Raw genomic sequence first — 114262 nt, 5'->3', positions numbered from 1 at the left:
GCGAGCTTTCGTATTTTTGGCTGTCCGCCGGGCGCCTATGGCGCCGGTGTGGGAAGCGTCATTGAAGAGCGCAACTGGGAGTCGGTAGACGATTTAGCGAAAGCCTATGTGCGCTGGGGCGCCCATGCTTATGGCGCAAAAACGCAGGGGGATTTCGTGCCTGCCTTGTTTGCGCAGCGCTTGCAGACGCTGGACGTAACCGTGAAAAATGAGGACAACCGGGAAGTAAATATGTTCAATTCGGATGATTTTAATTCTTATCATGGAGGCATGATTGCCGCTGTGCGCTCGCTGAAAGGGGAAGCTCCCCGCTCTTATTGCGGCGACAGCTCGGATCGAGGTCAAGTAAAGGTGCGGTCGCTCCAGGAAGAAGTCAAACGTCTTTTTCGCGGCGAGATGGCGAATCCTAAATTTATTGAAGGTATGAAACATCACGGTTATAAAGGCGCAGCGGATTTAGCCGGCTTGGTTTCTCGCTGCTTGGGCTGGGATGCCACCAGCGCGGTCATGGAAGACTGGATGTATCAAACTTTGGCGGAAAAATATGCTCTTGACGCGACTATGCAGGAGTGGATGAAAGAAGTCAATCCGTGGGCGTTGGAGCGCATTACGGAGAAACTCTTGGAAGCGTCACAGCGGCAGTTGTGGCAGGCAGACGAAGCCATGCTGCAGCAGCTGCGCCGGTTGCAGTTGGATATTGAAGGAGACCTGGAGGAACGAAGCGATGCATAGCTGGCAAGGCTGCCGCGTTTTGATTTTGGAATTGACAGGGCAATGTAATTTTGCCTGCCGCTACTGTTATGCCGCCGGAAAAAAGCCGTTGTCCATGCCGCTGGCGGTCGCTATGCAGGCGGTAGCCTCCGTAGCGGCATCACAAGAATCACAAGAGCCATTTTTAGTGCAGTTTACAGGAGGAGAGCCGCTGCTGGCGGCGGAGGCGCTGCTCAAGACGGCGGCCTGGATTCGGGAACGAAAATGGCCGGCTGTGCTGCAGATGCAGACAAATGGCTCGCTTCTTACGGCGGAACTAGCGAAACAGCTGCGTCAATACGGAGTCGGCGTGGGGGTTAGTGTGGACGGCAGGCCTGCGGTTCACGATCAAATGCGCTTCTTTCCGGACGGCAAAGGAACTATGCAATCCGTGGCTTTGGGTATGAAGAATTTGGCGGAAGAAAAATGCGGCGCAGGAGTTACTTGTGTGGTTACGGCGGAAAATGTTCTTAAGCTGTCGGAGACTGTTGATATGGCGTGCTACTTCGGGTGCGCGCGCTCGTTAGGCTTTGATCTGCTGCGTCCAAGAGGCAGAGGCGATCAGGTGCAAGCGCCGCAAGCGGCGCAAGTGGAACAGGGCTTTTGGCAGGCGCTGGAGAGAAATGAGTTTTGGCGCAAGGCTAACGGGGGGGCTCTGGAGATGGCCCAAGTCGCCAGAGTCGATAAATTGCAGCAACGCAAGCTAGCCTGCTTTGGACACTGTCATGCGATGACTGGCGCAGCCTTGTATGTGGCTGCAGACGGCTCGCTATACGCTTGCGCGTCGTTGTCAGGGGATGTGCATTTTTACCTGGGGCGCGTAGAGGAAGGACCGGAGCCGCTTTTACGCAAGCGCGCGGCGGAACGAGTTTGCGACGGTATGGCTATGTGTCGCAACTGCCAATGGCTGCCGCATTGCGGCGGCGGCTGTTTTTCCAGATGGTACGATGCGCAAGGAGCGCCGCAGAACGTTGAAGGGGAATGTGCGTTGAAACGCACGGCGGCGCGCTGGTGGCTGCAAGAGCATAAGCAATAGAGATAGATGGAGGAGTTAACTATGAAACGAACCCAAGTATATCCTTTTAGCGCTATTGTCGGGCAGGAGGACATGAAGCTGGCTCTGCTTTTAAATGTGGTGAATCCGGCATTAGGGGGCGTATTGGTTAAAGGGGAAAAGGGAACTGCAAAGTCAACGGCCGTACGGGCCTTGGCGGCGCTCTTGCCGGCTGTTGAGATGGCGGCTGGCTGTCCCTTTCATTGCGACCCGACGGATGCGGGGCGCTTATGTGAGGCTTGTGCCGCCAAGCTGGCGAAAAACGGCGCCCTTAGCGGCGTTTCGGGCTTTATGCGCGTCGTGGAACTGCCTGTGAGCGCTACGGAAGACCGGGTAGTGGGGACCTTGGATATGGAGTATGCCATTAAAGAAGGGGAAAAGAAATTTGAACCCGGCATTTTGGCGGAAGCCAATCGCAATATTTTGTATGTTGATGAAATCAATTTGCTTGATGATCATGTAGTGGATGTTTTGCTGGACGCCGCGGCGATGGGCGTCAATACGGTAGAACGCGAAGGCGTTTCTTATTCGCATCCGGCCCGGTTTGTGCTGGTTGGTACGATGAACCCGGAAGAGGGGGATATTCGCCCGCAGTTATTGGACCGTTTTGCGCTGTCTGTGGAAGTGGCTGGCGAAAATGAAGCTTCTTCTCGGGTGGAGGTCATTAAACGGCGCATGGCTTACGAAGCGGGGCCAAGAGAATTTCGCGGCGCGTGGGAGGCGGCGGAAGAGGAATTGGCGCGGAAAATTACCGCCGCGAGGAAGCTGCTGCCCCAGGTAGCGATTGAGGATGAATTGCTCTTGCGGGTAGCCGAGGCTTCCTTAAAGTTGGGCGTGGACGGACATCGGGCGGATATTACGGTCATTAAAACGGCTTTAACCTTGGCGGCCCTGGAGGAGCGTAAGGAAGCCACGCTACTGGATGTGCGCCGCGCGGCGTCTTTGGCTTTGCCGCACCGCATGCGGCGGCGGCCTTTTGAAGAAGCGAGCCTTTCAGTTCAGGTACTAGATGAACTGTTTGGCGCAGCAGAGGAGAATGGAACATGCGCAGCGGCGGAGTAATGCCTTTTTCGGCCATTGTGGGTCAAGAACAGGCTAAAGAAGCGCTGCTTTTAGCTGTGGTCAATCCCTCAGCCGGAGGGATTTTGCTTTCCGGGGATAAGGGCAGCGCAAAATCGACCTTGGTTCGCTCTTTAGGAATTTTGGCCCCGGAACTAGGCTTGCGTACGCTGCCCTTACATATTACGGAGGACCGACTTTTTGGCAGCCTTGATTGGGAAACAGCCTTGGAGACGGGGAAAGAACGGCTGCAAAAAGGCTTGTTAACGGAAGCGGACGGATGTGTGCTGTATGTAGATGAAGTGAATTTACTGCGCAGCGAAGTGATTGGTCCGCTGCTGGACGCCGCATTGTCCGGTTGTGTGCGTATTGAGCGTGAAGGCTTGTCCCAGGTGAGTAAAACTTCGTTTTGTGTGGTAGGTACGATGAATCCGGAAGAAGGAACCTTGCCTGACGCTCTTTTGGATCGTTTTGGACTTATGGTATCCATAAGTGCGGAAAAGGAGGCCCCTTTGCGCGCGCAAATCGTCAAACAAGTGCTGCGCTGGGAGCGGGAACCGGAGCAAGTAGCTAAGACGTGGGAAGCTGAGGAAAGACACTTGCGAGATAAAATATTGCAAGCTAGAGAATGCGTGTGTCAGGTCGAAGTTTCCGCGGCAATGATGGAATTGGCGGCGGCGTGGTGCTCGCAAGGACATTGCGCAGGACATCGGGGTGAGTTGTTTTTACTGGAAGCGGCTAAGAGCGCCGCTGCATTAGATGAGCGTTTATACGTACTGCCTAAAGACATGGAAAAAGCGGCTCTCTACGTATTGCCGCATCGAGTGCGGCAGCAGCAAGAACCGCCTATGTCGGAAGAAAACCAGGGGGATTCGCAGCAGGAGGAAGAACCGCCGGAAAACGAGCAAAGCGAGCAGGAAAAACCGCCGGAATTGCCGCAAGATCCGGAAACGGATGCAGACAAGCCGGCAGAAAACGAAAAGCCGCCGGAGGAAGAAACGCCGGAAAATGAGCAAAAGGAACAGGATAAACCACCGGAGCCGGACTCGGAGCCGACCTCTCAGGAAAAAGTGGATCTGCCATTGCTAAAGGGTTTAATGCAGATGAAATTGGAAGAGACCATGGATCGCCGCGAACGGGCTGGTAATGGCAAGCGCAGCCGTACTCGTTCCTCCTTGAAGCAGGGACGGTATGTGCGGGCCATTTTTCCTAACGGCAAGGTCAGCGATCTGGCTTTTGACGCAACCTTGCGTGCGGCTGCGCCTTGGCAGAAAAAAAGAGCGTCTCAAGGCGTAAAGCTGGTGATAAAAACGGAGGATTTACGCCAAAAGGTGCGGGAAACACGCGTGGGAGGCGTTTTCTTTTTTGTGGTCGACGCCAGCGGATCTATGGGGGCAAAAAAGAGAATGGCGGCGGTCAAAGGGGCGATTTTATCATTCTTACAGGATGCCTATCAAAAACGGGACCGTGTTGCTCTTGTCGCCTTTCGCCGCCATGAGGCGGAAATGCTTTTGCCAGTAACCCGCAGTTTGGATTTAGCGCGAAAATGCTTGCAGCAGCTGCCTACAGGAGGCCGTACGCCATTAGCTGCGGCGCTGGAGACAACGGCCCGGGAGATTGAGTGTTTGCGTTTGCGGGAAAAAGAATCCAGGCCTGTTATTGTTTTGGTTACAGACGGGCGCGCTAACAGCGGCGGCGCAGACCCTGTGCAAGAAGCGCGGGACGCTGCGGAAAAACTGGGAAATCAGGACATTCCCGCTTTGGTGATTGATACGGAAGAGGATTTTGTCCGCATGGGTATTGCCAAAGAAATCGCTTTGCGGCTGCAGGGAACCTATCGCCCGCTGCGTTCCATCGAAAGCGACGGCTTAGTGCGCATACTTCGCAGCTGGCGGACGCAGCGCGAAGCCGGCGGCGCAAGGTGAGCTATAGATAACGCTGCGAAGGCTGCGTAAAACATAATAAGAAGTACATAGAGGAGTTGTGTGTAGTGAGAAAAGAAAATTTGGCAAGACATAAGAAGCGTTTGTGGGCGTGTTTACTGCTGAGTTCGCTGTTGGTGGGCAGTGCGGCGCAGTCGGGCTGGGCGGCGGAAGCGTCTAAACCGGGTTCGGAGGCGAAAACTGCGGCGGAGACCGAGGAGTTTGCCTTGGAAGAGGTAACCGTAACGGCTTTGCGTTATAAGTCCAAAAACCTCGAAACGCCAGCCGATGTCAGCAGCTACAGTCGGGAGCAGCTTAAAGCCACTGGAGCGACAAATTTGGCGGATGCTTTGAAGTACTCCACCGGACTGATTTATAGCTCCATGGGGCCTCATGGGCAGTCTTGGGGAAATATGACTAGTAAAATCATTATTCGCGGCGTAGAAAGCGGCACCTTGGTTATGATGAACGGCGTTCCCATTAACATGAATGGGTATTACCACTTAGAGAGCATTCCGGTTGAACAGGTGGAGCGCGTAGAGGTGCTTAAGGGCGGCGGCTCCGTTCTTTATGGCAGTGAGGCGCTTGGGGGCATTATTAATATTATTACGCGCGAAAAAGTGCAAAACAGCGTTACTGTTTCCGGCGGTAATGACGGTCAAAGCCACAGCGTATCGTTGCAAGCCGGTAAATCGAGCTTTAATGTTTCCTTCGGCAAAACCAATGAAAGCGGTGTGATGACAGATCCCAAGGCTAATGCTACCTATGGGACTACCGGCGGCAGCTATTACACTGCATTTGGAGACGCTACCAAAAACAATGTAAACTGGCATTATAAATTTGATGATCATTTTTCCGCTAATTACTCCTATGGGAAAGATGACTATTCGGTGATGTATAAAAAAGTTGGCGATGATTCGTTACTGCGTTCCAGCGACTATATTGATGAATCGCATCGCCTGCAGTTGGCGTATGACAAGAACGGCTGGAGCAGCAAGGCGTACTTTAATCGTCAACATGTGGATCAGCGAGGCACCGAACCGGCTTTAGCGAATAAACATGATTGGACAGATACCACGAATACCGTATATGGCATCGACACGCAAAAAACCTGGCAGGCAGGGGGCGCAACCTGGCTTGCAGGAACGACGGTGCAACGGGAATCGTACAATGATTTTGGGCAAACCTTATCTGGCAATAAAGCGGCTAGAACGTTAAAAGCGCCCTATACCAACGGGCCGCATGACCGTAATCATTACGCGCTGTATATGCAATGGGATAAAGAAATGGGCAGGAAAAACCGCCTGATTATCGGCGCCCGCGAGGATGTTGTTAAAACAGGAGAAGGACAACGTTTTGACGCTCTTTCGCCGCAACTTCAGTTTTTACACCGCTTAGATGAAAATCGCTCACTGTATTTAGATGCCAGCAAATCCTTCAGGATGCCTAATTTTACCGCCTTATATAAAACTAGCAGCGACAATTTTATTTCCAATCCGGATTTAAAACCAGAAACAGGACTTAATCAGGAAGTCGGCTATAAATATGAAAAAGGCGATGTAAAGTGGAAAGTTGCGGCGTTTCACTTGGAAGTTGACGATCAAATCACTTGGAAAAAAATAGTTTCAGGGGGCTCTACCTATTATGTAGCGCAAAATGTCTCAAAGTTCCGTAATAGCGGTATCGAAGCTAGCTATGATCATAAATTGAGTAAGCATTGGAGTTATTCTTTGGGAAGCAGTTTTGGTAATCCGGAACAGCAGGAAAGCGATGGCAGCGCTTGGACCAGGACGCTGGGGCGCATGACCTTTAATGGCGCATTACACTATATGAGCGGTCCTTGGACGGCGGATTTGAGCGCTATGTATTATGGCGATCGTGTCGATAATGACGGCTTGGATCGCAGTGCGATGATTCCTGTTTCTCTTCATGTAGGCTATAAATTAAAAGAAAACCGTACCCTGACCTTTGATGTGGATAATTTGCTCAATCGGCGCGATGTTACGACGAACAGCAGCGCTTACTATATGCCGGAACGCTTATTCCGTCTGGGATTGACGGCTACTTTCTAATATGAATAGGTGAATGATGAAATGTAAATGGGAACGATGCAGAACGAGGCTTAGTATAGGTATTTTAACAGGTCTGTTTTTATTTGCTTTCAGTACAATGGCAGTTCAGGCGCAAGTGCGCTTGAACTGCCAATTTCCCTATGTGCTGGGAGCGGGAAAAGCGAAGGAAACCTTGCAGCCAGGGGAACGCGCCTATTTACTGGTGTCTGTGGAAAATCGTGAAAGCCCGAAGGCGGCGACTTTATTACAAGTAGAGCTGCCGCCGTTTTTACAGCCTGACGAATGGGCGGGGCCATGGCAGCAGCAGGGAAATGTCTGGCGCACGGAAGTTCCTCTGGAAGAGGGCTTTGATCAAAAATTCTTCTGGCTGGGAGTAAAGGCAGCGCCTGACGCGCCGCAGGGACCGGCCGCAATTTACCTGGAGGCGGACGGGAATAGGCTGTCCAGGCAGATTGCGATTGCTTCCGGCGAGGGAGCAGGGGCTTCGTTAGAAATAACCGATGTGAATTTGCCGTTAGATCGGGATGGACACCGGGATGCGCGCAAGAAATCCCGCGCCGTTGTTCTTCGGGATCGGGAATGGGATTATTGGAAAAATTTATTGCAAGGAAAAGGCGCGTCCAATCAGGAAGTGGAAGCCATTCATCCTGTGACTCATGCAGCGCTGACGATCTCCAATCCTCGGGGGGGTCAAGGTCTGGGGCTTGTTACGCTGCAACTGGCGGATGTTCACACAGGCAATCCCCTGCCCGGCTTTTTTACGCCGGGAACCTCTGGCGAAGAGAAGGAAGGCGGCGCTATGGCAGGGGATGAAGAAGGACTGCACGCCATGATTGCCTTAGACGGTTCGGGGCATCAGACCCTATTGCTGCCAATCTATGCAGACGAAAGAAAGCTGCGCAATGGCGCGTATTTGCTGCAGGCGCAGATTGCTATGTCAGACAGTGAGACCATCGTGTGGAGAGGACCTGTGGAAATGGTGAAACAGGACGTTAGAGCCGCCTGGGTCACTTTGGCCGCGGCGTTGCTGGTCATGGCGGCTTTTATTTGGGGCGCTTTTCGTCTTCGTCCCTTGCTGGCGTCGATGAAAACGCGCTGGCTGGCGACGGTGGCTCTTTTTGGAGCGGCCGCTTTTGCGGTGGTCAGCGTGCCTACTATTTTGTTTGGAGAAGTACTGCATGTATTGCTGGGACCTTTTTCTTTCTTGGTAACCGGTTTGTTTTCCGGTATTGTCTTGTATATGCTGCTGGTGGCCTTGGCGGCTCTAATCCCAAGACCAGGCGTTTTGGCGCTGGCGCTATTGGTGCGGATGCTTTTAGGCATGTTGGCGTTTGGCCAGATGTCGCCTATCAGCTTTCTATCTTTTGGCATGCATGCGCTCTTGCTGGAAGCCTTCTTTTACGGCGCCGGACTGTATCGCTATCTGGAGCAAGTGAAAGGCGGGGCGTCTTTCCAAGCTAGAAAGGCGGTAGAAATTGCTGTTGCCTGCGCTGTAGCCGATGGCGCGGCGACGTATGTGAGTTTGCAGGCCATGTGCCTTTTGTACCGCTTGTTTTATGCTGAATGGTATATTGCGCTGCTGGTAGGCGTAAATGGGTTGCTATATACGGCGATTGGCGCTTGGAGCGGTATTCGTTTAGGACGGAATTTGATTCGCGTGGGAGGAGATTAAAAGATGAAGCCGTTGCTTCGCTTAGAGCATGTTACTTATACCTACCCGCGGCGCAATAAGCCCAGCCTAGAGGACATTAATCTGGAAGTTCACGCAGGGGAGCTGCTGCTGTTAGCCGGAGAAACCGGCTGTGGCAAAAGTACGCTGCTCCAAGTACTTAATGGCCTTGTGCCGCAAGAGAGCGGCGGCAGGCTGCAGGGCAAGGTATTCTTGGACGGACAAGAGGTAAGCGAATGGAGCGTAGGCGAACGAAGCCAGCTCGTAGGCATGGTGTTTCAGTCTCCTGATGATCAGCTGATTTCTTCGTCAGTACAGGAAGAAGCGGCATTTTTCCTGGAAAACCTGGGCGTTGGTTTTGAGGCGGCGGCTTTAGAAGCGTCAAAAGCATTGCTTCAAGTGGGGTTGGAGGGACTAGAAAAGCGCAGCGTACATGCTTTGTCCGGTGGTCAAAAGCAGCGTTTGGCTGTGGCTTCCGTAATGGCGGCGCAGCCGCAAATTTTGGCCTTGGATGAGCCAATCAGTCAGCTTGACCCTCAGGGAGCGACGGAGCTGCTGGAGGTGCTACAGGCGCTTTTGCGCCGCCGCAATACAGCGATGGTGTTGGTGGAACATCGTCTACATGAAGCCTTGCCCTTATGTACTCATATTGACATGATGCAAGAGGGAAGAATCGTTTGGCAAGGCACTAGGGAGGAAGCGCTGATGGAGGCGGAACGCTTTGACCGCTATGGGCTGCGCTTGCCCCAAACGGTGGATGTTTGCCGCAGTTTAGGCGTTCCGGCTGTACTGGAAGTAGAAGAAGCGGTGCGATGCATTCAAGAAGCATACCTTATGAAAGCTGGGGGTGAGACATTGCTGCAGCCAGCGTCTGCGGCAATAGAGCCTTTTCCTGTAGTAGAAGCCAAAGCTCTTTCTTACCGTTATGGCCGTCGTCAAAGCTTGGTATTGCAGGATTTGAATCTGCAAATTGAAAAGGGTGAGTTTGTGGCGCTTATGGGCTGTAATGGAGCGGGAAAGTCGACGCTGTTGCACCTGATAGCCGGTTTGCAGGCTCCCGCTGAGGGAGAAATTCTGGTTCAACGCAAAGCGCCGCGAGTAGGCGAAGGAATTGTAGGGATGGTACTGCAAAATCCGGATTTTATGCTACTCGAAGAAACGGTACGAGCGGAAGTTGGGGGAGCTTCCGGGAAGCTTTCGCCATGGCAGCAGCGACTGCTTGAACGACTGGGCTTAACGGGGCTGGAAGAAGAATTTCCTTTGGCTTTGAGCAAAGGGCAGCGTCTGCGGGTAGCTCTGGCGGCGGTGCTGGGGCGTGAACCGGCAGTGCTGCTTTTGGATGAGCCAACAACCGGGCAGGATATTGCCCATATTCGGGATATTGTTTCCCTGCTGCAAGAGTATGCGGCCGGCGGCGGTACGGTTATTTTATGTACCCATGACACGGAAGCGGCCTCTTGTTTTGCGCAGCGCGTAGTGGTGCTGAACGAAGGAAAAGTGTTTTTAGATGGTACGCCTGCTGTTGTTTTTAGTCAGCCTCTGATTGCGTCTGCCGGTCTGCGTGCTCCGGCGGCGCTGCTTTTGGCGCAGGAATTGTATGGCGGCAAGCATGTAACGGTAGAGGAGGTGGTGGCGCATGTACGACAGTCAAATATGGGAAGCGACGCCAGGGCAAACGCTGCTGCACCGGCTAGATGCCAGAGTTAAACTCTGTTTCTTAGGCTGCTGCGCTCTTTTTGTGATTGTTGTGGAAAGCGGCAAATCTTTGTTTTGCTTGTTTTCTTTTATTCTATGTCTTCACGGAATGGGACGCATGTCCTTAGAAAGGTGGAAGCTTTTATCTCTCTTTGTCCTTTTGGGCATGTGGGGGACGATGATGAGCCAAGCTTTGTTTTACAATCAAGAACCGCGCACCATTTTAGCCTGCCTTGTGCCGCCCTTGACTCCACTTGTTGGCGCCCTTACGGGAGGCGTGTTTGTATATCGGGAAGGCCTTGAATATGGCGCTGTGCAAGCGTTGCGGTCCGGCAGCATGATGGCGGCAGGGCTGCTTTTGGTTTGGACTTCAGATTCCCGCAGCCTTTTACGCAGTTTAATGGCCTGGAAGCTTCCTTATGAGCTTTCGTTTATGCTGACAACGGGCTTGCGTTTTCTACCGGTTTTGTTTCAGGAAACGGCGATTGTTTTAACGGCGCAGCGGCTGCAGGGAGAAGGCGTGCTGCGCTGGTGGCGGCCTGATGAAATAGTGCCGTTAGCCAGAAAAACGCTGTTTCCGATTTTGGCGAGAACCCTGCGGCGAGCGGCTACGCTGGCTGCTTCGGCAGAAAGCCGGGGCTTCGGGCGCAAACAGCGTCTTAAGGTAACGCTGCCGCTTCCGAAATGGCAAAAGCGGTTTTGCTTGTTGCTGCTCTTTTTGATGGTTCTGTTGGTTACTTTCAAAACACTGTCCTTGCTGGCTTTCTATGGGGTTTACTATGGTTCCTGGTGCCAGCCGTTGTATGATGGTATGAAAGGATGGCTATAACGGTATGAATGACAGGTGGCGCGAAAAAGCTAAAGCAGTCGCGATCATAGCGCTGCTCTTTATAACGTTGTTCTTTTTAGGACGATACATCTTTCAGCAAGCAGGCGATGGAACCAATAAGGACAGCTTTCTAAAGACAAGCACTGGCTTATATCAGGTGGTGGCGGAGGTTCCGTTAGGACAGGTGGAAGTGTACAACTACCAGCGCATGGGTTTCACAAAAGGCTTTGTATGCTTTTCGCCGGATGGGGCCGCTTTGGCGGTTGGTACGGAAAACAGCGAACTTCTTGTGCTGGAGAGTGAGATGGGAAAGCTAAAGTGGCGCAAGCGCAGCGGCAACGGAAAGATCAGCGCCCTTGCTTTTAGCCGGGATGGGCGACGCCTATATGTCGGAGAAAACGGTCCTCAAGCAGATTTGATTTGCTTGGACGCGCAAACAGGTGAGGAGCTTTGGCGTCGTGGTTCTGCTAAAGAACTGGGTTCTGGATTGAACGACAAAACCTACCCTGGAATTGTCTGCATTCGGGAGTCAAACGCCGGGACTGTATATGCGGCGGGGCAGCGAACGATACGTTCTGCGGAACGGTATGAGTATCGAGGGCGTTTATATGCGTACACGCCGGAAGGCGCTTTGGCGGGAAAATTTCCGCAAGAGCGTAATTTGGACGCTTGGGTAGGCTGGATGAGCGTTTCTGCGCAAGGACAGGTGTTTTTCGGGACGGCCAATTGGGATGCTAAGCTGCAGTGCCAGGATAATCAATCCATCTATAAATTGGACGAGGGTCTGCGGCAAGTATTGTGGAGCACGTCTATGGCGCCGGTTCCTCCTTACGAAAGAACTACGCTGCGCTCCAGTCCGGAAGTGACCGAGGATGGAAAGTGGGTCGTTTCCTTTGCCAGTGATGGCAGGGCGTTTTTGCACCACGGTGAAGACGGAACGCTTGTTTGGAGAAGAACGCTGAGTAGGCCGGAACTTGTAAACGGTATCTATGTCAATGCCACAGGACTATACGGGCAGGCAACGGCAGACCGCTTGGTATTTACAACTGGCAATACCTATAACCGGGCGAATTGGCAGATGACTACGCCCATGGAGCACCCAAGCTCTAATTGCGTCTTTCTGTTTGATTATCAAGGACGGCTGATCGAAAAAAAAGAGCTGGGCGGTATGGCGGAGCAACTGGCGCTATCCGAAGGGGCTGCGGCGGTGGCGGTGGGACGAAATAGCCGCACGAAGAATGTGGCTGTGCATGGTTTGACCTTGCTTTCGCTTCGCGACGGAAGCGTGCTTGATCGTTTGCCTTTGGAAGGGCCTTGCGCAGGAGCGGCGATTAGCAAGAATGGACGCTTTGCAGCTGCCGTGGAAGCGCCCCTGCAATTGGATGATGGAACGATTATGGGAGAATATAGGCTGATAGTCATAAAGAAACCGGCGCAGTAGTGTGATATAATAAGAAACAAATTTCAAAAAGGTAAGTGAAATGTGTTGTGAAGAAACATATTATTTGCTTTTTAGCGTTCTTTCTTTTTACGGTTTCCGCTGCTGCACAAGGAGACGAGGTGCGGTTTATTGATGTTGATCAGTATTTGGCGGCTAAGGACAATGTAATGCTTCTTGACGTACGTTCCGTAAAAAGCCGAAGCCTGAGTCGGCAAGAAATACCAGGCGAAACGTGGCTCAATCCGAAAAACGAGGAAGCTTTGGAATCGTTTTTGAAGACGGCTGATACGGAAAAAGCCTATGTTATCTTTTGTTCTTGCCCGGAAGATAAATACAGCATACGCATTGCCCAGGTCTTGGCAGACTGCAATTTTGAGAAGGTTTTTGTCTTGAAGGACGGCTGGGATGCTTTACGAAGAGAAGAGGATATTGAAAAGGTGAATATCGAGCAATAAGAAGTATAGGAAGAGAGGGAGCTGAAACGATGCAAGTAAGCCCAATCGGCATTGTCCATTCTACTTTTTGTGAGCCCGAAGGAACGCCTATTCAAGCGGCAGCCTCCATTGGAAGCAAGGCTATTATCGAAGTATATGATGAGTATATGGAAGGGCTAAAAGATATAGATGGCTTTTCTCATTTGATTTTGTTATATCACTTTCATCAAATAAAGAAGGCCAGATTAATCGTAAAGCCATTTTTGGATGACCATACGCACGGTATTTTTGCTACGCGTTCGCCTGCGAGGCCGAATCCTATCGGCTTTTCGGTTGTTCGTCTTAATATGGTTGACGAAAACCTTCTTTATGTTGAAGATGTTGATATTTTGGATCAAACGCCTGTATTGGATATAAAGCCGTATATAGGTGAATTTGATCATAGAATGACTGAAAAAATCGGCTGGTTTCAAAAATCCATACATAAAATGAATGCTGTAAAAGATGACGGACGGTTTAAAGGCTAAATCCGCGTTTTGAATGCAGGGAAAAGCGCCATAAGGAGACCTAGAGAAAGACTGGCTAGGTTTTTTTATGGCGATTTTGTATTTCGTGGCCTGAAATAAAATGCTAGTTTTAACTTTGTGATCAAATTCAATTCCACTATTGTGCATATTGGCCTAAAAAATAGTTTGTTTATACTAAAATTCATGCAAGCGTACAAAGGCAATGGGTGTAGAAAGAGAGAAAATATAAGCTGAATTGCTTAGCAAGAGCAACAAAAAAGAGTAGGAGTGAGCAAGCATGATTTCTCATATTGACAACGTGAATACGGTGGCTATGAAGATTCCCGGGGCGGAAAAAGCATGGAAAAAAGTATGTATCTCCCCGCAAGAAGGTTGGGAAGGCTATGTAATGCGAGTGTTTGAACTGGAACCAGGCGGGAATACGCCGGAACATACGCATCCGTGGCCGCATATCAATTATTTTCTGCAAGGAGAAGGGACCGTCTATTTGGACGGGAAAGCCCACGAGGTGAAAGCCGGTTCTTTTGCTTATATCCCGTCTAATGCGCTACACAAGATGATCAATCGCGGCGAAGACGTATTTCGCTTTATTTGCATTGTACCTGAAGAGGGAGAAGGCTGAAGGTACGGTGCGGTATATAAAAATAATAAAAAATTGAGTGCAAACGGTACGCGTCCTTTTGAGGGACCGTACCGTTTTATTTAGGTAGCTGATTTTCTGGATTATAGCTCCAGACCTAACTGAAATGCAGCATCAAGGCAAGGAAGGCTATCAATTTCACCAGGAGATTCAACTCCTTGCGCACTGATAACGCCGAGGTTTTTCCAACCTAGATAGTCAGCAAGGGACCGATAGTATTGTACTAGGGTGTTTGTAACAAAATCTTCTTGTTTGCAAGCGGTTGTTAACAAAATACTGGCAGTAATTTTCCGCCCGGTGGCGCTTTCGTTATAGGTTCGATCCAAGAAAAGCTTGAAGCTGCCGGGAAAACCCAGATAATACACAGGTGACGCGATGACGAGCGTATCATGTTCTTGCAATAAGCGAGAGGCCTCTTGCATGTCATCTTTTTGGATGCATTCTCCTTGATGTGTTTGGCAATAGTTGCAGCCTAAGCAAGGCGCGATGGTTTTATCGGGAATAAAATATTCTGTAACCTGGTGACCTTTCGTGAGGGCGCCTTTAATGAATGAAGCAGCTAAGGTTGCGGAATTGCCGGTTTTTCTAGCGCTGCAATATAGAACCAATACTTTTCTCATGTTGCTTTCCTCCTTGGAATTTGAAATATTGTAAAATTAAAGGTATCATAAAGAAAAGTATTCGTAAAATTGATTTTGATAATTATAACAATCGAATTTAATGATAGTTGCTTGCTGAAAATGATAGGGAGGATTTGGATGGACTTCAAATTGCTGCGTAGTTTTAAGATGGTTGCGGAACTTGAGAATATAAGTCATGCTGCAACAGCAGTGGGGTATGCGCAATCAACTATTACAACCCAGATTCAACAATTGGAAAACGAGCTAGAGGTGAAACTGTTTGAACGATTGGGGAATCGAATTTGTTTGACGGAAGCGGGAAGAACCTTCTTAGAATATACGGAGCAAATTCTTTTTACCATGGATCGTGCGAAAGAAAATTTGAAGCATGCCAACCAGCCTTGCGGAGTATTGAAAATAGCAGGGATTCATTCATTATGCGCCAGTATAATGCCTTGTCTTGTACAAGAATACAAAGAAAAATATCCAAATGTAAAAATTGAAATTGCAACAGGAGTTATTGGAGACGTACTTGAGCAGGTAAAAACAGGCAATGTTGACGTGGCTTTATATATGGACTTTGCAGAAGCGCCTAAAGATGTGATTGTCGCCTTTGAGAAAAGAAATCCGCTCTGCTTTTTGTGCGGACCTGATAATCCGCTTCGATATAAAGCAAATCTCACACTCAAGGATATTGAAAACGAACCCTTTCTGGTTACAGAGAAAGAATGCCGGTATCGCAAGAAATTTGAGCAGATGTTCGAGGCGAGACGATTAACGCCTGCAATTTATTTTGAAACAGGAAATACAGAGATTATTAAGAAATTTGTAGAGAACAACATAGGCATTGCGTTACTACCGGAAGTTGCGGTCCGGTCGGAATTTAAAGAAGGAAAGCTGGTAAAACTAGATGTTGCTGAAAAGATAGAAGAACCGTTTATTCGGCTTATTTATCATAAAGACAAATGGCTTACCGCTGCGATAACGAAATTTACGGAGTTGATGAGGGCGTCGTTAGTTTGAGCGGGGTATTACATCTAGACGTAATATAAGGGCTGTATGGATTCGTGAAAATGATAAATAGCGCTAGTTGTTATTGACATATGCCATAAAAGAGCTAAAATAGAGATATGAAACATATGTCAAAACAAAAGGGGGAATCAACAATGCCAAGAAGAGATGGGACAGGGCCAATGGGACAAGGGCCGCTTAGCGGTCGTAGGACGGGAGCGTGCAGTGGACAAGGAAAGGGGCAAGGCGCAGGCGGCATGGGAAAAGGGATGGGGCGTGGAGCTGGTCAGGGGTTTGGGCAAGGAATGGGACAAGGAAATCGGGGATCCTTTGCTTCGCAAGGCAGTGAGTCTTTAGCGAAAGAGGAATTGCTGCAAGAAAAAAAGCTGTTGCAGCAAAGGCTAGAAACAATTAACAAGGACTTGGAAAAAGTGTAAAATAAAGTAGGCGGCGGGAGAAGTCTTCCTGTCGCCTACTTTAATGAGTGGGAATAAGAGGTGAAGTCTGTGCCAAGACCAAGAAAATGGCGTCGTGTCTGTGAACTTCCTCAAATCGATTCGTTTGGCCCGCTTACGGCTGCGGTGTCTCATCAAGAAGCCGTTATTATGACGGTTGATGAATACGAAACGATTCGGTGGATTGACGTAGAAGGTTTGATGCAGGAAGAATGCGCAGCTCGTATGAATGTAGCTCGGACAACCGTGCAAAAAATATATAATGACGCTCGACGTAAGTTAGGCCTGGCTTTAGTAGAAGGGAGAACGCTTCGCATAGAGGGAGGCGAGTACCGGCTTTGTGAAGGAGAGGAGCCGGTTGTGCACTGCGGCAGATGTCATCGGCGAAGACATGGAAGGCAGGATGAACCATTGGATTGACGGATGAAAAATAAAACAGTATGCTGAAAAGAAATCATATGTGGAAAGAGGAAAACTAGATGCCAAGACCGACGAAAGAACGCGCTGTTGGGATGATGCCGCCTTGGGCGCGGTTTAAACCGGCAGGAATACCGATAGAAGAATTAGAAGACGAGAATATTACGGTGGAAGAGATGGAAGCTTTGCGGTTGGCTGATTTGGAAGGAATGGATCAGGACCAAGCTTCGCAATGCATGGATGTATCAAAACCGACTTTTTGTCGGGTGCTGATGCAGGCGCGACAAAAGGTGGCTCGCGCTCTTTGGCAGGCAAAATGTCTGCAAGTGGAAGGCGGGAATTTTCGTTTGGAAAAAGGATGTCCCCGCGGGAAAAGTTTGTGGAGATGTGATTCTTGTGGTCATCAGTGGCGAGGCCGCTGCGCAAGAGGGCGCTGTGGCGGGGAGAGCCATTGCCCTAAGTGCGGAGGAGATCAAGTGCGCTTAGATGGTTGAGGCTTGACGGCTTTTCGTGCTTGCGATACAATTAACATAGTGAAACAAGTTTCAAAAGACATTTTCGAATGTCTTTTTTTGAAAACCATTTTGAAATATGTTTTATAAAAGGAGACTGAACATGAAAGTAGTAATTACCGCTCAAAATGAGCAACCGGGACAAGTGATGGAATTGCGCTTTGGCAGGGCGCCGTTTTTCTGTGTGTATGATACAGAAAGCGGCATATGGGAAAGCGTAACGAACGCCACCAATATGAATGCGGCTCAAGGAGCTGGGATTCAAGCGGCGCAAGCTGTCGAACGGTTGGGGGCCAAAGTGGTTATTACAGGCCACGTGGGGCCAAAGGCGTTTCGGGTGCTGGAAGCCAATCAGGCGGAAGTGTATTTGGCTCAAGAAGGGTTAACAGTTGAAGCCGCCATGGAAGCTTGGAAAGCAGGAGAACTGCAGCGCCAGCTGCAGGCGGATGTAGAAGGTCATTGGTAAAATCTATTGGACTAAAAGATATAAATTAGAGGAGGAATTTTTAATGGAAAAGTATGGAGTACCAACCTATCAGGGGATGTTGTGCGCTCATTTTGGTCATTGCGAGCAGTTTGCTATTGTAGCCGTAGAGAATGGGCAGGTACAGGGAATGGAAATGTTGACGCCGCCCCCGCATGAACCGGGCGTTATTCCAAACTGGCTGGCGCAGCAGGGCGTGCATAAAGTGATTGCCGGAGGTATGGGGGTTAAGGCCCAGATGATTTTTGCTACCCATGGCATTGAAGTAGTCTGCGGTGCAGCGGCGCAAGAGCCGCAAGAGCTAGTTCGTTTGTATTTGGCCGGACAACTGGTACAAGGAGACAATCCTTGCTCTCATGAAGAGGGACAGCCCTGCACCGGTCATAAGTAAGAAGGAGTGGAGCTTTGAGCGAAGAAGTTAAGAAAGATTCGCCCGAAGAGCTTTGGCAAGATTGTTTGCTTTGGGCCCGGGAAAAAGACAATGATTTTAAAGAACGCTGCCGCGTTGCGGACGTGAATTCGGAGAAGCTGCCTCTAAAAGAGTTAGCGGCTTTGCCGTTACAGCCTAAACCCGAACCCTCCGCGTCTCCTTTTGCGCGCTTGACTTTGCCCTTAAGCGGTGTTGCGCGGTTAATGAATTCGACGCCGTATTTGGTAGAGGAAGTGGACGATTGGGCGCAGAAAAGCGCTTTTTGGCTTCGCTCGTGCGGTATGACGCTAGCCTCTATTCTGTTAGTCGCTGATGGACTAGACGGCGAAGGGCCTGGTTGGGGCGTGTTGGAAGGCGCTAAAACTATGCAGACTACTGTTGTTTCCTTAAGTGCGCGTCCGTGGGAAACAGTCAGCGAATGCGGCGCCAGCGCCTGTGCGTTATCGGCTCCACTGTTGGATGCGTGGATGAATAGCGGCGAAGGCCCAGGAACTTGTCGAACATTCTTTTGTTTGACTGCGGGAGCGTCTGAGGAACAACGGCAAGCTTGGCAAAAGTATTTAGGCTATCCTGTGTATCTTCAGTGGGGCTTGCCTGGACTGCAGGCGTCTCTTATCGCCTGGGAGTGTCCGCAAGGGGGCGGGTTCCACTTGCCTATTGATTCGTTTTGGCCGGAACTCATTGATTCACAGACGCAAGAGTTGACGGCTCCTGGTGTGGCAGGCGAGCTAGTGCTGACAGCCCTAAGGCGGCGGAGTTCTCCGGCGATTCGCATGCGAACCGGCTGGGTAGGACGGTTTGCGGAAAAAACTTGCCGTTGCGGCAGTCCGTATCCTAAATTTATACCGGAAGAGTTTTAAAACAGAGCGTTAGAGCGAGAGCTCTGGCGCTTTTATCCTATTGCTTAATTAATGAGGTGATTTTTGTGAAGTATAAGACCGTCGGATCTTGTGCAAAAGAAATATCCTTTGAAATTCATGATGGCAAATTGAGTCAAGTCTTCTTTAAAGGAGGCTGTCCCGGTAATTTACGGGCCATTAGCATTTTATTGGAAGGAATGGACGTGCAAAACGTGATTGATAAATTTAGCGGTAATCTTTGCCGCAACGGTACTTCCTGCACGGATCAGTTGGCGCAAGCATTGGAGGAATGGCAAAAAAGCCAAGAACGTACTGCATGAACCATAAAAAATATATTTCCCAACGAGACTTTTAGGATGAGGAGTGAACCTATGCGTATTAGCATTGCTAGCGGCAAAGGCGGTACTGGAAAGACTACTCTGACAACATTAATGATGCAGAAAGCGCCAACCGATAGTATTGTTTGGGTTGACTGCGATGTAGAAGCGCCTGACGGCGATGTTTTTGGCGAGGTAGAGTGGCGTCAAGAGCAAGTAGTGACGAGGCAGGTTCCCGAATTGTTCGGCCAGTGCAGTGGATGCGGTACTTGTGCGGATCTATGCCGTTTTCAAGCGCTCGCCATGGCAGGTGGCAAACCAATGGTGTTCCCGGAATTGTGCCATTCTTGCGGTGTTTGTATTCAACATTGTCCGGCGCAGGTATTGCGGGAGCGGCCGGAAGAAGTGGGGCAGGTGCGGTGCGGCATTTGGCGAAAAGAAGGGCAGGAACATTTATATATTCAAGGATTGCTCAAAATCGGCAGCGTAGCAAGCACTGTGGTCATTGAGGCGGCCAAAAAAGCGGCAGTTGCAGGAAACCCGGAGCTAACCCTTGTCGATTGTCCTCCAGGAACCACCTGTTCGATGGTAGCGGCTGTCAAAGGGAGCGATTGCTGTATTATGGTTACGGAGCCAAGCTTGTTTGGCATTCATGATTTGCGAGGCGCTCTTTCTGTAGCAGCCAGGATTGGTATTTCTGCGGGTGTTGTGCTTAACAAGAGCGATGGAAGCCATTTGGAAAAAGAAGTGGAAGAGTTGTGCCAGCGTATGAACGTGCCGCTTCTTTTGCGAATTCCTTATTCCAGGGAGTTTGCTCAAAAATATGCTGCCGGGAATATTGACACAGAGATTTCTGTGGATTGGTCGAAGTTTTGGCTGCAAGTGAGAGCGTTGGCCAAGGGGGATAAAGCATGAAAGAAATTGTTGTGCTAAGTGGCAAAGGCGGCAGCGGCAAGACTTCGGTGAGTGCTGCCTTGGCTCGTATTTTGAGAAAAAAAGTTTTAGTGGACTGCGATGTGGATGCCGCTAATTTTTACCTGACGTTGAACGCGAGAGAAATTGAAAGGCAACCTTTTTTTGCGGGGCTGGAAGCGTTTGTAGATCAAGCTCTTTGTACGAGCTGCGGGAAATGTGAAGAAGTGTGCCGCTTTGGCGCTATTACCAGCGCCGGAGTAGTGGACGAGCTAGCTTGTGAAGGCTGCGGCGCCTGCGCCTTGGTATGTCCGCAAAAAGCCGTGGGTCTGCGGGAACGCCAGGCTGGCTGTTGGCTGGTATCGGAAAGTCCCTTCGGGACGTTGGTACATGCGGAATTGGGCATTGCCATTGAAAACTCAGGAAAGCTGGTTTCCCAGGTGCGCCGCGAGGCGAAAGAACGGGCTTTATCGCAGGGGGCGGAATGGCTTTTAGTCGACGGTCCTCCCGGTGTAGGCTGTCCTACGATTGCTTCATTAACAGGCGTTGATGTTGTGCTGTTGGTATTAGAACCGACGGGAAGCGGCTTGGCTGATGCGAAACGCTTGCTGGCGCTGGCCAAACATTTTGAGCTTCCGGTGCTAGTGTGTATCAATAAAGCAACCTTGCATGAGGGCCAGACGACCATTGCTAAAAAATGGATTGCGGACGCGGGACTTGTGCTGGTAGGAGAACTTCCTTATCATGAGGCGTTTCGCAAGGCGTCTTCCGAAGGCTGCAGCATTTGGGAAAGCGGCGGCAAAGAGCTGCAGGCAGCTATCCAATTATTATGGCAGAACGTGCAAAAAGCGTTATAGCGGCAAGCATGGTTTGTGATAAAGAAAATACTATAGAAAACTTGAAGGGGTAGGAAGTATGAGTGAAATGACGAAGATTGAAAAAAATCTTGCAGGCGTTAAACGCCGCTGGTTGGTTATGAGCGGTAAAGGCGGCGTAGGGAAAAGCACGGTAACTGCGCAGTTAGCAGTTCGTCTGGCGGCTAAAGGATGGAAAGTGGGCGTATTGGATGCGGACATGCATGGGCCGAGCCAAAGCGGAATTTTTGGCATGCGGGGGCAGCAGCACACGGCCGTAGGGGATAGAATTCAGCCTTTTACGCATGGACCGAATGTCAAAGTGGTTACCATGCAGGGTTTGCTCAACACACCTGACGAAGCATTAATTTGGCGCGGTCCTTTGAAAATTGGTCTCTTGCAGCAGCTTCTCGGCGATACCGATTGGGGAAAGCTGGACGTGCTTTTGATGGACAGCCCTCCCGGTACTGGTGATGAGCCGTTAACCTTGGTTCAAGATGTGCCGCAATGTGAAGGAATTGTTGTGACAACCCCGCAAGAAGTATCGTTGGCGGATGTGCGAAAATCGCTGAATTTTGCGGCGACTGTCAAGCTGCCTTTGCGAGGCTTGATTGAAAATATGAGCGGTTTTATTTGTCCTGATTGCGGGCATTGCCATTATCCGTTCGGTCAAGGGGGCGGCGAGAAATTAGCGGCGGAAAAGAAGCTTTCCTTTTTAGGCGCCTTGCCCTTAGATCCTTTGGTTATGCTGGGCGGCGATCAAGGTCTTCCGGATCAGGCTGCTTCTCCGGCCTGCGAAGAGGCCTGGGAGCGAGTCCTTGCTAATTTGATGCAAAAATAATAAGCTTTGGGGAAAGAAGCGTGAAGGTTTATGAAATGTGCGCAATGCGGACATAAAAACTGCTATAAGATAGGACAGAATTGTTTGGGCTGGTCCGTAGATGACGTGAAAGAACAATATCAAGGAAGAGAGCTGGAAATGATGCAGGCGGCGGCTTGTACAGAAGGGCGCTATTATCTGAAACTGACCCGCCTGGAAGAAAGCGTAGAATTTGCCAAGCTCTTAGGAACCAAGAAAATCGGGTTGGCTTTTTGCATCGGCTTAGCTGAGGAAGCTAAGTTGATCGAGGCGTATTTTGCCAAGTTTTTTGAGGTCCATTCGGTTTGCTGCAAGGTTTGCGCCATTGAAAAAGACAAGCTGGGCTTAGAACCGATAAAAGACGGAGCTAAAGAAGTTATGTGTAATCCAAAGGTGCAGGCTGCGATATTGAATAAAGAAGAGACAGAATTGAATTTTACCGTGGGCCTTTGCGTAGGACATGATATGCTGTTTACTTCCGCGTCTGCGGCGCCTGTATCGTGCTTGGTGGCGAAGGATCGCGTTATGGCTCATAATCCCTTAGGCGCTGTTTATTCAAGATATTGGCGCAGAAAGCTGGATATCTTGCCGGAGGGACAGATGTAAATAACATTATAAGCATTTGCTTTTTAGTAAAGTCGTATGGACGAAGGTCTATGCGGCTTTTCTTTCTAGGGGTGTAGAACGAATGCTCGCAATTAACTGGTAATCCCAACTCGAATTAATCTGATTTTTTATAGTGCTTAGAAAATGTTTCATTAGAGTTTTGTCGAATTAAAAGTAAGGAATCATAATTCAAATTTTACTAAACGTGAATGCACTTGCTGAGTTACTTTAACAAAAAGGAGTGAACCGGCTATGGCTGCTTGGCCGAACTCAGAAGAACGGAATGCTATTTTTAATAATGTTTTCACTGATGCGAGTTTGAGCCGCTACTATTTAATCATGGTCGTACTTTCTTGTACGGTAGCAACGTACGGGCTGTTATCGAACAGCACGGCTGTCGTGATAGGGGCGATGTTGATTGCGCCGCTAATGGGGCCGATTTTAGGATGCGCACTGGCAGTGGCGGCTAATAGCAGAGCACTGCTTGTGTTGGCGTTGAAAGCAGAGGCTCTTGGAGCGGTAGCTGCAGTTTTATTGGCTATGGTCTTGACCCTTCTGTTGCCGCGGGCGGAGTTGACCAGTGAAGTGATGGCGCGAACTACGCCGACTATTTTAGATTTGGTTATTGCACTGGCCTCTGGTGCGGCGGGAACCTATGCAATTTGTATGAAGCCGCAGAGTGCGACCCTTCCGGGGGTAGCGATTGCTACGGCGCTGATGCCGCCGTTATGTACCGTAGGCATTGGTTTGGCGCAGCAGAATATGAGTGTTGCTGGCGGGGCATTTCTGTTGTTTCTTGCCAATATGGTAGCCATCGTTGTTGCTGCTGTACTTGTCTTTGAATTAGCGGGCTTTGCGGACGGGCACGGGCGTGAAAAAGAAGCAGGGGCTCAATCGGCGGTTCGGCGTCTCTTTTATCCCGTATTGCTGCTGGTGATAATCTCTATACCGTTGGCCTTCATTATGTATAAGACATATGCTAAAGCGCATACGGAGCAGATTATTCAAACCTCTCTTGAAGAGTCGCTGGATATGATTGCGCCGCAGTCTACTTTGATTTCTGCTACATTTAATGAAGCGGACCGACGGTATGAAGTGGCTGCGGCATTTCGGACCACGAAGGTGATTAACCCTGAAAATATAAGGCAGATGGAGAATTTATTGGAGTTGCGTCTGGGAAAAGCGGTGAAGGTAAGTGCTGATGTTGTATTGGTGCAAAAAGTGAACGATGAGAAAAATATAGATTCCTTTCAAATGCTGCTTCCCAAGATCAAAGAAAAAGAAATTGTGGAGGTTGTGCGCAGCGGGACGCCTGAAGAAATCATCGAGCAGGCGATAAAAGAAAAGCTGTCGTTGTTGCCCGATGTGGAGCTGGAGGATTATCGCTTTTCGTACCAGCGAGGAGGCAGCACCTATCAGATTGAAGCTGTTATCGCGAGTGCGAAGCCAATAGAAGAAAGTGTACGTAAATCGCTCCAGGCGGTGCTGGAGGAACGTTTGAAACGAAGAGTAGAGGTCCAACTACGTATAAAAGCGCCTCCTACGGCGGCAGCAGAGGTAGAAAAAGCCTCGCAGCAAGCGCCATAAGACGAAGAAAACCCAGTTTCCCCTCTTGAGGAAGCCGGGTTTTCTTTATTCGTTGATTTTGTGTCCTTAATAAACCGGAATGTTGTCGCGAAACATGTCGGCTATGACTCCTTCCATGGAATATAGACCTGGCGGTTGTTTTAACAGAAAGTTAGCTGCAAAAATAGCTCCTTGCCCGAAGGAAGCGCGGCTGATGCTTTCGTGGCTGAGACGGATCGTTTGGTTCGGCATGCCAAAAATAATTTCATGTCGCCCTACTATGCCGCCTACGCGGATGGAGTTAACATGTTCGTCATCTAGCTGCAACAGTTTGGCGATCTTTTTAGCAGTGCCTGAGGTTTCCGGCTTGTTTTTAAAGTGTTCTTCGACGACTTCAATATCGGCATGAGGTGCGATTTTTTGCAAAATTTGGGCTGCAATCAATAAAACGTTGATCCCCAGGGTGATATTAGGAGAGTAGAGAACTGGCGTTTTTTGGGATAAAGACTCTAATAAGTCAAGGTCTTCTTTTTCATACTGAGAGATAGCCGAGACAATAGAAATGCCTTCTTCGGCGGCGCGCTGATAGGCGTGAACGCCGCGTGAACCGGAGAAATCAACAAGAACATCGACAGGATGCTCGCGAAAAAAAGAAGGGCCTATGTCTTCAATAGAAATAATTTCACCAGTATCGCATTCCTGCCCTAATAAGCGGCTGGCATACTTATGGTGATCAGCGGTGCTTTTGCGCACCACCCAGGACAAGTCAAAACGCTTGTCATTTAAAAATTCGTTGGCTACCAGGCGGCCGGTTTTGCCAAAGCCCCAGAGTCCTACTTGGATTGGTTTCAATGAAAGTCCTCCTTTTTTTACGCCGGCGAGGTTAGCTGACGGATTCGGGCGAAAAGAGATACGCCCTACCTGAATGTTCAGGATTCACCCCAAGAATGGGTCCCCCGCTTCCAATTTTGGAATTAGGCGCTTGCTATATGCATTACCCGACTTGCGGGAATACAGCGAAGAAAACAAAAAGAGCCCTTGGTGACAGGCTACTCCTAAAAAACACATATTTTATTTGTACTTATAATAACACAACAATTGCTTTTTAGTCAAATTTATCAATAGAGAATTACTTTTGGAGCGGAATTAAAAAATAAACGGTAGCGGAAGAAGCGGCGTGGTACAATAAGAAAATAGAAAACTAGGAAGAGGTTAGGTTATGCGCAAGTATCGAGTGAGTAGCGCCTATGGAGCGCTGTTACAGTGGCGTAATTTTCGTTTTAAGCTGTTTGCGGAGAGCGTTTTGGTTGGCGCGGTGGCAGGCGGAGTGGTAGTGTTTTTTCGATACGCCTTAGAAAACGCGGAAGTACTGAGGAATTTTTTATATCAGATGGCTATAAAAGACGCATCTTGGATTTCGATATGCGGCTGGATTGGCTTATCTCTCTTGATCGCAGGGATTCTTCATGCCTTAGTTGCTTGGGAGCCGATGGCGTCAGGTAGTGGTATTCCACAGGTGAAAGGAGTATTAGGCGGTGTTATGCGCATGCCGTGGCTGCGCGTACTGGCTGCTAAGCTTGCAGGCGGCGTGACGGCTATTGGCGCAGGGCTTTCTTTAGGCCGAGAGGGGCCGTCCATTCAGTTGGGCGCGGTGGTTGGACAAGGGATTAGCCGTCTATGGGGAAGAAGTCGCATGGAGGAGCGTTATTTGTTGACCAGCGGGGCTAGCGCTGGTTTGGCGGCGGCATTTAATGCGCCCTTGGCGGGGGTTGTATTTTCTCTGGAGGAACTGCATAAGAATTTTTCACCGGCTGTGCTTGTTTCCGCGATTACGGCATCTTTGACAGCGACGGTGTTATCGCAATATTTTTATGGCGAAAATCCTGTTTTTACATTTACTGGAGTTCCAGTGTTTCCGGTGTCGAGTTTTGGCGTGTTGCTAGTGCTAGGTGTGGGGATGGGGATTCTCGGTGCGGCATTTAATAAAGGGTTGCTGGTGACGGGAAGTCTCTTCGAAAGGTTGCTGCCGGTGTCCGTCTTTTCCAAAGCGCTGTTACCCTTAGCTTTTGCCGGAGTATTTGCGCTGTTGTTGCCGGAGGTGTTGGGAGGCGGCAACGGGCTGGTAAATGAACTGACAGTAACGAATTTTGGGTTCTTGTATTTGCTATCTTTGTTGGCGGCTAAATTTTTCTTTACGCTTATCAGCTATGGTTCTGGCGTTCCGGGAGGCATCTTCTTGCCCATGCTGGTTATTGGAGCGCTAGGAGGAAGTTTATTTAGTTATGGGTTTGTTCAGTTTGGACTTCTTGATTCGTTTTATAGCGCCAATATAATAATTTTCTCTATGGCGGCTTGTTTTGCAGCGGTTGTAAAATCCCCTATTACCGGAAGTATTCTAATCATGGAAATGTCTGGGGCTTTTCATCATATGCTGCCGTTGGTTTTTGTGTCTGTGATTGCGTATTTAACGGCGGACTTGTTGCGAGTGCAGCCTATATATGAAGTTCTTTTAGAAAAAGCATTACTTAAGCAGGGTAAAAGAAAAGCCGAAAATGTCCAATCCTTGCGTAGCATTGTGGAAGTGCTTGTCTGTGTGAATTCAAAGCTGGCAGGCAAGCAGGTGAAACAAATTTCCTGGCCGTCTTCGTGCTTGTTGTTTAGTATTCGCCGAGGAGAATCCGAAATTGTGCCCAAGGGGGAAACAAGGATAGAAGCTGGCGACTATTTGTACGTGGCAGTGAAAAATGAGCAAGTGGAATCCTTACAAAAAATGGCGGAAGAAAGCATTAAATAAAGAGGTTATGATATGGAAATGTAACTAGCTAATTTGTTTGACGAATTTAACAGGGGCGGATATAATAAGAATAAATTTAATATGGTTATCGTTAGGAGGAGCCTGTCACCAAGGGCTTCTCCTATTTTTTTATAGGTATTTTGAGGAGGCGTTGTTTTTGCAAGAGGTTTTATTTTATGGGTCGATCTTGATTTTCATGGTTACGTATGGCTTGATTATTTGGGAAAAATATCATCGAATGGTTGTAGCCATGAGCGGCGGGAGTGTTATGCTGCTCTTTGGTTTTCTAAATCAGGATACTGCAATCAAAGAGGCCATTGACTTTAATACGCTGGGATTATTGATGGGCATGATGATTTTAGTAACTATTACTCGGAGGACGGGCGTGTTTGAAGCCGTAGCTATATGGGCTGCAACGGTGACCAAAGCTTATCCTCTTCGTTTGTTGGCTCTTTTGTCTGTAATCACAGCTGGCGCATCGGCTCTACTTGATAATGTTACCACGGTTTTGTTAATTGTACCGGTTACCATTACCTTGACAGACAAGCTTAACATTAATCCGCTACCCTTTTTGATTTCGGAGATTATTGCATCAAATATTGGAGGAACAGCTACCCTTATTGGAGATCCGCCGAATATTATGATTGGCAGCGCTACTGGATTAAGTTTTAACGCGTTTGCCAGTAACTTAGCGCCTGCGAGTATTATCATTTTATTGGCAACGCTGTTGGTTTTACTCTTCCTATATCGAAATGATTTACAAGTAGAAGAAAAAGATCGGCTTCAAGTATTGAAGTTGAACTATAAAGACGAGATTAAAGATAGCGCGCTTTTGAAAAAGTCATTGCTGGTCCTGGGGCTAACGTTAAGCGGCTTTGTTTTCCATAGTGTTTTGCATTTGGATTCCGCAACGGTAGCGATGTCCGGCGCCATCTTTTTGCTGTTGATTAGCAAGGAAGAGCCCGAAGAGATACTGCTGAATGTAGAATGGCCAACAATCTTTTTCTTTATCGGTTTGTTTGTTCTTGTTGGGGGGCTAAAAGCAAGCGGTGTTGTTGGAGCTCTTGCGCAATGGGGGTTGTCAGTGACACAGGGGCAAGTCATGGAAACGGCATTGTTAATGTTATGGTTGTCAGCGATTGCCTCCGCGTTTATTGATAATATTCCTTTTGTGGCAACTATGATTCCGATGTTACAGGAAATGGCTCAATTATCGGGAGGCAATTTGGAACCAGTATGGTGGTCTTTAGCGTTAGGGGCTTGTTTGGGTGGAAATGGAACGTTAATAGGAGCTACTGCTAATGTCGTTGTGGCAGGGATTGCTGAAAAGAACGGGATTTTGCTTTCTTTTCGGCATTACTTGAAAATTGCTTTTCCGCTTATGATTGGTTCTATCTTGATTTCTCATGTTTATGTGTACCTAAGATATTTCTGTGTTTAATTTATTATGAGTTGGTAATTTAAAAATCTAGATAAGTTGAGATGCTTATAATAGAAGCCTTGATTTCATCAATAATCTTGAGAAATTAAGGCTTTTATTTATTTTTAATGTCAGCAAAATAGAGGAAATGAATGTCTTTTATAAGAATTATTCAAAATAGAGAATGAGTGTCTTGGCGGCTTAAAGAGAGGATGATCGCATTGCTGAAAACAAAGAAAAAGCTTGCAGGTATAATTGCCTTAGTTGCGGTTGCGGCGGTTATCTTGATTGTTTGGAACAGGCCAGAAACGAAGAAGCCAATAGAACAGCGGGAGCAGATAGTTCAGCAGTCGTTGACTGTAGAACGGGTACAACTCGGCAATGCGCTTCAATACTATGAAACATCGGGAACGGTGAAGGCCAACGTGGTAAGTAAAGTAGCGCCAAAAGCCATGGGGCAGGTCACTGCGCTGTACGTTAAAGCAGGAGACCGCGTCAGGGCCGGGCAGGTTCTGGCGGAATTGCAGGACGAAGAAATTTTGCAAAAGATATCAGCTGCCGAAGCGGGAGTGCGGGAAGCGCAAAAGGGGCTGCAAGTGGTGGTGCGGAACCGGTCTTTGCAAAAAAATACAAGCGAGCGTTATGAAGAGTTATATCGTCAAGGGGCTATTTCTCAACAGCAAGTGGATGAAGTTCGTACCCAAAACGATGTCGCAACGTTACTAAGCGAACAGGCGCAGGCGGCGATGGAACGAGCCATGGCTAGCGAAAAAGAAGCTCGGGCGTATAGCAAATTAGTGGCTCCTGTAAGCGGGATTGTGACAGAGAAAAATCTAGAGCTTGGCTCAATGGCCCTTCCGGGAGTCTGGGCGTTGGTGGTAGAGGATGATCAATCGTTTTTAGTGGAGTGTTATGTGGATGGAGCGCTAAGCTCGCAGCTGCAAGTAGGCGGTGCGGCATTGGCTGAAGTTGAAGGAGCTGGAGAAAGCCTACAGGGACAAATTATCGAACTGACTCCGGCGGTGGATGCGGCCAGCCGTTCTTTTTTAGTGAAGGTTGCGCTGCCGGGAACGGCGCTTAAAACAGGCATGTATAGTAAAATTCGCTTTCCCTTAGGAGAGCGGCAGGCGGTTTTGCTGCCCCAAGAAAGCCTGGTTGCTAAAGGGCAGCTAATCGGGGTGTACGTTATGGATGCAAATAAGAAGCTGTGGTATCGGCTGGTGCGTACTGGGCGCAAAGAAAATGGCCGTGTGGAGATTGTTTCCGGGGTGCAGCCGGGAGATTACGTTGTTGTTCGCGGCGTGGAAGCGGCAAGTGATGGAGCGGTGGCCGGAGAGGTGCTCGGCCTATGAAAAAATTAGGATTTGCCGGCAAGCTGGCTCAGGCTTTTATTCTGTCTAAATTGACGCCGCTGCTAGTGCTTGCTTCGTTGTTGCTGGGCGGTTTTGCCACGTCGTTGACGCCGCGCGAAGAAGAACCGCAGATTGTTGTGCCGATGATTGACGTGGCCGTAACCTATCCAGGGGCTTCGGCGGCGGAAGTGGAAAATCGGGTTACCAAACCGATGGAACAGCTGCTATGGGAAGTTCCGGGCATTGAATACGTCTATTCCATGGCGAAACCGGGCAGCAACCTGACTATTTTGCGCTTTCGCGTAGGGGAAAACGCAGAAGACAGCCTGGTACGGGTATATAACAAATTGATGTCCAATTATGACCGGATTCCTCCGGGAGTATCGCAGCCTATGGTGAAAGTGCGCTCGATTGATGATGTCCCCATTTTAGCCCTTACCTTTTGGAGTACTCGTCCTGGTTATTCGGGGTATGAGCTGAGGCGGGCAGCAGCGGAGGTTGCCGAAGAGCTGAAAAAAGATGAGGACGTATCGGAAATAGCCATTATCGGCGGCCAAAAACGCCAAATTCGCGTGGAGCCGGATCCGGCTAAATTGCGTGCGTTTCAGCTTCCCTTTGCCCAAGTGGCGGACAAGTTGCAGCAGGCTAATGTTCAGCTGCAAAGCGGCAATGTGCAACTGGGAAATCAAGAGCAACGCCTGGAAGGCGGGCGCTTTATAAAAAGCGCGGCAGATGTTGGCAATATCGTGGTTGCCGTGGCGCAGCAACGGCCCATTTATCTAAAACAGGTCGCTGCGATTGCTGATGGACCGGCTGAACCGGATCAATATGTCTTTATGGATCAAGGGGCTGGAGGCACCGCCAAGGTGCAGGCAGCTAATGGCCCTTATGAAGCGGTGACTTTGTCGTTGGCCAAGAAAAAAGGCGCCAACGCGACGGTGATTGCCGAAAGGGCGCTGGCGAAATTGGAAGCTCTCCACGGCAAGATGCTGCCCCTAGATGTGCAGTGGACGGTTACGCGTGATTATGGCGAGACCGCTAAGGAAAAATCTAATGAGCTGCTGCAGCATATGCTGATTGCGACGGTATCCGTAGTACTGCTGATCGGCTTTACTTTGGGCTGGCGAGAAGCTGGGGTTGTCGGCGTGGCGGTGCCTACGACGCTGGCTTTGACGCTATTGGTAACGTATCTGCTGGGATATACCTTGAACCGGGTCACCTTGTTTGCTCTGATTTTTTCGATCGGTATTTTGGTGGATGACGCCATTGTTGTGGTGGAGAACATTCACAGGCGTTTCATGCTGGCAGGCAAAGCAGACGAGGAGATTGCCGCTGCCGCTGTTGACGAGGTGGGCAATCCGACCATTCTGGCGACCCTGGCGGTTATCGCGGCGCTGCTGCCCATGGCCTTTGTTTCCGGACTCATGGGTCCTTACATGAAGCCCATTCCTGTAGGGGCTTCGGCGGCCATGCTCTTTTCCTTGTTAGTGGCTTTCATTGTAAGTCCCTGGCTGGGATATCGTCTTTTGAAGCAGACCTCGCATGAAACGGCTGGGAAAAAGGGACGCTGGCAGCAGGGCTATGAGGCCCTGCTGGAACGGCTTTTGCAGGAGAAAGGAAAGCGCCGTAAAGCGATAGGCGCCATCGTGCTGCTCTTGGTACTGGCTGTGGCCCTAGTTCCCTTAAAAGGCGTGGAAGTGAAAATGCTTCCGTTTGACAATAAAAGCGAGCTGCAGGTTATTGTTGACATGCCGGAAAGCAGCTCCCTCGAGAAAACGGCCGCCCTGACAAGATATCTTGGCGCTTATTTGCGTACCGTGCCGGAAGTCACGGACTTTCAAAGTTATGTAGGGACGGCTTCGCCGTATAATTTTAACGGTTTAGTGCGGCATTATTTTCAGCGCTCCGGCAGCAGCAGCGCAGATATTCAGGTTAACTTTGTAAGCAAAGGGGAACGGAGCGAGCAAAGTCATGAGTTGGCGAAAAAGCTGCGGCCTCGACTAGAGGAGATTGGCTTAACTTATGGGGCGCGTTTGAAAGTGGCCGAGGTTCCTCCCGGCCCCCCAGTGCTTAGTACGCTGGTGGCGGAAGTGTATGGACCAGCTCCGGAGGGGAGAAAACAGATAGCTGCTGAAATTCGAGACATCTTTAAGCGCACGGACGGAGTGGTGGATGTCGATTGGTATGTGGAAGAAGATCAACCTAAAACCTTTTTTGAGGTGAATCAGGAAAAAGCATCCTATCATGGAATTAGCCCGCAAAACGTGGCGCAGCTGCTGCAAATGGCCATTAGCGGCAACGTTGTAGGCCAAGCCCATTTGGAAAAAGAAAAGGAGCCGGTAGAATTGCTTCTGCGGCTTCCGTATGCGGAACGGTCTTATTTGGAAACAGGACGTCTGGCGCAGCTAACTTTGCCCGGCAAGGATGGCACGGCGGTTCCTTTGTCGGAACTGGTGGTACGGAAAACAGGTATTGAGGACAAGACCATCTATCACAAAAACTTAAAGCCTGTAACTTATGTGGTGGGCGATGTCGCTGGCAGCATAGAAAGTCCTGTGTATGCCATCTTGGGGATGAAGGACAAAGTTGGCGATGTTCTAGTGCCGTCAGGACCGAAGCTGCAGCAATACTCGGCTATTCAGCCATGGCTGGAAGACAGCTACGCCATGAAATGGGACGGAGAATGGCATATTACGTACGAAGTTTTTCGGGATTTGGGAGTAGCTTTTGCCGCGGTGCTGGTGCTCATCTATGTCTTAGTGGTGGCTTGGTTCAAAAATTTCTGGACGCCTTTGGTGATCATGGCGCCGATTCCTTTGACGCTTGTTGGCATTTTGCCGGGGCACTGGCTGTTTGGCGCTTTTTTTACGGCTACCTCTATGATTGGCTTTATTGCGCTGTCCGGGATTGTCGTCAGAAACTCTATTCTATTAATTGACTTTGTACAGGAAGAGGGCAGTGAGGGTAAGGAACTGCGGCAAGCCTTGGTTGAGGCTGGTTCAGTTCGTTTTCGGCCCATTGTTCTGACAGCCGCCGCGGTGGTTGTGGGCTCTTTTGTCATGCTCTTTGATCCCATCTTCCAAGGATTAGCTATTGCCATGATGTTTGGAGCTGTGGCGGCGACGGCGTTAACCTTGGTAGTTGTGCCGTTGTTGTATTTTGAGTTGTTTGGACAAGGCGATTAAAGAGGAGATAATCCATATAGGTGATAGAAAGGAGAAGTCGCCATGAAGGAGATAGCTTGGCGTCGAGTAGCATCTTTACTATCGTTGTTTTTGTTTGTTTTCGCGGTGTTGACAGGGATTGTGCTTTATATAGTACCGCCAACGCGGGTCGCGAATGCCTTAGCTTGGACTTTCTTGGGATTTAGTAAGGGAGAGTATGTGCGGGTGCATACGATCGCCTCGTTTTGCTTTTTAATTGTGGGGATTTGGCATATATGGTTCAATTGGGCGGCTTTAAAAGAGTATTTGCTGCCGCAAAGCAAGGAGAAATGGAAAAGCGAGCCGTTGCTGGCGGCAGGTATGGTTATTTTGCTTATGGCAGGAGCGGTGGTAAATGTTTGGCCGGCTTCTGCGGTTATGGATTTTGGGCAAACCGTGAAGGAGAGCTGGGGCGGGCCAGGGGGCGGAGGCACAAGAGAAAGAGGCGGGCATATTCTTGTGAATGAAAACATGACCTTAGCGGCATTGGACACAGAAAATCACAAGGATGTACGAAGCTTGGTAGAAAAGCTGGCGCATAGGGGCTGGAAGGCGCGAGGCAATCAGACAATTGTGGACATTGCCAAGCAAAATGGTGTTTCGACAGAAGAAATAATGAAGGAACTGCGGTGAAATTGCTTCCTGTCATTAATGAAGCTGTTACGACAGGACTAGAGACAGAGTGGGTAACCGGAACTCTTTTTTGGATACAAGATGTGAGCTATTGGCTCCCTGATATTGAAGCATTACGGATCAAAGTAGCTCATATCCAAGGAACTTTCATCCATGAATACCAGCAAGAAGCTATAAAATAAAAAAGACTGCCGCATTTTACCGCGACAGTCTTACTCTGAAGAGGTGTAAGCTTTATTCAACATATCTGCTCATCATGACAAAGGTTAGTGCATATTTTTTATAGCTTTCCCAAATTAAATGGAACAGTTTTTTCATGATGCTTACCTCCTTTTTAATTTGATTTATCCTTAATTCAAGTATAATATATAAAGACGCTTGTTTTCACTGATAGTACAAATTTTAACGAAAAAATAGCATGGAGCCAACTTCCTTGATAGTGGTATTTTGAAGGTGGAAGGGCTGTATGAGGAGTGGGCGAAGCCGTTGTTTGAAGACTTAGTAGGCATTTTTCCCCAGGGGGCCTTGACCCAAAGAACTGCTTTATACTCAAAATTGGGATTTACTTTTGTCCATTCAGTAATTCCCTTGCTATTGGCCTTTGTAGTTGTCACTTCTCTTTGTATCGTATTGATTCCCTATGAATATCGTTCAGGCAATTGGTTATGGTGGGTGACGGCTTTATCTTTATTATTTACTTTGCGAGTAGGATATTCTTTTTCAGATTGGATGATGAACGGCGTTTTAAAGCGGTATCCTTTTTGGGAGTGGTCTTATCAAAAGACGAATTTATCGTAACCAATTGATGTGAGGGCGAATGTATGAGCGATATGCTTGAAAAATATGCAATTAAAGCGGATCGACGTTGGCTGTTATGTATTGCGGGCATAGTGTGGTTGGCGGCTGGCTGGCGCGTATGGTCTATTGGTTATTCGGATGCCGATTTCAATAGCAAGTTTTCTGGGGAGCATTGGGGGCTTGCATTAGCTGTATTTTTCTTTTTTTATCTTTTGATTTTTAAACGAATCGCTAAGAAGCACATTCAACGGATTATGTTGAAAGAGCAGAATAAGCAGTGCATTTTTTCTTTTTTTGATTTTAAGAGCTACGGGATCATGGTTATTATGATTGCGGGCGGAGCTTTTTTTAGAAAAGCGCACTTGCTAAAAGCAATTAATTTAGGCGTTTTTTATCAAGGGCTTGGGAGCGCCTTGATAGTAGCAGGCATTACCTTTTTGTTAGCGGCTATCTATTTTGAAAAAACGAAAGAGGTTTATATCGCGACTAGCGGTCCTTTTTTTCGAAAAAGACGTGATAAACATTGTGAATGAGCTAGGGGACATGCTAAACTATAAGTAGTGCATAAAAAGTACATTGGTATATTTTGAGGGACCATTGAAATACATTTCGATGGTAATAACTCGAGAAAGCGAACCTTTGTTTAGCACAATGGAATTTAGGAGGTAACTGCTTTGATTTCTAAGATGTATAAAGACATGTTAAATGCGCGCTCCGTTATTCGTGAATTCGCGGAATATGCGGGTAAGCGCGGGGCTGAGATAGGCTATGAGAATGTGTTTGATTTTAGTCTAGGTAATCCTTCGGTTCCGGCGCCGAAAGAGTTTACGGAAGCGATGATCCGGCTGCTGCAAAATGAACCAGCAAGCAAATTGCATGGCTACAGCCCTACTCTTGGAAATCCCCAGTTTAAAAAGGCGGTTGCCGCGTCTTTGAATAAGCGTTTTGGCATGGAGTATAAGGCGGAGCATATTTTTCCCACCAGCGGCGCTGCTGGCGCGCTGGCTCATGCGGCGCGTTGCGTGAGCGGCGAAGGCGACGAGATTATTACTTTCGCTCCCTTTTTCCCGGAATATATTCCCTACATAAATCATATGGGCTCGAAGCTCCTTGTAGTGCCGGCTAATACGGAAGACTTTCAGATTAATTTTGAAAAATTCGAGGAAGTGCTTTCGGAAAAAACCTCGGCAATCTTGATTAATACCCCGAACAATCCCTCCGGGATTTCTTATTCGGCCGAGACTCTTACCAGATTGGCGTCTATTTTGAAGGCCAAGCAGGAAGAATACGGACATGAAATTTTTATTCTTTCCGATGAACCGTATCGTGAAATTGTTTTTGACGGCAAAGAAGCGCCGTACGTCTCGAAATTCTACGATAATACCTTGTCGTGCTACTCTTTTTCCAAGTCACTTTCTCTGCCTGGGGAACGTATTGGCTATGTGGCGGTCAATCCTGCATGTAAAGACGCGGCATTGATATCTCTGCTTTGTGGCCAAGTATCTAGAGGAACAGGACATAATTGCCCGGCTTCTTTGATTCAAATGGCTGTAGCTGAAGTGATCGACATGACGTCGGATATGGCTGTTTATGAAAAGAACATGAATTTGATTTATGATAAGCTGGTAGAATTGGGCTTCACAGTCGTCCGCCCGGGCGGCACCTTCTATATTTTCCCGAAAGCTTTGGAAGAGGATGCGGCGGCTTTCTGCAAAAAAGCGCTGCAATACGATTTGATTTTGGTTCCTGGAGATAGCTTTGGCTGCCCTGGTTTCTTCCGGATGGCTTATTGCATTGATACGGAGAAAGTAGAACGAGCGTTGGTAGCTTTGGAGAAATTTGTAAAAGCGGAATACCGCTAAAACATAAAAAACCGCTATGCGGTCTTTTGTCTCTTACATGTTTTTCGCGATCACTTTATACATTTTGGTATATGAACAAAGCAGGCTTCAACCGCGTGACGGTTGAAGCCTGCTTTTGTTTAAATATTTTGGTTTACATGTTCTTCAAGCGCTTTAGCCAATTGGTCAGCGCAGGAAGTCTGGTTGCGACAAATATTTCCTTTGAATTTAGAAATGACGTCCTCCACAGGCATACCGTCAATCAAAGTACTGATGGCTTTTAAATTTCCAGGGCAGCCGCCGATGAAATTGACGTCTTTTACAGTTCCGTTTTCGATGTTGAATTGTATTTCTTTCGGACAAACTCCTTGAGGTATATAGCGTTTCATAGGTGCAACAACTCCTGTTTCATTAATCGATAGTGCTGAAAATTAGATGAAGAGATTGACGTTTGCATCTTCGGCTTCATTGAGATAGTAGCCCACCCCGCCGATTTTTACGCCGTCAAGCAATTCTTCTTTATGGATGCCCATTACATCCATAGACATCTGGCAGGCTACGATTTCAATACCGGCTTTTTGAGCGGCCCGCATTAAGTCTTCCAACGAGGCGATGTTTTTATCTTTCATTACTTTGCGCATAAGCTGCGTGCCCATGCCCAGCATGTGCATGTTGGACAGTTTTAAATTGGTACTGCCGCGAGGCATCATCCAGCCGAACATGCGGTCAATGAAGCCTTTGACGACAGGGACGTCTTCCGGTTTGCGCAAAATGTTAAGTCCCCAGAAGGTGAAGAACATAGTCACTTTTTTGCCCATGGCGGCCGCGCCGTTGGCGATGACGAAAGAGGCCAGGGCTTTATCCAGGTCGCCGCTAAAAACAACGATGGTTTTGTTATCCTTGGCAGCTGCTGTTGGTGCAGCTAGGGAGGCGGTCACGCCGCCTTTTTGAACGGTTGCCGTGATAATACCTTTTTCTTTCTTTAAATCCAAGAGCTGGTTTCCGGTACGGTGGCACCAGGCGCGGATATCTTCAGAAAAGCCAGGGTCGGAAGCCGTGATTTCTAAAATTTCTTCTTCGGCCATGTCATCCAAGGTTGTTTTGACTTGCATCAGCGGGCCGGGGCAGGAGAGGCCGCAGGCATTAAGGGAGCGATGGTTTTTTTTTTGTTCCGATTTTACTTCGCGGACGGTTTGCGTTTCCGTATCAATTTCGACGCCGCAAGGGGCTGCGGGTTTATTCGGAAGCTGTACGGCGGCCGTTTTATAACCGCCTGTCATGTTTTTCACGCGGAAGCCGTGCTGGGTTAGAATGCGCGAAGCGATATAACCGCGCAGACCCACTTGACAATAAGCCAGGATCAGCTTGTCCTTGTTTAATTCTCCCAGACGCTGACGCAGGTCGTCAACAGGAATATTCAAAGCGCCGGGAAGATGGCCATTGGCAAATTCCGCTTCGGTGCGCACGTCGAGCAGGATGGATTGGCTGCGATCAAAGGAGGGAAGCTGCTCATACGTGAAGACATCGGTTAGACCAGCGAGAATGTTTTCTGCGGCAAAGCCAATCATATTGACTGGGTCTTTGGCGGAAGAATACGGCGGAGCATACGCTAACTCGAGCTCGGTCAGGTCGGCTACCGTACCTTTGAGGCGCAGCACTGTGGCGATAACGTCGATGCGTTTATCTACGCCGTCTATACCTACGGCTTGGGCGCCCAAGATGCGGCCGGAGTCGTCAAAAAGCAGCTTCATCGTCAACGGCAGAGCGCCTGGATAATAGGAGGCGTGCGAATTGGGGTGTAGATACACGGTGTGATAGCTTTGTCCCAGCCGCTGCAGAGTGCGCTCGTTATTGCCAGTGGAGGCGGCAGTGAGGTTGAATACTTTTAAGATGGAAGTTCCTTGGCTCCCGGAAAAATGGCTGGAGATGCCGGCGATATTGTCCGCTGCGATGCGGCCTTGCTTGTTGGCCGGGCCGGCCAAAGGAATGGCTGTAGGTTTGCCGTTGACAAAATCAATGACTTCGATGGCATCGCCGACGGCGTAAATGTCAGGTTGATTGGTGCGCAGCTGCGTATCGACCATGATGTGTCCGCGTGAGCCTAGTTGAATGCCGCTGTCTTTTAAAAAGGTTGTATCCGGGGTGACGCCAATAGCCAAGATAACCAATTCGGCTTCCAAACGTGCGCCGCTTTGCAGGGATACGGTAATGCCTGCATCTGTGGTTTCAAAGGAGGCAACGCCATCATTCAAATACAGGTGAACGCCATTTTCCTGCAGTTCTTTTTCAGCCAGCATAGACATCTCGCTGTCGAAGGGAGCTAGAATGTGCGGAGCTGCTTCAGCCAGGGTGACTTCCAGGCCTCGTTCGCGTAAGTTTTCCGCCATCTCGATACCGATGAATCCGCCGCCGATCACGATAGCACGGCGGCTGTCTTCGCGGTCAACAAATTCTTTGATTCGATCCGTATCCGGAATGTTGCGTAAGGAGAAAATACGAGGACTGTCGATGCCGGGAAGATTAGGGCGTATTGGTTTGGCGCCGGGAGAAAGAACGAGGGCGTCATAGCTTTCTTCATAGACGCCTTTGTCGCGGCTGGAAACGGTAACCGTCTTTTTGGCTGGGGCAATGGCGGTAACTTCGCTATAAACGCGAACGTCAATGGCAAAGCGAGCTTGCATGGCCGCTGGCGTTTGTACCAAGAGATTGCCGCGTTCCTGGATGGTTTCGCCAATATAGTAGGGCAGGCCGCAATTCGCGAAGGAAATATGTTCATCCCTTTCGAAAAGGATAATTTCCGCTTGTTCGTCTAACCGGCGCAAACGAGCGGCAGCGGACGCGCCACCGGCTACGCCGCCAACAATTAAAACTTTTTTACTCATAACAATAGACCTCCTTGTTGATTATCATAGTAAGCATCGCTCTTGTTGTACGATGTTATTTGGAATCGGGGAATAAAACATGAATGAGCTTTACCACGATAGGGTCGCTGACTTGGTATTGAACTTCCAGGCCCTTGCGAGTGCCTGTGATAATACCGGCGGCGCGCAATTTCTGAAGATGCTGGGAGATCGTAGATTGCGGCGCGCCTAAACATTCTTGCATATGCGAGACGTTGCAGCCGCCTTTTTGAAGCAGGCCGCGGACTATGCATAGGCGCAAGGGGTGGGCCAGCGCTTTTAACAGCTCGGCTAAATCGAGATAAGCTTTTGTATTGGTATCCATTGCTGCGCCTCCTTTCAAATCGTTATATTTGATTATTACGATATAAGGATAACTCTTGTGGAGGTATCTGTCAAGAGACTGTATTTGCTGCTATTTTAGCGAAGCTGAGCCAATACGAAGAAAGAAGTATTTTGTCTAATTTCAAATTAAGAAGAAGCAGGAAATAGAAACGAACTTAAAAGCTGGACGAATGACTGATTTTTCCGATTTTTAAAGTTTGACTTATTTGTCAATTTGATTCATATTGCAAGTAAGAACTAGAAATAGGCTAACTTGCGTTCTCTGAAAAGAAAGGGGGAAGTACAATGAAAGATATGGAATTGGTAGGAACGGTTTCTTGGAAAGCGGTGAATGCCTGTGAAGGCGAGTGGGATGCAGATGAGATGATTTTGCACAGAAACGGACAATTTTATTCTTTCCGTAATGGATCGGATCCTGTACTTCGTCCGGAAATTACGACTATGGAAGAAGCGTTAGCTCTTTGTACGGAGCGGCCCCATGGTGTGGAAGAATGCTGGGATGTTCCGACGAGACACAAAGTTGGCATGTCTTAGGAGAAGAAATAAGATACAAGAGAAGAGTAAGGATCCCCCCGATGCATGCGCCGGGGGGATCCTTACTCTTTATGGAAGTCGATTCTTGCGGTAGTGTTCGAAAATACATGCTAAGGCAAGGAGAAGGGCTAACCCTCCCCAGAGCGCGGTTTGCGTCAATATTTCCAACCTGTGTTGTTCGGCGGCGGCGATTCGCTGCTGCAGTTCTCGCAGTGGCGGAGTGTGCTTGGGAATGGGAGAAAAGAAGTGCTCCATCTCCCTTTGTTCCGCTTTTGTTAAAGACCACTCAATGAAGTCGCGATTGACATCTACGGTGCCTTTTACTCGCTCATATTCACTGCGTAGTCTGGTAACTTGCGCTTGCAAGCGCTGCTGCTCCGATTGCCAATATTCTTCTTCCTGCGGCGTTGGCGGCGGTTGGATTATAGGAGCAGTTAAGGCGCTTTGATAACGTTGGATATCATAGCTGCAGTAGGCATAGGCAAAACCAAGCGCCGCAATATAGAGAATAAGGCAGCAAATGACTTGGAAGCGATATATATTCAAACCTAAACATCTCCTATTATTGAACAAAGTAAGGTTTCGTAATAATTTTAACACTATCCATTTCGGTTACGAAAGGGAATTTTCCTGCCGGAAGCTGTGAGATGGCAGGATTTTTGCGAGACTATGTTCAAATAGTATGTATACGCAGAGCAGTTCTAAGGAGGAGCAGTTATGGAAGAGAAAGTGCAGTGGTTGAAACAGTTGTCGGAGGCGGATGGCGTATCTGGTTTTGAAGGCGAAGTAAAGGAGCTGTTGAAGGAGAAACTGGCTGGATGCAGTGAAATTTCCTATGATAAAACAGGGAGTGTGCTTTTTCGAGCTCACGGCGGCCAAGGCGGCCCCAAGATTATGCTAGCGGCGCATATGGATGAAATTGGTTTTTTAGTGAAGCATATTACGAAGGAAGGTTTTTTGAAATTTACCAATCTGGGAGGTTGGTGGGATCATGTCATGTTAGGCCAGCGAGTTATGGTGCTGACTTCTAAAGGATCTCGCGTTCCTGGCGTGGTCGGCAGTAAGCCGCCGCACATTTTAAGCCCGGAAGAACGAAAAAAGCTTGTAGATCGCAAAGATATGTACATTGACGTGGGTGCTGCCGATGAAAAAGAAGCCAAAGAGATCTTTGGCATTCGACCGGGGGACCCCGTCGTACCGCAGGGAGAATTTGCCGTTATGGCTAATCCTGATTTTTTAATAGGCAAGGCTTGGGATAATCGGGTGGGTTGCGCTATTATGGCGGAAGTGCTTTTGCAACTGAGCAAAGAGAAGCATCCAAATGAAGTTTATGGCGCTGGCACGGTCCAGGAAGAAGTGGGTTTGCGTGGCGCCCAGACGAGCGCCGCGGCGATAAAACCGGATCTTGCGTTTATCATTGATACCTGCGTGGCTGGTGATACGCCGGGGGTAACTCCGGAACAAGCATCGGCTAAGTTGGGGCAGGGCGTGGCGGTTACTTTTTATGACGCCTCCATGATTCCCCATACTCCGTTGCGTAACTGGATAATTGAGATGGCGGAAAAGGAGAAGATTCCCTTTCAGTTGGGCTTTTCCGAAGGAGGCGGCACCGATGCCGGCAAGGTGCATCTCTATGGCGACGGCGTGCCTAGCTTGGTATTGAGCGTACCGACGCGGTATATTCATAGCCATCATGGCATTATTCATCGCAAAGATTATGAATCAGCGGTGCAATTGCTTTGCGCCGCACTGCGCAAGCTGGATCAGAAAGAATACGAGGAGCTGTTACAACAATGAGTAATAACGATAAGCTGGAAGCCTTTGCAGGCAAGACTCCGCAATTGGGGCAGAAGGTGTTTGTGGCGAATGGCGCGCGTGTAATTGGTGATGTAACCTTGGAAGATAATGTTAATATTTGGCATAATGCCGTGTTGCGAGGCGATGTACATCCAATTTTTATTGGCGCTAACACCAACATCCAAGATAACAGTACCGTGCATGTTATGCATGATTATCCGGCCATTATTGGACGAGATGTTACCGTAGGTCATAACGCGATTGTGCATGGCTGCAAAGTGGGGAATAATTGTCTTATCGGTATGGGCGCTATTTTATTGAGTTATTGCGAGATTGGCGATAATTGTATAGTGGCCGCCGGTTCCTTGGTGCCGGAGCGAAAAGTGATCCCCTCTGGTTCGTTGGTAATGGGGTCGCCGGCCAAGGTGGTTCGTTCTCTTACCGAAGAAGATATTGCAGCGTTGCAGGCGTCGGCTCAATCGTATGTAGAATTAGCGGCGAAGTATATGAATAACAAGGAGTGAAGCGCGCATGGAAAAGACACTAGTGCTTTTGAAACCTGATGCGGTGCGGCGCGGACTTTGCGGTGCTATTTTGGGCCGCTTTGAGCAGAAGGGATTGCAAGTATCAGCCCTGCGTATGCTGAACTTTAACGAGGCTTTAGTACGGGAGCACTATCAGGAACATGTGGAAAAAGCGTTCTTTCCAGAGCTTGCCGCGTATATCCTGTCAGGCCCGGTAGTGGCTATTGTTTTGACGGGGCCGCGGGCTGTAGAGCAAGTGCGGCGCCTTGTGGGCTCTACTGATCCCTTGCAGGCGGGAGCTGGGACGATTCGCGGCGATTATGCGTTAAATGTAACGGAAAATGTGGTGCATGCTTCAGATAGTCCCGCTAGTGCTAGTGTAGAGATTGCGCGTTTTTTTCCAGAGTATAAAAAAGAGGGGGCATAAGTAAGATGAGCGTATATACGAAAACTGGTGACAAAGGTACGACAGCTCTTTTGAGCGGCGAGCGAGTGGATAAGGATTGCTTGCGCGTGGAGGCCTATGGCTCGGTTGATGAAATCAGTTCGGCGTTAGGATTGGCACGGGCTCAGGCAATATCGGCGGAAGTAAAGGAAACTACGCTGTCGGTACAGAAGCTGTTAATGTTGGTGATGGCCGAAATGGCCAGCGTTGATGGCGCTGTATACGTAAAACCGGAAGAGATCAGCAAATTGGAAGCGGCTATTGATCGGTTTCAAGCGCAACTGCCTCCGTTGAGTTCTTTTATTATTCCTGGCGATACCGTAGCAGCTGCAGCCCTAGATTTGGCGCGAACCGTTACGCGACGAGCGGAACGTCAGTTTGTGCGTTTACGGCGAAGCGAAACTGTATCGGAAACGCTTGGTATTGTATTGAACCGGATTTCTGATTTGTGCTTTGTTATGGCTCGATTTGAAGCGGAAGTTGCAGGAAAATAGCGGTTGTTTGTTAATTATTGAAGGTTCTGTTTGCAGAAAATATTTCTGCAAACAGAACCTTTTATTTTCCATAAAATCAGAAAGGGATAGCAGGAATATTTGGATTTGGCAGAGAATTTAAAAAACATTCTCAGTGAGTATAGTAGTTGGAATAATGTAAGGTAATTGGCTCGTATCATGAAATCCTTTGTTTCACAATGTCTTTTACGATAAAGCAAAAAAACAAGGGGGTATTTATGTGAAAGAGTATCAAAGCGACAAGCTCAGGAGTGTTAGCCTCATCTCACATGGCGGCGCAGGCAAGACGTCACTGGCGGAAGCAATTTTGTTTACCGCTGGAGCGGTAACTCGCCTGGGCCGCGTAGATGAGGGGAATTCCACTACCGATTATGAACCTGAGGAAATTAAGCGCAAAGTTACGATTAGTACTGCTTTGGCGCCTTGTGAATGGCAGGGCGGAAAAATTACCTTTCTGGATACTCCTGGTTATGCAGATTTTGTTGCCGATGTGAAAGGCTCTCTCCGCGCGGTGGATGCAGCGGTAGTTGTTCTTTGTGCGGCATCCGGCGTGGAAGTGGATACGGAAAAAGTTTGGCGTTTTGCTGGCAGTGAGGGATTACCAAGATTATTGTTTGTCAATAAAATGGACCGCGAAAATGCGGATTTTGCAGGAGCTATTGCGGAGATTAAAGAAAAACTTAGCCAACGGGCCATCCCTTTATTTTGGCCTATAGGCGCTGAAGATGAATTTTCCGGCATCATCGATGTATTGAGCGGCAAAGCTTATTTGCTTGTAGAAGGCAAATTGACGGAAGGGCCAGTTCCCGTAGAATTGGCAAGCGTTCTTGACGACGTGCGGCAAGGAACGCTGGAAACGATAGCCGAGACCGATGACGCCTTACTAAATAAATACCTGGAAGGAAATGAATTGACGACCGAGGAATTATATGGCGCGTTACAATGCGGTATTGCCAAAGCCGAATTATTTCCGGTTTTTTGCGGTTCCGCATATCGCAATATCGGGGTACAGCAGCTTTTGGATGGCATTAACGCGTATGTTCCAGATGGGGCGCAGCGCAGTGTTCTAGGAACTGATCCGCGCACAGAGGAACCGGTAGAACGTGTTGCGGCCGACCCATTTTCGGCCTTGGTTTTTAAAACGACAGCCGATCCGTTTGTAGGACGATTAAGTTTCTTGCGTGTATTTTCCGGTTCTTTGAAACCGGACAGCACTTTGTATAATGCAAGCAAAGAAAAGAGTGAACGCATTGGTAATATTTTCACCATGCGAGGTAAACAGCAAGAGCAGCTGACCACGGCGCATGCCGGTGATATTGTAGTGGTTGCAAAAATGCAGGAAACAGCTACAGGAGATAGTCTGTGCAGCAAAGAAGAACCCATTTTATTCGAGCCCATCGAGTATCCCAAGGCAATGTATACGGTGGCAATTGCGGCTAAGAACAAAGGAGATGAAGATAAACTGGGTGGCGCGTTAGCGAGGATGCGCGACGAGGATCCTACGTTACGCACATCCAAAACCGGCGAAGGCGGTCAATTGCTGCTTAGCGGTATTGGCGAATTGCATTTGGATATTATGGCTGAGCGGATGAAACGGAAATTTGGCGTAGAGGTTGTGGTGAAAACACCGAAAGTTCCTTATCGGGAGACCATTCGCAGCACTGTGAAAGTGGAAGGAAAACATAAAAAGCAAAGTGGCGGTCATGGGCAATATGGTCATGTGTGGCTGCAATTAGATCCCTTGCCGCCGGGACAAAAATTTGAATTTGTTGATTCTATTTTCGGCGGTGCTGTGCCAAGACAATACATTCCGGCGGTAGAAAAAGGCGTGCGCGATGCCATGCAGGGCGGCGTATTAGCTGGTTTTCCGCTGGTAGACGTGAAGGTTACTTTGTATGACGGATCTTACCATACGGTGGATTCTTCAGAAATGGCATTCAAGGTAGCTAGCGGCATGGCTTTGAAAAAAGGCGTACTCCAAGCCAAGCCGGTTTTACTGGAACCCATTTGCAATATAGAAGTGAAGGTGCCGGAAAGCTGCATGGGCGATGTGATCGGTGATTTGAATAGCAAACGCGGGCGCGTACTGGGTATGGAGCCAATCGGGCAAGGAAAAAGCCTAGTTAAGGCGCAGGCGCCGCAAGCGGAACTTTTCCGTTATGCTATTGATTTGCGATCTATGACCCAGGGGCGTGGTTCTTTTGATATGGAGTTCTCGCATTATGAAGAGGTTCCCAATAAGCTGGCGGAAACGCTGATTGCTTCCACGAAAAAGGAAGAACCAGTTACCTAAGCCAAAGCAAGACAAGCCCGAAGCGTATTAATACGCTTCGGGCTTGTCTTGCTTTACTCGCTCGCGTTCCGTAGTTAAGATGGTAAATCGCAAAAGATATGCAAATTCTGCTGCCGCAAAGAGTACGCCGGTACGGCTGCAGACGGCAGAGGACGTTGGGGCCAGTTTCGCAGCAGTTGGTGTTTGGCGGAACCTGTAGCCAAAAGAAAGATATAGCTGCTGCGGTTTAAAAAAGGCAAGGTCAAGGTTAAACGTCGTGTGGCGTCAATGGGGGATGGCGCATCGACACACCAGCGTTGCGTGCGTAGTGAGCGGCTGTAGGGAAATAAAGACGCAGTGTGACCGTCAGCGCCCATGCCGAGAAGTAAAATATCCGGCCCCTTGCTAGCTAGGCGGTTTAAAAAGCAACGAAGATATGTTTCATGCCGCTTGGCGCGGTTAGCGGCGGATCCTGTGGCGGGATAGTAATGAATGTTCTGGGGGGAGATCCCAAGGGGAGCAAGAAAAACGCGCGCGGCTGAACCGGCGTTGCTGCGAGGATCTTGGGACGGCACCATTCTTTCATCACCCCAGAAAAAATGAATTTGTTCCCATTCTTCGGGTGAAAGCTGTGAAGACGCCAGCCATTGCTGATAAAGAGATAACGGCGTAGAACCGCCCGATAAGAATAAGGTGAGAGGGCGGTTTTCTTTTTGCAATAAGTGACGAATTGTTGTTTCCAATTGCAGAACCGCTTCTTGAAATAATAGCGATGCCTCTGGAATGCAGTGCCACCTCATGAAGAACCTCCTGGAATATTCCTCCAGCCAGCATGACCGGAAGGAAACAAGGAAGACGCCGGCATAGGTCCTTGGCTTCCGCAGGGATACTCATGCAGGGGGGAGTGGTGCGGCTTTTCTCGCCAGCAATCAAGAACTGGCTGGAAAACGGACCAAGCTGCTTCGATGTCATCATTGCGTACGAACAAGGTCTGATCACCGCAGATGGCGTCGAGCAAAAGGCGTTCGTAAGCATCCATACTGTCTTGTTGATGGTCGAGCTCATGATAGCGTACATGGAGCTTTAACTGGCTCATGCAAAGCTTGGGTCCAGGGCGTTTCGCCTGAAGGTTCACATGAATGCCTTCTTCTGGTTGTATGGTGAAGACCAAGGTGTTTTGCGTCAAATCTTGAGGCGTAAGGGGGGAGAAAATGCTGTGCGGGACTTCTTTAAAGGTAATAGCTATTTCTGTGCAGCGAGCGGCTAGACGCTTTCCTGAACGCAAATAAAAGGGGACGCCGGCCCAACGCCAATTATCAACGTACAATTTAAGAGCGACAAACGTTTCGGTTGAAGAATTTGCAGCGACCCCTGCTTCCTCTTTATAACCGAGAGCTTTCTCGGAAACTGTATATTGGCCGCGAACGACAGATGTGGCAATGTCTTCTTCTGTTAAAGAACGGATGGCGCGCAGAACCTTAACTTTTTCGTCTCGATAGCGATCCGCGTTGAAGATAGCTGGCGGTTCCATTGCGACCATCGCTAAAAGCTGCAGCATGTGATTTTGAAACATGTCACGCAAGGCGCCGGCTTGCTCATAATAACCGGCTCTTTTTTCTACGCCCAGATCTTCAGAAACAGTGATTTGAACGTGCTCAATATATTGCTGATTCCAGAGAGGCGCGAAAAATAGGTTGGCAAAACGGGTCACTAAAATGTTTTGTACGGTTTCTTTACCTAAATAGTGGTCGATGCGGTAAATTTGATCTTCGGTCCAATGTTGATATAGGATGTGGTTGAGCGCTAGCGCTGTAGACAGGGAAGTTCCAAAAGGCTTTTCTACAATTAGGCGCGACCAACGCAGCGGTAAAGAAGAGGTGTGCTGTGCTGCAAGACCGCAGTTGCCTAAACCGGACACAATATCTTCTGTTAGGTTTGGGGGCGTTGCCAGATAGAAAAGATGATTTCCTTTTAGCTGATGATATTCATCCAGATGTTTCAACTTGTCCTTCAATTCTTCATAAAATACAGGGCTGTTATAGTCGCCAGCCAGATAATCAATATGATTGAAGAAGGCAGTGAACTCAGCGGCATTTATTGAGTCCGTAGGAAATTCTTTTTGCAGGCTTAGGCGGAACTCTTCCGGCGTATAGGCGCTGCGAGCGCAGCCGAGAATATAGAAGCGGGCCGGAAGACGTCGACGCTGGTAGAGACGCCATAAAGAGGGAAGAAGCTTCCGGCGCGTCAAATCGCCGGAAGCTCCGAAAATAACTAAGCCGCAGGGTTCCGGCTGCAGTTCTCCACAAGACTTGGTGAATGGTTCGCAAAGAAAAATAGCAGGAGATGCAGACATATTAATTACCCCTATCTCATTCTTTTATTTCTTTTTTACCATATGTAAAACCGACGATTTGATCGGAAAAAATGCTGAAGTCTTGAAGTTGGATACTATAAGAAGGGTTGGCGTAGGGGATGATTTTGGCATTTTTTAAAATAATGCTGCTGGAATTATTGATAATAATACCGTCTTTTTGCGGCGCATTGGCTAAAAGGGTGTTTCGCAGTTCATTGCAGTCGCTAAAAAAATTGTTATTATCAAGGACAATTTCGCCTTCGATAGTGCCGAAATTTGTTAAAAGCATAATGTTTGTATCTTCGAGTTCGCCTGAGGTATCCTCTTCCTTTAGCGTGTTTAAGGACATAGCGGCACAATTAATGGTGACGGCTTTTACGTCAATGCGATTGGCGATAAAGCTCGGGGCCTTGGTTTTTTCATTTTCCAAAAGAAACGCCTCCTTTACTATATAGCTAAATTTTAATTCGACATTAGATTGAAAAATACCTGTAGCGCAATAATCTGAAGTGCTTTATTCTAGACTATTGACAAAGAGGCTTGGGTAACATATAATACATAACGTGATGTCGGGGCGTGGCGCAGTTTGGTAGCGCGCTTGGTTCGGGACTAAGAGGCCGCAGGTTCGAATCCTGTCGCCCCGACCATTAAAATTCAACGTAATCAAGAGTCTTGCTAATTGGCAAGACTCTTTTTGCTTTTAATCACTGTTGCTTTTCTGGTGCTTTTTCTAACTTTTAACTTCTTTCATAAGCATAGATATTAATAAACATTATAGCAAACAAAGTGTTCGCCAGTTTCTTTGTTTGCATGTACTTTGGTTTTGATTTTGCATTGGCCTTTTTTTTGAAAGAGTTCTTCGGCTCTAGCCAAGGCTTCTTCTAATGTCGAAACTCCAATTTCACACATATACGACACCTCCCAATCTTTTTATAGCATAGCACAAATGATAATTATTATCAACTAAATAATTAATAAGAGCATCTGAAACAGAGTGCATTGGGTCTTTGGTAATAGGCGTTAGCAATACATTAGGTTGTTTGCAACAGCAGTTTCAAGTTATAGAAAGATTTAAGAGAACCCCTAGGAGATAGGGGAGCGATGGTGGCATCCGGTTTTTGTGCTTTTTAAAAAACAGGACTTGACAAATTTGCCTGATTGTAAAAATATAAATCCGGGACTCAGAGAAAGGACTTTTGGAGAAAGGGATCTTGGGGTGGACGTTGAATCTAATATGAGCCTACTAAGGCGAGATTTTTACATAAAGGAGTTCGACGTAAAATAGATGAAGTATTGTAACAAAATAACATGGTTATGCTTTGGTTTCCTTTTGTTTTCTCTCTTCTTTTTTTCTAATGCGGAAGCGGCTTCCTTGCGTCAAGGAGATCGCGGCGAGCAGGTACAGTGGATTCAAGAAAGGCTGGAAGACTTGGGGTATGAGGTAGGGGAAGCGGACGGAGTTTTCGGTGAGGAGACCCGCCAAGCGGTGATTCAATTTCAGCTAAGTAGAGGCCTTGATGCGGACGGAGTTGTAGGAGCTGGTACTTTATACGCGTTACAGCAACGGCAGGCTGCAGTTGAAGTAAGTCGCGGCTTTGGACGTAGAGGCGCGCAAATTGTACAAATGGCTCAACAATACATGGGTACTCCCTATGTATGGGGAGGAAGCAGTCCAGGCGGTTTTGATTGTTCTGGTTTTATCTATTACATATATGGCCAGTTCGGTATTTCCTTACCGCGTATGAGCGATGGACAGTTTGAAGTGGGTCGGGCGATTTCAGGAGATAATCTTTTGCCTGGAGATTTGGTTTTCTTTACTACTTATGAACCGGGCGCTTCTCATGTGGGAATTTATCTTGGCGGAGGCCGTTTTATCCATGCCAGTTCAGCGGCAGGCGAAGTGACGATTACGCCCTTAGGCAAATCGTACTATCAAGAACGTTATTTAGGAGCTCGGCGAGTTTGGTAAAAAACAGAAAAAGAGCTATGGAAGGCTTGCTTGCAAGTTTTCCATAGCTCTTTTCTTTAATACACCAGAATTTATAAAACGAACCGCGAAATACACGAAAGACGCGAAAAGGGTTTTTTTAAGCCCTTTACTGGACTTTTAGCTCGATTGAAGCTTCAAAGGTCCGTTCCCAGGGCGTTTTAGCAGTGGCGTCATATCTGCGCAACGGTAATGTAGCGCCTGAGGAGGAGGGAAAGTCGTAACGACCCAGATGCACAACGCTGCTTTGCAAATGGCGTTGCAGGCGAAAATTGGCTTCCGCGTAGTTTTGCTTTAGGGAATAAGGATCTTGACGTTTGGCGAGTAGCCAGCGATTTAAGCGGCTTTGAATGGTTTTTTGATAATACCAGTCATCGAGGAAACGTTCGCCCAGAAAAGAAGCTTTTTTTGTCGTAGAGGCTTGGCCCTGCAATACGGCCAGGGCGTGCGTCACAATCGTTCCTAAAGAGTTGCTAGTAGTATTCCAACCGGCATAAGCGGTTAATTGGTTTACGGGAACATCCAGCAGTACCAGCCAAGGATAGATTGTATTTAGCGAGGAAAAATCTTCACTAAGGTCGACTAGCGCGACAGACTTGCCTTCTTGCAGTAGCTTGGCTATTTCCCTGGCTGGTGTTAGTTGTTTCCAAGGAGAGTCGCCTTTGCGTCCGGCATGAATATAGAGAATGAAATCCGCTTGGCCCTCCGTAGCGGGGAGGACGCCGCTAAGAACCAGTTTTTCTTTAGCGGTTGAGGCAATCGAATGAGGCATATACGGCATGATCATGCCTGGTACGTCTGGACGAGAATAACGGATTTCTGCCGTGGCGGCTTGCGGACGCTGCTGGGAAATGATTTTGCCCAAAAGAGAGAGAGCCACTTCGTCGGTGCCGCGTGTAACTTCGACGGAATGAGTTTTCTTCTGTGCGGCGTACTGCGCTAATTGTTCTTTTTCTTGGTTGGGAAGACCAAAAGGGAAGCCGTCATCTTGGCCCAAAATTAGCATTTGTAAGGTTCCGGAAGCGGCCAAATCAATGAGCGAGCGATTGAAGGCTAAATTCTGTTCGTAGAGAGCGGCGTATTCTGATTTTAATTCCTCTGGCAGTCTCTTTTCCATAGCCAGAAGCGTCTGTACGTCGTCGGGATTGTCAAACCAGCCGACTTCATCAGCCCAAACGGAATATTTTTTCAGGTGATATTGGTAGATCTGAAACGGACTGTCATCAGCTAATAGCAGTCTGGGAATGATGCTGAAGGCGTATAGCGGTATGTCTGGATATTCTTTGTGCCATTGCGTCAGCCAGTGAAGCAGTTGCTGTTCTTGCTCTTTTTTGCCGATGCGCTGCCGGGAGGCCAGAAGGCTGCCATGAACCAGCATATCGGTAGAAAGAATAACCGCATCCGGCTTTTCTTCCTTCAATATAGCGGCTACCCAGGCTGCCAATTTCCCCGGGTCTGCCGGACGACGATAATGATCAAGCAGCTCCATGGGAGGCAAGATGACTTGCATGCCTGCTAGTTGCGCTAATTCGACAACAAAATCCGTACAAGGAGGCCGGCTGTCGAGGGGGAGCAGCAGAATGCGAAGGGATGATTTGTTGGCCGGAGCGGGATGGGATATCGGCGGCGGAGTTATTCCTGTTGCAGGAATAACTAAGAGAAAAACAAGCAAGGCGACGGTAAAAGGAAGCCAACGAAAAACCTGTCTATTCATGGATGACAATGACTCCTGTTCTTTTTGGAAATAGATAATTGTGTACAAAGAAAACCCGGGAGATGGCTCCCGGGTGATTCAGACGATAGGAAGAAGATGTACTTATTCCTGCTTGTCGCGCAGGCTGCGGTGCAGTTCGGCATGACCTTGGCGGACAACTTCCAGCGCTTTTTCCAGATTTCCCGAAAGATGACGAAATACTTCGTCCGCATAGGTAGTGGAATCCTGCTGGAGTTGACGGGCTTGTTCCTGGGATTGGCGAGTAAGGTCCCGAGCTTGTTCTTGCGCTTGTTGCATAATTTGCTGTGCTTGTTCTTGGGCTTGCTTGGCAATGACGTTATCGTCCGTCATTTTGGCGCCATAGACTTTAGCCTGTTCGACTACCCGCTGCGCCTCGCGCTGCGCGTTCTCTACAATTTGGGTTCGCTCGGCTAATACTTTGCGCGCTTCCATTACTTCTTGGGGGATAAGTTCCCGCAAATAATCCAAAAGACGTACTAATTCATCTTCTTCAACAATGCGCTTGTTAGTAAAAGGAACATGGGATGATTCCATTAGCAATGTTTCCAATTCATCAAAGATTTCTTCAATCGTCATAAAAGATGCCTCCTTACGATGTTTTCCGGGCAGCCAGTTCCCGGCAACGTTGGGTGATTTCGTCGTATAGCATAGGGGGGACTAGTTTGGAAATATCTCCGCCAAATTGAGCTAATTCCTTGATGCCGCTAGAACTGACAAAGGAATATTCACTAGATGTCATCATAAAAACAGTTTCAATTTCAGGACGAACACACTTGATGAGAAGTGCGCGCTGAAACTCATATTCGAAATCACTGAGAGCGCGCAACCCGCGTACAATGATGCGGCTGTCTTTTTGTAAAACAAAATCGGTGAGCAAGCCGGAGAAAGAGTCGACTTCGACGTTGGGAATATGTTGAGTAGCTTCTTTTAATAGACGAACCCGTTCGTCCATGTTGAATAACGGATTTTTCCCGGGATTGCGAAATACAGCGATAATCAAGCGGTCGTACATACTGCTGGCGCGTTCGAAAATATCAACATGTCCGTTGGTAACCGGATCGAAACTGCCCGGACAAACTGCAATCTTCACGAAAGGTCCTCCTTATGTGCTGGCATTTTAAAAAAGCTAATCATGGTTTCGCCATATTGTTCTTGACGGCGCAATTCCAAACGGTCTAAATTTTCAGGGAGCGATTCATGCCTTGAATGTTCGAGGATTAAAAGTCCGTTTGGTAATAATGCTGGGTTTTCATCAATAAAATGAAGAATTTGTAGCGGATGTCCTTGGTTATAGGGAGGGTCGCAAAAAATAATATCGAAAGCGAGTTGCTCTCTTTTGCAACGCGCTAAAGCTTCTAAAGCTTGTATGCGCCAGACATCACAACGATTAAATAAATTGGTGTAAGTGGCATTTTCTCGAATCAAGCGACTGCATTCTTGCGCTTGGTCTACGAAAATAGCATGGACTGCGCCGCGACTGAGAGCTTCCAGTCCCAAATTACCGGTTCCGGCAAATAAGTCTAGAATGCGTGCGCCGGAAAGGAACTCTTGGATAATGGAAAATAAGGATTCTTTAACCCGGTCTGTAGTAGGACGGGTTTTTAAGCCTGACGGCGCTTTGAGGCGCTTTCCTTTGGCTGAACCTGTAATGATACGCATGAATGAAAAACCTCATGTCCATAATGATAAAAAGCTAGGCCGTATTATGTGGAATACAGGCCACTGCTTATTGTATCACACCTTTGCGTGCATCGGCCAGAGAAGGAAGTAAGAAAAGCTCTACGACATAGGTCCATTCTTCAGGCGTACGTACAACTCCTATGCCAATAAAAGTAAAATCGGAATCTAAAATATTACGACGGTGTCCGGGGCTTTGCATTAAGAAAGAATGAGCTATTTTCATGGATTCTTCTTCTGGATCGCGCCATCCTTTAAAAAGATTTTCTGCGGCTGCGCGGTAGGCGATGTTCTTTTTGTGAAGACGGTCAAAAGGAGAATTTCCTTCCGGGTCGTAATGAGAAAAAAAGTTTCTTGTGGCCATGTCTTGCGCATATTGACGAGCTAAACAGGAAAGCCGCGCGTCCAAACGCAACGGCTGCCGGCCGGCTTTGGTTCGCTCTTGATTGACTAAAGCGGCCAATTCTTGCTCCTGAGTCGTCGGCGGCTCAAGGGAAGCGCCGGTAGCGCAGGGGGCTTCAGTCGCATAGACGGAAGAAGAATATGCCAATAAGAGAGTTAAAAGCAATACAGGAATAATACGCATGATAGACGCTCCTTTCGTGTCAAAAAACAAAAAAAGAATATGTATTGGACACGGAAGTATGCACAAAGAGGAGAATATTCCTCAAATCATTGCATAATAATACTCTTAATGATATTCCTCATTTTTCTTAAGAATCCTGTAAGAATAACGATGAAATTTTATGCATAAAAAGTGGCAAATAACGAATAAATATGCTATTATTTAAATATCGATGCTTTTTGTGTACAATGCACATTAAAAGATAAGGCTTTGAGGGAGAAAGCTCTACAGTAGCGCCTTGACAAGGGTGAGGAAGATTTGTTACACTATCTTCAATGTAAATGTGTATCCATTCCGTCATCCTTTAAGAAGATCCAGCGAGGTCGGCAAGGAGAACTAACGGAAGGACAAGAGGGACGGCCAGCCGTTCCTGGCTCTTTCTGCGCATGTTTAGCTCCTTGTCGTTAACGGCAGGGAGCTTTTGTTTTTTCGGTTGACAGAATGGGGAAGGAGAATGCTGCTTATGAAAGGTCAGGTTTCACTCCGAGGAAAAGACATCCTGGGCTTGCGTACCTTCTCGACCGAGGAGATCCGCCGAGTTTTGGATACGGCAAAGGAAATGAAGGCGATTGTAGGGAGGGATATTAAAAAGGTTCCAACATTGCGAGGTAAATCGGTAGTTAACCTTTTTTTTGAGCCCAGCACACGTACGCGGACTTCCTTTGAATTGGCAGGGAAATACTTAGGCGCCGACGTTGTGAATATTACTACCAGCTCCAGCAGCGTTGTTAAAGGGGAAAGCTTGCGGGATACTTTGCTAACCGTGGAAGCTATGGGCGTAGACGTCATTGTTATGCGTCATGCAGCGGAAGGGGCGGCGGTGTACGCTTCGAAAATTGCCAAACCGGTGATTATTAATGCCGGCGATGGAGCCCATGAGCATCCTAGCCAAGGTTTGTTGGACATGTTTACCATTGAGGAACGCAAAGGCAGCTTGGCAGGTTTGAAAGTGGCCATCATTGGCGACATTCTGCATAGCCGCGTGGCTCGCTCTGATATTTGGGGCCTAACAAAAATGGGCGCAACCGTCCATGTGGCTGGCCCGAAAACCTTAATCCCCCCAGGAATCGAAGAGATGGGGGCTGTAGTTCACGAACGCATTGAAGACGCTTTGGATGAGGCCGATGTCGTCAACGTGCTGCGCATACAATTGGAGCGCCAGAAAAAAGGATTATTCCCTTCTCCGCGGGAGTATGCTCGTATTTTCGGCATCAACCGGGCTCGCCTGTCTTTGGCTAAGGAGGACGCAGTTCTTCTTCATCCGGGGCCGATGAACCGGGGCTTGGAAATTTCGCCGGAAGTGGCGTATGATGCGCAGTCCGCTATTCAGGAACAGGTTAAGAATGGTTTGGCTGTACGGATGGCTCTGCTCTTTTTGGTACTGACGGGAGGGAAGCATGTTGAAGACAATCATTAAAAACGGACATGTTATTTGCCCCAGCCAAGGCTTGGACGGGGTTATGGATATTCTTGTAGAAGACAGCCGCATTGCGGCTATCGGTAAAAATTTGGCAGCGCCGGCAGGTGCACAAATTATAGATGCCCAGGGAAAAACGGTAGCGCCTGGTTTTGTCGATCTTCACGCCCACTTACGTGAACCGGGGCAGGAAGCAAAAGAAGACTTTGAAACCGGCAGCCGCGCCGCTGCAGCTGGCGGCTTTACCAGTGTGGCTTGCATGCCGAATACCCGCCCGCCTGTTGATAGCAGTATTGCTGTGAACGGCTTGAAAGAGCGGGCTCGCCAAGTGGCGATTGTCAATATGCTGATCGTCGGCGCTGTCAGTAAAGGGCAGGACGGCAAGGAATTGGCGGAAATCGGCGACATGTTGCTCAATGGCGCAGTAGCCTTATCCGATGACGGACATTTTGTCCATAATGCCAAGGTTATGCAGAATGCTCTTGATTACACGGCGATGTATCATAAGCCGATTATGAGCCATGCGGAAGAGCAAGCCTTAGTAGAGGATGGCTATATGCACGAAGGAAAAGTCTCCACCATGCTGGGCATGCACGGACGTCCCTCGGTGGCGGAGGATATTGCGGTAGCTCGTGATGTGCTGCTGGCGGAATATACTGACGGCCATGTGCACATTTCTCATGTCAGCACGAAAGGCGCGGTGGAAATCATTCGCCAAGCGAAAGCCAAAGGCGTCAAGGTGACGGCGGAAGTGACGCCGCATCATTTGGCGCTGACCGACGAAGCGGTTATGGGTTTTGACTCGGCTACCAAGGTTAACCCGCCGCTGCGCTCCATGGATCATGTTGCCGTGTTGCGGCAGGCGCTGCAAGAAGGGGTTATCGACGCTATTGCGACCGATCATTCACCCCATGCGTTTGAAGAAAAAGATCGAGAATTTAAATATGCTCCCAGCGGTTTTACCGGTTTTGAGACGGCGCTTGGCGTTGTGCTAACTACGTTGTATCACGAAGGAAATATGAAGCTGCCTGAGATTATCGCAGCCATGACTTCGCGTCCGGCTCAGGTGCTGGGCCTTGATTGCGGCACGCTGCGAGTAGGTTGTGCGGCGGACATTGTGATCTTTGATCCGGAGGCCGAATGGACGGTTGACAGCCGTCGGTTCTACAGCCGGGGTAAACATACTCCCTTTGAAGGGAAACTCTTGAAAGGCCGTGTGACGGAAACCCTGGTAGACGGAAATTTGGTGTATCAAGACGGAGAGGTGCTTGTATGAAAGGAAAACTCATTTTAAGCGATGGAACTGTATTTCACGGGCAACTGCTGGCGGCAGGCGCAACGGTAGGGGAAGTCGTTTTTAATACCGGCATGACTGGTTATCAGGAGGTTTTGACGGATCCGTCCTATTGCGGTCAGATTGTTACGATGACCTATCCGCTGATTGGCAATTACGGCGTGGCTGAAGCCTTTGCCCAGTCGCGGCAGCCCTTTGTTAAAGGCTTCATTATTGGCGAATTGTGTCAGACTCCAAGCAATTGGGAGATGGAGGGCAGCTTCGGTTCGTATTTGCAGCGTTTCAACATTCCCTGCTTGTATGGTGTGGATACACGGGCTATTACGAAGAAAATACGTAACCATGGTACGATGAAAGGGATTATTGTAGCCGAAGAAGCGGCGCAGTCCGATATAGATGCATTGCTGGCGAGCGAGCTCAGCTGCTGCCAGGTCATGGACGTAACCACCAAGGAAACTTATCATATGAGCAATCCGGGGGGGCCGAAAGTGGCGGTGCTGGACTTCGGCATTAAACAAAACATTCTTAACTCCTTGCATCAGCGCGGCTGCGATATTACGGTTTATCCGGCGACGGCGAGCGCTGAAGAAGTGCTGGCAAGCAACCCGGATGGCGTCTTTTTATCGAACGGACCTGGAGACCCAAAAGATTTGCAGGATATCATTCAGATGGTCCGGCAGTTGTTGGGCAAAAAACCGCTCTTTGGCATCTGCCTGGGTCACCAGATTCTGGCGCTGGCCTTAGGGGCGGATACGTATAAGCTGAAATTTGGCCATCGCGGCTCGAATCAGCCTGTTAAAAACCTGCTGACAGGCAAGGTGCACATTACGTCGCAGAACCATGGCTATTCCGTAAAGGAAGAGTCCTTAAAAGGTCTGGACGTTACCATTAGCCACCGGGCTGTCAATGACGATACGGTCGAGGGTATTCGTCATAACACGCTGCCGCTCTTTTCCGTGCAGTACCATCCGGAAGCTGCGCCGGGACCGGATGACAACACCTACTTATTCGAAGAATTTATGCAGTTGATGAGGAGGGCGTAACCATGCCGAAAAAGGAATATCTCAAGAGGGTCATGGTCATTGGCTCGGGCCCTATTGTTATCGGTCAGGCTGCCGAATTTGACTATGCCGGAACCCAGGCTTGCCGGGCGTTAAAAGAGGAAGGTCTGGAAGTGGTGCTGGTTAACTCCAATCCGGCGACGATTATGACGGATGCCAATGTAGCGGACCGCGTATATATCGAACCGTTGACAGCCGAGTTTTTGGCGGAAGTCATTGAAAAAGAACGTCCAGACGGTCTTTTGCCTACTCTTGGCGGTCAAGTTGGTCTGAATTTGGCGGTTAAACTGGCGGAATCCGGGGTGCTGGAAAAATTCAACGTAGAATTGCTGGGGACATCCTTAAAAGCCATTAAAAAGGCGGAGGACCGGGAACTATTTAAGGAAACCATGCAGTTTCTTAACCAGCCGATTCCAGAGAGTACCATTGTAGAAGACTTGGAGGCGGCTCGAGAATTTGCCGCTGAAATTGGCTATCCGTTGATTGTACGTCCCGCGTATACTCTGGGCGGCACCGGTGGCGGCATTGTGCACAATGATGACGAGTTGGATGAAACGGTCGTTAAAGGTCTTAAATATAGCCTGATTGGCCAGGTACTTATTGAACGCAGCGTGGCCGGTTGGAAGGAAATCGAATACGAAGTTATGCGGGATGCCAATGACAACTGCATCACCGTGTGTAATATGGAAAATATTGATCCTGTTGGCGTGCATACTGGCGATAGCATTGTTGTAGCGCCGTCGCAAACGCTGACAGACGCCGAATACCAGATGCTGCGTACGGCTTCCTTGGATATTATTCGCGAGCTGGGTATTGAGGGCGGTTGTAACGCTCAGTACGCCTTAGACCCGAAGAGCCGCCGTTACTATGTGATCGAGGTAAACCCCCGCGTCAGCCGCTCCAGCGCCTTGGCCTCCAAGGCAACCGGTTATCCGATTGCCAAGGTAGCCAGTAAAATTGCTATTGGCTACACGCTGGACGAAATTACCAATGCGGTTACCGGTAAAACCAAAGCTTGTTTTGAACCTTCCTTAGATTATGTGGTAGTTAAGTTTCCGCGCTGGCCTTTCGACAAATTTGTTTTGGCTGATCGGACGCTGGGGACACAGATGAAAGCGACCGGGGAGGTCATGTCCATTGACCGGACTTTAGAAGGCGCTCTTTTAAAGGCTGTTCGCTCTCTGGAAATCGGGTTGAATCATTTGGAACTGCCGGACTTGGCGAAACTGGATGATGCGGTATTGCGCAAGAAGCTGCATGCCATTGACGACGAGCGGCTCTTTGTGATTGCCGAGGCCCTACGCCGCGGCGTAACAGTGGATGAAATTCACGATATTACCAAGATTGATATTTTCTTCTTGGAAAAAATGCGCAATATTGTTTCCATGGAAGCTCGGCTGCGTACGGACGGCTTAACGGAAGCTAATTTGCTGCAGGCCAAAAAATGGGGCTTTACGGATCGCACCATTGGTCGCTTGACCGGGAAAGAAGAATTTGCGATCCGAGAAGAACGCAAAACCTTGGGGATTCTGCCTACGCATAAAATGGTAGACACTTGCGCCGCTGAGTTTGAAGCGGCCACGCCTTACTACTATTCAGCGTACGCTCAAGAGGACGAAGTGGTGCCGAGCGATCGCCGCAAGGTGATGGTATTAGGCTCCGGCCCGATTCGCATCGGCCAAGGGGTGGAGTTTGACTATTGCTCGGTGCATTCTGCGTGGGCCTTGCGGGAAATGGGCCTTGAAAGCTTAATTGTTAACAACAATCCGGAAACGGTAAGTACCGATTTTGACACATCGGACCGCCTGTATTTCGAACCGCTGACGCCGGAAGATGTGCTCAACATTATTGATAAGGAAAAACCAGAAGGAATCATTGTTCAGTTTGGCGGGCAGACGGCGATCAATTTGGCTGGCCCGTTGGCTAAGGCTGGCGTCAAGGTGCTGGGAACATCGGTAGACGACATCGACCGCGCCGAGGATCGGGAGCGTTTTGAAGCCTTGCTGGAAGAACTGAATATTCCCCGGCCGAAAGGTGAAACCGTCACCAACGGTGAAGATGCGGTTGTTGCCGCTAACTCTTTGGGCTATCCTGTTGTGGTACGTCCTTCCTACGTATTGGGCGGTCGGGCGATGGAAATTGTCTACAACGAAGCGGAGTTGCGGGATTATATGGGGCGTGCTGTAAAAGCTTCGCCGGAGCATCCTGTGCTGGTGGACCGCTACATGCAGGGTAAGGAAGTGGAAGTGGACGCTATTTGCGACGGCGTGGATGTAGTCATTCCTGGCATCATGGAGCATGTGGAGCGCGCTGGCGTGCATTCTGGAGACAGCATTGCTGTTTATCCGCCGCAGACGCTGGAGCAGCGTACTATGGACACCATCGTGGACTATACGCAGCGCATGGCAAAAAGCCTCAAAGTCAAAGGTCTTTTGAACATCCAGTATGTTGTATTTGAAGGCGAAGTATATGTGATCGAGGTTAATCCTCGTTCCAGTCGTACGGTGCCTTTTCTCAGCAAGGTGACATCCGTGCCGATGGTTAACGTGGCCACGCGCTGCGCTTTGGGGCATACTCTCAAGGAGATGGGATATACGCCGGGGTTGATTCCCTTTAAACCGTATATCGCCGTCAAGGCGCCGGTGTTCTCCTTTGGAAAAATGCAGCAGGTAGACATTTCATTAGGACCTGAAATGAAATCGACCGGCGAAGTTATGGGGATTGACTATCACTACGCCAGAGCGCTCTACAAAGCCTTGGTGGCGGCAGGTATGAATATTCCCGCCCATGGTTCGGTGCTCTTTACGGTTGCTGACAAGGACAAAGAAGAAGCCGGACAAATGGCTTTGAAATTTGCAGCGTTGGGCTATAAGCTGCTGGCTACGGAAGGAACTGCTAACCATCTTCGCTCGCTGGGGCTGGAAGTAGAACTGGTGCAAAAAGTGCATCAGCGTAAAGACGATATTATTCGCCTGGTGAAAACCGGCGGGATTCATTTGGTGGTTAACACGCTAACCCAAGGGCGCGAAATGGAGCGCGACGGGTATCGCATCCGTCGTGCTACGGTAGAACACGGCATTCCCTGCCTGACTTCGATGGATACGGTTAGAGAAGTGCTGGAAGTGATGCGTTTTATGCGCGATCGCCGCTTGGTGTATGTGTTGGCACTGCAGGATTATGTGGGAGGAGGAGACGCTCTTGCCTAAGCTGGTGGAAGAAGCCACCGTGCTGCAGCAGGAACTTTTAGCGCCCGGCGTATACCGCCTGGCGCTAAAAGCGCCTCAAATCGCAAGACAGGCGCAGCCGGGGCAGTTTGTACATGTACGAGTCGCCGCAACGGCGGCGCCTCTTTTGCGCCGTCCGATCAGCATTGCGGGGGCTCAAGAGGATGGGACGCTGATTTTGATTTACCGCGTTGTGGGAGAAGGCACAAAATTGCTGTCCGCCATGACCGCAGGAGCCGTGCTGGATCTAATGGGGCCGTTGGGGAATGGCTTTAAATTAGAGGGAAAGCAGCCGTTGTTGGTTGGCGGCGGAGTTGGTTTGGCGCCGTTACTCTTTTTGGCGCAGCGTCTTTGTCCGCTGCCGGTCAAAATTGTATTGGGCGGACGCTGCCAGGAAGATTTATTCTGGCTGGATTTGTTTTGCGGCGTGTGCTCGCAGCTTATAGCCACTACGGATGACGGTTCCTGCGGGTTGCAGGGAACCGTTGTAGCTGGTTTGCCGGAGGCGTTGAAACAAGGCGTTGATAGCGTGTTTACCTGCGGTCCGGAGCCTATGATGCAGGCAGTAGCCTCGTGGGCGGCTCAAGAAAAATTGTCTTGCCAGGTTTCTTTAGAGAAGCACATGGCTTGCGGCGTAGGCGCTTGTTTATCCTGTACGTGCGCAGATAAAGAGGGCAAACGGCGCAAGGTGTGTACCGACGGGCCTGTTTTCCAGGCGGAGGAGGTGTTTTACGATGCCTAATCCTTCGATGTCAGTTATGGTGGCCGGTCTCACACTAAAAAACCCGGTTATGACCGCTTCGGGAACCTTTGGCTTTGGCCTGGAATATGGCGATTTCTTTGACGTATCCAAACTGGGGGCCATTGTGGTTAAAGGTACTACCCTGACGCCATGGCCCGGGAATAGCGGCCAGCGCATTGTGGAAACCCCCGCGGGCATGCTCAATTCCATCGGTCTTGAGAATCCGGGAGTGGACGTATTTTTGGCGCAGACTTTGGGGAAAATCAAAGCCTTAGATACGAACATTATTGTCAATATTTCCGGGCGCACCGAAGAAGAATATGCGTTACTGGCGGAAAAATTGGACGTAGACGGCGTGGCGGCGCTGGAGGTTAATATTTCCTGCCCGAACGTTAAGCAAGGTGGCCTGGCTTTTGGTACGGACTGTGCCATGGCTTCCGGAGTCGTAAAAGCGGTAAAAGGGCGTACGAAGAAACCGGTTATCGTAAAGCTGTCTCCGAATGTGACGGATATTGCGCAAATGGCGCAGGCCGTAGAAGCGGCGGGGGCTGATGCCATTTCCTTAATTAACACCTTAACCGGCATGGCGATTGATGTTCATACATGGAAACCAAAGCTGGGCAACGGCGTGGGAGGTCTTTCCGGGCCGGCAGTAAAACCTGTGGCCGTTCGTATGGTCTATCAAGTGGCTAAAGCGGTACAAGTACCGATCATCGGTATGGGCGGCATTATGACAGCGGACGACGCGGCGGAATTTCTTTTAGCCGGTGCAACGGCAGTAGCGGTTGGTACAGCCCAATTTGTCAATCCTAGAGCGGCATTGGATGTGGCAGAGGGCTTAGAGGCCTATGTACAGCAACGGGGACTTGAAAATGTGCAGCAAATGATCGGCCAAGTTCGGTTTTAAGGCTGCGAGCGATGGAGTGTAAAGGATGAGCGGAAAAGAGAAGCGGATTATTGCGTTGGACTATTCCTCACAGGAAGAAGCTTTGGCGCTGGTTGGTATTTTAGGAGAAGAAGCTACCTATTATAAAGTGGGTATGGAGCTTTTTTATAGCAGCGGCGGCGACATTGTGCGACATTTGAAAGCTGCGGGCAAAAAGGTCTTCTTGGATCTCAAACTGCATGACATTCCGAATACGGCGGCAAAAGGCCTGGGGGCCTTAACTCGTTTGGGAGCGGACATGCTGAATGTGCATGCTTCGGGAGGTCTGGAGATGATGCGTCGCGCTGGTGAAGTGGTTGCTGAGGAGGCGCTGCGCTGCGGAATGCAGGCTCCTGTTGTCTTGGCGGTTACGGTTCTTACCAGCATTGGCGGTGACGAATGGGAGCGCTTAGGGCACGGAGAGCCCGTAAATAAGGCGGTGCTGCGTTTGGCGCAGCTGACGCAGGAAGCAGGCTTACAGGGAGTGGTTGCTTCCCCGCAGGAAGCGGCTGCCATTCGCCAAGCCTGCGGTAAGGACTTTGCGATTGTGACGCCAGGTATTCGGCCTGCAGGCGTCTCGGTGGACGATCAGCAGCGGGTGGCGACTCCCGCCAGTGCTTTATCCGCCGGCGCGAGCCACTTGGTAATTGGACGTCCTGTAACGAAAGCGGAAAATCCGCTGGCGGCGCTGCGGCGCTTGGCGGCGGAAATGGAAGGAGCATAAGCATGCGTGAAGAGGAAGTAAAACAATTGCTGCAAGAGACGGAGGCCATTTTGGAGGGGCATTTTTTGCTCACGTCTGGCCTGCATAGTCCGTTATATGTGGAAAAATTTAATCTGCTGCAGTGGCCAAAACAGACGGAACGCCTTTGTAAGGAGTTGGCGGAGCGCTTTGCTGATGCTGGCGTAGAAGTGGTTATCGGCCCCATGACCGGCGGTATTCTGCTGGCTCATGAAGTAGGCAAGGCTTTAGAAACTAGGGCTATTTTCACAGAGCGGGAAAATGGCGCCATGGCCTTGCGTCGGGGCTTTTTCATTCGTCCTGGTGAAAAAGTACTCATTGTTGAAGATATTGTAACTACCGGCGGCTCTGTAAAAGAAGTTGTTGATGTGGTGCGCGCGCAAGGCGGCGATATTGTAGGAGTTGGCCTGCTGGTAAACCGCAGCGGCGGTAAAGCGGATTTTGGCGGTTTGCGGGTAGAAGCGTTGCTTAACTTAACGGTGCCAACCTATGCAGCGGCAGAATGCCCTCTTTGCCAAGAGGGCAAGCCTATGACGAAACGCGGTAGCCGACATCTCAAAGCATAAAATAGATAAAAATTCTGCATAAAATACAAAAAGCTCTTGCCAGAAGAGGTTAAAGTTGATATAATTCATATCCGTAAGAGGTGCTCCGGCATCGATATCTGCGGAAGTGGCTCAGTGGTAGAGCATCGCCTTGCCAAGGCGAGGGTCGCGAGTTCGAATCTCGTCTTCCGCTCCATATGTATAATTAAAAGCTCAGTCTAAAAGACTGAGCTTTTCTTTTGGTATCAAAGAGTCGTGTGCAAATAGCGGCTGTTTGTCTTTCGACAAGCAGTCGCTATTTTTGTTATATCTGATTATTTTGGTTCTCGCGTTCGTTATGGGGGAGCGTTTTTAAGCGCCCAGGCGTTGCTGTTCTTGCTCTTTGCGGCGACGTTCGTTATTGCGGATTTTAATGGTGCCCACTACGATTTCAGGAAGCAAGACGAAGAGCAGACCGATGTAGCCCACAGAACCGTAGCCTTTTACAACGATATTTGTCAATCCAAAAACGGAGATGCTTGTGCAGAGAATAATAGAAACTACCGAAATGGCAACACGACGCAACCGCACCGACTGAAAAATGTTGCGGCGGTTTAATTCCGGTTCGAAACGAGCTACTGCTGAAAAAATCAGAGAGATAGCCGTTCCCAGCAGGGCGACGAAGAGAATGGTGGTATAAAGGATCTTCAGCCAAGGTAAGTCTAGCTGTGTGCAAACGAAATACACGGGTAATGTTTGATTGAGTACTTCCGGGCTGAAGCCCAGCAGCATGATGCACACAGCGACCAGGAACAAGCCGTTTAACAGCGTGCCAAAGAGCATAAACCAGTTACAGTCTCTAGTGGTTTTAATGTGCTGAGAGACTGAAATAATCGGCAAGACGGTGAAAGCCTGAAAGCCTATGTAGATCATGGTGAACCAGACTGCATCGCCGAAACTATGGCCGAAGGTTTCTTGGGTTGTGATGATGCGTTCAAAGTTGAGGGCGCCCATTTGCAGGCCAAGGATGCAGAGGGTCAGCAGTGTTGCGATTAAGAAGTAAGTTTTGAAGCTCAAGGCTTTGATGACGAGGTCGGTGCCGAAAATGGTCAATAACAAGATGATGGCGCCGATGGCGACAATGCCAATGCCATAAGGAATTCCCAAAGAGCTTTGCAACAGGGAGCCGGAGCCTGCAATAGAGGTGCTGACGCCGCAGATGAAGAGTAAAATATAGCCGATTTCAAAAACGAGAGAGAAATATTTTTCATAAGGATGAAATAGGGCGTCGCCAAAGCTTTTGTAATCATAAGTTTGATAATCTTTGGCTAAGACGAGGGCGTTTCGGTGGCCCCAGCCTAAGATGAGCATAGCGATGACGGGAAGAAATACCGAGTACCAGCCGTATTTTACAAAGAAATTTACTTCTTGGTTGCCTGTGGCGAAGCCGCCTCCGCAATGGGTTGCAAACCAGACGGCCGCCATGGCTGCAGCTGCGCCAATGGAGCCGGTTTTTTGATTGTTCATGTTAAAAGTCCTCCTTAAAAGTACGCAGAATAAAATAAGCCCCTATTGACACGGTTGTGTCAATAGGGGCGAGAAGATCGCGGTACCACCCTATGTTTGTGGCTCATTACTCAGCCGTAAAATGGCTGATGCCCGTAACGTGGACAATCGCTGAAGCCTAAACGCCAATGCGTATTCAGCTTTAGAGCTCCCGGATGAGTTTCGCAAGAATCGTTTCTGCCGGTTTTCACCAACCACCGGCTCTCTGCAAGAACGTAGATTTTGCTTTGTTCCGATCATCGCTTTTGAAAATCATAAAATTTTAGTTAACAAAGATGTAAAAGCAGCTGCAACATCATTCGTTGAATGTATACATTATCGCAACCAATGAAGACATTGTCAATGGAATTAAAGAAAAAATATAACAAATTTACTTTTTACATCCGAATACTATCTTTTCCAAACGGACAAATGATGCCATTGGAAGGAAAGATAAATAGGGAAGTGAAACCTGCTGGAAATGTTTATGGGTTTTATAATTTTACCTTGGACAAGGCGGGCGACCTATGTTATAATACAAAACGTGCCAAGGGGAATGCCTGCGGTGCGTGATTTATAATATAGGGGTATAGCTCAATTGGTAGAGTAGCGGTCTCCAAAACCGTTGGTTGAGGGTTCAAGTCCTTCTGCCCCTGCCACTCAATCTAGTAATGACGCGGTTTTTGACCGGGTCATTTTTTGTTTTTCGAGTGCATTTAACGATGGGAAATGTTGTTTAGAGGACCTTTTCAAGGATCATGTCCTACAGTTGGCGGGGAGGCGTTACTCTTTAGAGCGGAGGTTTTTTATGGAAGAGTTGCTGGAACAATTTAAGGCATGGGCTTTTTTGCGCGAATTGCCGGAGGAAACGCAAGGGTGTCGATGTGAGCGCGATGAAAAATTGGAAAATGAAAAGTATTATTTTTTTTCTTATCATCGTCGGGATGGCGCTCGCTGGGTAAAAGCATATTATGATATTGCTAAGAAAAGTTATTTTATGCGCATTGGTCTTGGTTTGCTGGAATTTAACGATATCTCCTATTTTTCACAATCGTTAGGCGAGTTTGAAGGCTTATTGCGTAACCGTTTAGATAAAACTTTAGAAGAATTTATGACATTTGTACCAGATCAGGTAGGGGTAGCCATACAAGAAAAAAAGCTCTTACAATGGACGTATGCGGAGCAATTACCTGAAGAAGCGTCTGGCTTTAAGTTGCTTTTGTCGCCTAAAGAGCCTGTGAAAGTGATAAATGGGTCCTATCTTATTCTTGATTACAGCGATTTAGTCGCACAAACGTCCTTGGTTTTGTATTATAATGTATATAGAGATGAATTCTTTGGGGAGCTTCGCGTCCAAGGGTTGCCGGAATTGGTAAGCGACTTTGATTCGAAGACACTGACAGAGTTGGAGCAAAAACTGGAGAAACGGTTGACGCCAGTGCTGGAAACGCTGCGTCAGCGCCTGGAAAAGGAGCAGAATCCATGAATACGGTAATTCCTACAGCTTTGACGATTGCAGGCTCAGATTCTGGCGGCGGAGCTGGGATTCAGGCGGATTTGAAAGCCTTTGCCGCTTGCGGCGTATATGGAATGAGTGTGCTAACGGCTATTACGGCGCAAAATACTTGCGGTGTAACGGCGGTGCGTGACTTGGATGCGGAAATTATTGCAGCGCAAATGCAGGCGGTATTTGATGATATACCGGTAGGGGCGGTGAAAATTGGCATGCTTTCTTCCGCTGCCATTATTGAAGTGGTGGAGGAACAGTTAAAACGCTATCAGGTGGCGCCGATTGTTTTGGATACGGTTATGATTTCTAAGCATGGCGCTCCCCTGTTACAAGCGGAAGCCGTGGGGGCGCTGAAAAGCAAATTGCTGCCTCTGGCCACCATTGTAACTCCAAACTTGCATGAAGCATCTGTGCTGGCGTCTATGCAAGTTGAGGATGAAACGGCTATGCGGGAGGCGGCGAAGCGGATTCACGCTATGGGCCCTAGGTATGTAGTTGTAAAAGGCGGGCACTTAGAGGGGAATCCTTGCGATATTTTGTACGATGGGAACGAGTATAGAGCCTTTCATAACCCTCGTTTGCCGCGCGTTCACACCCATGGTACCGGATGTACTTTTTCTTCCGCAATCGCCGCTTTTTTGGCTCGCGGCTGGGAAATTTCCGAAGCGGTAGGAGAGGCTAAACGCTATATTACCATGGCGATAGAGCATGGCTTTTCATTAGGACAAGGGGTAGGTCCTACACATCATTTTTATGAATTGTACCAAGCGGCCTTTGGCGCTGAATGGGGAGGAAAATATGGCAAGAGTGCTATTGTGCGATGATTCTGCATTTATGCGGATGATGCTGAAAACCACATTGGTGGGACTTGGTCATCGTATTGTCGGTGAGGCGGGCGATGGCGAGCAAGCAGTAGAAAAATATGAAGAGTTATTGCCGGACTTGGTTACTATGGATATTACCATGCCCAATGTAAGCGGCATTGAAGCGGTCGCGCGAATTCGCGAGAAAGACAAAGATGCGTGTATTGTTATGGTTTCTGCATTGGGGCAGCAGGCCATTATAAATGAGGCGCTTGAAGCTGGCGCAAAGGACTTTATCATTAAACCTTTTGTACCGGAACAAATAGCGGCGGTGCTGGATCGAGTTTTAAACCCTAAAAAGCCTGCTTGACAATCCGTGGTGTTATGTTATAATACAACACGTGGCTGGCGAAGAGCTGATTGGGTGCTTGTTTAACTCTCGGGTTGACAAAGCTTTCGGCATTCGGTACAATCGTTACTGCAGTAGGTAATGGCCCCGTGGTGTAGCGGTGAACATGCCGCCCTGTCACGGCGGAGATCGTCGGTTCGAATCCGATCGGGGTCGCCATTTGCCATGGTAGCTCAGTCGGTAGAGCAGAGGACTGAAAATCCTCGTGTCGGCGGTTCGATTCCGTCCTATGGCACCATCATTATGCGGAAGTGGCTCAGTGGTAGAGCATCGCCTTGCCAAGGCGAGGGTCGCGAGTTCGAATCTCGTCTTCCGCTCCATTTTTTAAGGCGGCATAGCCAAGTGGTAAGGCAGAGGTCTGCAAAACCTTTATCCCCAGTTCAAATCTGGGTGCCGCCTCCAATTTTTTATTATGTATAGAGAGCCCTGTATCTCAAAGGATGCGGGCTTTTTCCAAATCTAGGCGGGTGTGGTGGAATGGCAGACACAAGGGACTTAAAATCCCTCGGAGGCAACTCCGTGTCGGTTCGAGTCCGACCACCCGCACCAAAAATTTAAACTCCGCATTGCGGAGTTTTTTTTATGGCTTAAGGAAGTATAAATTTTTTTGTAGGCCTTTCGTCGTCTGGTAGTATTACAAGATATGGCTTATAATATAAAAGGAAATACCATATATAGTAGGAGGAGACGCTAGTGCGCTGTCCGTTTTGTGCATTTCCGGAAAGCAAGGTTATTGATTCCCGGGCGGCTGAAGAAGGGGTGTCTATTCGCAGACGCCGTGAATGCCTGCATTGTCAACGACGCTTTACTACATATGAAGTAGTTGAAAAAGTACCTGTGATGGTCGTGAAGAAAGACGGTCGACGGGAGATGTTTGACAAGGCAAAGCTGCAAGCGGGACTTATGCGAGCTTGTGAAAAAAGGCCTGTATCTTTGCAGGAAATTGAAGAATTGGCCAACCAGGTGGAACGAGATATCTATAACACGATGGAGAGAGAGATTTCTTCGCGGGAAATTGGCGAAAGAGTTATGGTTTTGCTGCAGGATGTAGATCCGGTGGCTTATGTTCGTTTTGCCTCTGTGTATCGACAGTTTACGGATTTGCATAATTTTAAAGATGAACTGGAATCTTTGCTTTTGAGGCGGCAGCAAGGGCCGCTTAAGAGCAAAGGGAGAAAAAAAGGATAATCACACTCTTGCTCCTATTTTTAGAATAAGCGAGGCGGTTGTTATATGTTCACAATGATTCGGAAAAGAGATGGCCGAGAAGTTTCTTTTGATGAAACAAAAATTACCGATGCTATTTTTAAGGCGGCGAAAGCTGTAGGCGGTGCGGACCGGCAAATGGCAATGGAATTGACTTTGGATGTGTTACGCTTTTTAAAGCAAAAATACAATGGCGGCAGTTTTACTGTAGAAGATGTTCAAGATACGGTTGAAAAAATCCTAATTGAAAAGGGCCATGCCAAAACAGCAAAAGCTTATATTTTATATCGTTACCAACGGACTCGAATGCGTGAATCCCAGTCGGAATTAATGGATGCTGTAGCTGATATTTTGGTAGAAACGAGCCGTGAAAACGCTAATGTTTCTAATTCCCCATCAGCTAAAATGCTGCAAATTGCATCGGCGGCGAGTAAAGCTTACTATTTGAACCGTTTAATTCCAGAAGAAATGGCTCAGGCGCACCGACGCGGAGATATCCATATTCACGATCTGGATTTTTACGGCAAAACCCTGACTTGCGTGCAAATTCCGTTGGGGAAATTACTGCATTCCGGTTTTAATAACGGTCATGGTTTTATCCGCTCTCCGAAACGTCCGGCTAGTGCGACTGCGTTAGCTGCCATTATCTTGCAAAGCAGTCAGAATGACATGCATGGAGGACAAAGCTTTGCTTTTTTTGATCGCGATATGGCGCCGTTTATGGAGCAGGCTAGTGAAGAAGAAGTCTATCAAGCCATGGAGGCCTTGATTTACAACCTCAATTCCATGCATAGCCGAGCTGGAGCGCAGGTTCCTTTTTCCAGTTTGAATATCGGAACTGATACGTCGCCAGCTGGTCGCAGTGTAATCAAAAATATTCTCTTGGCTTATGAAAAAGGTTTGGGACGAGGTGAAAATCCGATTTTCCCGAACATCATTTTCCGAATTCAAGAGGGCGTTAACTTTAATCCTGGCGATCCCAACTATGATTTGTTTCAATTAGCCATGCGCGTAGCGTCCCAGAGATTAAATCCTACTTTTAGCTTTATGGATTCTTCTTTTAATGCGCCTTACGGGGATCAGGTTGGCTATATGGGGTGTCGGACCCGTACGATGGCTAACTGTTGCGGACCGGAGGTTACCGACGGCAGGGGAAATCTCAGCTTTACGACCATTAACCTGCCGCGGCTGGGAATCAAGGCAGAACGAGATTTGATGAAGTTTTATCAAAGTTTGTCTGATTTGATCGACTTGGCTTGCGAGCAGTTGTATCATCGTTATCAAGTGCAGGCGAGTTTGAAAGTCAAAGATATGCCTTTTTTGATGGGGCAGCACTTGTATTTAGAATCGGAAGCGCTCAAGCCGAACGATCCGATTGAGCCGGTGATCAAACATGGCACGTTGTCAGTAGGGTTTATTGGATTGGCGGAGACTTTGATTGCTCTTACTGGCGCTCACCATGGCGAGGACGAAGAAGCAAGGGCATTGGGGGAAGAAATCGTCTCCTTTATGCGTGATAAAGTTGATAAGGCGATTGATAAATATGGCTTGAATTATTCCTTGCTGGCTACGCCTGCCGAAGGCCTGTCTGGTCGTTTCTTGCGTATGGATCGTAAGGAATACGGCATTATTCCTGGTGTGACGGATCGCGATTATTATACAAATTCGTTCCATGTACCTGTATATTATCCCATTAATGCCTTTGAGAAGGTGCGCATTGAAGGGCCCTATCACAAAATGACCAATGCAGGCCACATTAGCTATGTGGAATTTAGTTCCCCGCCTGTTAATAATTTAGCTGCAGTGGAAGCGGTATTGCGGCATATGAAAGAGAATGATTTCGGCTATGCAGGTATCAATTTCCCTGTTGATTTTTGCCAAAAATGCGGTTATCTAGGGGTTATTGAGACGGAGTCCTGCCCCTCTTGCAGTGCTACCTCGGTACGGCGCGTGCGTCGAATTACCGGTTATTTGAGTACTACCGAGCGGTTCAATGATTCTAAACAGCAGGAATTGAATGAACGTGTCAGTCATTTTCGAAAATGATTGTCTAAACAAGGGAAGTGTAAGTGACTATGATTCGGTGTGCGGATATTCTAGATGAATCCATTGTAGACGGTGAAGGAATCCGACTTACGGTATTTCTGCAAGGTTGCCCAAGACGCTGTGAGGGTTGTCATAACCCGGCGCTCCTTTCGGTTGACGGCGGTACGGAATGGGAAGAAAGTCAATTGGTGCAAGAGATTTTGAAGCGATTGACTCCGTTGCATAAGGGGATTACTTTCAGTGGCGGCGATCCTCTGCTTCAGGCGGAAGCGTTGGAAATTGTACTGGCTGAGCTGCGCATGCGACTTTCTAATGTGGATATCTGGCTTTATACGGGGTATCTATACGAGGAAATTAGTCATTTGCCTGCTTTACGCTGGGTGGATGTGCTTGTTGACGGCCCTTTTGTGCAAGGTGAAAGGGATTTGACATTGCCATATCGCGGTTCGCGCAATCAACGAATTTTGGATGTGCGAAAAAGCCGTGAGGCTGGCTGCGCCGTATTATATGGATTGGCGGCGAGCTAAGCAATCACTTTCCTAAGGAAGGGATTTTCATGCATCAGTATTGTATTATACCGGAGAGCCAAGATTCGTTTTTGCAGTTTCTGCAGCCCTTGGTTTTACCGCAAGAAGAAAAAGCCAGACTTTGTTCTGCTCAGATTGCCAAGGTAGATGTGGATACGCAAGCCTTGTCCTGGGTAGTTCATTTAGAAGTAGAATGCTTATTGGCGGAGCAAACGCTGCAACAGCTAGCCCGAAGCCTTTGTCAGGGCTGCGGCTTAAAAACGGTACGTTTTGTGCAGCGTCCCGGACGGCTTGAGGACTATCTGCAATTGCACTGGCCGGATGTTTGCGAATTGGTTTCGGGAGCGCAGCCAGCTTTAAAAAGGCTATTGACTTCCTCTTGCTGGGAATGGAAAAACGAATGTCTTACTTTGAACCTACAGGGTTCTTTGGCGGCGGAATTGGCAGAAAGCCAAAATGTGGCCGCTAAACTGCAGCATTGGATTGCAGAAAGCTTTCAACGGCAATGCCGGGTCATTTGCAACATTACACAAGCGGAACCGGTTGCGGCGCAACCGGAGGAAGCGTTGACTCCGGAATACCTGGCCGCCTTGGAAATGATACAGGATCAGCAAAAAAACGGCGGCGAAGGGGCTGGGAAAAAGAGCAGTATCTTTTTCGGCAGATCTTTGTCAAAAGAGAAAGTGCAGCCGTTGTCGCTGATTCAAGACGAAGAGAAATCCGTTATTGTCGAAGGGGAATTGAGTCAAGTTGATATTCGCGAATTGCGGACCGGTCGATTTTTGATGACCTTTGACGTCGGAGATCCCTCGGGCGGCATTGCCGGCAAGGTGTTTTTTGATGATGGGGAAAGCTGTCGTAAAGCAGTGGGCGATGTGAAAGACGGCTTGCGCGTACGTTTGCGTGGCAAGGTGCAGTATGATAAGTTCAGCAACGACCTAGTTTTGTTCGCCGACAGCATGAATCGTGCAGATAAGGAATTGCGCCAAGATACAAACGAAGAAAAACGGATTGAGCTTCATGCGCATACGCGGATGAGCAATATGGACGGGATGGTCTCGGCGAAAGAACTGATTAAAACGGCTGCGCGCTGGGGACACCCGGCTATTGCGATTACCGACCATGGAGTTGTGCAGTCGTTTCCTGAAGCGCAGAAGGTGGCGGGAGACTGCGGTATTAAAGTGATTTACGGGATGGAAGGATATCTTTTTGAACATGATATCAACCAGGCTCGGCATATTGTAATTTTAGCGAAGAATCAAGTTGGGCTGCGTAACTTATATCGTTTGGTTTCCATTTCCCATTTAAAGTACTTGCATCGTACGCCGCGTATTCCGCGTTCCGTATTAGTGGAGCACAGGGAAGGGCTGATTTTGGGCTCGGCTTGTGAGGCTGGAGAATTGATTCAGGCCATCGTACATCAGTCGCCAGAAAGTGAATTGCTTAGGATTGCTGAATTTTACGATTATCTGGAGATACAGCCTATCGGCAATAATGCGTTTTTAGTGCGGGAAGGCATGGTTCCGGACGAAGAAGGGCTGCGTAATATTAACCGCAAGGTATGCGAATTGGCTAAAAAAGCGGGCAAGCCTGTGGTGGCTACAGGAGACGTGCACTTCTTAAATCCGGAGGATGAAGTATACCGGCGTATTTTGATGGCTGGCAAAGGCTTTTCCGATGCGGATCATCAGCCGCCTCTTTATATGCATACTACCGACGAAATGTTGGCGGAATTTTCTTATCTAGGGAAGGCCAAGGCCAGAGAAGTGGTTATTGAAGCGCCGCAACAGGTGTCTTCGTGGATTGAAGATTTTAAACCTATTCCTAATCGGCTGTTTGCGCCGGAAATTCCAGGAGCTGAAGAGAGCATTCGCTCCATGTCCTACGCCAAAGCACGGGAATGGTATGGCGAAGAATTGCCGAAACTGGTAGAAGAGCGCTTGGAGTTTGAACTGAAATCCATTATTGGCAATGGCTTTGCCGTGCTGTATCTGATTGCGCATAAGCTGGTGAAAAAATCGCTGGATGATGGATATTTGGTTGGCTCTCGAGGGTCGGTAGGTTCTTCCTTTGTGGCGACCATGAGCGGGATTACAGAGGTAAATCCGTTGCCGCCGCATTGGCGTTGCGAGCATTGCTTGCATAGTGAATTTGTTACTGACGGCAGCTATGGAGGCGGTTTTGACTTGCCGGATAAGGACTGTCCGCAGTGCGGCAAGCACCTGCGCAAAGACGGACAGGATATTCCGTTTGCTGTTTTTATGGGTTTTAACGGCGACAAGGTGCCAGATATTGATTTGAATTTTTCAGGAGATTATCAGCCGGTAGCTCATAAGTATACGGAAGAACTTTTTGGCAAGGACAATGTGTTTCGCGCCGGTACTATCGCCACGGTGGCGGATAAGACGGCCTACGGTTTTGTGAAGAACTATTTTAACGATCGGGGTCAAAATCCTCGTAATGCCCATATTAATTGTCTCGTCAGCGGCTGCACCGGCGTGCGGCGTACGACAGGGCAGCATCCGGGGGGCATTACGGTTGTGCCGCGAGATATGGACGTACATCAGTTTACACCCATCCAACGTCCAGCGGATGATAAAAATTCCGGAACCATTACAACGCATTTTGATTATCACTCAATTGACTCTTGTTTGGTTAAGCTCGATATTCTGGGACACGACGATCCGACAGTGATTCGCATGCTGGAGGATTTGACTGGCATTGACGCAAAAACCATACCCTTTGACGATCCGGTAACGATGAGTCTTTTTTCTAGCACCGATGCAGTCGGTCTGACTCCTAAAGAGTTGATGGGAAGTCCCGTAGCAACCTTTGGTATTCCGGAATTCGGCACGAAATTTGTGCGCCAGATGCTGGAAGACACGCTGCCGACAACCTTCAGTGAATTAGTGCGCATCTCCGGTTTTTCCCATGGTACCGATGTTTGGTTGAATAATGCACAAGACTTAATTAAGGATGGAACGGCCAAATTATCAGAAGCCATTTCCGCGCGCGACGATATTATGATTTATTTAATTCACAAGGGAGTGGAACCTTCGGTAGCCTTTAAGATTATGGAGGGCGTGCGTAAAGGGAAGGGCATTACTCCGGAAAATGTCGCGAAAATGAAAGAAAAAGACGTTCCGGACTGGTATGTGGAATCCTGTCAAAAGATTAAATATATGTTTCCGAAGGCCCATGCAGTAGCCTATGTGATGATGGCTTTCCGTATAGCTTGGTTCAAAGTGCACCATCCTTTGGCCTTTTATGCCGCCTACTTTACTGTGCGCGCCACGGAATTTGACGCTGCCCGTATTGTTGGCGATAAGGGGAGCCTGAAAAAAGAAATGGATGTCATTGAAGCGCAGGGAAAAGAGGCCTCGGCTAAGGATAAAGCCCTCTTTACGATCATGGAAATGGCAATGGAAATGTATTTGCGAGGCTTTAGTTTTAAGCGAATTGATTTGTATGAATCTGATGCGTCTAAGTTTCGCATTGTCGACGGAGCGTTGCTTCCTCCTTTGGGTGCGTTGCAAGGCGTTGGCGGCTCGGCTGCGTTGAACTTGGTTGCCAGCCGTTGTCCAGATAGACCGTTTACTTCGCAAGAGGATTTAAAGTCTCGTTCCCGTGTTTCTAGCGCCGTTATCGAAGCGCTGCGTAATCATGGCTGCTTGGAAGGGTTGCCGGAAAGCAATCAGCTGATGTTGTTTGGTTGATTTTAGACAAAAAAACTCCCGAAACCAATGGTTTCGGGAGTTTTTTCTTTTTCTAAGCAAGAGTCTTTACGGCAGCTAAAGCGCTGTCGAAATCAGGCGCATCTTCTACGTTAGGAACATATTGGATGTAACGGATGATATCGTCCTTGTCTACGACGATGACGCCGCGCGAGAGCAGGCGCAGTTCTTCGATAACAAAGCCGTATTTAGAACCGAAATCCAGCGCTTTGTGGTCTGAGAGGGTGGTGAGATTTTCGATGCCCTGGGCTGCGCAATAACGCTTGATGGCAAAGGGCAAATCCACGCTGATGGAGAGAATGGCGACATCCGGAAACTTGGATGCATCTTGATTGAAAAACCGAGTCTGCGCATCGCAAACAGGAGTATCAATCGATGGCACTACGCTGATGACGCGGAGCTTACCAGCTGTATCAGACAGTGAGAAAGGTTGTAAATCTTGTGTAAGCGCTTGGAAATCAGGCGCTTTTTCACCAACTTTCAATTCCCGCCCCAAAAGGGTCAAGGGAGTACCTTTCATTTTTAAGTAACCGCTTCTCTTTTCCATGTAAAAGCCTCCTTTTATTTTTAGGTTTTATAAACGATAATCGAAGCTAAATAATAATATTTTTCAACTACAGTTATATTCTATCAAACTGACTGGAAATGTCAACAATAATTATTATTGATTATGTAACTAGATATTTTCAAAAGAGAAATTGAGTTAGAAAAATCATTTTGTTGTTAAAGAGAGAAGAAAACAAGGAAAGAGCAGGGGTTTTAAAATTAAATAGCGAAAATGACTACTAGGTGAAGTAAGGCATACAGGAGGGGCAATTATGCGCACAAAAGGGGTTAGTCGAAAAGTGATGCACCGCGAAGAAAGCCGTAAGATGGGACGTGCAGCTATGTATATTGGTGGTGCGGTAGCTGTGATTCTCTTATTGCTCATGATTGGATCGGCTTTGTTTTAAGAAGATACTGGTCAAATTGTGACAAATAAGGTATAATTTAAAAGAAGTTTTTCTTAAATAATACTAATTCGCGGAGGGTGCTATGACAACACAGAAAATGGACATGCTGGAAAAAGGCGCTATTGTACAACGGGATCGCAATACGTATGCGGTTGCGCCGCACATTCCCGGAGGCATTATTCTAGATCCTGATGTATTGCACAAAATTGCGGACGTAGCGAAGAAATACCAGGCCCAGGCGCTGAAGCTAACTATGGCGCAGCGTATTGCTATTGTTGGCATCAAAGAAGAAGATATTGACAAGGTCTGGGAGGAACTGGGCATGGACAAAGGGCATGCCATTGGTCTTTGCGTGCGCAGCATAAAAATTTGCCCGGCTACGCATTTTTGTAAACGGGCGCAGCAAGACGGCGTTACGTTGGGGCTGGCTTTGGATGAACGTTATCACGGTATGGAATTGCCTTCTAAATTTAAAATTGCGGTGTCTGGTTGTGTGAATGCTTGTACGGAGCCTGTGCTGAAAGATATCGGCATTATCGGCTTGCCGAAGGGATTTACGGTACTGATGGGAGGAAATGGAGGCGTGAAGCCTCGGTTGGGCAATGAAGTGGCTCAAGGCTTGAATCAAGAAGAAGTCATCGCTTTGGTTGATCGAATTGTGACCTATTATAAAGCAAATGCTAATAAAAACGAACGTTTAGGACGTATGATTGACCGTTTAGGGTTGGAAACAGTGCAAGCGGCAGTCTTGTAGTTTTTGAGAGAAGGAGGCTTTTCAATGGACCAACAGTGGATTGTGAAAACCATTAACACTATCGCCTCCATGGGCGCGGATGAAGCGGGGGCGGCTAATCGTTTGGCTTTTACGGTTGCCGATAAGGAAGCGCGAAGTTATGTCGCTTCTATTATGGAGTCTTTAGGAATGTCGGTGCGCAGTGATGCTATCGGTAACGTAATTGGCCGTTTAGAAGGATTGGAGCCGCAATTGCCGCCTGTGGCTATGGGGTCGCATTTGGACACAGTGCCGCATGGCGGGCACTATGACGGCGTTGTCGGCGTTGTGGGCGCGCTTGCCGCGGTAGGGCGCCTGAAGGCGGCAGGGCCGCTGCGGCGTACCGTGGAAGTGATTGTTTTTGTCGCGGAAGAGTCTAGTCGGTTTTCACATTCCACAATGGGCAGCAAAGCGATGACAGGCAGCGCTAATTTAAATGCTTGGGAGCGAGCTGTCGACAGTCAGGGGGTTACCTTTCCTGCGGCGTTAGCCGCAGAAGGGCTTTCTTTTGAAAATTTGAAACAATGTGTTATAGCTGAGCGAACATATCAAGCTTACTTGGAATTGCATATTGACCAAAGTAAGCAGCTTGAGGAACGTGGTGCTGCTGTAGGCATTGTGGAAGCCATTGCTGCGCCTACGCGCTTTAAGATGACGGTGAGCGGCATAGCAGGTCATTCAGGGACTACGCCCATGCATGACCGCTATGATGCGTTGGTCAGTGCGTCGGAACTGGTGCTGGCTATTCGAAATATTGCTAATGATCACGCGGAAGATGATATAGTGGCGACTGTCGGAAATCTCAAAGTCTATCCTGGGGCTATGAACGTAGTGCCGGGCAAGGTTGAATTGTGGGTGGATCTGCGCGGAACTGATTACGAATATATTGTAGAAAGCCTTCAGGAAATAAAAGATGCTGCACTTTCGATTGCGGAAGAGTATGAAACGCCAGTGACCATCGAAATGCTCTCAGCTGACAAACCGGTAGCGATGGATGACGATTTGGTTGCTTTGGCGGAAAAAGCGGCGGACGAAGTAGGCGTCGAATGGATGCGCGCAGTAAGCGGCGCAGGCCATGACGCCATGAATATGGCCAAGATTACAGCGGCAGGGATGCTTTTTGTGCGCTCCCGCGATGGTGTTAGTCATCATCCTGATGAATATGCAGCTCCTGAAGATATTGAGGCTGGAGTGCAGGTTCTTACAGCTATGCTGCGACGCTTACTTGCCTAAAGCGAAGGGGGGCGCAATGAGGGTGTCTAGTAGCAAACCTTGACGGCGCAGTAAAAAATGGAGTAAGATGAAAATATACTGCCGAATCCATTTATGGTACGGGGGAACCAACTTATGGGGTGAATCCGCCTAGGCGGAAGGGTATTTTCTCTCTCTTTTTCAACCCGAACCCGACAGCTAACCTCGGAGGCAGGAGTTTAAAGAGAGGTGATTTAATTTGATGTGTTTAAAGAAAATCATGGTTTTCGCATTCTGTGGCTTGTTTTTTGCGCTGCCAGCGGTATTTGCGGCAACAAGCGTACCACCTGTGACGCGCCAAGAACACTCGGTTGTGCAACAGGGGATGCGCGGGGAGAATGTCATGCGAGTACAGCATCTGTTAGCCAGTCAAGGCTTTTACGCCGGGTCCGTAGATGGCGTATTTGGTCCGCAAACTTGGCAGGCGGTTGCTGATTTTCAAAGCATGAGTGGTCTAGGAGTAACTGGAGTAGTCGATGCAGGTACGCTGAGCGCGCTAGAGCGGGCGCAAGAACAGCCGAGCCGTTTTGGGCGATCCATAAATATGAAGGCTACGGCGTATTCTCGATTCGACCCTGGATGCGGCAGCTATACGGCTCGCGGGAATTTGCTGCACAAAGGGTTAGTGGCGGTGGATCCCAATGTAATTCCTTTGGGGACTAGGTTGTATATCCCAGGATACGGCTTTGCTATAGCCGACGATACCGGAGGCGCCATTAAGGGTCACGTTATTGACTTGGCTTTTGACAGCCATCAAGAAGCTATCAATTTTGGCGTCAGACACATTACGGTGTACATTTTATAAAAAAATACGTATATTAAATGATTCAGGCAGGCTTGAGCCTGCCTTTTTTCATGGGGTGGTATAGATGGAAAATGGAGTAAAAGAAGAGTTTAATATTCCTGGGCCGCGTAGTGAACTTCAGGCGGTGGTGCATTATCCCAGAGGCGTAGCCGAGCAAGATGCTTATTGGCTGGTAATGAGTCATGGCTTTCGCGGCTCTAAGGACGGAAATGGCAGAGCGGTGGATCTGGCGGAACAGGTGTGCGCTAAAGGTATGGGAGTGCTTCGATTTGATTTTACACCCTGTGAGTCTTTGGACAGGCAAGTTGAAGAACTACTTTGCGTGACCGGGTGGATGCAGCGCCAAGGATGGGGGTCAGTAGTTCTTTTGGGGCGCAGTATGGGAGGTTGCGCGTCGTTGCTGGCTGCCGGTCAATTGGGCAAGAGGGTGAAGGGACTTTGCTTGTGGGCGACTCCTAGCGATTTGCAGGTGACCTTTCAAAACGCCTTAGGGTTGGCTGCATATAGGCAATTACAGCAAGGAAATCGATTGGAATTGCAGGATGAATGGGGGTATCTCCGGTTGGAAGCGGATTTCGTTAAGGGCTTCGCGACAGTGAATCTGCCGGGAAAGTTGGCGGCATTGGGAGCAGCGTTTCCTGTGCTGATTTTGCATGGCTCAGAAGACGAATTGGCGCCAGTGGAACAGGCGCTGGCTTATGCAGAGGCTGCCAAAGGTCCTTGTGAACTGGTTGTTTTAAAAGGAGCGGACCATCAATTCAGCGAGCATTTTCAGGAAAGCGCAGCAGCGGTAGTGGCCTGGGTGGAGTCGTGGTATACAAAAATATCCAGTTCATGTATACTGTAAGAAAAAAGATACTATTGCGGCAATTGCTGCTTCCTAAGTGTTGCAGCCGGGATGGCAAGGGAGCGTGAGGCAGGCGTCGTGCCGGGCAGGCAAGGAGGGTATGTATGGATTTTCAATGGACCCAAGATCAAGTGGACTTGAAAAACATGACCCAAGAATTCATTGCAAAAGAAGTTGCGCCATATGCGGGAGAGATGGACGCTGCAGGCGGACTGAGGCCGGGCTTGCAGGAAAAGTTTCATGAAATGGGCCTGTTGAACTTGATTGTTCCTGAAGAATATGGCGGTCCTGGACTTGATGCGCTGACCGTAGCGCTGCTGTACGAGGAAATAGGAAAAGGCTGTGCCGGGGTGGCTACCAGTATTGCCGCCAATGCGTTGGCGGCGTATCCAATATTGTTGTTAGGGACGGAAGAGCAAAAGAAGTTCTTTTTTGACAAATTAAATGAAGGAAAATTGGCCGCGTTTGCGCTGACAGAGCCGAATGCAGGTTCAGATGCTGGAGGCGTTGTTACGTCTGCTGTAAAGGATGGCAATGAATATATTTTAACTGGCAATAAATGCTTTATTACCAATGCTTCCAGTGCGGAAATATTTGTTGTTTTTGCCAATACGCGTAAAGCGGCGGGCATTCGCGGGTTGACAGCGTTCCTTTTGACTAAAGGAACTCCTGGTTTCTCTGTAGGAAAAAAAGAAGAAAAAATGGGGATTTGCGCCTCTGATACTTGCGAATTGATTCTCGACGGTGTGCGAGTACCGGAAGAACACCGCATTGGCCGAGAAGGCGAAGGTTTTAAACTGGCTATGAAAACGCTGGATGCGGCCCGACCTTTGGTAGGAGCCGTATCTGTGGGGATATCTCAGGCGGCTTTAGATTGTGCAGTGAAATATGCAAAGGAACGACAGCAGTTTAGTAAGCCTGTGGCGTCTTTCCAATTGGTGCAGGCGATGGTGGCCGATATGGCTATGCAAATCGAGGCGGCTCGGTTATTAGTGCATAAGGCTTGCTGGCTAAAAGATCAAGGAATGTCCTATTCCAAGGAAGCGGCGATGGCCAAATGCTTTGCTTCTGATGTAGCTATGAAAGTGACCGTAGATGCCGTACAGGTAATGGGAGGCTATGGCTATTCGAAAGAGTATCCGGCGGAAAAATATATGCGTGATGCTAAGATTATGCAGATTTATGAGGGAACGAACCAAATTCAGCGTTTGGTAATTGCCAATGCTGTGTTGTATTGAAGAATAGGCTGCAGAAAAGCTTCCGTTTTGACGGAGGCTTTTTTATTTACTGAATTTTAACAATTCCATAGCGTGAACTTTACATAGAATTTTTATACTGGAAGAGGTAGAAAAATACATAGTAGGAGGAGATTGTGTGAACAAGAAAAAATGGCTCATGCCCTGTGCTGCGCTAGCGGTGATGGTGGCGATTTTGGCGGCTCTGGCTATGCCTCAGACAAATGCAGTGGCTGATGCGGCTAACGATCAGGCTTACTACGGGAAAAAAGCGAAATACGTATTTTACTTTATTGGAGACGGTATGGCGTTAAGTCAGATTAATTCCACAGAGATTTTTAAAGGGACTCAGAATGGCAACGGACCTATGGGCAGGCAGCCTATGAATTTTACCGCCTTTTCTCATCAGGGCGTGCAGAGAACACAGTCGGCAGATACATTCATTACGGAGTCAGCTGCCGCAGGAACCGCTTTGGCGACTGGCAACAAAACCAATAATGACATTTTGGGCATGGATCCTACAAAGAGCGTTAAGTTTAAAACCATGGCGGAAATGGCCAAGGAAAAAGGCATGAAAGTAGGCATTGTCTCCAGCGTATCTTTGGATCATGCGACTCCAGGCGCTTTTTACGCGCATCAGCCGACTCGCAAAAACTATTATGAAATTGGTCAGGAACTAATCAACAGCAATTTTGATTATTTTGCCGGCGGCGGTCTGTTGGCGCCTACGGGTAAGAAAAAAGATCAGCCTAACTTATTGGAGCTTGCTAAACAGAAAGGCTATCAAGTAGCTGTTTCAACGGAAGAAATTCAAAAACTCGGCAAGGGTGCTGGGAAAACGATCGCTATAGCTCCGGATCTGGCGGCGGAAGAAGCTATGTCGTATGAAATTGATCGAGGAGAAAAAGTGTCTTTGGCAGACTTTACTCGCAAAGGGATTGAAATGCTTGATAATCCAAACGGTTTCTTCATGATGGTGGAAGGCGGCAAAGTCGACTGGGCCTGTCATGCGAATGATGCAGCAACAACGGTAAAAGATGTCGTGGCTTTTGAAGAAGCTATCGCAGAAGCGCTGAAGTTTTATGCCAAACATCCGGATGAAACTTTGATTGTCGTTACTGGCGACCATGAGACTGGCGGCATGACCATTGGCTTTGCCGGGACTGGGTACAAGACGTTTTTTAGTAAATTGGGTGGACAGACCTTGTCTTATGAAGAATTTGACAAGCAGATCAAAACCTACCGCGATCAAGTGGGCGCTTCTAATGCCAATTTGGATGACTGGCTGCCTGCTTTGGCTAATCAATTTGGTATGAACGAATTGACTGCCTACGAGAAAAGTCGCTTGAATCAAGCGTTGGCCGCCAGCATGATCGATCCGAAAAAACGTCCAACTGACGAAGAAACTACCTTGGCATACGGACCCTATGAACCCTTTTCTGTAACGGTGACGCACCTGTTGAACCAGCGTGCAGGAATTGGCTGGACCACCTACGCTCATACCGGCGTGGCCGTGCCTGTGTATGCCCAAGGAACCGGCAGCGGTGTGTTTGAGGGATATTATGATAATACGGATGTGGCCAAGAAAATAATGAATATCATGGGTGTTGCCAAATAATGAAACGAGATCGAATCGTTGTCATTGTCATTTTATTATTGTCCTTCGGTTTATACTGGCTGCCAAGCCAGTTTGAACCGGAGGAAGACGGCTATGTGCGGGCCCAAGGCAGGGTGCTTTCAGTTGATAATGAACATGTTTACGCCCGAGGGGTAGTTCGCACCGGCGTACAGGAGGTTGTGCTGCAGATTATGGACGGTCCGTATGAAGGAAAGACCATTGTTTGCAGCAATACGCTTTTAGGGAAACTGGAGATGGATAAGATGTTCGCCTCTGGCGATATGGCGCTGGTGACTATCAAGGGGACGGCAGGCGAGATTCAGGCCGCCAATGTAGTGGATCATTATCGCTTGTACGCAGAGGGGTTGCTCTTTTTTCTCTTTGCAACGCTTTTGTGCTGGTATGCCCGCTGGACGGGACTGAAAGCGCTTCTTTCTTTTGTATTTACCGTTTTGGTTTTGTGGAAGGTGTTGTGGCCGCTGGTTTTACTTGGGTGGGATCCAGTGCTTGTGTCCGTCTTAGTTGTAGCGGCTATTGTCGGTACGGTTACGCTGTTGGTTATCGGCTTTAACCGCATTGCATTAGCGGCTTTTTGCGGTACTATAGGAGGCGCTTTAGGGGCTGTATTGCTGGCGTTTTTATTCGGACAGCTATTTCGGGTTCACGGTGCGGTTTTGCCATATGCGGAGACTTTGTTGCATATGGGGTATGCTCAGCTAGACCTGACGAGAATGTTTTTTGCTGGAATTATGCTGGCGTCTTCCGGGGCGATGATGGATGTAGCTGTTGATATTGCGGTGGCTGTCGGCGAGCTGAAATGTAAGAGGCCAGACCTAGCGAGAAGCGAGGCTATTGCTTCCGGAATGCATATTGGGCGGGCGGTAGTGGGCACGATGACGACTACGCTTCTTTTAGCTTACAGCGGTTCCTTTATGGCGCTGATGATGGTTTTTATTGCCCAAGGGACGCCAGTAGTCAATGTTCTGAATTTGACGTATGTGGCAGCAGAAATACTGCACACCTTAACCGGCAGTATCGGAGTAGTTCTGGTGGCGCCCTGTACGGCTTTGTTGGCAGGAGTACTGTTGGCGGAACCTTCATCTGTGGCGGTATGTGAATTATCAGCAAAAAAGCCTTGACTTTTAAGGGCTGAACGTATTATAATTACCACTGTCCTTGGGGTTATAGCTCAGTTGGTTAGAGCGCATGCTTGACATGCATGAGGTCAGCGGTTCGAGCCCGTTTAACCCCACCAATTAACAAGTAAAGCTCCCGTGTACGGGAGCTTTTTTTTGTCGTGGCAGGGAAAACGGCGATGCATAGGGAATTCATAAACGATAAGAAACAATACTCCAGGGGGCGAACGGATATGATGAAAATTACGCGGGTGGATGCAACGTTTTGTACTGATAAACTGCAGGAATCTAAAGAATTTTATATGAATTATTTTGATTTTGAATTAGTGTATGAGAGTGATTGGTATTTGGAAATGATGGTTCCGGGCATGCCGACCAGCGGTTTGAGCTTTACCTTGCCGCGCCGAGATGAAGGGGAATTTTTTTGCGGTACCGGCACCATTCTTTCTTTTGAAGTGCCCGATGTGCAGGCCGAGTACCAGCGTTTAAAAGACGCGGGGTTGTCGCTTGTGCAATCGCTCCAGGATAAGCCTTGGGGAGAGCGCAGCTTTGTTGTGGATGATCCTAATGGAATTCATCTTTATATTTATGAAGCGATCCCGGCGACTCCGGAGTATCAAAAAATCTATGATTCCTTTCGGCAGGCTCGTTGATGAGCAATTCACTTCTTAATTTGCAGTTGTCGATTGAGGCTAACACAGATCAGATTATTGCTTGGCGTCGGCACTTTAGAAAACATCCGGAGCTAAGCGGGCAGGAAAAGGCCACGCAGAAAAAAATGCTCGATATACTTGGCAAAATGGGTTTGTCACCGCGCAAAGTTGCTGGTACAGGTATTGTCGCTGATATTGTCGGCGGGCGTGCTGCGTCGAAAATAGTGGCTTTGCGGGCGGATATGGATGCACTGTCGGTAGAAGACCAGGGACCGGAAAGCTACCGCTCGTGCATGTCTGGTATTTGTCATGCCTGCGGCCATGATGGGCATATGGCTGGCTTATTGGGCGCTGCTGCAGCCTTGGTGCAGCAGCGAGAACAGCTTTCGGGAACCGTGCGGTTGTTGTTTCAGCCTTGTGAAGAAAATTTTCCTAGCGGCGCGCAGGCGCTGATTGACGAAGGGGCGCTGGAAGGCGTAAGCGCTATTGTGGGATTGCATTTATGGCAGCCATTGCCGGCGGGAATGATTGCCGCTGTGCAAGGGCCGGTAATGGCTAGTCCGGATGCTTTTGAAATTATCGTGCAAGGAAAAGGCGGTCATGCTTCCATGCCGTTTCAGACAGTAGACGCTCTTGCGGCAGGGGCGCAAATTGCTGTGGCGTTGCGCGGCTCTGTTAGCGCGGTGATTGATCCGCTGGAACCGGCAGTATTGGCGCTGGGCATGCTTCAGGCGGGGGACGCTTTTAATGTTATTCCAGGGAAGGCTGTTTTGAAAGGAACCATTCGCAGCTTTTCTCAGTCCGTACGGGAGACTTTGTTTCAGCGCTTGGAACAAGTGTGCCGAGGGATTTGCGAAGCTGAAGGCGTTGCGTATGTGTTAAAGCGCATTTATGGGCATGATCCTGTTGTTAATGAGCCGGCTGTGACGGCCATTGTTGCTCAAGAAGCGGCGGCGGTGGCGGGAGCCGAAAATGTAAAGCGGGATTTTCCTCCGGTCATGGTAGGGGAAGATTTTTCTTGCTATTTGGCTAAGGTTCCGGGGACGTTCTTACTCGTCGGCGCTGGCAATGAGGGAAAGGGCATTTCTTTTCCGCATCATCATCCGCGGTTTGATATTGATGAGGCGGCCTTGCCGATCGGAGCGGCCGTATTGGCGCGCAGCGCCTGGACGCTGTTGGAAAAGGCTTGAGATAAAGACCATGAAGCGTTGCGTTCATGGTCTTTTCAATGGCTTTTCGGCACTTGAAAGGATGCTTGGAACACGGTATTATTAATAAATATGTGTTGCACGATAAAGCGCAACAATAAGGAGAGGTGAAAGGCTTTGGGACAGCGCAGGGCCATCATTTCCTCGATTCAGCCCGGCAGCATTGCCGAAGAAATTGGCCTACAGCCAGGCCATGAAATTCTTTTGGTGAACGGCCAGGCGATGGAGGATGTTATCGATTGGAGTTTTGCCGTGGCCGACGAAGAAGTTGTGCTGACGGTGCGGACGGAAGACGGCGATGAAGTCGTAGAGATTGAAAAAGAATATAATGAAGAACTGGGAATTGAGTTTGATGAAGCTGTTTTTGACGGCATTCGTCGTTGCGGCAATCGCTGCATTTTTTGCTTTGTCGACCAAATGCCGTCGGGAATGCGGCAAAGCCTGTATGTAAAAGACGATGATTATCGGATGTCTTTTTTGTATGGGAATTTTATTACTCTGACCAATGTGCGCCAGGCGGACTGGGAGCGTATTTTCCGCCTGCATTTATCTCCTCTTTATATTTCCGTGCATGCTACTGACGGCGCCGTGCGTGCCGCTATGCTGAATCAGCCGAAAGCGGCGGAAATTCTGCCGCAGTTGCAACGGCTGGCAGAGGCAGGCATTGAAATGCATACGCAGGTAGTTTTATGCCCTGGGCATAACGACGGCGAGGTGCTGCAAAAAACCATTGCTGATTTATACGCGTTGCGTCCGGCTGTGCAGTCGCTGGCTATTGTGCCGGTGGGCCTGACGCAGCATCGCCAGGGCTGTGCGGAGCTGAGAGGCCTTACGCCGGAAGAGGCGGGGCGGATTATTGACGAGGTCGCTCTTTGCCAAGAACGTTTCTTGAAAGAGGCTCAGACGCGTTTTGTCTTTTTGGGAGATGAATTTTATCTGGCAGCGGAACGTTCTTGGCCGACAGAAGAGGCTTATGAAGGGTTTCCGCAACTGGAAAACGGCGTAGGCATGGTGCGCGATTTTTTAACGGACTGGGAACGGCAACTGCAGGAGGTGCAAAACACTCAGCCTGCGGCAGAAGATATCTGGATTGTAGCAGGAGCATCAGCGTCCAAGGTGCTGGAGCCGTTGCTGGCAGGTCCTTTGTGGCAGCATGTGCGAGTGATAGAGGTAGCCAATGAGTTTTTCGGGCCAGCCATTACCGTGACAGGCCTTTTGACAGGCGGCGATATTATAAAAGCGTTGCAACGGGAAGGAGCGCGCCCACAGCGCTTGATTCTGCCGGGAGTGGCTTTGCGCAAGGGAGAGGCCATCTTCCTTGACGATATGACGCTGGAGCAGGTGAGTGAACAAGCTGGCTGCGACGTGCGCATTGCTCATGGGGCGGAAGACCTGTTTGGCTTGCTGAGGGGGCGAATCCTTTGAAACGCTTGGGCTTAATCCAGGTGTATACCGGCGATGGCAAAGGGAAGACGACAGCGGCATTGGGCTTAGCGCTAAGGGCTTGGGGAAAAGGCTGGAGGATTGCGATTGTGCAATTCATGAAGGATGATCCAGAGTATGGCGAGGTAAAGGCGCTCCAAGAGTTGGATGGGATCGACTTGTTTCCTGTGGGGAGAAATGATTTTGTCAATTTGGACCAACCCGAGGAAATCGATCGTCGATTAGCGCGGCAGGGCTGGGAATTAGCCAGGTCTTTTTTTGAAAAAGGCGATTATGAGATGGTTGTTTTGGATGAAATTAATATCGCAGTTGCATGCGGTTTGCTGGCGGAAGCGGAAGTTGTCGCCGCGTTGTGGCAGCATAAGAAGCGGCCGCAGCCGCGCGCAGAGATTGTGATGACCGGGCGTTACGCTACGCCAGGAATAATGGCGGAGGCGGACTTGATTACGGAGATGAAGGAACTGCGTCATCCTTTTGTGCAAGGCATTGAAATGCGTGAAGGGATTGACCATTGAGCCGGACTGCAGGGTTGCGGCGGAAAGAAGGTGCGAGACATTGAGCAAACCGATAGTGGCCATTGTTGGCCGGCCGAATGTTGGCAAATCTACTTTGTTTAACAAGATAGGCAAGAAGAGAGTATCCATTGTGGAAGACATGCCAGGGGTAACCCGGGACCGTATTTATATGGACGGCGAGTGGCTGGGAAAAGAATTCACCATGATTGATACTGGCGGGATTGAAATTGAGACAGAAGATAAAATCTTGAGCCAAATGCGCCACCAGGCCCGCCTGGCTATGGAAGAGGCGGACGTTATTGTATTTGTCGTAGATGGCAAAACAGGAGCGACCAATGCTGATGAAGAAGTAGCTCACATGTTGCGCGGCACAAGGAAACCAGTTGTGCTAGCCGTGAACAAGGTGGATCATATCAATCAAGAAATGGTTATTTATGAATTTTACAACTTGGGTTTGGGCGATCCTATCGGTATTTCCGCCGCCAATGCTATGGGCTTGGGCGATCTGCTAGACGCGGTAGTTGCTTCTTTTCCCGCCGATGCAGAGACGGAAGCGGTTGAAGAAGATGTAATCAAAGTGGCGGTAATTGGTCGGCCGAATGTTGGCAAATCATCTTTGGTTAATGCCATGATTGGTGAGGATCGGGTTATTGTCAGTGATATTCCCGGTACAACTCGCGATGCCATTGATACGCATTTCACTAAAGACGGGCAAAAATATATGTTGATTGATACGGCGGGTATGCGTCGTAAAGCAAAGATTGAAATGCCGGTTGAGCGTTACAGTGTTGTTCGTTCCCTGCGAGCTGTGGATCGAGCTGATGTTGTGCTAATGGTGATTGATGCCGAGGAAGGCGTAACTGAACAAGATAAGAAAATTGCAGGTTATGCTCACGAAGCAGGCCGCGCTTGTGTGATTGTCGTCAATAAATGGGATTTGGTAGAAAAAGACAGCAAAACCTCTTTGCGTTATACGGAAGCCATTCGCAACGAGTTGGCCTTTTTGCAGTATGCGCCGGTCGTTTATTTGTCAGCTTTGACCAAACAGAGGGTGCCGAGGGTGACAGAGCTTGTTAAATATGTGGCGGAACAGCACAATATGCGTGTGAAGACCAGCGTGTTGAATCAAGTGGTTGAAGACGCAGTAGCGATAAATCCGCCGCCCACAGGACATGGCAAGCGGCTCCGTATCTATTTTGCTACCCAGGCGGATGTGCAGCCGCCGACGTTTGTCTTTTTTGTTAACGAAGCGGAATTGATGCATTTCTCGTATCTGCGTTTTCTGGAAAATCGCTTGCGTGAGAGCTTTGGCTTTGAAGGTACGCCGCTAAAATTGGTAGTGCGTAACCGCAAGGAAAAGGAAGATGCTTAAAAAGGAGGCTGCATTGTGGAGTTTCTTTGGATTGTCGCTGTGAGCTATCTGGTGGGGTCCGTTCCCAACGGTTTATTATTGGGGAAAACTTTTTGGCATACAGATCTGCGCCAATTAGGCAGCTGTAATATTGGTGCAACCAATGCGTTTCGGGTGCTGGGGCCGTGGCCTGCTTTCTGGGTGTTTTTGACAGACGCCGCCAAGGGGGTTTTTGGCGTCTGGCTGGCTAGCCAAATGGCGGCGCCTCCTCTTTGGTTGGTAGCGGCTGGCATTGCAGCTATTGCGGGACATAATTGGTCCGTTTTTCTAGGATTTAAAGGCGGCCGCGGTGTGGCGACCGGTTTAGGGGTTATTGCTTTTTTGGTACCTAAGGTGACGTTGCTTGTTTTTGCGGTTTGGGCGCTGATTGTTTGGCTGACCCGCTATGTATCGCTGGCTTCTATTGTGGCGGCGGCATTGGTTCCTGTATGCATGTGGTTTTTCGGAGAAGAACCGGCTGTTTTAGCATTTGGAGTGTTGGCGGCCGCCTTTGTTATCGTGCGTCATCGACCCAATATTCAACGCTTGCTGAGAGGCGAAGAATCAAAGATTCGTTCAGGTAAGCGCTGACTAAGGCAGGAGTTTGGCATTCTAGAAAGAATATATTTCCTAAAGGAGGGACTGGCATGAAAGAAACAATAGCAGCTTTGCTGCAATGTAAAAATTGGGCGTTAGTAGGAGCGACCTCCAACAAAGGGAAATTTGGCTATAAAATTTTTCAAGTGATGCGGAACAATGGCTTGCATGTCCTGCCTGTCAACCCGGGCTTGCAAGAAATTGAAGGCCAGCCTTGCTACGCTTCTTTGGCGGATTTGCCGGAACCGGTTGAAGCGGTAAATGTCGTAGTACCTCCGAAGGTTGCTTTGGGAATTTTAGAGGAATGCCAGCGCCTGAATATCTCCAAAGTCTGGCTGCAACCGGGAGCTGATACGGCGGAAGTGGTGGAAAAGGCCAAAGAACTAGGATTGCAGGTGGTCTATGACGCGTGTATCATGATCGAATTAAGGCACAAAGGAGGAGTATAAATGGCTACTTTGAAAGAAGTAAATGATGCAATGTACCAGGAGGAAGTGTTGGATGCGAAGCAACCGGTGTTGGTTGATTTTTGGGCGCCCTGGTGCAGCTATTGCAACAAGCTGACTCCTGTTTTAGAAGAGATATCGTCGGAACTGGCGGATAAACTGAAAATCGTAAAAATCAACGTCGATGAAAATCGCTCGCTGGCTCAACGCTATGACATTAAAGGTCTGCCAACGATGATGCTGGTTAAGGATGGAGAGGCAGCGGAAAAAATCGTCGGTTTTTTGCCGAAGGCTTCCATTTTAGGAAAGATCGAACCCCTGCTTTAAAATAAGCCAATAAAATAAGGCATACGAAAAGGCCGCCAAAAGGCGGCCTTTTCGTATGCCTTATTTTATTGGGCAATCGCTTGGTTTAACGAGGAGATTAGCGCTTCAATGTCAATGCCATGAGCGCTGGCGCCTTGTTCAATGTTTTCAAAGCGAGCGGCGGCGCAGCCTAGGCAGCCCATGCCGAAATTGCGGAATACGTCCACAGTTTCAGGATGTTGTTGGACTACTTCGATGATGCTCATGTCTTTTGTGATGGTGTTCATAATGTTCCTCCTAGTACTCTCTGTTCTTGTAGAACTGATTCTATGATTTATATTATATCATCGATCTGCTAAGATCACACCTTGAAAGCGATTTTTTTCTGTTGCAATACAAGGAAAGGCGAAAAAAATGCGCTAATTTTGCAAAAAGACTAAAAATAGGTCAAAAGTCTTGATGTCTAGGGCGTTTGCTCTTTTTTCATAAAAAATGTAAAAAACATGGAAGTTTTAGCAGGATTTTTCCTAATGAATCCGAATATGCATAAATGTGGGTTAAAGTGGAGGGAAGTGGGTGATAAAGGTGCTTTTGGGAGAGTATCAACATACTTTAGACGCCAAAGGTCGCCTGATTTTGCCTGCTAAATTTCGCGAAGAGCTAGGAGAAAGTGTTATCTTTACCAAAGGGCTTGATGCTTGCTTGTTTGGTTACTCCGTATCGGAATGGAGTATTTTAGAGGAAAAATTGAAAAAATTGCCGCTTGCTAAGCCAGAAGCCCGAGCTTTTGCACGATTTTTCTTTGCAGGAGCAGCAGAAATAGGGTATGATAAACAAGGAAGAATATTACTTCCGCCCGTGCTGCGTGAACATGCACGGTTAGAAAAAGATGTTGTCGTCATCGGAGTATCAAATCGTATCGAAATTTGGAGTCAAAGCGCTTGGTCTGCTTATAATGAAGCGCTGGCTCCGAGCGTGTCGGATTTGACCCAGGAGTTAGTGGATCTGGGGATTTGATGACGAGGAGGTTTGTTTTGCAAGAGTTTCACCATGTCAGCGTACTGATGGAAAAAACCGTGCAGGCGGTATTAAAGGATCCTGCGGGGATTTATGTGGATTGTACTTTGGGCGGAGCTGGCCATGCAAAATGGTTAGCGGACCAATTGAGCGCACAAGGTCGTTTAATAGGTATTGATCAGGATCCTGCGGCGTTGGCGGCTGGCAAAGAAAGATTGCACGGCGTGGCGTGCCAAGTGGATTTAGTTCATAGTAATTTTTCTCGTCTTGACGATGTTTTGCAGGAATTGGGTGTGGAAAAGGTCAACGGCATCGTTTTTGACCTTGGTGTTTCCTCTCATCAATTGGATGTTGCAGAACGTGGGTTTTCGTATCAGCAGGATGCTCCTCTTGACATGCGGATGAATCCGCAGCAGGCGCTTAGTGCTTACGATGTGGTCAATATATACGAAGAAGAGAAATTGGCGCACATCATTAAAGAATTCGGGGAAGAGCGTTGGGCTAAGCGCATTGCATCCTTTGTTGCAAGTGCTCGGCAGACAGCTCCTATCGAGACGACTGGCCAATTAGTGGATATTATCAAACGAGCGATTCCAGCTGCCGCTCGGCGAGATGGGCCGCACCCGGCCAAACGCACCTTCCAGGCGATTCGGATTGAAGTGAACCACGAATTGGAAATTTTGCAAGGTGCGTTTCGTACAGCCATTGAACACTTACTCCCAGGCGGGAGATTGGCTATTATTACTTTTCATTCATTAGAAGACCGTGCAGCGAAACAAGCGTTGGCTGCAGCTGCGAAGGGATGTATTTGTCCGCCTAAGTTCCCTGTCTGCATGTGCGGGCAGCAGCCGCAAGTGCGGTTGGTAGGAAAGGCGATTACGCCTTCCAGCCAAGAGTTAGAGAACAATCCCCGGGCGAGAAGCGCCAAATTACGTATCGCTGAAAAACTTGGCAGGTAATTAGATCCAAGGAGGGACTTGCATGTTGGCTCAACAAAGACAGGAGTGGAAATATCCTGTAGAAGAACAGCAACATACACCTGCAAAAATCTCTCGTAAGCAGCCGCAATGCGATGTTCGCTTGAGGGCGAGAGTGGGCTTGCTTGTTTGCGGTATAGCATTGTTGGCTATTGTTGGTGCAGTTTGCAGTGAGTTCGTTGTAACGACTGGCTATTCGGTTGTAAAGACGAAATCTCAAATTATGGCATTGGAAAAAGAGAATGAGCAATTGCAGTTGGAAATTGCTCAACTTAAAGCGCCGCAGCGTATTCAGGCTGTTGCCACGCGTGAGTTGGGGATGGTGACTCCGCAAAACTTGTATTGTATTTCTCCGCAGACGGCTCCTAATTATGCCTCGGTGGAAACACAGGATAATCTTTGGGATCGTGTAAAAGCCAACTTAAAAGGTGCTACAGCGCAAGCAGGCACTAATCGTTAAGGTATTATATGTTTTATTAATAGAGTTATGAAAAGCAGCCAGTACGGTTGCTTTTTCGTATTTTGTCATACTTTCGTGATTGGACTTTTTTTATAGTAATCGTTACAATTAATAGCAAGTAAATGCAGAACAGAGGAGATGTACTGATGCGAAAGATGCTGTCAGAACTTATAGCGTTATTGCCGGAAGCCCAATGTCAAGGAAATGGCGGGGCTGTAATTACGAGCATTACCCAGGACTCCAGGCAGGTAAAAAAGGGAAGCCTGTTTGTTTGTTTGCCTGGTAGTAAAGTAGACGGGCATGATTTTGCTGAAAAAGCAGTGGCGGCGGGAGCGGTGGCTTTGTTAGCGGATCGGCCTCTAACAGTTGCTGGGGCGGCTGTGGTTGTAGTTCCAGATGTACGTGAAGCTATGGGACGCATTGTTCCTTTTTTTTATGACAGACCGACAGAAAAACTGCGCTTGCTAGGGGTCACCGGCACAAACGGCAAAACTACTACGACCTATTTATTAAAAGCTATTTTGGAGGCGGCAGGCTATCGAGTAGGACTGATTGGGACCATTCAGTCGCTCATAGGCGATGAAAAGGTTCCTGCTAAGAATACGACGCCTGATGTAATTGAACTTCAGGAATTGTTGTGGCGCATGGCGGAAGCCGGGATGGATTATGTCGTAATGGAAGTATCTTCGCATGCTTTGGCCTTGAACCGTGTTGCCGGCTGTGAATTTGATACGGCGATGTTTACGAATATGACGCAGGATCATTTGGATTTTCATAAAACTTTTGATGAATACGCAGCAGCCAAAGCGCGTTTGTTCTCTCTTGTTTCACAAGGAATAAGCAAAACAGGGAAACATGCGGTGATTAATGCGGATGATGCAGCAGCGGATGTTATGAGGCAAGCGGCAAACTGTGACATACTTACGTATGGAATCGAGAATAAAGAAGCGGATTTGTTGGCTAAAGAGGTTCAAGTGACGCCAGAAGGCGCGCGTTTTATGTTGCGGCGAAAAGGCGAGGAACAGCCAGTCAAATTGCTTCTTACAGGACGCTTTAATGTTTACAATGCATTAGGCGCCATTGGGGCGGCCTTAAGTGAAGGCGTGGCTTGGACGGTAATACAAGAAGCATTGACATCCTTTGCTGGCGTGCCAGGGCGTTTTGAACGAGTAGATGGCGGTAAGGAATTTGCTGTTATTGTTGATTATGCTCATACCCCGGACGGTTTGGAAAACATTCTACGTACAGCCAGAGAGATGAAGCCTGCCCGAGTGTTGACCGTATTTGGCTGCGGCGGTGACCGCGATCGCACGAAGCGTCCTTTGATGGGAGCGTTGGCTGCCAAGTATAGCGATGTGGTTATCGCTACTTCTGATAATCCTCGTTCTGAAGAGCCGGAAGCTATTTTGAGTGAAATTGAAGTGGGGATTTTAAGGGAATTGCGCTCGGAGGTGCAATACGAAAAAATAGTGGATCGCCGCGAAGGCATTGGGCGCGCTTTGGAGTTGGCTCAGTCGGGAGATATCATTCTAGTGGCTGGTAAGGGACATGAAAATTATCAAATTTTAAAAGATAAGACCATTCATTTTGATGATAAGGAAATAATTCAGGAATGGCTGCGGCAAAAGGAGGCATAAAAATGAGCGCTCAATTTACGTTAGCAGAAATAGTGGAAGCTACGGGAGGCACGGTGATACAGGGGGGGCGTGAGCAACAGTCTTGCGCTGGGGTTTCAACCGATACGCGCGCATTGCAGCAAGGTGAACTTTTTGTGGCGTTGGTTGGGGATTCCTTTGACGGTCACCACTTTTTAGCTAATGCAGTAGACGCCGGTGCGGCGGCTCTTGTGGTGCAGCGCGAAGAGGCGGTGCTGGAAAACGCATTGATTCCAGTGGTTTTGGTTGCCGATACGCGTAAAGCATTGCAGGATTTAGCGCGTTTTCATCGGCTTCGCTTTACCATTCCTGTTATTGCCGTAACTGGTTCTAATGGTAAGACTAGTACGAAGGATATGGTGGCGGCAGCGTTAGGAGCGCGGTTTAATGTATTGAAAACAAAGGGTAATTTTAATAACGAAATTGGATTGCCTTTAACATTGCTATCGTTGGAAGCTTGCCATGAAGCGGCTGTAGTCGAAATGGGCATGAGAGGTTTGGGACAGATCGCAGAACTAGCGGATATTGCCAGGCCGACGCAAGGAATTGTGACAAATGTAGGAGAAACGCATTTGGAACTTCTCGGATCGGTGGCTAATATTGCTAAAGCGAAGGCGGAATTGGTGCAGGCGCTTCCTAGTGAAGGCATAGCCGTATTGAATCAGGATGATGCCTTGGTGAGGTCTATGGCGGCGCAAGCGTCTTGTCGCGTAGTTTCGTATGGCTTGAGCGAAAAGGCTGACGTATGGGCGGCGGAGGTTCATTATTCCGCGCAAGGGATTCGGTATATTTGCTGCTATAAAGAAGAACGGCAAGTAATGGAGATTCCTGCAGTAGGCGTTCATAATGTCTATAACAGCTTGGCGGCCATAGCCATAGCAAGGGAAGTAGCTGGCTTATCGTTAGCGGATATTGCTGCTGCGCTGCGGCGCTATGAGCCGAGCGGCATGCGGTTTGAATTTGAACAGACGCCGCGGTATTTATTGGTTAACGATGCTTATAATGCAAGTCCTTTATCGATGCGAGCGGCGATTGACACTGTGGTTGCTATTGCGCAGGGACGGGTTGTAGCTGTTTTAGGAGATATGCTGGAATTGGGAGATGCGGCGATTGAAGCGCATCGAGCTATTGGCGCTCATTTGGTTAACTCCGGCATACGTCATGTTGTGACAGTAGGTCCTTTGGCAGGTTATATTGCTGAAGCAGCCAGACTGGCAGGAGCGGAAATTGCTTTGGCCTGTAATGATCATGGCGAAGCGCAATATGCCTTGCGAAGCATCTTGCGTAAGGGGGATACGGTGCTTGTAAAAGGTTCGCGCGGCATGCATATGGAGGCAATTTTAGAGCGCTTGCGTTGAAATCAAATAACAAAAACAGGGAGTCATTAAAAAATGATGGAATGGATTTTGCCGGGCCTTGCCGGCTTGGCGATTGTCTTGGCGGCAGGGCCAATATTGATACCAATTTTGCATAAACTGAAATTTGGACAGAGTATTCGTGAAGAAGGACCCCAGCGTCATCTAGCTAAAGCGGGAACGCCTACGATGGGCGGTTTGCTGATGCTTTTGTCTATGACGGTAGTTACTTTGCTTTTTGGCGGGTGGCGTCCGGAAGTACTGGTAGCGTATTTGGTTTTTGTAGGGCATGGTTTGATTGGTTTTAGTGATGATTATATTAAGGTAGTCTTGAAGCGAAACCTAGGCCTGACTGCTAAACAAAAACTTTTGGGACAGGCGTTGCTTGCTGCTATACTGGCGTATGTGGCGCAGGCCTATTTGCAGCGAGGTACGGAAGTATGGCTTCCGGGAACTTCACAGATGCTGGACTTGGGCTGGGGCTATTATGCCTTTTTATTCTTTATTCTTGTTGGCGCCAGCAATGCTGTGAATTTGACGGATGGCTTAGATGGCTTAGCAGCAGGAACTATGACGATTGCCAGTGTTTGTTATGCTGTTATTGCCGCTTACTTTGGACATGAAGGGCTTGGCGCATTTGCTGTGGCGTTAGCAGGTTCCTGTTTGGGGTTTTTACGGTTTAACGCGCATCCTGCGAAGATCTTCATGGGCGATACAGGATCGTTGGCCTTGGGCGGTGCACTAGCGGCTTTGGCTGTATTAACGAAGACCGAATTGTTGTTAGGGATTGTAGGTCTTGTATTTGTAGCAGAGGCCTTGTCGGTTATTTTGCAGGTGTTTTCTTTTAAAACGACAGGCAAGCGTATTTTTCGAATGAGCCCCCTGCATCATCACTTCGAATTGGGAGGATGGTCGGAACGAAAAGTGGTTTTGGTATTTTGGTTAAGCGGCGTAGGCGCGGCGTTGGCGGCGTTGGGCGTTTTGTGGATGAGCGGCTTGCGCTGACCAACAGGAGCAGGTAGGAGGAAGACGTATGGAAATAGCAGCAAAGAAGGCTGTTGTATTAGGGGCAGGCGTGAGCGGCGTAACAGTAGCCAAAGCGTTACGCCATGTACAGGCGGATGTAACGTTGGTGGACGGTAAAGAAGCGGAGCAACTGCCGGTAGAGGTTTTGAATTTGGCGAATGAAGGGATTCATTTGCAATTAGGCGCGGAAGCGGAAGAGTGTTTGGAAGGCGCTGATTTCTTGGTCGTGTCTCCAGGCATTCCATTAAAGGCGGCGTATGTTCGCAAGGCGCAGCAAAGGGGTATTCCGGTAGTTAGTGAAGTAGAGATTGCGTATCAGCTGTGTAAAGCCCCTATGCTGGCTATTACAGGTACGAACGGTAAGACTACTACGACGACTTTGCTGGGGGACATGATCAGGGCTGGCGGTTTTAAAACGGCGGTGGGAGGCAATATTGGCGCAGGTCTTTCAGAGCAGGTGTTGGATTTGGGCGCTAATGATATGGTAGTGGCTGAAATTTCCAGTTATCAATTGGAAAGCGTACAGGAGTTTCGTCCTTGTGTTGCAGCCGTATTGAATGTGACGCCAGACCATTTAGAGCGCCATGGCACTGTAGGGCAGTATAGCCGTGTAAAAGAGAGGGTCTTTAATAAGCAGGGCGCTGAAGATGTTGTCGTGCTAAATTATGATGACCCGATAACGCGTGAAATGGCCAAACGGGCTCCAGGGAGAGCTCTTTTTTTTAGTCGCTTAGAAGCGTTGCCGGAAGGCGCCTTTGTTCGTTCAGGGGAAATAGTGATTCGCTGGCAAGGGGCGGAAGTCTCGCTGCTCAATGTAACGGAGCTAGGCCTTCCAGGCGCTCATAATGTGGAAAACGTATTGGCTGCGGCGGCAATGGCGTATGTGGCAGGCGTTACTCCGCAGGTGATATGCCAAGTGCTGCGATCATTTGAAGGCGTGGAACATCGTATTGAATTCGTGGCTGAAGTTAACAAAGTAAAATATTATAACGACTCCAAGGCCACAAATCCGGAATCGACCATTAAGGCGCTAGAAGCATTTGATACCGGAATTGTTCTTTTGGCGGGAGGCAAAGATAAAAATACAGATTTGCAGGTTATGATGAAGTTGGTTAAGGAGAAGACTCGGCACTTAATTTTATTCGGTGCGGCGGCAGCACGTTTTGAAGAAGCGGCCCGGCAAGCGGGGGTGCAGCAAATTCACCTTGTTTCCGGCGTTGAAGAAGCGGTACAAGTGGCCCGAGGGTTGGCGAGACCTGCGGAAGTAATTTTGTTGTCGCCAGCTTGCGCTAGCTTTGATCAATTTTCTAGTTTCGAAGAGCGCGGGCGCTTTTTCAAAGACTGTGTTGCAGCTCTGGAGGCGGCAACAGGAGGGCAAGCATGAAGGTGGTATTGTCCGGCGGTGGAACCGGCGGTCATATTTATCCGGCGTTGACGATTGGCGAGGAACTTTGTCGTTTGCGTCCGGGAACGGAACTTTTGTATATTGGTACAGCAAGCGGTCTTGAAGCAGATTTGGTTCCTAAGGCGGGAATCCCCTTTGCTACTGTCTCTTCTCGCGGCTTGAACCGTAAAAATTTGCTTGCTAGTATGCAAGCGGCAGCAACCGCCTTAGGCGGCGTAGGGCAGTCTATACGGTTATTACGTCAATTTCGGCCACAGGTGGTTGTAGGTACTGGCGGCTATGTTTGCGGGCCGGTGCTGTTAGCGGCATTTCTGTTAGGCATTCCGACCTTAATACAAGAGCAGAACGCTGTTGCCGGTATTACGAATCGCCTCCTTTCCCATGTTGTCGATGGCGTGGCATTGGGGTACGCTGAGGCGTCAAGCCGTTTTTCCAGCCGCTGCTGCCAAGCGGTGACCGGCAATCCGGTACGACGCGAGGTGCTGACGGCGCAACGGGAGGAAAGCTTGCAGAAATTGGGCTTGAAACGTTCGTGTAAGACGCTCCTGGTAGCTGGCGGCAGTCGAGGCGCCCGCAGCATTAATCAGGCCATGCTGGAAGTGCACGCTTCCTTAGCGGTGAGGGAAGATGTACAAGTGTTGCACATTACAGGGAAGAACGAGTATAATAACGTAGTTGACGAACTGCGGCGACGTGGGCTTTATGAAGCTCCGCGCCTTTTTGTTCGTCCCTATTTGCATGAAATGCCAGCGGCCTTAGCGGCAGCAGATTTAGCGGTATTTCGCGCCGGGGCGCTGGGAATTGCGGAATTGACTGTACGCGGCATTCCGGCAATTTTAGTGCCGTATCCGTATGCGGCGGAAAATCATCAAGAATGGAATGCGCGTGTACTGGCTAATGCTGGAGCCGCCAAAGTGTTAGGTGATGCGCAATTGGAACAAGGACTTTTGCGAGAAAACGTGTTGACATTATTGGATGATTCACAGCAGCTGGCCGCCATGGCGGAAGCCAGCAAGGCGTTGGGACGTCCCCAAGCGGCTAGGGATATTGCCGAATGGGCTGTTAAATTGGCTAAGTAGCGCTGCTTAAAGCGGCAAGGAGGAAGAAGAACGTTGCTTTCATCAACAACTAAGTATCATTTTATCGGCATTGGCGGCGCAGGCATGAGCGCATTGGCTACCATTGCTTTGGAAAAAGGAATGCATGTATCTGGTTCGGACGCGCAGGATTCCGCTACCGTAGCTCGCTTGCGCGCAGCCGGGGCTGTTGTTCATATTGGTCATAAGGAAGAACATATAACCGGTGTAGGTGCAGTAGTTGTATCTACGGCGATTCATGCCGAGAATCCGGAACTTGCGGCTGCTCTTAAACAAGGTTTGCCTGTGTTGCATCGCGCCGATGTTTTAGCGGCATTTATGTTGGAACAAGATGGGGTCGGCGTAGCCGGGGCTCACGGCAAGACGACTACCACTTCCATGTTAGGATTGATTTTTGAACGATGCGGCGCAGATCCAACAGTGATCATTGGTGGAGACGTTGATTATCTGGCGAGCAATGCCAAATGGGGACGTGGCCGCTATTTGCTGGCGGAAGCGGATGAAAGCGACGGTTCGTTCCTCAAACTTTCGCCGCAGATGGCTGTCATCACCAATATAGAAAATGATCATATGGATCACTACGGCACAATGGAAAATGTGCTGCAGGCCTTTGTTGATTTTGTAGGACGCTTGCCTGAAACCGGTAAGGCCGTTGTCTGCTTGGATAATGAAAATATTCAAGCGATTTTGCCTCGTTTGAACCGTGAAGTAGTTACGTATGGTCTGGAACGTTCCGATGCGGAATACCGCGCCTTACATATTCGTATGGAAACCGGCTGCACTACTTTTGAGGTATGGCATAAGGAACAGTGCTTAGGAGAAGTAACTTTGACGGTTCCGGGACGGCACAATGTTTCTAATGCCTTGGCTTCTATTATCGTTGCTTTGGAAGCTGGGTTGCCTTTTGCGGGTGTTGCAGCTGCTTTGCTGGAATTTCGAGGTGCGAAACGGCGCTTTCAGACAAAATATCGTGATGAAAATGTTTGGATTGTGGACGATTATGCACATCATCCGACAGAGGTGGCGACCACTCTCGTTGCGGCACGGCAAACCCAGCCTAAACGGCTTGTTTGTCTGTTTCAGCCGCATCGGTATTCGCGGACGCAGTTGTTATATCGCGAATTTGGTGCGGCTTTTGGCGCGGCGGATGTGCTTGTGTTGACAGACGTGTATTCGGCAGGTGAAGCGCCGCTTCCAGGGGTGAACGGCGAGATGCTGTTCAAGGCCGTTGTGCCCAAAGAAGGTCAGAAAGTTTATTATGTGCAGGATAAAGCCGCTTTGGCGGATTTTGCGATGAAGCAAATGCAACAGGGTGACTTGATTATGACCATGGGAGCCGGAGATATTTGGCGAAGCGGCGAAGAATTGGCGACTTTATTACAAAATAAGTAGCAAATGTGTGTAACCAACTAAGCATCCCAAGAAAGAAGGCCGAGAAGGATGAAGGAAAAGAAAATTGCTGTAGTCATGGGAGGTCCATCTACTGAGAGGGAGGTTTCCCTGCGGACCGGCAACGCTATTTTAACGGCGTTACAGCGCTTGGGGTATCAAGCAGTGGGAATTGATCTGGAACCGGCGCGGATTGAAAAACAATTGGCTGATTGCGGGGCGGAAGTAGTATTTATTGCCGTTCACGGTAAATATGGCGAAGACGGGACTCTGCAAGGGCTTCTGGAATTAAAACAGCTGCCTTATACTGGTTCTGGCGTACTGGCCAGTGCGCTGGCGATGGACAAGGTAGCGTCTAAGATGATGTTTCAAGGCGCTGATGTGCCAACACCGCGGTTTGCAGTGCTACAAGACCAAGAGGATAAGGCTGCTTTGGCTCAGGCTGTTGTCAAACAATTTGGCTTACCTGTGGTCATCAAATCGGCTGCTCAAGGATCCAGTATTGGCGTGTGCATGGTGTACAAAGCGGAAGAAGTGCAGGCTGCCTTGGAAGAAGTATTTAAGTACGGGAAGACCGCGCTGTTGGAAGAGTGCATTGTCGGTCGAGAAATTACGGTTCCCGTGTGGTGCGATGCGGCAGGAGCCGAGGCCATGCCGGTTATTGAAATTGCCCCGAAGTCCGGCGTATATGATTACCAATCTAAATATACAAAAGGAGCTTCGGAATATATTGTTCCCGCCCAACTGCCGCCGCATGTAACTTTGATGGTACAACAGGCGGCGGTGCAGGCTTGTCAGGTTTTAGGATGCTTTGGCGTTGCCAGAGCGGATATTATGCTGGATGAAAAATTGCGCCCCTACGTATTGGAAGTTAATACTGTTCCCGGCATGACGGAAACCAGCTTGGTGCCTAAAGCGGCAGCGGCTGAAGGCCATTCTTTTGAAGCGCTGTGCGAGCGGATTTTATTGCAAGCGTTGACGCGGAAATAAGCAAGAGGACAAGCTGCGCTTCCTTATAAGAGGCGCGCTTGTCCTTTTACTGCACCAATACGTGATGTTTAGCGCCCAACTTTGGGCATAAGGTCTGGTGTGACGAATGACTTTTCTAATGGTATAATCGTTATAAAATGATAAATTAGAGTAGGAGTCGATGCTATGGGCGCAGGGGCTGTTTCTCCCAAGAGAAGGTTTCGCTTTTGGCCGCTGCTGCTTTTGGGCTTGCTTTTTTGCTTTCTTGGCTTTGGCGGTTTGTGGCTTAGCGGCTCTTCTTGGCTGGCTCTAGGGCATATAGAAGTTGAAGGGTTGCAGGAGCTTTCTAAAGAGGAACTTTTGGTAATCGCGGGAATTGGGGAGCCGGTCAATTTGCTGCGAGTAAGACCGGAACTTCTGCAACATCGTTTAGAGCAAGATTTGCGTATTCGCCGGGCGGAAGTGGAGAGAAAGCTTCCTTGGAATTTGCGTATTGCTGTGGAGGAAAGGCGGCCTTTGGCGTATGTAACGGCGGCGTATGGTATTTTAGCAATAGATCGTGACGGTACGGTGCTTCATGTGCAGCGATACCTTAAAGATATGCGATGGCCCTTTATTACAGGCATTTCTGCGGGGCAAGAGTATATTGGCGATAAACTCAGTCAACCTCAGGTGATTATGGCGCTGCAATTTTTAGATCGTTTGGATGCGCAAACATTAGAGAAAGTATCGGAAGTGCATTTTTTATCTTCCGAGAGAATGCAGTTATATTTGCTTTCAGGAGCGAAGGTCCGCTTAGGTGATGGGACGAAAATGGCGGAAAAAGCGCAACGAGTAAAAGAACTGGTAGAACAATTAGGAGATAAGTTGGAACGAGTAGATTATTTCGATGTCAGTTTTGCGACACCGGTAATCAAGTTCAAGCCATAGCGCTTGAAAAGAGGAAACAGATGAAGGGAGTCAAGAACGGTGTTGTCAATTAAACAAGGGCAATGGGCCATTGCTTTGGTTTGTTTTATCTTGGGCATTATGTTGGCAGTGCAGTTTAAAACAACGGAAGATATGCGGTCCGTATTGTCGGTGCAGCGAGTAGAAGATTTATCGCAAAGGTTGCTGCAAACAGAGAAGGAACGAGATGCACTGAACAACCAGGTAAAGGAGTTACGCGAACAAGCTCTCGGAGGGCGGACTTCGAAAGAAATGCAGTTGATCCAGATGGGCGCAGGCGTTGTTGATTTGACAGGACCTGGCGTTGTGGTAACGATCAATGACAGTAAGCGGCCATCTAAACCGGGAGAAAATCCGAACTTATATGTTATTCATGATGATGATATCCTTAAAGTGATTAATGAACTTTGGGCGGCCGGAGCGGAAGCCATGTCGATCAATGAGCAGCGGCTGATTGCTTCTTCGGAAATACGCTGCGCCGGACCGACACTGTCGGTGAATAATACCCGTTCATCAGCGCCTTATGAAATTGTTGCTATAGGCGAACCTAAAACATTGGAAAATGCTTTGCGCATGCGCGGCGGCGTTGTTGAAACGCTGCAGTTCTGGGGGATTCAGGTAACTATCAAGCAAACGGAACGCGTAGCGGTTCCCGCGTATAAAGGCGCGTTTCGGTTTGAATATGCCAAACCGGCTAAGGAAGGGGGCGCACAGTAATGTACCTCCCGATTGCAGGCTTATGTTTGGGCTTATTTGTGGGTTCTCTGATACCAGGGACGGTTCCGGTTGAATATGCCAAGTATATGTCGATTGCCTTGTTGGCGTGTTTAGATACCGTTTTTGGAGGCTTGCGCGCCGGAGCGGATGAAAAATTCGACAATAGCGTATTTGTAACTGGTTTTTTTACTAATGCGTTAATGGCGGCTGGTTTGGTTTATATTGGCGAACGCTTAGGCATTGACTTGTATTATGTCGCATTATTGGCCTTTGGTTTGCGGATATTTCAAAATTTGGCGATATTACGCCGCTATTTTCTGAAAAAGTAGCTTCCGTAAAGAGGAAAATGGAAATACCGTGTGGAAGTAATTATAAGTTTTTTCGCATGCAGCAGGGCGTTTAGCCTTGACGTAAGGAGGATTTTCGTTCATGTTGGAATTTGACATGGAGTTGGAGCATCTAGCAACCATTAAAGTAGTAGGGGTAGGCGGCGGCGGAAACAATGCCGTCAATCGCATGATTGCAGCAGGATTGAAGGGCGTGGAGTTTATTTCCGTAAATACCGATGCTCAAGCTTTGCTGCAGGCACAGGCGCCTTATCGTATCCAGATTGGGGAAAAGCTGACCAAAGGCCTAGGCGCGGGCGCTAATCCGGAAGTTGGTGATTTAGCCGCTCAGGAAAGCCGCGAAGAGTTGATTAAGGCCTTGCGAGGGGCCGATATGGTGTTTGTGACCGCTGGCATGGGCGGCGGTACTGGAACTGGCGCTGCGCCGGTTGTTGCCGAATGTGCTCGAGAAGTAGGAGCTCTTACGGTCGGCGTAGTTACAAAGCCGTTTTCTTTTGAAGGGAAGCGCCGCTTTAAGCAAGCGGAAAAAGGAATTGCTAATTTAAAAGAACGCGTGGATACGCTAATTACAATTCCGAATGATCGTTTGATGCAGGTAGTCGATAAGCGGACGCCCATTATGGAAGCCTTTCGGATTGCCGACGATGTATTGCGGCAAGGTGTTCAAGGCATTTCTGATTTGATCGCTGTTCCTGGTTTAATTAACTTGGATTTTGCCGATGTGAAGACGATAATGAGCGATACCGGCTCGGCGTTGATGGGAGTAGGCGTTGCTGCGGGAGAAGGACGAGCCATTGCGGCGGCGGAAGCGGCTATTAAGAGTCCTTTGTTGGAAACTTCCATTGATGGAGCCAAAGGAGTACTGCTGAATATTACCGGTGGTACTAATTTAAGCTTGTTCGAGGTTAACGAGGCGGCGGCTATCATTGAACAGGCCGCAGATCCGGAAGTGAACTTGATTTTTGGTGCTGTCATTGACGAAACTTTGCAAGATGAAGTCAGGGTTACGGTTATTGCGACCGGTTTCGATCAACGCTCGGCGCGGTCTGTACAAGTTGGCGGTAATGAAGGCAAAAAGGAACGAGTGGGACAAGTTCCTGACTTTAGCCTAGACGTGCCGGTCTTCATGCACAAGAGGTAATTCGCAAAGAGCATGGGACTCCCATGCTCTTTTTTCTTAAATGAGAGCCACTGCAAGGGTAGGGAGTATGCTAGGGGGAACAAAATATGTCGTCGATTTCAGAACGCCTGCAGGCGGTGGAAGGGAGAATCGCGAAGGCGTTGGCCTCTCGCAAATCCGAAATCGAGCAGCCAGGACCGGTTTGCCTAATTGCTGTGAGTAAAAACCATGCTGTTGAAGCAATTGAAGAAGCTTTAGAAGCGGGACATTCGGTGTTTGGTGAAAATCGGGTCCAAGAAGCTTTGCCTAAAATAGAACATATTGGCGTTAAGGCGCAATGGCATCTAATTGGTCATTTGCAGACTAATAAGGCCAAACAAATCGTTGGAAAAGTTGCGCTGATTCACTCCGTAGATAGTGAACGGTTGTTGCAGCAAATTGAGCAGGAAGCGGCTAAACAAGGTGTTTGTCAGGAAGTATTGTTGCAGGTGAATGTTTCAGGTGAAGAAAGTAAATTTGGTATGGAACCGAGTAAAGTATGGGAACTTTCTAGGCAGGCTGCGCAATGGCCGCATGTGAAAATAAAAGGCTTAATGACGATTGCTCCCTTAGCAGAGAATGTTGAGTCGGTGCGGCCTGTATTTCAGGAAGGTTATAGCTTATTTGCAGCTTTACGGGCGGCGTTACTGCCGCATTGTGAGTGGCAGTGGCTTTCCATGGGCATGAGTAATGATTTTGAGGTTGCCATTCAAGAAGGCGCCAATATGGTGCGTGTCGGTACGGCGTTATTCGGAGCTAGGCAATATGCTCCAAAGGAGGAAGGTTAGATGAAATTTATAGAAAAAGTGTGCGGCACATTGGGATTGATCGAGCCGGGAGACGCTAAGGAACAAGAACAACAATCGCAGCAACCTGCTGCTGAAGAACGTGCGCCGCGCAGCGCCAGACCTTCTGCGGTACAGAATAATGTGGTTAATTTGCCGAATACCTCCATGGGGAGCGCAGCGGCTGCTTCTAAGCAGATGAAGGTCATGGTTGTAGAGCCGGCTGCCTTTGATGATGTACAGCATGTGGCGGATTATTTGAAAAATCGCAAACCGGTAGTCGTTAATTTTGAAGGTACCGATAAAGACGTAGCTAAGCGCATGATTGATTTTATGAGTGGCACCACCTATGCATTAGGAGGCAGTATTCAAAAAGTGGGACATCATATTTTCCTTTGCGCGCCTGCTAATGTGGATGTTGCTTATACCTATGATGATCAGGATAGGACGGTTGTACCATGGATGAACAATTAAAACAGGTTTTGCAAGGCAAGACGATCGGCTTTTTAGGAGGAGGAGCTATCGCCGAAGCATTGCTGAGAGGCCTTCTGGATAAGGAAATGGCAGCGCAAGAAGATTTGCTTGTATTTGACACCTCGGAAGAACGCTTGCAGGTGTTAGAACAAACCTATGGAGTACGTGGCAGTGAAAGCGCGGCTGCCCTGACAGGGGCTGCAGATATTTTATTTCTAACGGTCAAACCGCAAGTGCTAAAGCAAATTATTTCTACGTTGGCGTTGGCTACAAAATCGACGACGTTGATTTTGTCTGTTGCGGCCGGGATTCCGTTAGATTTTTTGGAAAGCCATTTTCGCAAGCATCGTGTTGTTCGGGTCATGCCTAACACTCCGGTAGCGGTGGGAGAAGGCATGACTGCGTTTGCCTTGGGCAGCCGTGCGGACCAAGAGGCGGACCAGGCGGCTAGGGCCGTATTTTCCGCCGTGGGGCGCGTGGAAAAAGTGGATGAAAACTTGTTGGATGCTATCACTGGCTTGTCTGGCAGCGGCCCTTCGTATGCCTTTCTTATGATTGACGCCTTAGCGGATGCTGGCGTACGTGTCGGCCTTTCTCGGAAAAACGCTATTCTTATGGCTGCGCAGACTTTGTTGGGCGCAGCGAAAATGGTGGTGCAAACGGGGCAGCATCCGGCTGTTTTGCGTGACATGGTTGCCTCTCCTGGAGGAACTTCCATTGCCGGTTTACATGCCCTGGAAAGCCATAATGTACGCGCCGCTTTAATTGACGCAGTAGTAGCGGCAACGGAGCGTTCCAAGGAAATGGGGAAAGGCAATTCGTGAATAATCGGGAAAAAATTTTACGGTATTATAAAAGTAGCGGCCAGGATATTTTAGCCGCTAGATTGCTTGATTTGGCTGAACAAGCTCTTCGCTCGCGTCGGTTTCGAGTCAGTGATTTTCTGGATCCTGCCGGAATTTCCGTAGCGGAAACCGTGGCAGCCCAGTGGGAAGGAAAAATACGACTTGAGCTGCAAGGCGGTTATGAACGGGCGGAACGTGTTAAAGCTGCGTTTGTATCTGCGGAATATTACGGCGCAGTCGATTTTGGCTTGAGGGCGATTGCTGTTTCTTGGGACAAGCGTTATGAGCGCCTTTCGCACAGGGATGTTTTGGGAGGCTTGCTGGGAGTAGGCATTGAGCGTGAGGTCTTGGGAGATATCTTGATGACCGGCGAAGGCTGTCAGGTGTTGACTGATGCGCCTTTGGGAGATTATTTATTGCAGCAGCTGTCTTATTTAGGCGGCGCTCAAGTGAGTACCAAGGAAATTTCTTTAGCAGAGCTTGAGCCTAAAGAGGAAACCGTCAAAGAAATTAAAACGACGGTTCCTTCTTTGCGTCTGGATGTGGTGGCGGCTTCCGGGTATGGCGTATCCAGGAGCCGGATGGCTGAAGAGATTAAAGCCGATAAGCTGCGGGTTAATTGGCAACCGGCCAAAGGCGGTTCGCAGAGTGTGCAACAGGGAGATGTTCTTTCTTTGCGCGGTCGAGGCCGCGTGGAAATTGTTGAAATCCTAGGGGAGACGAAAAAGGGTCGTTTGAGTCTGCTGTTACGACGATATTTATGAATGCAGCAATTAGGGGGACAGGAATCATGCTTACGCCGTTGGATATTCAGAACCAGGAGTTTCGCAAAGCTTTTAGAGGTTACAACGAAGCTGAAGTCGATGAGTTTCTCGAGCAAGTTCTTCATGACTATGAAGAACTGTATCGAACTAATATAGATCTGCGTGAAACAACAGAGCGGTTGAAGTCGCAGATACAGTATTTTCAAAACCTGGAAAATACATTGCATAATACCTTGGTTGTAGCGCAGGAAGCGGCGGAAGAGGTCAAGGTTAACGCTAGGAAAGAAGCGGATTTGCTTCGTAAGGAAGCGGAAGTGGAAAGCCGGCGAATTATTGATGAGGCTAATGCCCAACTACAACGGATTCAGGCCGAATGTGATGATCTGCGTGCGCAAGGACAGCTGTTTCGTTCACGCATGCGCATGTTAGCCCAATCCCAACTGGATTTGTTGGAGGAAAAGGAAGCAAGAAGAGAACTGGCTGAATAGAGGTCCTTAATGACCGGTACATTGCTTTTTGGGTAAAACTTGTGTATAATGTGTTTCAAATATGCAGAATCGGCAATGAAGGAAACAGTACGCATGCAGGTGGAACGCAGCGAACCGGGAAGGGTGGGAGCCCGGCTGAAGCAGTGTGCGGAAGATCATTCTGGAGCTGAAAACGGCTATAATGTGTCGTTTTCCGTATGACACGCGTTACTGTGTCCGCAAGCGGCCGCTATGGCGGTCACAAGGGTGGTACCACGGGAAAATAGCCTCTCGTCCCTTTCCGGGACGGGGGGCTTTTATGTATTTTGGAGGTGCAGGAAACAGTGGATTATAGCAAAACTCTTAATTTACCGGAAACTCAATTTCCTATGCGAGGCAATCTGCCTCAACGCGAGCCGGAAATCATTGATTTCTGGCAAAAGAACGATATTGATAAAAAGCGCGTGGCGCGTCGCGCCGGCAAAGAGAAGTTCATTTTGCATGATGGACCTCCCTATGCTAACGGTAATATTCACATTGGTCATACCATTAATAAAGTCTTAAAGGATATCATTATCAAATATAAGACACTGCGCGGTTTTCAGGCTCCCTATGTGCCTGGCTGGGATACCCATGGCCTGCCGATTGAGCATGCAGCCATTAAAAATTTGGGCTTAAACCGTCATGAACTAGACCCGCTGCAACTGCGTCAGGAATGCAATGCATACGCCCACAAATGGATTGATGCCCAGCGCAGCGATTTCAAACGTTTGGGCGTTTGCGGCGACTGGGATAACCCTTATGTGACCTTGAAGCCAGCTTATGAAGCCAAGCAAATTGAAGTGTTTGGCGAAATGGCGAAAAAAGGCCATATTTATAAAGGACTTAAAACCGTATACTGGTGCGTGTCTTGTGAAACAGCGCTGGCGGAAGCGGAAATCGAGTATGCTGAGAAAAAATCGCACTCTATTTTCGTGAAGTTTCCTTTGGTTGACGCGAAAGGGAAGCTGCCTGCCGGCGTAGATGCCTCGAAAACGTATGCGGTCATTTGGACGACGACGACCTGGACGCTGCCTGCTAATGCGGGGATTGCCCTGCATCCGGATATCGAGTATGCCTGGGTGAAAGTGGATGAAGAAGTGTATCTGCTAGCTGCAGAATTGGCGGAGCAGGTAGTTCAAGCAGCTAAAAAAGAGAACTTTACCATTTTGGAACGTTTTAAAGGCAGCGATGTGGAAGGCTTGATCTTCCATCATCCCTTCTTGGAACGCCAAGCTCCCATCGTGCTGGGCGAGCATGTCACGTTGGAGCAAGGCACCGGCTGCGTGCACACGGCGCCGGGACATGGTCCGGAAGACTTTGAAGTCGGTAAGAAATATGGTTTGCCTGTTATCAATCCGGTGAATCCTAGCGGCGTATTTACGGAAGAAGCCGGTCCTTTTGCGGGCATGCAGATCGAAGACGCCAATGTGCCCATTATCAAGGAATTGGCAGGCCGCGGCTTGCTTTTGGCCAAAGGATCCATTCGTCACCAGTACGCCCATTGCTGGCGTTGTAAAAATCCGGTAATCTATCGAGCTACAGAACAGTGGTTTTCTTCGGTAGCCGGCTATCGGGAAGAAGCGTTAGCCGCTATTCGCGACGTCAAATGGTATCCAGGCTGGGGCGAAGAACGCATTCACAATATGGTGGCGGATCGTCAAGACTGGTGCATTTCCCGGCAGCGGGTTTGGGGCGTGCCAATCCCGATTTTCTATTGCCGCGAGTGTAATGAACCGCTGATTAATGATGACACCATTCATGCCGTGTCGTCTCTTTTCGGACGGGAAGGCTCGGATGCTTGGTGGAAGTATGACGCCGAAGATATTTTGCCATCAGGAACGACTTGCCCCAAGTGCGGACATGACCACTTCCGCAAGGAATCGGACATCATGGATGTTTGGTTCGATAGCGGCTCTAGTCATGCAGCGGTATTGGAACAGCGTGAAGAGCTTGCTTGGCCAGCGGACATGTACTTGGAAGGTAGCGATCAGCATCGCGGTTGGTTCCAGTCTTCCTTGCTCACCTCCGTGGCTACGAGGGGACGAGCTCCTTATAAGGCCGTATTGACACATGGCTTTGTTGTGGACGGTGAAGGCCGCAAAATGAGCAAGTCTGTTGGTAACGTCATTTTCCCGGAACAGGTCATCAAACAATACGGCGCCGATATTCTGCGTCTGTGGGTGGTTTCCGCTGACTACCAGGGAGATGTGCGTATTTCCAATGACATTCTCAAACAACTGGCGGAAATTTATCGCAAAATCCGCAATACTTTCCGCTATATGTTGAGCAATCTTAATGATTTTGATGCAAATCAGCATGCAGTTGCTTATGAGCAACTGAGCGAGCTGGATCGCTGGGCGCTTTTGCGTTTGGAACAAGTGCGGGAAAAAGTGACAGCGGCGTATGATCGGTATGAATTCCATACGCTGTATCACACTATTCATAATTTCTGTACCATTGATCTCAGCTCCGTGTATCTGGATATCATTAAAGACCGCCTCTATGCGGAATTGCCGGATGATCAGCGTCGTCGGGCGGCGCAAACGGTTATGCATAAGATAACCATGACCTTGTTGTCGCTGGTGGCGCCGGTCCTGACCTTTACTGGCGAAGAAATTTGGCGGTACCTGCCCCAGCAAAGCGGTCAAGAACCTTTGGAGAGTATTCAATTGAGCGAGTGGCCGGAAGCCTGCCCGCAGCATCTGGATGAAGCGCTGGACGCTAAATGGACTAAGCTTCTCGCGGTGCGCAGCGATATTATGAAGGCTTTGGAACAGGCTCGACGCAATAAGGATATTGGTCATTCGTTGGATGCCAACCTGGTTGTGTATACAGCAGAAGAAAATCTGGCGCTTCTTTCCGGCTTGACTGCCGGTGAACTGGCTTCCTTGACCATTACTTCCGGGGCGGAAGTAATGCCTTTGGCAGAAGCTCCGGAGAACGCCGTGCGTAACGAAGCCGGCGATATGGCGGTGCTTGTGCAGCCAGCTAAAGGTGAAAAATGCGAACGTTGCTGGATTTACAGCCAGTCAGTCGGAGAAAATGAAGAGCATCCGACTTTGTGCGCGCGCTGCGCTGCGGTATTAAGCAAATAAACTAAGGGTAACTGGAAAAAGCAAAAGGCTTGAAAAAGAGAGTCTGGCTCAGCCGGACCTCTTTTTCTTTGCCTTTTGCTTGATTTCCCTGTACAATAAAATAATTAAGGAACCAAGTGGTTTTAGTGGCAGGAGAGAATGTATTGAAGGTGTTTGTTTGGGGCGTGGCGCTGGCTATTGCCGATCAGTTGCTAAAAAAAATATTTTCCGGGACTATGCAGTTAGGGGAATCCATTCCTGTGCTGCCTGGCATTTTTCATTTAACTTATATTCAAAACCCGGGGGCAGCCTTTGGGCTTTTTGAAAACCAGACCTTGTTCTTTATTGTTATAGCCGCATTTTTACTGGCTTTTCTAGCTTTTGCCTATAAAGAGCTGGCGGCGCAAGGTATATGGGTTCGATTTGGCATGAGTTTGCTAGCTGGCGGTGCGGTAGGAAATCTGTTAGATCGAGTTCGTTTTGGGGCTGTTATTGACTATTTAGATTTTCGTATTTGGCCTATTTTTAATCTAGCTGATATTGGCATTTGCCTGGGAGCGGCTCTGATTGTTTGGGGCTTGCTGCGGGAGGAAGGACGGGAAACGTCAGAATGACTGAAGATAACACAGCTCAGCTATGGAAGGTGGAGCCGGAGCAGACTGGCTGCCGTCTTGATGTTTTTTTAACAGAGCGTTTGGAGCAGGCTTCGCGCAGTCATGTGCAAAAGGCTATAGCTGCTGGCGCTGCAACAGTAGACGGCCAAAGCGCCAAGGCGAATCTTAAACTTAAAGCGGGCCAGGAAATTTGCTGGCTTGAACCGCAGCCGGAAGCGTCTTCCTTACAACCGGAAGCGCTGCCTTTGGATATTGTCTATGAAGATGCGCATGTAGCAGTGATTAATAAAGCGCGCGGCATGGTCGTTCACCCGGCAGCGGGAAATCATCACGGAACATTAGTACATGCGCTTTTAGAGCATTGCAAAGATTTATCCGGCATTAACGGAGAGGTTCGCCCTGGTATTGTGCACCGTCTTGACAAGGATACCTCAGGTTTGTTGGTGATAGCAAAGGAGGATGCGGCGCATCTTTCCCTGGCGAAGCAGATCAAAGAGAAGACGGCTACACGCAAGTATTTGGCGATTGTTCACGGCGCGGTCACCGTAGAGCAAGGAATTGTCAAAGCGCCTATCGGTCGGCATCCTAAGGACCGTAAAAAAATGGCGGTAACCTTCGACAACAGCAAAGAAGCGGTTACTCATTTCAAGGTTATAGAGCGTTTTACAGAATATACGCTGTTGGAATGCCGTTTGGAGACGGGCCGGACGCACCAGATCCGGGTCCATATGCAATATATTGGGCATCCTGTAGTGGGAGATCCGAAATATGGCCGTTTAAAGCCGTATTTTGCCCATTTAATCCAAGGCCAGGCGCTGCATTCGGCGCAATTATCTTTTACCCACCCTCATTCGAAAGAGGTTCTTTCTTTTGAAGCGCCTTTGCCGCAAGATATGCAAAGCATACTAAAAGAACTGCGGGAGCAATTTGCGATAGGAGGAGTCGAGTGATGAGAAAGATTCAAGACAAAGCGGTTATCATGGACAGTCAAGGGGTGCAGCGAGCGCTTACTCGTATTGCCCATGAAATTATTGAGAAAAACAAAGGCGTGAAAGATGTTGTCTTACTCGGCATTCGTACGCGCGGCGTGCCATTAGCGGAGTATTTGGCAGGGGCTATTGAAAATATCGAAGGCTATCGTCCGCCTATCGGTCTTTTAGACATTACTTTGTATCGGGATGATTTGTCGACCTTAGCGTATCAGCCGGTAGTGCATGGTACGGAAATCCCGTTTGACTTGAACGGAAAAATTGTAGTACTGGTTGATGACGTGTTATATACGGGGCGTACCATTCGGGCCGCTTTGGACGCAGTGATCGACATGGGGCGCCCTCAATCCATTCGCTTGGCTGTATTGGTGGACCGCGGCCATCGGGAACTGCCGATTCGCGCTGACTATGTCGGTAAAAACGTACCTACTTCCTCACGGGAAGTGGTCAGCGTACAGCTGGAAGCTTGCGACGGCATTGAACAGGTGGTGATTCGGGAGTTTGTGGATTAGGAGAACTTGTTGGGCACGAAGGACGAACAAGAGAACGGTGTGACAGAGAGATAACGGAAAAAGCTGTCCGGTTTGGTGTGCACCCCGTCAATAGGACAATTAAAAACATAAAGATTTTCTATACAGCTCATCCAGTTGGATGGGCTGTTTTTCTTATGCAGCACTGTAGTGTTCATGGTATTCATAAGGTGTCATAACGCCCAGCTTTCGTTGCAACCGTTCAAAGTTGTAGTAGTGAATATAGCTACGGATTGCATGTATCAATTCCGTTCTGATAGCGTAGAATTAAGTTCGCAAAAGTGAAAAAGGAAAAGCCATCGAAAACTCCGAAAAGGTAAGTGCTAGCAAACCCAAAGGAGTGTGTAATCGATGGCTTACCAAAATTCTACCGTACCTTTCGAAAAAATGCTAATGAAATTTGTGTTGGACGAAGAACCCATGTTATCTATGCTCAAATGGCTCTGTGAACGGCTTATGGAAGCCGAAGTAGAAGGAAAGCTTGGCGCTGAAAAATCCGAGCGTAGTGAAGGACGCCAAGGATATCGCTCC

Annotated in this window: 115 protein-coding genes, 9 tRNA genes, 1 pseudogene, 2 riboswitches and 1 other annotated feature (1 of these 128 cut by a window edge); of the genes and pseudogenes, 106 read left to right on the top strand and 19 right to left on the bottom strand. The window is 48.6% G+C overall.

Annotated features, from left to right (window positions below; genetic code table 11):
* The 12 genes from cobN to C508_RS0106740 all read left to right on the top strand — a co-directional run.
* On the top strand, positions 1-732 hold the 3' end of the coding sequence (cobN, locus tag C508_RS0106795; RefSeq protein ID WP_018702791.1) for a cobaltochelatase subunit CobN. 2964 nt of this gene lie to the left of the window's left edge; only the last 732 of its 3696 coding nucleotides appear in the window; the start codon falls outside the window, past its left edge; the stop codon is at positions 730-732.
* Positions 725-1786, top strand: a complete 1062-nt coding sequence (locus tag C508_RS0106790; RefSeq protein ID WP_018702790.1) for a radical SAM/SPASM domain-containing protein — start codon at positions 725-727, stop codon at positions 1784-1786. Before cobN ends, C508_RS0106790 begins: the two co-directional genes overlap by 8 nt.
* Before the next feature lie 21 nt (positions 1787-1807).
* Positions 1808-2866, top strand: a complete 1059-nt coding sequence (locus tag C508_RS0106785; RefSeq protein WP_018702789.1) for a magnesium chelatase ATPase subunit I — start codon at positions 1808-1810, stop codon at positions 2864-2866.
* A complete protein-coding gene (locus C508_RS0106780; RefSeq protein WP_018702788.1) occupies positions 2848-4788 on the top strand; it encodes a VWA domain-containing protein in 1941 nt (646 codons plus the stop codon). The genes C508_RS0106785 and C508_RS0106780 overlap by 19 nt, the downstream gene beginning before the upstream one ends.
* Before the next feature lie 65 nt (positions 4789-4853).
* Positions 4854-6857 (top strand): TonB-dependent receptor plug domain-containing protein, encoded by a 2004-nt coding sequence (locus C508_RS0106775; RefSeq protein ID WP_018702787.1) that lies wholly within the window; start codon positions 4854-4856, stop codon positions 6855-6857.
* A gap of 13 nt (positions 6858-6870) precedes the next feature.
* Complete coding sequence (locus tag C508_RS0106770; protein ID WP_156817582.1) at positions 6871-8529, top strand: hypothetical protein; 1659 nt, start codon at positions 6871-6873, stop codon at positions 8527-8529.
* A 3-nt stretch (positions 8530-8532) separates the two neighbouring features.
* Positions 8533-10233: an ABC transporter ATP-binding protein gene (locus tag C508_RS18010; RefSeq protein ID WP_018702785.1), complete on the top strand. Its 1701-nt coding sequence runs from the start codon at positions 8533-8535 to the stop codon at positions 10231-10233.
* Positions 10163-11050: an energy-coupling factor transporter transmembrane component T family protein gene (locus C508_RS0106760; protein ID WP_018702784.1), complete on the top strand. Its 888-nt coding sequence runs from the start codon at positions 10163-10165 to the stop codon at positions 11048-11050. Before C508_RS18010 ends, C508_RS0106760 begins: the two co-directional genes overlap by 71 nt.
* 4 nt (positions 11051-11054) lie before the next feature.
* Positions 11055-12491: an outer membrane protein assembly factor BamB family protein gene (locus C508_RS0106755; protein ID WP_018702783.1), complete on the top strand. Its 1437-nt coding sequence runs from the start codon at positions 11055-11057 to the stop codon at positions 12489-12491.
* Between the two features lie 47 nt (positions 12492-12538).
* A complete protein-coding gene (locus C508_RS0106750) occupies positions 12539-12946 on the top strand; it encodes a rhodanese-like domain-containing protein (protein WP_018702782.1) in 408 nt (135 codons plus the stop codon).
* A gap of 29 nt (positions 12947-12975) precedes the next feature.
* Positions 12976-13452 (top strand): tRNA (N6-threonylcarbamoyladenosine(37)-N6)-methyltransferase TrmO, encoded by a 477-nt coding sequence (tsaA, locus tag C508_RS0106745; protein ID WP_018702781.1) that lies wholly within the window; start codon positions 12976-12978, stop codon positions 13450-13452.
* A 277-nt stretch (positions 13453-13729) separates the two neighbouring features.
* Entirely contained in the window at positions 13730-14074 is a 345-nt protein-coding gene (locus tag C508_RS0106740; protein WP_018702780.1) for a cupin domain-containing protein, read from the top strand.
* A gap of 101 nt (positions 14075-14175) precedes the next feature.
* On the opposite strand, the gene C508_RS0106735 is transcribed toward C508_RS0106740, so the two are convergent.
* Positions 14176-14712, bottom strand: coding sequence for a flavodoxin family protein (locus C508_RS0106735; RefSeq protein WP_018702779.1), 537 nt, complete (start codon positions 14710-14712; stop codon positions 14176-14178).
* 69 nt (positions 14713-14781) lie between these two features.
* Between C508_RS0106735 and C508_RS0106730 the strand changes: the two genes are divergently transcribed.
* From C508_RS0106730 to C508_RS19405, 13 genes are all read left to right on the top strand, one after another.
* Positions 14782-15735 carry a LysR family transcriptional regulator gene (locus C508_RS0106730; RefSeq protein ID WP_215731957.1) on the top strand — a complete coding sequence of 318 codons (954 nt, stop codon included), beginning with the start codon at positions 14782-14784 and terminating at the stop codon, positions 15733-15735.
* Between the two features lie 143 nt (positions 15736-15878).
* Positions 15879-16160, top strand: coding sequence for a DUF5320 domain-containing protein (locus tag C508_RS20275; RefSeq protein ID WP_018702777.1), 282 nt, complete (start codon positions 15879-15881; stop codon positions 16158-16160).
* A gap of 69 nt (positions 16161-16229) precedes the next feature.
* Positions 16230-16598, top strand: a complete 369-nt coding sequence (locus C508_RS0106720) for a DUF134 domain-containing protein (protein ID WP_018702776.1) — start codon at positions 16230-16232, stop codon at positions 16596-16598.
* A 59-nt stretch (positions 16599-16657) separates the two neighbouring features.
* On the top strand, positions 16658-17089 hold the full coding sequence (locus C508_RS18005; RefSeq protein WP_018702775.1) for a DUF134 domain-containing protein: 432 nt from the start codon (positions 16658-16660) through the stop codon (positions 17087-17089).
* Between the two features lie 121 nt (positions 17090-17210).
* Positions 17211-17573 (top strand): NifB/NifX family molybdenum-iron cluster-binding protein, encoded by a 363-nt coding sequence (locus C508_RS0106705; protein ID WP_018702773.1) that lies wholly within the window; start codon positions 17211-17213, stop codon positions 17571-17573.
* Between the two features lie 43 nt (positions 17574-17616).
* Positions 17617-17982, top strand: coding sequence for a NifB/NifX family molybdenum-iron cluster-binding protein (locus C508_RS0106700; RefSeq protein ID WP_018702772.1), 366 nt, complete (start codon positions 17617-17619; stop codon positions 17980-17982).
* 14 nt (positions 17983-17996) lie between these two features.
* Positions 17997-18881 carry a phenylacetate--CoA ligase family protein gene (locus C508_RS0106695; protein ID WP_018702771.1) on the top strand — a complete coding sequence of 295 codons (885 nt, stop codon included), beginning with the start codon at positions 17997-17999 and terminating at the stop codon, positions 18879-18881.
* 65 nt (positions 18882-18946) lie between these two features.
* Positions 18947-19201 (top strand): TIGR03905 family TSCPD domain-containing protein, encoded by a 255-nt coding sequence (locus C508_RS0106690; RefSeq protein WP_018702770.1) that lies wholly within the window; start codon positions 18947-18949, stop codon positions 19199-19201.
* 51 nt (positions 19202-19252) lie between these two features.
* Positions 19253-20113, top strand: a complete 861-nt coding sequence (locus C508_RS0106685; RefSeq protein ID WP_018702769.1) for a nucleotide-binding protein — start codon at positions 19253-19255, stop codon at positions 20111-20113.
* The gene (locus tag C508_RS18000; RefSeq protein WP_018702768.1) at positions 20110-20967 is read left to right on the top strand and encodes an ATP-binding protein; all 858 of its coding nucleotides are present in this window, start codon (positions 20110-20112) and stop codon (positions 20965-20967) included. The genes C508_RS0106685 and C508_RS18000 overlap by 4 nt, the downstream gene beginning before the upstream one ends.
* A gap of 58 nt (positions 20968-21025) precedes the next feature.
* Entirely contained in the window at positions 21026-21805 is a 780-nt protein-coding gene (locus C508_RS0106675; protein ID WP_039796969.1) for an Mrp/NBP35 family ATP-binding protein, read from the top strand.
* 30 nt (positions 21806-21835) lie between these two features.
* Positions 21836-22429: a DUF1847 domain-containing protein gene (locus tag C508_RS0106670; protein WP_018702766.1), complete on the top strand. Its 594-nt coding sequence runs from the start codon at positions 21836-21838 to the stop codon at positions 22427-22429.
* Between the two features lie 252 nt (positions 22430-22681).
* On the top strand, positions 22682-24016 hold the full coding sequence (locus tag C508_RS19405) for a TIGR00341 family protein (protein ID WP_018702765.1): 1335 nt from the start codon (positions 22682-22684) through the stop codon (positions 24014-24016).
* A gap of 66 nt (positions 24017-24082) precedes the next feature.
* Here C508_RS19405 and C508_RS0106660 read toward each other — a convergent pair whose 3' ends face one another.
* The gene (locus C508_RS0106660; protein ID WP_018702764.1) at positions 24083-24847 is read right to left on the bottom strand and encodes a 4-hydroxy-tetrahydrodipicolinate reductase; all 765 of its coding nucleotides are present in this window, start codon (positions 24845-24847) and stop codon (positions 24083-24085) included.
* A gap of 6 nt (positions 24848-24853) precedes the next feature.
* A riboswitch (cyclic di-AMP (ydaO/yuaA leader) is annotated at positions 24854-24986 on the bottom strand.
* Between the two features lie 228 nt (positions 24987-25214).
* On the opposite strand from C508_RS0106660, the gene C508_RS0106655 reads away from it, so the two are divergent.
* The 9 genes from C508_RS0106655 (at position 25215) to C508_RS0106610 (ending at position 36057) form a co-directional block, all read left to right on the top strand.
* Positions 25215-26789, top strand: coding sequence for a ClC family H(+)/Cl(-) exchange transporter (locus tag C508_RS0106655; RefSeq protein ID WP_018702763.1), 1575 nt, complete (start codon positions 25215-25217; stop codon positions 26787-26789).
* A gap of 196 nt (positions 26790-26985) precedes the next feature.
* The gene (locus C508_RS0106650; RefSeq protein ID WP_051086798.1) at positions 26986-28230 is read left to right on the top strand and encodes an ArsB/NhaD family transporter; all 1245 of its coding nucleotides are present in this window, start codon (positions 26986-26988) and stop codon (positions 28228-28230) included.
* 200 nt (positions 28231-28430) lie between these two features.
* Positions 28431-29561 carry an efflux RND transporter periplasmic adaptor subunit gene (locus C508_RS0106645; RefSeq protein WP_018702761.1) on the top strand — a complete coding sequence of 377 codons (1131 nt, stop codon included), beginning with the start codon at positions 28431-28433 and terminating at the stop codon, positions 29559-29561.
* Positions 29558-32746, top strand: coding sequence for an efflux RND transporter permease subunit (locus C508_RS0106640; protein WP_018702760.1), 3189 nt, complete (start codon positions 29558-29560; stop codon positions 32744-32746). Before C508_RS0106645 ends, C508_RS0106640 begins: the two co-directional genes overlap by 4 nt.
* 42 nt (positions 32747-32788) lie before the next feature.
* Positions 32789-33397, top strand: coding sequence for a DUF4405 domain-containing protein (locus tag C508_RS0106635; protein ID WP_018702759.1), 609 nt, complete (start codon positions 32789-32791; stop codon positions 33395-33397).
* A complete protein-coding gene (locus C508_RS0106630) occupies positions 33394-33579 on the top strand; it encodes a hypothetical protein (protein WP_018702758.1) in 186 nt (61 codons plus the stop codon). The genes C508_RS0106635 and C508_RS0106630 overlap by 4 nt, the downstream gene beginning before the upstream one ends.
* Positions 33580-33883: 304 nt before the next feature.
* Positions 33884-34195, top strand: a complete 312-nt coding sequence (locus C508_RS0106620) for a hypothetical protein (RefSeq protein WP_018702757.1) — start codon at positions 33884-33886, stop codon at positions 34193-34195.
* 32 nt (positions 34196-34227) lie between these two features.
* Positions 34228-34728: a hypothetical protein gene (locus C508_RS17990; RefSeq protein WP_071595774.1), complete on the top strand. Its 501-nt coding sequence runs from the start codon at positions 34228-34230 to the stop codon at positions 34726-34728.
* Between the two features lie 141 nt (positions 34729-34869).
* Positions 34870-36057 carry a pyridoxal phosphate-dependent aminotransferase gene (locus C508_RS0106610; RefSeq protein ID WP_018702755.1) on the top strand — a complete coding sequence of 396 codons (1188 nt, stop codon included), beginning with the start codon at positions 34870-34872 and terminating at the stop codon, positions 36055-36057.
* A gap of 119 nt (positions 36058-36176) precedes the next feature.
* Here C508_RS0106610 and C508_RS0106605 read toward each other — a convergent pair whose 3' ends face one another.
* Genes C508_RS0106605 through C508_RS0106595 form a run of 3 tightly spaced genes read right to left on the bottom strand, consistent with a single transcriptional unit; the run spans position 36177 to position 39261 of the window.
* Positions 36177-36425 carry a TIGR03905 family TSCPD domain-containing protein gene (locus tag C508_RS0106605; RefSeq protein WP_018702754.1) on the bottom strand — a complete coding sequence of 83 codons (249 nt, stop codon included), beginning with the start codon at positions 36423-36425 and terminating at the stop codon, positions 36177-36179.
* A gap of 42 nt (positions 36426-36467) precedes the next feature.
* Positions 36468-38918, bottom strand: coding sequence for a CoA-disulfide reductase (locus tag C508_RS0106600; protein WP_018702753.1), 2451 nt, complete (start codon positions 38916-38918; stop codon positions 36468-36470).
* A 55-nt stretch (positions 38919-38973) separates the two neighbouring features.
* A complete protein-coding gene (locus tag C508_RS0106595) occupies positions 38974-39261 on the bottom strand; it encodes an ArsR/SmtB family transcription factor (RefSeq protein ID WP_018702752.1) in 288 nt (95 codons plus the stop codon).
* Positions 39262-39566: 305 nt separating this feature from the next.
* Here C508_RS0106595 and C508_RS0106590 point away from each other — a divergent pair, with 305 nt between their 5' ends.
* A complete protein-coding gene (locus tag C508_RS0106590) occupies positions 39567-39815 on the top strand; it encodes a hypothetical protein (RefSeq protein WP_018702751.1) in 249 nt (82 codons plus the stop codon).
* Positions 39816-39884: 69 nt separating this feature from the next.
* Here the strand turns inward: C508_RS0106590 and C508_RS0106585 are convergent, their stop codons facing one another.
* On the bottom strand, positions 39885-40361 hold the full coding sequence (locus C508_RS0106585; RefSeq protein WP_018702750.1) for a hypothetical protein: 477 nt from the start codon (positions 40359-40361) through the stop codon (positions 39885-39887).
* Positions 40362-40532: 171 nt separating this feature from the next.
* Here C508_RS0106585 and C508_RS0106580 point away from each other — a divergent pair, with 171 nt between their 5' ends.
* From C508_RS0106580 to fusA, 5 genes are all read left to right on the top strand, one after another.
* Positions 40533-41612 (top strand): M42 family metallopeptidase, encoded by a 1080-nt coding sequence (locus tag C508_RS0106580; RefSeq protein WP_018702749.1) that lies wholly within the window; start codon positions 40533-40535, stop codon positions 41610-41612.
* Positions 41609-42136, top strand: a complete 528-nt coding sequence (locus tag C508_RS0106575) for a gamma carbonic anhydrase family protein (RefSeq protein ID WP_018702748.1) — start codon at positions 41609-41611, stop codon at positions 42134-42136. Before C508_RS0106580 ends, C508_RS0106575 begins: the two co-directional genes overlap by 4 nt.
* A gap of 7 nt (positions 42137-42143) precedes the next feature.
* Entirely contained in the window at positions 42144-42563 is a 420-nt protein-coding gene (gene ndk / locus C508_RS0106570) for a nucleoside-diphosphate kinase (protein ID WP_018702747.1), read from the top strand.
* 5 nt (positions 42564-42568) lie between these two features.
* Positions 42569-43075: a cob(I)yrinic acid a,c-diamide adenosyltransferase gene (locus tag C508_RS0106565; protein WP_018702746.1), complete on the top strand. Its 507-nt coding sequence runs from the start codon at positions 42569-42571 to the stop codon at positions 43073-43075.
* A 238-nt stretch (positions 43076-43313) separates the two neighbouring features.
* The gene (gene fusA, locus C508_RS0106560) at positions 43314-45386 is read left to right on the top strand and encodes an elongation factor G (protein WP_018702745.1); all 2073 of its coding nucleotides are present in this window, start codon (positions 43314-43316) and stop codon (positions 45384-45386) included.
* A 74-nt stretch (positions 45387-45460) separates the two neighbouring features.
* Here fusA and pgl read toward each other — a convergent pair whose 3' ends face one another.
* Genes pgl through C508_RS0106545 form a run of 3 tightly spaced genes read right to left on the bottom strand, consistent with a single transcriptional unit; the run spans position 45461 to position 48148 of the window.
* On the bottom strand, positions 45461-46165 hold the full coding sequence (gene pgl, locus C508_RS17985; protein WP_018702744.1) for a 6-phosphogluconolactonase: 705 nt from the start codon (positions 46163-46165) through the stop codon (positions 45461-45463).
* Complete coding sequence (gene zwf / locus C508_RS0106550; protein ID WP_018702743.1) at positions 46162-47718, bottom strand: glucose-6-phosphate dehydrogenase; 1557 nt, start codon at positions 47716-47718, stop codon at positions 46162-46164. Before zwf ends, pgl begins: the two co-directional genes overlap by 4 nt.
* Positions 47719-47734: 16 nt before the next feature.
* On the bottom strand, positions 47735-48148 hold the full coding sequence (locus tag C508_RS0106545; protein ID WP_018702742.1) for a hypothetical protein: 414 nt from the start codon (positions 48146-48148) through the stop codon (positions 47735-47737).
* A gap of 140 nt (positions 48149-48288) precedes the next feature.
* Here C508_RS0106545 and C508_RS0106540 point away from each other — a divergent pair.
* Positions 48289-48365: transfer RNA gene (locus C508_RS0106540), tRNA-Pro, on the top strand.
* A gap of 115 nt (positions 48366-48480) precedes the next feature.
* On the opposite strand, the gene C508_RS20270 is transcribed toward C508_RS0106540, so the two are convergent.
* A complete protein-coding gene (locus tag C508_RS20270; protein ID WP_018702741.1) occupies positions 48481-48627 on the bottom strand; it encodes a hypothetical protein in 147 nt (48 codons plus the stop codon).
* A 376-nt stretch (positions 48628-49003) separates the two neighbouring features.
* Here C508_RS20270 and C508_RS0106525 point away from each other — a divergent pair, with 376 nt between their 5' ends.
* A complete protein-coding gene (locus C508_RS0106525; protein WP_018702739.1) occupies positions 49004-49687 on the top strand; it encodes a C40 family peptidase in 684 nt (227 codons plus the stop codon).
* Between the two features lie 127 nt (positions 49688-49814).
* On the opposite strand, the gene C508_RS17980 is transcribed toward C508_RS0106525, so the two are convergent.
* The 5 genes from C508_RS17980 to C508_RS19400 form a co-directional block, all read right to left on the bottom strand.
* The gene (locus C508_RS17980) at positions 49815-51419 is read right to left on the bottom strand and encodes a DUF4127 family protein (RefSeq protein WP_018702738.1); all 1605 of its coding nucleotides are present in this window, start codon (positions 51417-51419) and stop codon (positions 49815-49817) included.
* 102 nt (positions 51420-51521) lie between these two features.
* Positions 51522-52016, bottom strand: a complete 495-nt coding sequence (locus tag C508_RS0106515; RefSeq protein ID WP_018702737.1) for a hypothetical protein — start codon at positions 52014-52016, stop codon at positions 51522-51524.
* 13 nt (positions 52017-52029) lie between these two features.
* A complete protein-coding gene (coaD, locus tag C508_RS0106510) occupies positions 52030-52530 on the bottom strand; it encodes a pantetheine-phosphate adenylyltransferase (RefSeq protein ID WP_018702736.1) in 501 nt (166 codons plus the stop codon).
* Positions 52527-53099: a 16S rRNA (guanine(966)-N(2))-methyltransferase RsmD gene (gene rsmD, locus C508_RS0106505; protein WP_018702735.1), complete on the bottom strand. Its 573-nt coding sequence runs from the start codon at positions 53097-53099 to the stop codon at positions 52527-52529. Before rsmD ends, coaD begins: the two co-directional genes overlap by 4 nt.
* A gap of 67 nt (positions 53100-53166) precedes the next feature.
* Positions 53167-53703, bottom strand: a complete 537-nt coding sequence (locus C508_RS19400) for a CAP domain-containing protein (RefSeq protein ID WP_018702734.1) — start codon at positions 53701-53703, stop codon at positions 53167-53169.
* A gap of 502 nt (positions 53704-54205) precedes the next feature.
* Here C508_RS19400 and C508_RS0106495 point away from each other — a divergent pair.
* The 9 genes from C508_RS0106495 (at position 54206) to C508_RS0106455 (ending at position 63888) form a co-directional block, all read left to right on the top strand.
* Entirely contained in the window at positions 54206-55159 is a 954-nt protein-coding gene (locus C508_RS0106495) for an aspartate carbamoyltransferase catalytic subunit (RefSeq protein ID WP_018702732.1), read from the top strand.
* Entirely contained in the window at positions 55143-56435 is a 1293-nt protein-coding gene (locus tag C508_RS0106490) for a dihydroorotase (RefSeq protein ID WP_026319403.1), read from the top strand. Before C508_RS0106495 ends, C508_RS0106490 begins: the two co-directional genes overlap by 17 nt.
* Complete coding sequence (carA, locus tag C508_RS0106485) at positions 56432-57496, top strand: glutamine-hydrolyzing carbamoyl-phosphate synthase small subunit (protein ID WP_018702730.1); 1065 nt, start codon at positions 56432-56434, stop codon at positions 57494-57496. Before C508_RS0106490 ends, carA begins: the two co-directional genes overlap by 4 nt.
* Before the next feature lie 2 nt (positions 57497-57498).
* Entirely contained in the window at positions 57499-60720 is a 3222-nt protein-coding gene (gene carB, locus C508_RS0106480) for a carbamoyl-phosphate synthase large subunit (protein WP_018702729.1), read from the top strand.
* Positions 60713-61480, top strand: coding sequence for a dihydroorotate dehydrogenase electron transfer subunit (locus C508_RS0106475; protein WP_018702728.1), 768 nt, complete (start codon positions 60713-60715; stop codon positions 61478-61480). Before carB ends, C508_RS0106475 begins: the two co-directional genes overlap by 8 nt.
* Complete coding sequence (locus C508_RS0106470) at positions 61473-62387, top strand: dihydroorotate dehydrogenase (protein WP_018702727.1); 915 nt, start codon at positions 61473-61475, stop codon at positions 62385-62387. The genes C508_RS0106475 and C508_RS0106470 overlap by 8 nt, the downstream gene beginning before the upstream one ends.
* A 25-nt stretch (positions 62388-62412) precedes the next feature.
* On the top strand, positions 62413-63129 hold the full coding sequence (gene pyrF / locus C508_RS0106465; RefSeq protein WP_018702726.1) for an orotidine-5'-phosphate decarboxylase: 717 nt from the start codon (positions 62413-62415) through the stop codon (positions 63127-63129).
* Positions 63130-63131: 2 nt separating this feature from the next.
* On the top strand, positions 63132-63713 hold the full coding sequence (gene pyrE / locus C508_RS0106460; RefSeq protein WP_018702725.1) for an orotate phosphoribosyltransferase: 582 nt from the start codon (positions 63132-63134) through the stop codon (positions 63711-63713).
* 100 nt (positions 63714-63813) lie between these two features.
* A tRNA-Gly gene (locus tag C508_RS0106455) sits at positions 63814-63888 on the top strand.
* Positions 63889-64043: 155 nt separating this feature from the next.
* Here C508_RS0106455 and C508_RS0106450 read toward each other — a convergent pair.
* Positions 64044-65198 (bottom strand): YkvI family membrane protein, encoded by a 1155-nt coding sequence (locus tag C508_RS0106450; RefSeq protein ID WP_018702724.1) that lies wholly within the window; start codon positions 65196-65198, stop codon positions 64044-64046.
* A gap of 61 nt (positions 65199-65259) precedes the next feature.
* Positions 65260-65486 (bottom strand) — a binding site (T-box leader).
* A 313-nt stretch (positions 65487-65799) separates the two neighbouring features.
* Between C508_RS0106450 and C508_RS0106440 the strand changes: the two genes are divergently transcribed.
* From C508_RS0106440 to C508_RS0106380, 13 genes are all read left to right on the top strand, one after another.
* Positions 65800-65875, top strand: a tRNA-Trp gene (locus C508_RS0106440).
* 149 nt (positions 65876-66024) lie between these two features.
* Positions 66025-66702, top strand: coding sequence for a hypothetical protein (locus C508_RS17970; RefSeq protein WP_018702722.1), 678 nt, complete (start codon positions 66025-66027; stop codon positions 66700-66702).
* Positions 66699-67550, top strand: coding sequence for a bifunctional hydroxymethylpyrimidine kinase/phosphomethylpyrimidine kinase (gene thiD / locus C508_RS0106430; protein ID WP_018702721.1), 852 nt, complete (start codon positions 66699-66701; stop codon positions 67548-67550). Before C508_RS17970 ends, thiD begins: the two co-directional genes overlap by 4 nt.
* Positions 67525-67899: a response regulator gene (locus tag C508_RS0106425; RefSeq protein WP_018702720.1), complete on the top strand. Its 375-nt coding sequence runs from the start codon at positions 67525-67527 to the stop codon at positions 67897-67899. Before thiD ends, C508_RS0106425 begins: the two co-directional genes overlap by 26 nt.
* Before the next feature lie 122 nt (positions 67900-68021).
* Positions 68022-68097 (top strand) — tRNA-Asp (locus tag C508_RS0106420).
* Between the two features lie 3 nt (positions 68098-68100).
* Positions 68101-68176: transfer RNA gene (locus C508_RS0106415), tRNA-Phe, on the top strand.
* Between the two features lie 7 nt (positions 68177-68183).
* Positions 68184-68258: transfer RNA gene (locus C508_RS0106410), tRNA-Gly, on the top strand.
* An 8-nt stretch (positions 68259-68266) separates the two neighbouring features.
* Positions 68267-68340, top strand: a tRNA-Cys gene (locus C508_RS0106405).
* Between the two features lie 61 nt (positions 68341-68401).
* Positions 68402-68487, top strand: a tRNA-Leu gene (locus C508_RS0106400).
* Positions 68488-68631: 144 nt separating this feature from the next.
* Positions 68632-69126, top strand: coding sequence for a transcriptional regulator NrdR (gene nrdR / locus C508_RS0106395; protein WP_018702719.1), 495 nt, complete (start codon positions 68632-68634; stop codon positions 69124-69126).
* A gap of 45 nt (positions 69127-69171) precedes the next feature.
* Positions 69172-71190 carry an anaerobic ribonucleoside-triphosphate reductase gene (gene nrdD, locus C508_RS0106390; RefSeq protein WP_018702718.1) on the top strand — a complete coding sequence of 673 codons (2019 nt, stop codon included), beginning with the start codon at positions 69172-69174 and terminating at the stop codon, positions 71188-71190.
* A 29-nt stretch (positions 71191-71219) separates the two neighbouring features.
* Entirely contained in the window at positions 71220-71717 is a 498-nt protein-coding gene (gene nrdG, locus C508_RS0106385) for an anaerobic ribonucleoside-triphosphate reductase activating protein (RefSeq protein WP_018702717.1), read from the top strand.
* Between the two features lie 29 nt (positions 71718-71746).
* The gene (locus tag C508_RS0106380) at positions 71747-75433 is read left to right on the top strand and encodes a PolC-type DNA polymerase III (protein WP_018702716.1); all 3687 of its coding nucleotides are present in this window, start codon (positions 71747-71749) and stop codon (positions 75431-75433) included.
* Between the two features lie 52 nt (positions 75434-75485).
* On the opposite strand, the gene tpx is transcribed toward C508_RS0106380, so the two are convergent.
* The gene (gene tpx / locus C508_RS0106375; RefSeq protein WP_018702715.1) at positions 75486-75998 is read right to left on the bottom strand and encodes a thiol peroxidase; all 513 of its coding nucleotides are present in this window, start codon (positions 75996-75998) and stop codon (positions 75486-75488) included.
* A gap of 271 nt (positions 75999-76269) precedes the next feature.
* Between tpx and C508_RS20820 the strand changes: the two genes are divergently transcribed.
* The 17 genes from C508_RS20820 (at position 76270) to trxA (ending at position 90647) form a co-directional block, all read left to right on the top strand.
* Positions 76270-76404, top strand: a complete 135-nt coding sequence (locus C508_RS20820; RefSeq protein ID WP_018702714.1) for a hypothetical protein — start codon at positions 76270-76272, stop codon at positions 76402-76404.
* An 82-nt stretch (positions 76405-76486) separates the two neighbouring features.
* The gene (locus C508_RS0106365) at positions 76487-77158 is read left to right on the top strand and encodes a ferredoxin-like domain-containing protein (RefSeq protein ID WP_018702713.1); all 672 of its coding nucleotides are present in this window, start codon (positions 76487-76489) and stop codon (positions 77156-77158) included.
* 24 nt (positions 77159-77182) lie between these two features.
* Positions 77183-78409 carry a M20 family metallo-hydrolase gene (locus C508_RS0106360; protein ID WP_018702712.1) on the top strand — a complete coding sequence of 409 codons (1227 nt, stop codon included), beginning with the start codon at positions 77183-77185 and terminating at the stop codon, positions 78407-78409.
* A gap of 69 nt (positions 78410-78478) precedes the next feature.
* A riboswitch (cyclic di-AMP (ydaO/yuaA leader) is annotated at positions 78479-78616 on the top strand.
* Positions 78617-78629: 13 nt separating this feature from the next.
* On the top strand, positions 78630-79232 hold the full coding sequence (locus C508_RS0106355) for a 3D domain-containing protein (protein ID WP_018702711.1): 603 nt from the start codon (positions 78630-78632) through the stop codon (positions 79230-79232).
* Positions 79233-79296: 64 nt separating this feature from the next.
* A complete protein-coding gene (locus C508_RS0106350) occupies positions 79297-80079 on the top strand; it encodes an alpha/beta hydrolase family protein (RefSeq protein WP_018702710.1) in 783 nt (260 codons plus the stop codon).
* A gap of 104 nt (positions 80080-80183) precedes the next feature.
* Positions 80184-81317: an acyl-CoA dehydrogenase family protein gene (locus C508_RS0106345; protein WP_018702709.1), complete on the top strand. Its 1134-nt coding sequence runs from the start codon at positions 80184-80186 to the stop codon at positions 81315-81317.
* Between the two features lie 136 nt (positions 81318-81453).
* Positions 81454-82932, top strand: a complete 1479-nt coding sequence (locus C508_RS0106340; RefSeq protein ID WP_018702708.1) for an alkaline phosphatase — start codon at positions 81454-81456, stop codon at positions 82930-82932.
* Positions 82932-84071, top strand: a complete 1140-nt coding sequence (locus tag C508_RS0106335) for a YibE/F family protein (protein WP_018702707.1) — start codon at positions 82932-82934, stop codon at positions 84069-84071. Before C508_RS0106340 ends, C508_RS0106335 begins: the two co-directional genes overlap by 1 nt.
* A 39-nt stretch (positions 84072-84110) precedes the next feature.
* A tRNA-Val gene (locus C508_RS0106330) sits at positions 84111-84187 on the top strand.
* A 114-nt stretch (positions 84188-84301) separates the two neighbouring features.
* Positions 84302-84721, top strand: coding sequence for a VOC family protein (locus C508_RS0106325; RefSeq protein ID WP_018702706.1), 420 nt, complete (start codon positions 84302-84304; stop codon positions 84719-84721).
* Positions 84721-85911 (top strand): amidohydrolase, encoded by a 1191-nt coding sequence (locus C508_RS0106320; RefSeq protein WP_018702705.1) that lies wholly within the window; start codon positions 84721-84723, stop codon positions 85909-85911. Before C508_RS0106325 ends, C508_RS0106320 begins: the two co-directional genes overlap by 1 nt.
* A 135-nt stretch (positions 85912-86046) precedes the next feature.
* A complete protein-coding gene (locus tag C508_RS0106315) occupies positions 86047-87354 on the top strand; it encodes a DUF512 domain-containing protein (RefSeq protein WP_018702704.1) in 1308 nt (435 codons plus the stop codon).
* Positions 87351-87887: a cob(I)yrinic acid a,c-diamide adenosyltransferase gene (locus C508_RS0106310; protein ID WP_018702703.1), complete on the top strand. Its 537-nt coding sequence runs from the start codon at positions 87351-87353 to the stop codon at positions 87885-87887. The genes C508_RS0106315 and C508_RS0106310 overlap by 4 nt, the downstream gene beginning before the upstream one ends.
* Positions 87888-87927: 40 nt before the next feature.
* A complete protein-coding gene (gene der / locus C508_RS0106305) occupies positions 87928-89259 on the top strand; it encodes a ribosome biogenesis GTPase Der (protein WP_018702702.1) in 1332 nt (443 codons plus the stop codon).
* 15 nt (positions 89260-89274) lie between these two features.
* Positions 89275-89868: a glycerol-3-phosphate 1-O-acyltransferase PlsY gene (gene plsY / locus C508_RS0106300; protein ID WP_018702701.1), complete on the top strand. Its 594-nt coding sequence runs from the start codon at positions 89275-89277 to the stop codon at positions 89866-89868.
* 56 nt (positions 89869-89924) lie between these two features.
* Positions 89925-90323 (top strand): CoA-binding protein, encoded by a 399-nt coding sequence (locus C508_RS0106295; protein WP_018702700.1) that lies wholly within the window; start codon positions 89925-89927, stop codon positions 90321-90323.
* On the top strand, positions 90324-90647 hold the full coding sequence (gene trxA, locus C508_RS0106290) for a thioredoxin (RefSeq protein ID WP_018702699.1): 324 nt from the start codon (positions 90324-90326) through the stop codon (positions 90645-90647).
* Positions 90648-90712: 65 nt separating this feature from the next.
* Here trxA and C508_RS0106285 read toward each other — a convergent pair whose 3' ends face one another.
* Complete coding sequence (locus C508_RS0106285; RefSeq protein ID WP_018702698.1) at positions 90713-90913, bottom strand: DUF1858 domain-containing protein; 201 nt, start codon at positions 90911-90913, stop codon at positions 90713-90715.
* A 298-nt stretch (positions 90914-91211) separates the two neighbouring features.
* On the opposite strand from C508_RS0106285, the gene mraZ reads away from it, so the two are divergent.
* The 24 genes from mraZ to pyrR all read left to right on the top strand — a co-directional run bounded on the left by mraZ (position 91212) and on the right by pyrR (position 113713).
* On the top strand, positions 91212-91643 hold the full coding sequence (gene mraZ / locus C508_RS0106280) for a division/cell wall cluster transcriptional repressor MraZ (RefSeq protein ID WP_026319400.1): 432 nt from the start codon (positions 91212-91214) through the stop codon (positions 91641-91643).
* Positions 91643-92602 (top strand): 16S rRNA (cytosine(1402)-N(4))-methyltransferase RsmH, encoded by a 960-nt coding sequence (gene rsmH / locus C508_RS0106275; RefSeq protein ID WP_037350879.1) that lies wholly within the window; start codon positions 91643-91645, stop codon positions 92600-92602. The genes mraZ and rsmH overlap by 1 nt, the downstream gene beginning before the upstream one ends.
* Before the next feature lie 22 nt (positions 92603-92624).
* The gene (locus tag C508_RS17965) at positions 92625-93080 is read left to right on the top strand and encodes an FtsB/FtsL family cell division protein (protein ID WP_018702695.1); all 456 of its coding nucleotides are present in this window, start codon (positions 92625-92627) and stop codon (positions 93078-93080) included.
* Between the two features lie 146 nt (positions 93081-93226).
* On the top strand, positions 93227-94717 hold the full coding sequence (locus C508_RS0106265) for a UDP-N-acetylmuramoyl-L-alanyl-D-glutamate--2,6-diaminopimelate ligase (RefSeq protein ID WP_018702694.1): 1491 nt from the start codon (positions 93227-93229) through the stop codon (positions 94715-94717).
* Between the two features lie 2 nt (positions 94718-94719).
* Entirely contained in the window at positions 94720-96093 is a 1374-nt protein-coding gene (locus tag C508_RS0106260; RefSeq protein ID WP_018702693.1) for a UDP-N-acetylmuramoyl-tripeptide--D-alanyl-D-alanine ligase, read from the top strand.
* 33 nt (positions 96094-96126) lie between these two features.
* On the top strand, positions 96127-97095 hold the full coding sequence (gene mraY / locus C508_RS0106255) for a phospho-N-acetylmuramoyl-pentapeptide-transferase (RefSeq protein WP_018702692.1): 969 nt from the start codon (positions 96127-96129) through the stop codon (positions 97093-97095).
* A 28-nt stretch (positions 97096-97123) separates the two neighbouring features.
* Positions 97124-98500 carry a UDP-N-acetylmuramoyl-L-alanine--D-glutamate ligase gene (gene murD, locus C508_RS0106250; RefSeq protein ID WP_018702691.1) on the top strand — a complete coding sequence of 459 codons (1377 nt, stop codon included), beginning with the start codon at positions 97124-97126 and terminating at the stop codon, positions 98498-98500.
* Complete coding sequence (gene murG, locus C508_RS0106245; RefSeq protein WP_018702690.1) at positions 98497-99600, top strand: undecaprenyldiphospho-muramoylpentapeptide beta-N-acetylglucosaminyltransferase; 1104 nt, start codon at positions 98497-98499, stop codon at positions 99598-99600. Before murD ends, murG begins: the two co-directional genes overlap by 4 nt.
* Positions 99601-99633: 33 nt before the next feature.
* Entirely contained in the window at positions 99634-101010 is a 1377-nt protein-coding gene (murC, locus tag C508_RS20685) for a UDP-N-acetylmuramate--L-alanine ligase (RefSeq protein WP_018702689.1), read from the top strand.
* A 48-nt stretch (positions 101011-101058) separates the two neighbouring features.
* Positions 101059-101997 carry a D-alanine--D-alanine ligase gene (locus tag C508_RS20680; protein WP_018702688.1) on the top strand — a complete coding sequence of 313 codons (939 nt, stop codon included), beginning with the start codon at positions 101059-101061 and terminating at the stop codon, positions 101995-101997.
* Positions 101998-102162: 165 nt separating this feature from the next.
* Positions 102163-102906, top strand: coding sequence for a cell division protein FtsQ/DivIB (locus C508_RS0106230; protein WP_018702687.1), 744 nt, complete (start codon positions 102163-102165; stop codon positions 102904-102906).
* A gap of 39 nt (positions 102907-102945) precedes the next feature.
* Entirely contained in the window at positions 102946-103641 is a 696-nt protein-coding gene (locus C508_RS0106225; protein ID WP_018702686.1) for a DUF881 domain-containing protein, read from the top strand.
* The gene (locus tag C508_RS0106220; protein ID WP_018702685.1) at positions 103641-103970 is read left to right on the top strand and encodes a small basic family protein; all 330 of its coding nucleotides are present in this window, start codon (positions 103641-103643) and stop codon (positions 103968-103970) included. Before C508_RS0106225 ends, C508_RS0106220 begins: the two co-directional genes overlap by 1 nt.
* Positions 103971-104070: 100 nt before the next feature.
* Positions 104071-105129, top strand: a complete 1059-nt coding sequence (ftsZ, locus tag C508_RS0106215; protein WP_018702684.1) for a cell division protein FtsZ — start codon at positions 104071-104073, stop codon at positions 105127-105129.
* An 86-nt stretch (positions 105130-105215) separates the two neighbouring features.
* Positions 105216-105935, top strand: a complete 720-nt coding sequence (locus C508_RS0106210; RefSeq protein WP_018702683.1) for a YggS family pyridoxal phosphate-dependent enzyme — start codon at positions 105216-105218, stop codon at positions 105933-105935.
* Positions 105936-106406 (top strand): cell division protein SepF, encoded by a 471-nt coding sequence (locus C508_RS0106205; protein WP_018702682.1) that lies wholly within the window; start codon positions 105936-105938, stop codon positions 106404-106406.
* Positions 106391-107230: a pyrroline-5-carboxylate reductase gene (gene proC, locus C508_RS0106200; protein WP_018702681.1), complete on the top strand. Its 840-nt coding sequence runs from the start codon at positions 106391-106393 to the stop codon at positions 107228-107230. The genes C508_RS0106205 and proC overlap by 16 nt, the downstream gene beginning before the upstream one ends.
* Entirely contained in the window at positions 107227-108015 is a 789-nt protein-coding gene (locus tag C508_RS0106195) for a YlmH family RNA-binding protein (RefSeq protein ID WP_018702680.1), read from the top strand. The genes proC and C508_RS0106195 overlap by 4 nt, the downstream gene beginning before the upstream one ends.
* A 26-nt stretch (positions 108016-108041) precedes the next feature.
* The gene (locus C508_RS0106190; protein ID WP_018702679.1) at positions 108042-108503 is read left to right on the top strand and encodes a DivIVA domain-containing protein; all 462 of its coding nucleotides are present in this window, start codon (positions 108042-108044) and stop codon (positions 108501-108503) included.
* Positions 108504-108578: 75 nt separating this feature from the next.
* Positions 108579-108704, top strand: a complete 126-nt coding sequence (locus tag C508_RS20815) for a hypothetical protein (RefSeq protein ID WP_280641810.1) — start codon at positions 108579-108581, stop codon at positions 108702-108704.
* A 122-nt stretch (positions 108705-108826) separates the two neighbouring features.
* The gene (gene ileS / locus C508_RS0106180; protein WP_026319397.1) at positions 108827-111619 is read left to right on the top strand and encodes an isoleucine--tRNA ligase; all 2793 of its coding nucleotides are present in this window, start codon (positions 108827-108829) and stop codon (positions 111617-111619) included.
* Positions 111620-111768: 149 nt separating this feature from the next.
* Positions 111769-112212, top strand: coding sequence for a signal peptidase II (gene lspA, locus C508_RS0106175; RefSeq protein ID WP_039796982.1), 444 nt, complete (start codon positions 111769-111771; stop codon positions 112210-112212).
* A complete protein-coding gene (locus C508_RS0106170; RefSeq protein ID WP_018702675.1) occupies positions 112209-113162 on the top strand; it encodes an RluA family pseudouridine synthase in 954 nt (317 codons plus the stop codon). The genes lspA and C508_RS0106170 overlap by 4 nt, the downstream gene beginning before the upstream one ends.
* Entirely contained in the window at positions 113162-113713 is a 552-nt protein-coding gene (gene pyrR, locus C508_RS0106165) for a bifunctional pyr operon transcriptional regulator/uracil phosphoribosyltransferase PyrR (RefSeq protein WP_018702674.1), read from the top strand. The genes C508_RS0106170 and pyrR overlap by 1 nt, the downstream gene beginning before the upstream one ends.
* Before the next feature lie 153 nt (positions 113714-113866).
* On the opposite strand, the gene C508_RS20905 is transcribed toward pyrR, so the two are convergent.
* Complete coding sequence (locus C508_RS20905; RefSeq protein WP_169342519.1) at positions 113867-113977, bottom strand: IS3 family transposase; 111 nt, start codon at positions 113975-113977, stop codon at positions 113867-113869.
* Positions 113978-114082: 105 nt separating this feature from the next.
* Here C508_RS20905 and C508_RS17960 point away from each other — a divergent pair.
* Positions 114083-114262, top strand: a pseudogene (locus tag C508_RS17960) (IS256 family transposase); the annotation flags it as partial.

Source organism: Anaeromusa acidaminophila DSM 3853 (assembly GCF_000374545.1).
Taxonomy (GTDB): Bacteria; Bacillota; Negativicutes; order Anaeromusales; family Anaeromusaceae; genus Anaeromusa; species Anaeromusa acidaminophila.
Note: the sequence above shows the minus strand (reverse complement) of the source record. Positions and strands in the feature narration are given on the sequence as shown.

What these genes read in the sequence shown, in the direction of transcription:
- C508_RS0106790 (WP_018702790.1), top strand. Translation starts at nt 725, where the DNA reads ATGCATAGCTGGCAAGGCTGCCGCGTTTTGATTTTGGAATTGACAGGG.
- C508_RS0106785 (WP_018702789.1), top strand. Translation starts at nt 1,808, where the DNA reads ATGAAACGAACCCAAGTATATCCTTTTAGCGCTATTGTCGGGCAGGAG.
- C508_RS0106780 (WP_018702788.1), top strand. Translation starts at nt 2,848, where the DNA reads ATGCGCAGCGGCGGAGTAATGCCTTTTTCGGCCATTGTGGGTCAAGAA.
- C508_RS0106770 (WP_156817582.1), top strand. Translation starts at nt 6,871, where the DNA reads ATGATGAAATGTAAATGGGAACGATGCAGAACGAGGCTTAGTATAGGT.
- C508_RS18010 (WP_018702785.1), top strand. Translation starts at nt 8,533, where the DNA reads ATGAAGCCGTTGCTTCGCTTAGAGCATGTTACTTATACCTACCCGCGG.
- C508_RS0106760 (WP_018702784.1), top strand. Translation starts at nt 10,163, where the DNA reads ATGTACGACAGTCAAATATGGGAAGCGACGCCAGGGCAAACGCTGCTG.
- C508_RS0106755 (WP_018702783.1), top strand. Translation starts at nt 11,055, where the DNA reads ATGAATGACAGGTGGCGCGAAAAAGCTAAAGCAGTCGCGATCATAGCG.
- tsaA (WP_018702781.1), top strand. Translation starts at nt 12,976, where the DNA reads ATGCAAGTAAGCCCAATCGGCATTGTCCATTCTACTTTTTGTGAGCCC.
- C508_RS0106740 (WP_018702780.1), top strand. Translation starts at nt 13,730, where the DNA reads ATGATTTCTCATATTGACAACGTGAATACGGTGGCTATGAAGATTCCC.
- C508_RS0106735 (WP_018702779.1), bottom strand. Translation starts at nt 14,712, where the DNA reads ATGAGAAAAGTATTGGTTCTATATTGCAGCGCTAGAAAAACCGGCAAT.
- C508_RS20275 (WP_018702777.1), top strand. Translation starts at nt 15,879, where the DNA reads ATGCCAAGAAGAGATGGGACAGGGCCAATGGGACAAGGGCCGCTTAGC.
- C508_RS18005 (WP_018702775.1), top strand. Translation starts at nt 16,658, where the DNA reads ATGCCAAGACCGACGAAAGAACGCGCTGTTGGGATGATGCCGCCTTGG.
- C508_RS0106705 (WP_018702773.1), top strand. Translation starts at nt 17,211, where the DNA reads ATGAAAGTAGTAATTACCGCTCAAAATGAGCAACCGGGACAAGTGATG.
- C508_RS0106700 (WP_018702772.1), top strand. Translation starts at nt 17,617, where the DNA reads ATGGAAAAGTATGGAGTACCAACCTATCAGGGGATGTTGTGCGCTCAT.
- C508_RS0106685 (WP_018702769.1), top strand. Translation starts at nt 19,253, where the DNA reads ATGCGTATTAGCATTGCTAGCGGCAAAGGCGGTACTGGAAAGACTACT.
- C508_RS18000 (WP_018702768.1), top strand. Translation starts at nt 20,110, where the DNA reads ATGAAAGAAATTGTTGTGCTAAGTGGCAAAGGCGGCAGCGGCAAGACT.
- C508_RS0106675 (WP_039796969.1), top strand. Translation starts at nt 21,026, where the DNA reads ATGAGTGAAATGACGAAGATTGAAAAAAATCTTGCAGGCGTTAAACGC.
- C508_RS0106670 (WP_018702766.1), top strand. Translation starts at nt 21,836, where the DNA reads ATGAAATGTGCGCAATGCGGACATAAAAACTGCTATAAGATAGGACAG.
- C508_RS19405 (WP_018702765.1), top strand. Translation starts at nt 22,682, where the DNA reads ATGGCTGCTTGGCCGAACTCAGAAGAACGGAATGCTATTTTTAATAAT.
- C508_RS0106655 (WP_018702763.1), top strand. Translation starts at nt 25,215, where the DNA reads ATGCGCAAGTATCGAGTGAGTAGCGCCTATGGAGCGCTGTTACAGTGG.
- C508_RS0106650 (WP_051086798.1), top strand. Translation starts at nt 26,986, where the DNA reads ATGGTTACGTATGGCTTGATTATTTGGGAAAAATATCATCGAATGGTT.
- C508_RS0106640 (WP_018702760.1), top strand. Translation starts at nt 29,558, where the DNA reads ATGAAAAAATTAGGATTTGCCGGCAAGCTGGCTCAGGCTTTTATTCTG.
- C508_RS0106635 (WP_018702759.1), top strand. Translation starts at nt 32,789, where the DNA reads ATGAAGGAGATAGCTTGGCGTCGAGTAGCATCTTTACTATCGTTGTTT.
- C508_RS17990 (WP_071595774.1), top strand. Translation starts at nt 34,228, where the DNA reads ATGCTTGAAAAATATGCAATTAAAGCGGATCGACGTTGGCTGTTATGT.
- C508_RS0106605 (WP_018702754.1), bottom strand. Translation starts at nt 36,425, where the DNA reads ATGAAACGCTATATACCTCAAGGAGTTTGTCCGAAAGAAATACAATTC.
- C508_RS0106600 (WP_018702753.1), bottom strand. Translation starts at nt 38,918, where the DNA reads ATGAGTAAAAAAGTTTTAATTGTTGGCGGCGTAGCCGGTGGCGCGTCC.
- C508_RS0106595 (WP_018702752.1), bottom strand. Translation starts at nt 39,261, where the DNA reads ATGGATACCAATACAAAAGCTTATCTCGATTTAGCCGAGCTGTTAAAA.
- C508_RS0106590 (WP_018702751.1), top strand. Translation starts at nt 39,567, where the DNA reads ATGAAAGATATGGAATTGGTAGGAACGGTTTCTTGGAAAGCGGTGAAT.
- C508_RS0106580 (WP_018702749.1), top strand. Translation starts at nt 40,533, where the DNA reads ATGGAAGAGAAAGTGCAGTGGTTGAAACAGTTGTCGGAGGCGGATGGC.
- C508_RS0106575 (WP_018702748.1), top strand. Translation starts at nt 41,609, where the DNA reads ATGAGTAATAACGATAAGCTGGAAGCCTTTGCAGGCAAGACTCCGCAA.
- ndk (WP_018702747.1), top strand. Translation starts at nt 42,144, where the DNA reads ATGGAAAAGACACTAGTGCTTTTGAAACCTGATGCGGTGCGGCGCGGA.
- C508_RS0106565 (WP_018702746.1), top strand. Translation starts at nt 42,569, where the DNA reads ATGAGCGTATATACGAAAACTGGTGACAAAGGTACGACAGCTCTTTTG.
- pgl (WP_018702744.1), bottom strand. Translation starts at nt 46,165, where the DNA reads ATGAGGTGGCACTGCATTCCAGAGGCATCGCTATTATTTCAAGAAGCG.
- zwf (WP_018702743.1), bottom strand. Translation starts at nt 47,718, where the DNA reads ATGTCTGCATCTCCTGCTATTTTTCTTTGCGAACCATTCACCAAGTCT.
- C508_RS20270 (WP_018702741.1), bottom strand. Translation starts at nt 48,627, where the DNA reads ATGTGTGAAATTGGAGTTTCGACATTAGAAGAAGCCTTGGCTAGAGCC.
- C508_RS0106525 (WP_018702739.1), top strand. Translation starts at nt 49,004, where the DNA reads ATGAAGTATTGTAACAAAATAACATGGTTATGCTTTGGTTTCCTTTTG.
- C508_RS17980 (WP_018702738.1), bottom strand. Translation starts at nt 51,419, where the DNA reads ATGAATAGACAGGTTTTTCGTTGGCTTCCTTTTACCGTCGCCTTGCTT.
- C508_RS0106515 (WP_018702737.1), bottom strand. Translation starts at nt 52,016, where the DNA reads ATGACGATTGAAGAAATCTTTGATGAATTGGAAACATTGCTAATGGAA.
- rsmD (WP_018702735.1), bottom strand. Translation starts at nt 53,099, where the DNA reads ATGCGTATCATTACAGGTTCAGCCAAAGGAAAGCGCCTCAAAGCGCCG.
- C508_RS19400 (WP_018702734.1), bottom strand. Translation starts at nt 53,703, where the DNA reads ATGCGTATTATTCCTGTATTGCTTTTAACTCTCTTATTGGCATATTCT.
- C508_RS0106495 (WP_018702732.1), top strand. Translation starts at nt 54,206, where the DNA reads ATGAAAGGTCAGGTTTCACTCCGAGGAAAAGACATCCTGGGCTTGCGT.
- carA (WP_018702730.1), top strand. Translation starts at nt 56,432, where the DNA reads ATGAAAGGAAAACTCATTTTAAGCGATGGAACTGTATTTCACGGGCAA.
- carB (WP_018702729.1), top strand. Translation starts at nt 57,499, where the DNA reads ATGCCGAAAAAGGAATATCTCAAGAGGGTCATGGTCATTGGCTCGGGC.
- C508_RS0106470 (WP_018702727.1), top strand. Translation starts at nt 61,473, where the DNA reads ATGCCTAATCCTTCGATGTCAGTTATGGTGGCCGGTCTCACACTAAAA.
- pyrF (WP_018702726.1), top strand. Translation starts at nt 62,413, where the DNA reads ATGAGCGGAAAAGAGAAGCGGATTATTGCGTTGGACTATTCCTCACAG.
- pyrE (WP_018702725.1), top strand. Translation starts at nt 63,132, where the DNA reads ATGCGTGAAGAGGAAGTAAAACAATTGCTGCAAGAGACGGAGGCCATT.
- C508_RS0106450 (WP_018702724.1), bottom strand. Translation starts at nt 65,198, where the DNA reads ATGAACAATCAAAAAACCGGCTCCATTGGCGCAGCTGCAGCCATGGCG.
- C508_RS17970 (WP_018702722.1), top strand. Translation starts at nt 66,025, where the DNA reads ATGGAAGAGTTGCTGGAACAATTTAAGGCATGGGCTTTTTTGCGCGAA.
- thiD (WP_018702721.1), top strand. Translation starts at nt 66,699, where the DNA reads ATGAATACGGTAATTCCTACAGCTTTGACGATTGCAGGCTCAGATTCT.
- C508_RS0106425 (WP_018702720.1), top strand. Translation starts at nt 67,525, where the DNA reads ATGGCAAGAGTGCTATTGTGCGATGATTCTGCATTTATGCGGATGATG.
- nrdD (WP_018702718.1), top strand. Translation starts at nt 69,172, where the DNA reads ATGTTCACAATGATTCGGAAAAGAGATGGCCGAGAAGTTTCTTTTGAT.
- nrdG (WP_018702717.1), top strand. Translation starts at nt 71,220, where the DNA reads ATGATTCGGTGTGCGGATATTCTAGATGAATCCATTGTAGACGGTGAA.
- C508_RS0106380 (WP_018702716.1), top strand. Translation starts at nt 71,747, where the DNA reads ATGCATCAGTATTGTATTATACCGGAGAGCCAAGATTCGTTTTTGCAG.
- tpx (WP_018702715.1), bottom strand. Translation starts at nt 75,998, where the DNA reads ATGGAAAAGAGAAGCGGTTACTTAAAAATGAAAGGTACTCCCTTGACC.
- C508_RS20820 (WP_018702714.1), top strand. Translation starts at nt 76,270, where the DNA reads ATGCGCACAAAAGGGGTTAGTCGAAAAGTGATGCACCGCGAAGAAAGC.
- C508_RS0106365 (WP_018702713.1), top strand. Translation starts at nt 76,487, where the DNA reads ATGACAACACAGAAAATGGACATGCTGGAAAAAGGCGCTATTGTACAA.
- C508_RS0106360 (WP_018702712.1), top strand. Translation starts at nt 77,183, where the DNA reads ATGGACCAACAGTGGATTGTGAAAACCATTAACACTATCGCCTCCATG.
- C508_RS0106355 (WP_018702711.1), top strand. Translation starts at nt 78,630, where the DNA reads ATGTGTTTAAAGAAAATCATGGTTTTCGCATTCTGTGGCTTGTTTTTT.
- C508_RS0106350 (WP_018702710.1), top strand. Translation starts at nt 79,297, where the DNA reads ATGGAAAATGGAGTAAAAGAAGAGTTTAATATTCCTGGGCCGCGTAGT.
- C508_RS0106345 (WP_018702709.1), top strand. Translation starts at nt 80,184, where the DNA reads ATGGATTTTCAATGGACCCAAGATCAAGTGGACTTGAAAAACATGACC.
- C508_RS0106335 (WP_018702707.1), top strand. Translation starts at nt 82,932, where the DNA reads ATGAAACGAGATCGAATCGTTGTCATTGTCATTTTATTATTGTCCTTC.
- C508_RS0106325 (WP_018702706.1), top strand. Translation starts at nt 84,302, where the DNA reads ATGATGAAAATTACGCGGGTGGATGCAACGTTTTGTACTGATAAACTG.
- C508_RS0106320 (WP_018702705.1), top strand. Translation starts at nt 84,721, where the DNA reads ATGAGCAATTCACTTCTTAATTTGCAGTTGTCGATTGAGGCTAACACA.
- C508_RS0106295 (WP_018702700.1), top strand. Translation starts at nt 89,925, where the DNA reads ATGAAAGAAACAATAGCAGCTTTGCTGCAATGTAAAAATTGGGCGTTA.
- trxA (WP_018702699.1), top strand. Translation starts at nt 90,324, where the DNA reads ATGGCTACTTTGAAAGAAGTAAATGATGCAATGTACCAGGAGGAAGTG.
- C508_RS0106285 (WP_018702698.1), bottom strand. Translation starts at nt 90,913, where the DNA reads ATGAACACCATCACAAAAGACATGAGCATCATCGAAGTAGTCCAACAA.
- rsmH (WP_037350879.1), top strand. Translation starts at nt 91,643, where the DNA reads ATGACGAGGAGGTTTGTTTTGCAAGAGTTTCACCATGTCAGCGTACTG.
- C508_RS17965 (WP_018702695.1), top strand. Translation starts at nt 92,625, where the DNA reads ATGTTGGCTCAACAAAGACAGGAGTGGAAATATCCTGTAGAAGAACAG.
- C508_RS0106265 (WP_018702694.1), top strand. Translation starts at nt 93,227, where the DNA reads ATGCGAAAGATGCTGTCAGAACTTATAGCGTTATTGCCGGAAGCCCAA.
- C508_RS0106260 (WP_018702693.1), top strand. Translation starts at nt 94,720, where the DNA reads ATGAGCGCTCAATTTACGTTAGCAGAAATAGTGGAAGCTACGGGAGGC.
- mraY (WP_018702692.1), top strand. Translation starts at nt 96,127, where the DNA reads ATGATGGAATGGATTTTGCCGGGCCTTGCCGGCTTGGCGATTGTCTTG.
- murD (WP_018702691.1), top strand. Translation starts at nt 97,124, where the DNA reads ATGGAAATAGCAGCAAAGAAGGCTGTTGTATTAGGGGCAGGCGTGAGC.
- murG (WP_018702690.1), top strand. Translation starts at nt 98,497, where the DNA reads ATGAAGGTGGTATTGTCCGGCGGTGGAACCGGCGGTCATATTTATCCG.
- C508_RS20680 (WP_018702688.1), top strand. Translation starts at nt 101,059, where the DNA reads ATGAAGGAAAAGAAAATTGCTGTAGTCATGGGAGGTCCATCTACTGAG.
- C508_RS0106230 (WP_018702687.1), top strand. Translation starts at nt 102,163, where the DNA reads ATGGGCGCAGGGGCTGTTTCTCCCAAGAGAAGGTTTCGCTTTTGGCCG.
- C508_RS0106220 (WP_018702685.1), top strand. Translation starts at nt 103,641, where the DNA reads ATGTACCTCCCGATTGCAGGCTTATGTTTGGGCTTATTTGTGGGTTCT.
- ftsZ (WP_018702684.1), top strand. Translation starts at nt 104,071, where the DNA reads ATGTTGGAATTTGACATGGAGTTGGAGCATCTAGCAACCATTAAAGTA.
- C508_RS0106210 (WP_018702683.1), top strand. Translation starts at nt 105,216, where the DNA reads ATGTCGTCGATTTCAGAACGCCTGCAGGCGGTGGAAGGGAGAATCGCG.
- C508_RS0106205 (WP_018702682.1), top strand. Translation starts at nt 105,936, where the DNA reads ATGAAATTTATAGAAAAAGTGTGCGGCACATTGGGATTGATCGAGCCG.
- proC (WP_018702681.1), top strand. Translation starts at nt 106,391, where the DNA reads ATGGATGAACAATTAAAACAGGTTTTGCAAGGCAAGACGATCGGCTTT.
- C508_RS0106190 (WP_018702679.1), top strand. Translation starts at nt 108,042, where the DNA reads ATGCTTACGCCGTTGGATATTCAGAACCAGGAGTTTCGCAAAGCTTTT.
- C508_RS20815 (WP_280641810.1), top strand. Translation starts at nt 108,579, where the DNA reads ATGAAGGAAACAGTACGCATGCAGGTGGAACGCAGCGAACCGGGAAGG.
- C508_RS0106170 (WP_018702675.1), top strand. Translation starts at nt 112,209, where the DNA reads ATGACTGAAGATAACACAGCTCAGCTATGGAAGGTGGAGCCGGAGCAG.
- pyrR (WP_018702674.1), top strand. Translation starts at nt 113,162, where the DNA reads ATGAGAAAGATTCAAGACAAAGCGGTTATCATGGACAGTCAAGGGGTG.